We start from the raw sequence: 115,343 nt of genomic DNA on the forward strand, positions 1-115,343 counted from the left end.
GGCTCTGGGAGGTATGGTGGGCACAAGTGCAAGAGAGTGGAATTAAGCCATTGAAAGAGTTCGCACGAAAACTGAGGCCTTATCTTCACGGCATTATTGCATCGGCAAGTTACCCGTTAAACACCTGCACACTAGAAGGGATAAACAACAAGATAAAGCTAATCAAGCGAATGGGGTATGGATATCGAGATACAGATTACTTCTTCTTGAAGATAAAAGCGGCTTTCCCCGGAAAGCCGCGATGAACCTTTTTTATTGGGTGCGAGTTTATTTATGAGCCAGTTTGATTTTAATCAGAAAGGCGCTCGGCAGCCGCCAAGTAGCGTCGAGCCAGACCAACAAACTCTTCTCCACTAATATTCAAATCATGGGTTGATATGAAAATGTCATAACCGTGAAAGCCTCTTTGATACTTCATTCTGTTGGCAAGCATCGCCTGTAACCCTGAATAGTCTTTGATCACCGCGTTTTGATTATTTACGTCATCGGGTAAATCCGCATCCATTTGCGTTTGTTGAGCGTTGAAACTCACGTCGTCGGTATTCTTTGATTCTTTATATTGGCTTAATTCAACACAGCCGTTTTCGGTACAACGCGTGTGGTAGTGCGATGAGTCTAAAACCATGTCTTCAAAGTTCGACTCTTTACCCGCTTGTTTCGCTCCCAAGTACAAAAGTGCACGTTGGCTGAGCAATAATTCACAGGTGATCTTAGGGCAGATTGAATCGAGGTAGGGCGAGTAGTCTTTGACCTTAATTCCGACCCAAGGCAAAGGTTGGTGCCAGCCATCTTGTTCATAAGTACACAGGCCAATTTTTTGGATGTTGCTCCATTTCAAAACCCAACCGCCTTTATAGAAATGCTGCTGAAAATGAGTCGGAGTCAGCGTGAACATCACTCGGCTGCGCAACATCAAATAATAGCCGGTTCCCAGAAGGGTAATACTGCAAAAAGCACCAACGATCAGTAACTTTGGGTTGTCGCTGTAGAGTGCAACGATTAAGCAAATGAAGCCTAAAATAACGGCTAGGATACGGTACGAGCGAGTGAATGAAGGCAAAGAGAAATTAGTAAGATGACGAGTGTCCATAGGCAACACCAAGTTTTCATATTTTTGTCTGGATGGATAACCAGTGTATATGACCCTGAATTGATAAGTCGATGTTTAAATAATAGACGCTAGTAGACAATATCGGTATTTTTCGTCGACTTTCGACGCTTCACTCTACAAATAGCTCCTGTTTTTTGGTATAAATCGCGCTTCAAATTTTCACCACTGCGAAAAGAGCAGTGAACTGGAGAAATATTCAATGAGACTTGCTCATAAGCGTAAGGTGCAGGCTAAACTGCAGAAACGCACTAAAGCGGCTGTAGTTAAAGCAGTGGCAACGCCGAAAAAAGCGAAGCCTGTCGCAGAGAAAGTTGTAGCAGAAAAAACTGTAGCAGCAAAACCAGCGGTAGAGAAAACAGTAGCAGCAACTAAAGAAGTTGCAGTAGCACTGACTCCTAAGCAACAACAAGTTCTAGACATCGTTGTTAGCAATGCTGAAGGCATTAACCCTAAAGGTATCGGCCTAGAAGCTGGTCAAGAAGACGCGAAAGCAGCTTCATGGGCAACAGGCGCATTGAAAAAACTTCTTGAAGAAAACCTAGTAGCGAAAGAGCAGCTAGCAGGTAACAAGGTTATCTACAAAGCTATCTAATCCTGTGGGATTACATTCGCTTCGTTAAGTTTTTAAGCCTCGATTATCGAGGCTTTTTTGTATCTGCCATAAACTTCATTTACCGCTTATTCTCACCTGCCGGTTATTCCCATTCCAAGCGACCGCCTAACTTGCTATCCCTAATTCCTAGCTTTGCTTCTCATCAGCGAGCCCTAAAGTAGGGCGGCTAACTAAAAAGCGCGGGTGGCTTTCCCTAAAATGCAGCAATGGATAGAGCTTCATCACGAAATGGGAATCAATTGTTAATAGCGGTTCATTATAACTACTTAGGTATTTATCAATACGCATTGCCTTGGTGAATGCCCATACTCCTTTGAAATCGACACTATTCAATCATCTCCTACGTAGTTCTACTTAATCCTTTGGTCTAATACGTAACTTTGTTAACGCCATGCGTGCGTGCTCTCCCTGATATCTTGTTGCCTCATCACGGTGCACTCTTATGTTGAATCATAAAAAATGCTCATAGAAAGAGTGTTAACCCAACAAAGGACGTGAACATGAGTCTCATTTCTAACTCCCTCACACGAGTTTTTAAAAACGTTGCAGTAACCGCTGCGGCTTGTTTAGCTTTGGTCGCTACTGGTGCTACAGCCGCTGATAAGGTTTACCGTTTAAAGCTTGCAGAAACGTGGGGACCAAACTTCCCAGTTTTCGGTGATGCAACGAAAAACATGGCAGCGATGGCTGAGAAGATGTCGAATGGTCGACTTCAAATCAGAATCGATTCAGCAAACAAACATAAAGCCCCTCTTGGCGTTTTTGACATGGTTAAGTCTGGTCAATACGACATGGGTCACTCAGGCTCTTACTACTGGAAAGGTAAAGTTCCAAACACTCTTTACTTCACTTCTATGCCTTTCGGTATGACGCCAGCAGAACAATACGCGTGGTTCTATCACGGTGGTGGTATGGAGTTGATGGAGCAGGTTTACTCTCCACACAACTTGATGTCGTTCCCAGGTGGTAACACAGATATCCAAATGGGCGGTTGGTTTCAAAAAGAGATCAACAGTGTTGAAGATCTACAAGGTCTGAAAATGCGAATCCCAGGCTTTGCAGGCGAGATTCTTGCTGAGCTAGGTGCTAAACCGACGAACATTGCCCCAGGTGAGCTTTACACGTCTCTAGAGCGTCGCACGATTGATGCACTCGAGTGGGTAGGTCCATCACTGGATTTACGAATGGGATTCCACAAAATCGCGCCTTACTACTACACAGGTTGGCATGAGCCGGGTTCAGAGCTTCAATTCCTAGTGAACAAGCGCACATGGAACAAGCTGCCTGAAGACCTGCAAGAAATCCTGCGTGTTGCAATGCGTACAGCAGCTTACGACATGTACACACAAGCAACGCACGAAAGTGGTAAGAACTGGGTTTCAATGAAGACTGAATACCCAGATGTACAAGTGAAAGATTTCCCGCCAGAGGTTATGTCTGCACTGAAAGAAGCGAACGATCGCCTACTTGCTGCACATGCTGAAAAAGATGAGCTAGCAAAAGAGATTCAAGCTTCACAAGCAAGCTACCTAGAGCAAGTACGTTCATGGACGGATATTTCTCACAGAGCTTATCTAAACAGCCAAGCGAAATAATCGACAGTTGTTGAACTGAATCTAAATGAACCCAACGCTTTTCTTATTGAGTATTTAAGAGTGAATAAGCTGAGGGTTCATTTAAAACATAATAATTAAGCGGGATAAATCCTGTATTACTCTCAAGAACCCTTTCTACGTCGTGCATGTTGCTAGCTATAAACTGAACATTATTTTAGTTCTATTAGCCCGCTGCGCGATGTCTTTTCAAATTCCATGGAGTCGGGAATGCGAAGTCTAATTTATATTGAACGCCTGTTTAATCGTATCGGTGACGCACTGGGATGGCTTTCCAGTATGTTGTTTATTTTACTTATCGCCAACGTCGTGTATGACGTTGTCATGAGATATGCCTTCAACGATGTCTCTATCGCCTTTCAAGAGATGGAATGGCACCTTTTCTCAGCCGTTTTCCTACTCGGTGTTCCTTATGCCATCAAAGCAGGAGGTCATGTTCGAGTTGACGTGTTCTACGAGCAACTGAGCTTTAAGGCGCAAGCCATTATTGACCTGCTGGGTACGCTTATCTTCTTACTTCCGTTTTGCCTGCTGGTGGCTTGGTTTGGTATCGATGTTGCCAAAGAGAGCTACGAACTGGGTGAAACCTCTGGCGATCCCGGTGGCCTGCCGTATCGCTGGATCATTAAAGCCATGATCCCGCTGTCATTCTTCTTAATGGCACTCAGTGGCGTAGGTTTGATCCTGCATTCACTGAACAAGATTTTTAATCCGCACCTTATTCATGCAAACAACACGCATGCAAACAATATTCATACAAACAACAAGTAGAGGCTGAACATGATTGGAATAGTAATGTTTTTCGTAGCCTTGTTTGCGCTTTTACTTGGCTTCCCAGTGGCGTTCACTTTTGGTGGTATCGCGTTAATCTTTGGTGTTTGGGCTGAGGGCATTGAAATGTTTGCCTTCATGCCATATCGAATTCAATCCATTATGGAAAACACGGTTCTGATGGCCGTTCCATTGTTTGTTTTCATGGGGCTTGTTCTACAAAAGACCAAGCTTGCTGAGCAGTTGCTTGAGTCTATGGGCCGACTGTTCGGTGGCGTTCGTGGTGGTATCGCGATTTCAACCGTATTAGTCGGTTCACTGCTTGCGGCTTCTACTGGTGTTGTTGGTGCTTCTGTTGTTGCAATGGGGCTTATCTCTTTACCAGTAATGCTCAAGTACAACTACGACAAAGGCCTAGCGTGCGGCACTATTTGTGCGTCTGGTACGTTAGGGCAAATCATTCCGCCATCCATCGTATTGATTTTGTTAGGTGACGTATTAGGTGTGCCAGTAGGGGACTTGTTCCAAGCGGCGATTTGGCCGGGCGTGATGTTAGTCGGCGCGTACATTCTCTACATCTTGATATACGCAAAGCTACATCCTGAGGCGGCTCAACCGATTGAGCGAGATGATTCAATCAGCCGTAAGCAAGAAGTGTTAGATGCACTTAAAGCGATTCTTCCGCCTCTCGCGTTAATCATTGTCGTACTGGGTTCAATCTTTGCGGGCGTGGCAACGCCAACAGAGTCTGCAGCATTAGGTGGCGCGGGCGCGATGGTATTGGCACTGCTGTATGGTCAGTTTAGTTGGTCGATGGTGTATGACGCATCGAAAGAGACGGTGAAAGTAACAGCGATGGTGTTTGCTATCTTGCTGGGTGCGACTGCGTTCTCGATGGCGTTCACTTATACCGGTGGTGACTATCTGGTTGAAGAGTGGATGCTACAACTTCCGGGTGAGAAATGGGGCTTCCTGATCATCACCATGTTAGTGATTTTGATTCTGGGTTTCTTCATCGACTTTGTTGAGATCTGTTTCATCATCGTACCAATCATTGCGCCAGTTGCTGAGCTGATGGGCATCAACATGACATGGTTCGCTATCCTGATTGCGATGAACCTGCAAACCTCATTCCTAACGCCGCCATTTGGTTTTAGCTTGTTCTACCTAAAAGGCGTGGCACCAAAAGGCGTGACAACGAAAGACATCTATCGCGGTGTGATGCCATTCATTCTGATTCAAATCCTCGTACTTGGATCACTTCTCGCATTTCCAGCCTTCTATGGAATGTGAGTGACGCCAAGAATGTGAATGATATGTTTCAACGGCTATCTATAAATTGCTAAAATAAAACGGCTTATTGATGTTCAATAGGCCGTTTTTAGTGAGGAAAAGGAATGCCTCTAAAAGCCAAGCTGATTTTGTTGACGCTACTCCCGTTGCTGCTGGTTACGGCGAGTATTAGTTGGATCTCGTTACACCAGACCAAAACGTTAGGTGCGAAAGAGGTCGAGATCTTCCGAGACAGCTTAATCAAGTCGCGTGAAAACGCCCTCAAGGACACAGTAGACCTCGCATTCGATGCCATTGAGCACATCTATAACGACCCTGATATCCAAGAAGCCCAAGCCAAAACGGAAGTTCGAGCCATATTGTCTAAACTTAGATATGGCTCTGACGGGTATTTCTTCGCCTACGATCGCCACGGGACCAATTTAGTTCACCCAATTCAGCCTGAATTGATTGGTCAAAACCTACTTGAACTGCAAGACGAAGATGGCGATTTTCTGATAGAAGCCCTGCTAAGAGAAGCGCAAACTGGCGGAGGTTTTCACCAGTATTTATGGCAAAAGCCATCGACGGGTGAGGTGGTTTCTAAGTTGAGTTACGCCGCTTGGTTAGAACGCTGGGATTGGATGATTGGCACCGGTTTGTATATCGAAGATGTGCATCAAGAAGTGGCTTCGATGCAGGCCGAGATAAACAAGAATATTGAAACCACGTTCTTTTCTATTGTGGTGATTTTGAGCGTGACGGTGGCCGTTATTATCGTGCTTACCTTAGCAATCAACATGCATGAACATCGCATTGCCGATAACAATCTCAAAGAACTGGCGCATAAGACGGTGATGTTCCAAGAAGATGAGAAGAAACACCTAGCGCGTGAGTTACATGATGGTATTAACCAATTATTAGTGTCGAGTCGCTGCCACTTGGAGCTACTTGGTAATAAGTTACAGAGTGAAGACCTAAAAGCGCATCTGAATAAATCACAACATTCACTGATGCGAGCCATTGAAGAGGTGAGGCACATCTCGCACCAACTTCGCCCAAGTTCATTGGATGATATTGGTTTAGAAGCGGCGTTGTCTTCATTGTTGTTAGATTTTCAGGCGCACTCGGGCATAGAAGTCGAGACCATGTTTGCAACACAACCGGGCAAGTTGAAATCAGAAGCGGCAACGACCCTATATCGAGTGGTGCAAGAGTCACTGAACAACATAGAAAAACACGCACAAGCGACCAAGGTAACGGTTATTGCGCAGCAAATTGGTAACGTGCTGCAGTTACTGATTCAAGATAACGGTGTCGGTTTCAATACCTATAAAGCGATGGAAAAACGAGGGATCGGTCTGCGCAATATGAGAGAGCGAGTGGAGTTCATCGGTGGTGACTTTGAACTGATGAGTGAAATTGGCTTCGGAACGGAAATTACAGTGTTACTGACACTAGAAGGATTAGTGAATGAGTGAAGTTATTCGAGTTGTGATCGCTGATGATCACCAAGTGGTAATGGATGGCTTTATGGCGAGATTGGAACTTGAGCCAGATATTAGCGTGATCGGCACGGCCAGTAATGGGCTAGAAGCTGTCGAGGTAGTGAAAACGCTGCGCCCTGATGTGGTGTTGATGGATATCAGCATGCCTATCATGAATGGCATTGACGCCACCCACTTGATTAAAGAAGAAGACCCAGAAGCGAAAGTGTTGATGCTGACCATGCATAACAATCGTGAATACATCATGAAAGTGATGCAGTCGGGTGCGGTCGGCTATATGTTGAAAGAGATTTCGGCTGAAAAAATGGTGCAGGCAATCAAAACGGTCAATCAAGGCTCGACCTATTTCTGTGAAAAAGTGACGCAGAATTTGTTTACTCAACCGATTACTCCGACGCAATCTGTGAAGAATCCATTGAGCAGACGTGAAGAAGCGGTGTTGAAATTAGTCGCGAAAGGTGAGAGTAGCAAAGAGGTCGCGAAGGCACTGAATATCAGCTATCGAACGGTAGAAACTCATAGGCAAAATATTAAGCATAAGCTCGACATTCACTCTACAGCTGAGCTCGCTAAGTACGCGGTCAGCTCCGGGCTTGTGGAGTGATTTACGCTAAATCACATTAAATGTGTAATTACTGAATGTGTAGGTACGGAATCTATAAAAGCACTGTAAGCCGGAACGGTCTCTATGGCGCTGTCATTCGCGTTCATACTATTGCTTATATGCCTAAGTGCTTATGTGCCTAAGCTTATTACTAGGTTTACGAACCGAAAATTAATTGATTAATAAGCAAAGTGCTTTGAGCTAAAAGTATTATTGGAACAACGGTCGACTTGTTCGGTCTTTTTTTTTCGCCGATAATTTGAGTGTTTATGTGAATGTTGGATGAAAACCCATCGAACTGATTCAGGTTTACTGAAAACAATAAGTTAACCTGCTAAACTTCAGACATCCAAGTATTTGAATTGTTGTGACAACAGCTTGTACAATTTGGATTGTATGTGTGAGTTTGTAATTAAGTCACAGGTAAGTAAGGGATACGAGGTCGATAGACCCTATTAGTATTTCGTAGAGAGGGATAATGACTAAAGGTATAGATAAATATAGTATCGACAGTACCGATTACACTGTCGGTCAAGATAACGTCCAAAAATGGGGTTTTGATGTTCATAACCCAGTATTCGGTATCAGTGCGGGACTTATCGCTTTGTTCCTGATCGGTGTTCTGATTACAGATACCGCTTCAGCAAAGGCTGCACTAGATGGTGTTAAAGGCCAGATTATTAATTCGTTTGATTGGCTTTTCATCTGGTCGGGTAATATTTTCGTAATTTTCTGCTTAGGCTTAATTTTTTCTCCATACGGTAAAATCCGCCTTGGTGGTATTGATGCAACAGCAGATTACTCGTTCTTTTCTTGGCTATCGATGCTGTTCGCAGCAGGTATGGGTATTGGCCTAATGTTTTGGAGTGTGGCAGAACCTGCTGCTTACTTCACGGGTTGGTTTGAAACTCCGTTAGGTGTTGAGCCAAATACCCCTGAAGCTGCAAAATTGGCATTGGGTGCAACCATGTATCACTGGGGTCTACACCCTTGGGCTATTTATGGCGTAGTAGCACTGTCACTTGCGTTTTTCTCTTACAACAAGGGATTGCCTCTTTCTATCCGTTCTATCTTTTACCCAATTTTAGGTGATAGAGCTTGGGGCTGGGCTGGTCACATTGTTGACATTCTTGCTGTACTTGCAACGCTATTTGGTCTGGCGACATCGTTAGGCTTAGGTGCACAACAAGCGGCAAGTGGTATTCAGCACGTATTCGGCATTGAAGCGGGCCTAGGTCTGCAAGTTATTGTTATTACAGCGGTGACTTTATTGGCGGTAGTATCAGTACTTCGTGGTATTGATGGTGGCGTTAAAGTTATCAGTAACATCAACATGTTGGTTGCTTTCCTACTGCTTATCTTAGTGGCTCTAATCGGCTACGCGGTGACTTTAGGCTCTATCCCAACAACATTGATGGCATACATTGAAAATATCATTCCGCTAAGTAACCCTCACGGTCGTGAAGATGAAACATGGATGCACGGTTGGACTGTATTCTACTGGGCTTGGTGGATCTCATGGTCTCCATTCGTAGGTATGTTTATCGCACGTGTTTCTAAAGGTCGTACCGTTCGTGAGTTCATCACAGCAGTACTGATTGTACCGACTACAGTGACTATAATTTGGATGTCAGTATTCGGTGGCATGGCGATTGACCAAATCGTGAATAACGTGGGTATTCTTGGTCAAGAAGGCCTAACGGATGTGTCGCTAGCAATGTTCCAAATGTTTGATGCTCTACCGTTTGGTACGCTGTTATCAATCATTGCGGTTGTATTGGTTCTAGTATTCTTCATTACATCGTCTGACTCTGGCTCTCTGGTTATCGACAGCATTACTGCTGGTGGTAAAGTGGATACGCCAGTGCCCCAACGTGTGTTCTGGGCGTTCCTTGAAGGTGCGATCGCTGTCGCTCTATTGTGGGTTGGTGGTACAGAAGCAGTACAAGCTCTGCAAGCGGGTGCTATCTCGACAGCATTACCGTTCACCATCATTCTATTGTTGATGTGTGTAAGCTTGCTAATGGGTATGCGTACAGAGAAACGCTAGCTCATAAAGCTCGATTTGACCGTGTTTAATATGCGGTCGAACGATAAATAATACGAAGGCAGGTGAGGAGACTCACCTGCCTTTTTTGCATTTATTTTCTATCTAGATTTTATACCTACTTCAATACGGCATTTTACCGTATTAGATCAGACATACTTTCTAATAACCATACACTTAATAGCGTCTTGAATTTGGCGGCATGACAACTAATTGGCATATACTAAGGTTATGGTTTACATAAAAATATATTCCATTATTAAATTGTGAAATTGCTCGAATTTAATACTGATATTGGGTAGTATGCGCGAGATTTCCCACCACTCGTGAACTTTGACATGAAACTAACACTAAAACAGAAGTTAATAGGTGCTAGCCTATCTGCTGTTGTCGTTATGGCTACAGCGTTGACTTGGTTATCAGCAAACCAGTTATTTGAACAGACTCGTAATGGCGTATATCTACGAGCTGAAAGCGTATCAGAAGCAGCATCTGAAGGTATTAAGAACTGGATTGATATTCGTACGGATATCGCTTCAGCATTCAATGATTTTTCACGAGAGGATGATGTTGTTCCTTTCCTTAAGCAAGCTCGTGTAGCGGGTGGCTTTGACGATATCTTTTTAGGTACTCCAGAAGGTGGAATGTACCGTTCACACCCTGAACGTAATCGTGCAGATTACGACCCTCGTCAACGTCCTTGGTACCAAGAAGCAAACGCAGCGGGTAAGCAAATCATTACTACGGCTTACCAAGATGCGATCACTAAAGCTCTTCTAGTAACGATTGCAGAACCTGTTCGCCACAATGGTCAATTGGTTGGTGTCGTCGGTGCAGACGTACTTATCGACCAACTCGTTAACGACGTAATCAGTCTAGATGTAGGTGATAACGCATACGCCATGCTAATTGATGCCTCTGACGGTACGTTCCTAGCGCACCCTGATTCGGCTCTAAGCTTGAAGCCGGTAAGCGATCTTTCAAACGATATCTCTATGCCTATCATCGAGAACGCTGTGCGTACGGGTAGCATCGAAATTATTAAACAACGTGGCGCTGAAAAGCTGCTTTACTTCACGAAGGTGCCTAACACCAACTGGATCTTCGCGGTTCAGATGGATAAAGCAACAGAAGAAGCGAACCACTCAACGCTACTTACTCAGCTGATCATCACTGCTATCGTTATTACTCTAATCGTGATCGTATTAGTGTCTTGGTTAGTGAGTTTCCTATTCCGCGACCTAAACCGAGTTTCTGCTGCACTCGAAGAGATTGCATCAGGTGAAGGTGACCTTACTCAACGTCTTGAGCCTAAGAGCGATGACGAGATTGGTCAGCTTGCTACAAACTTCAACCGTTTCGTGGGCAACATGCACACTATGGTGGTCAAGTTAAGCGAAGTGTCTGCTGCATTGGGCAACCAAGCACGTCAAACAGCTTCTCAAGCGGAAGAACGTAGTGCTCGTATCCAAATGCAACAAGACGAGATCAACATGGTAGCAACGGCCGTCAACGAAATGGCTGCAGCAACACAAGAGATCGCCGGTAACGCTGACCACACAGCTCAGAATTCATCTGAAGCGGTTGGCGCGTGTGAGCACGGTACTGGTCAAGTGACACAGACTCAAAGCTCAATCCAAAACCTTGCTCAAGAAGTTCAAATCGCAACGAACGTGATTCTAGAACTTGAAGAGCACGGCAACAGCATCAACGCTATCTTGTCGAACATCCAAGGTATCGCTGAACAAACTAACCTACTTGCACTTAACGCCGCTATCGAAGCAGCACGTGCGGGTGAACAAGGTCGTGGTTTCGCGGTTGTTGCTGATGAAGTTCGTGTTCTGAGCCAACGTACACACGGCTCAACGCAAGAAATTCAACAGACGATTGAATTGCTGCAAGGCACAACAGGCAAAGCGGTTAACATCATGAACGATAGCCGTACGCTTGCTGAAACCAGTGTTGATGACGCTAACTCAGCAGCGGCGAGCCTAACGCAAATTCATGCAGCTGTTGAACGCATCAGCGACATGGCAACACAGATTGCTTCTGCTGCAGAAGAGCAAGCATCTGTAACGTCTGAGATTACTCGTAACACTGAAGGAATCCGTGACGTGTCTAACGAGCTAGCAGACGAAGCACACCAAGCAGCAGAGCAAGCAGCGCAGCTGTCTGAACTGTCTCACGAGCTAGAGAGCGAAATCAGCCGCTTCAAGCTGTAAGCGCTAACTCGTCATTTAAAAGCCGAATGTGATTATCACATTCGGCTTTTTTGTGCCTGCTCGTTAGAGCCTTAAGCTGCCGAACTACTTGTTAGGGTAATCTGGGAACTTAGCCTTGAAAGATGCACGAGTAGGGAAGTATTTTCCATGAATTTAACCATTTCGGGGCATTAGCTTATCGTTGCTTAAAGCGTTTTGGTATTTACTTCAAGGTAGACGTTACTGGTCAAGTTTGATTGAAGAAGAGCCTAGTTCAGAAAAGTTAAAAGATAACAAAAAGCCCGAGCATGAACTCGGGCTTTGAATGGTTTCTTATATAGCTTAAATAGAACCTATGAAGGCATTAGATTGCCTGACGAAGTTGGAAATAGCGTCCTTGTTCGTTCAACAGTGCCTCGTGAGAGCCATGTTCTACAATCTCACCTTGTTCAATCAGGACGATAGAATCCATCGCTTCCAGACCAATCAAACGGTGTGTAATGAAAATAACTGTCTTACCTTCAAAATGCTTCTCAAACAGTGCCATGATGCTCTGCTCAGTTTGCTTATCTAGGCCTTCGGTAGGCTCATCAAGCAGCAGGATAGGGGCATCATGAAGGATGGCACGTGCAATACCAACACGGCGCTTCTCACCACCAGACAGTTGACGACCACCGTCACCTAACCAGCTATCAAGACCATCGTTCTCAAGCAGCTTTTCTAGGCCAACGTCTTTAAGAATGTTAGCTAGGTGCTCATCGTTGGCATCTGGTTTCGCAATCAACAAGTTGTCGCGTAAGCTGCCATTCAAGATGTCGACACGTTGGCTTACCACACTGATCGATTCACGCAGTTGTGATTCGTTCCATTGTGTCAGCTCAATACCCGCGATAGAGATGTAACCCTTTTTCGGATCCCAGTAGCGAGTTAGAAGCTGAATCAGTGTCGATTTACCAGAACCCGTTTGACCAACAATCGCAACCTTGTTCGTTGCAGGGATCGTTAGGTCGACAGCGTTCAGAACACTGCGTTCAGAATCAGGGTAGTTGAACGTCACGTTTGAGAACGTAATATCCAGCGGCTTGTTGATGTCGAGCTTCTCTTCAGCGAACTGAACTTCAGGTTCTGACAGAATGACTTCATTCAAGCGACGTGCAGAAGACAGAGTCTGACCTAAATGCTGGAACGCACCTGCGATTGGCATCAATAGTTCAAAACTTGCCATGGTTGCGAACGCCATTAGCGCGATGAACGGATCAGGTGCATTGCCACCCACGCCATCTGCCGCCAGCCAAAGCATAAGAACCAGCGTTAAACCGTTGAACAGCATGAGCGCAGCTGAAGCCATGCCGGTTAGGTTAGCGTTTACAAACTGGTTCGCCATCAGCTTGTGTTGTGTCTCTAGAATCGCATTACGGTAACGCTCTTCTGCACCAAACAGAGTCAGTTCGCTGTAGCCTTCAATCCAATCCAGAGTGGTAACACGAAGATCCGCTTTGTTCTGTGTCAGTTCGCCGCCGTTACGCTTGCCCAGTTTGTAGAACAAGATTGGCCAAACCAACAGCATGATCAGAAGGATAGAACCTAAGATCAAACCTAGTGAGCTATCGAACCACATCAAGAACAGAGTCAGGAAGAAGATACCAAACACACCAACCGTCACAGGGCTTACTAAGCGCAAGTAAACGTGGTCCATAGCGTCGACATCAGCAACCAACCGGTTCAGTAGGTCAGCGTCACGAAGGTTTGAGATACGACCTGGGATCAGCGGAGCCAGCTTCTTGAAGAAGAAGATACGCAGGTCTGTCAGTAGTTTGAATGTCGCATTGTGGCTCACAACACGTTCACCCCAACGACCCGCAGTACGGCTCATTGCCAAACCACGAACACCACCGCCTGGCAGCATGTAGTTAAAGGTTTCACGAGCAATCGTCAGGCCTGCAACCGCAGAAGCGGAAATGAACCAACCCGATAGCGTTAACAAGCCAATAGAAGCTGACAGAGTAGCAAAAGCCAATAGCATGCCTAGCGATAGGCCAAACCAATGCTTTTTATAGAGTTTCAGGTAAGGCAGTAAATCACGCATCTAAATTACCCTTATTGTCTTGTTGAGCTAAGTTCGCGTTAAGCATCTCTTCGAATAAACCACCCGCAGTCGAAAGCTGAGAGTAATGACCTTGTTCCACAAGACCACCATCGCGCATAACCAGAATGTTATCGACCGATTGAAGAGGAGCAAGTTGGTGCGTCACAAGCAGGGCAGTGCGACTTTCGATGTTGCTGTTAATGCCTTTCATCACGAGCTGTTCACTGCGAGTATCTAGGCTGGCAGTCGGTTCATCAAGCAACCAGAATTGGCCGTCTTGAATCATTGCACGAGCCAAAGCCAAACGCTGAGATTGACCAACAGATAGGCCACCCGAACGGTCAGAAATCATGTAATCCAAGCCATGCTCGTTTACAAATTCGTTAGCAAAAGATTGCTCTAGTGCGTTTTGAACAGTTTGGTCAGTGATATCTTGCTTACCTAGAGTGACGTTGTCACGAATGGTGCCGTGAAGCAATAATGGGTTTTGACCAACCCAGCTGATCGTCTTACGCCAAGATGCCAAGTCTAAGTCACGCAGTTCAACGCCATTGATTTTCAAGCTTCCTTCATAAGGCATGAAACCAAGGATGGCGTTGATCAAACTTGTTTTACCCGCACCGCTTGGGCCAACTAATGCAGTCGACTGGCGAGTATTCAGTGCAAACGAAATAGGGCCAACCAGTTGAACACCTTCAGGGCTCAACACTTTCAGATCTTGAGCCTCAATATTGATGCCTTGAGCTGAGTCTAGTTGAGTGTCACCTGATTTAACCTTAGTGATGTCTGTTTCTAGGAACTCGACAATACTCTCGGCCGCGCCCACTGCTTGTTGCTTCGCGTGGTAGAACGTACCTAAGTCGCGTAGAGGTTGGTAAAACTCAGGTGCCAAGATAAGGATAAACAAACCAGCGAATAGAGTAATGCCAACGCCGTAGTGACCGAAGTTAAGCTCGCCGATGTAAGTGAAACCAAAGTAAACCGCCGTCATCGCAATAGAGATAGACGTGAAGAACTCAAGCACAGCAGAAGACAAGAAAGCGATCTTCAATACATCCATGGTGCGCGTTCTGAACACCTCTGATGCACCTTTCAATACTTCTGTTTCCGCGCTAGTACGGTCGAAAAGACGAATCGTTGTCATGGATTGCAAACGGTCGTAAAAGTGGCCTGAAAGACGCTGAAGCGCTTTGAAGTTTTTACGGTTTGCATCGGCCGCTTTCATGCCAACTAATGCCATGAACATCGGCACCAGTGGCGCAGTCAGCAAGAAGATAAGGCCAGCCGCCCAGTTTACTGGGAACACCACGACCAAAATAATGAATGGAATCATTACCGACAAAGACATCTGAGGTAAGTAACGAGAGAAGAAGTCTTGCATGTCTTCAACTTGTTCTAGCAACAAGGTTGCCCACGTACCAGCAGGCTTACCTTTGATGTAAGCAGGGCCTAGTTCGCGTAACTTATCGAGAATGAGCTGCCTAATGTAAACACGGATCTGTTCACCACAGCGATAACCTGCGATTTCACGACCCCATGTACAGCCCGCACGGCCAACGACCGAAAGTGCCAAGCCAGCAAAATGACCAACCAGTTCAGACTTATCGACATTCTCGATGATCAACTGGTGAAGAATAGAGGCGAGAAGAGCTGCTTGAGCAATTAAAAACACGCTTGAAAGTACGCCAAGGCTAATCGCAATCATAAGCCAGCGTTTCGCTAACTTACTCTGTTGCTTAAGCCACTTGTTCAAGCTGCGTTGTTTTTTCTTATCCATTATGAAGGCTTAATGATAATTATTATTTGTTGAGGGCGGCTAGTATACAAAAGAAAGCCCAGTGGATATACCACTGGGCTTTAGGGATTTACAACAAAATGTGATGACGCCCTGCATCTACTGAGGCGAGAGCACCGATAATCAAATCTGCAATCTCAGATTTACTTATCGTTAAGGCCATCTAGGAAGCGTTCAGCATCCAGTGCAGCCATACAACCAGTACCAGCAGAAGTGATTGCTTGGCGGTAGTTGTGGTCCATTACATCACCCGCAGCGAATACGCCAGGGATGCTTGTTTGTGTCGCGTTACCTTCAAGACCAGACTGAACGATGATGTAGTCATCTTTCATATCTACTTGGCCTTTGAAGATTTCAGTGTTCGGTTGGTGACCGATAGCGATGAACGCGCCCATTACGTCGATATCTTCTGTCTTGTCAGACTGAGTATCTTTAATGCGAACGCCTGTTACGCCCATGTCGTCTCCTAGAACTTCGTCTAGCGTGCGGTCAGTGTGAAGAACAATGTTGCCGTTCTCTACTTTGTCCATTAAACGCTTAACAAGAATCTTTTCAGCGCGGAACGTGTCACGACGGTGAATCAGGTGAACTTCAGACGCGATGTTAGATAGGTAAAGAGCTTCTTCAACAGCCGTGTTACCACCACCCACAACCGCTACTTTCTGGTTGCGGTAGAAGAAACCATCACACGTTGCACAAGCAGAAACGCCGCGGCCTTTGAACGCTTCTTCAGACTCTAAACCTAGGTACTTAGCTGATGCACCTGTTGAGATGATCAACGCATCACAAGTGTACTCGCCAGAATCGCCTTTAAGACGGAAAGGGCGGTTTGATAGGTCGACTTCGTTAATGTGGTCGAACAGGATCTCTGTTTCAAAGCGCTCTGCGTGCTCTTTCATGCGATCCATTAGAGCTGGACCCGTTAAACCTTCAGCATCACCCGGCCAGTTTTCCACTTCTGTTGTGGTTGTAAGCTGACCACCTTGCTGCATACCAGTAACCAGAACTGGTTTTAGGTTTGCACGAGCAGCGTAAACTGCAGCTGTATAGCCAGCAGGGCCAGAACCAAGAATCAATAAATTACAGTGCTTTACGTCGCTCATGAGGACTCCGAAATTGAATTTGTTTTTATTTATAATCGCTTAGGATTGTATGGAAAATATGGAGGCAATAAAAGTGTAAACAAGGGCTGAAGTGTAATTAATCGTTATAGTTTAGAACTTAATCGAGACAAACGTTTTCGTGGCTGGAAGATCAGTGAAAGAACTTAAAGGCTATGGCTGAGTTCGGCCAACTAAATGAGGTTTCATTCCTTTATCAAGTTTAACTAACGTTGGTTTGAAATCGGCTTTGAAGAAGCTTGTATGTTTTGGCTTGCACTAGGCAAGTTTGCCAATTACCAGAGGCTGCCGAACTATGTTTTAAATCTATGAGAAGTATTACAGGTTGGTGCGTAGTGAACCTAATTCCGCCCGAATGTAAGAGGCTTATGAGAATGATAAAAGGTCGAGAGCTAAGCATTAGTGAGGATTGGGAACACTTCAAAATGTTATACGTAAGGTGGAGTTGCCGACAGGTCAAGTGATGAGGCCACAACAAATATTGGCAGGAATTGCACTTTTGGGGAGCCAGTTTGAAGTAGAGATAAAGACTTCGACACATTTGCTTGGGTTGGCTAGGGCTATAGCAAGCATTGAGTCAAAATAAACTCAGAAATAAAGAGACCCAACGATGGGGCAAAATATCATGCGTTGGGAATCACCTTTTAAAAATCGTAAAGCATGTATACTTAAGCCATATTTTCTGCATCGTATCGACAGATTTGGCATTTAAAATCATCTTCTTGGTAGCTTATTAATAGAGACTCATCATCAACCACCCCGTCACCATTACAAGTGTCTACCCAGTCGCCGTCATCAGTTTCCATCATACCCATAACACCATCACAGCTAACATTTTCTAATAGCGGTTGTAATACTTGCTCATAGTGGTACATCTGCTTGCTGCTTAGTTCATTTAGATCTCCACCATTTGCTATTAGCTTATGGCCGATACCGATAGAGGTGCTCTCATCTAAACTAACATTCTCTGCTGACTCTTCAATGATACTGCCGTTGTCCAACAGAAAACCTAATACTTCCAAATCCATATTATCCTCACTTATTATTTTGTTGACTTTAATAACAATAATTTAAGTGTGGCAATTATACGTAGAACCATTATGGGAATGCTGTGCGGTAGATCTGAAAACACATGTCTTTTTACTTTTTGATAATGCGAGTAGCAACTGTCACTGAAGATAACTAAAAAAAAGTATGATTATTTGGGTAGGGGTGCAAAGCGGCGAGTACTTTTGCTAACACAGTGTAATTATTGTTGATAAGGTGAATTTGACAGGTTCGATGAAGTTCCTCGTTTAAGCGCCAGTTCTCCTTTTGGGTCATATCAAGGAGAAAAAAGCCGAACCTATTTTGGCTGGGTTCGGCTTTTTTGTGGTTATAAAGTCACTTATTAATCAAGCTTTGGTACTTTGCTCTGTTGATGGTGTTTCGTTAGGTTTCGCTGGCTCATGAATCTTTTTTAGCGACTTCGATAGCAAAGCAATATCTTTAATTTGTTTGACCATATCTGGGACATTGCTAACGTCGGCTTTACCATCTGCGGGGCCATAGAATGTTTTAACTAATTCCTGCTTTATCGTTGTCTTGATTTCAGAAGGAACATCGTCTAAGAATGCTCCAATTGAGCCTAACTGTACTCCGCGATTTCTGTAAACAAGTTCTTGCTTTCGATGGTATGCAGATTCTTTAAGCAAGTAAACCGAAGGTGAACTAAAAAGTACTATTGTTAAAAATCTAATAAAATAACCCGAAACATCAGTAGGTAGGTTTATAACCATTGAATATGAAGAACCTTGGCCGACCCAAGAGACAAAAAACAGTACAAAGGATAACAATGGTAATATCATCGCGAATAGACCATATAAGCGCAATTTGTCGGCTTCTTCACGTTGATAATCTGCGTTCGCAATATCTGACTTGGCCCGTCTAAATTCACTTAGTGAACCCAATACTTCAGTTAGCTTGTTCTTCTGATTAGCAAACCCTCGAACTTCGACACGAATTGCTCTTTCCAATTCTAAAGCTAGATCCGTAATTTGATGATCTAATGTTGCTTGTGTCTCTGCTATTTCCATTTCGACCGAGTGCTTTGATTCTCTAAGTTGCTCGGTTAAGGACACGGTTTCCACTGCAATTTCATCGGAGAATGATTGTAGGAGTTCAGCCTTGATTTTATTAACTTCTTTTCTTGTAGTACTTCTTAATTCAGCAACCTCTATGGCAACTTCGTTGGTTGCTTGTTGGATAGATTCGACGTTAGCCAATTCATGTTTTTTGATCGATTCGGCTTGCTCTTTCTGATTTTCGTTGATTTCTTTAATCGTTCGAGACAACGTTGAAACTTGCTGATTCATCTTTTTTATCGCAGCAGGGGTCAACCTGACCATATAAGATTGAACTTCAGATTGGAAATCATCAAGCTCGGATTTTAGACTTTCCCAAGCTTCGTTATTGATCCCTAGGTCAGTTATCTTTTTACCGTTTTTTAGATTAAATGGCACCCATACGGATAAGGCTGTCAACATAGTCTCCATATTTTGGAGAAAGTAAAATTCGTCTGCGTATGAGAGTGTTTGATAAGTGTCGGCGTAATTCTCAATTGTTTCACTCAGATTTTGTAGGTCATTTTGAAAGAGCTTAAGGTTCTCATCACCTCTTTGTGGCGTATAAAATGTTTTGATGCGTGAAACAATTTCACTTCCAAGTATGGAAATGTCATAGCCATTAATAGGTCTGTTCTTTTTGATCATGAGGTGATTTACCGAAGATTAAGGTTGCTATCAAAGTAGTTTATATTCAATTCTACATATAACAACGGAAATGTTATATGAGCTTGATTAATAGCAATAAATATAGATTTCAACGAGTGCTAAACAAGCTCTTTGAACGATGGTAGTTAGGTCGAATTTACCTCCGTGATACAACACGGGGATTCACGATGAACAGCATTAGAATAATGGGTCACGTCTAGTAGGGAAAAACCCATGAACAGGATGTGAATGAGTAAAAGGTCTAGCCAACAATGGGGTATAAACGTGTTAGCTAAGAACACTTGGCGTTTTTGACTACTTGCCGTTTATTTAGACGTTAGATTCATTGTCACCATCGACTTCAAACGCTTCATACTTCGGTTTTCAAATGCTACTGAGCAAATCCCACCCGTAACATTCCACTTCAAACACTTTCTAGATAAAAAGAGCTATCAAGTTGTTCTTCTAAAAGAAATGAGCCATTTGGGGCGGCCGAGTTCCCCCCGAACTCGACCTGTTCCAGACGCGCAAGCAAAGGCGTGTGGATTCTGGCGTACTCATAAATTAACCAATTTCAGTTTGTTGTGTAAATAATCAATAGCTTGTCAATTGATAGGTAAGTCGTATTTCGCTGTGCAAAAGCATAGAAATGAATGATGACGAGTGTGATACCTGAACTCATGCAAGGAGGCTGGCGTATTGAAGCGAAAGGGCTGACACAATATGAAACATCACTTGCTAGTTAATAATATCGTTAAATTTAAATTTTCAGGGATTTATAACTAGCTAGTGGAGTGTGCTAGTTTTAAGAGTTGGTCATCTTTTATTCTGGTGTTATACACTGCTTTTGAATTTCAGGTTAGATTTAGTGTCTGAATTATTAAATCTGACGGGATAAATGATTGTTTAATGTTGATTTGGCAAGATCTTCAAGTATCCTTTATGTAAATAAAACGTTAAATATCGAAAGTTAATTAACAATCATTAAGGAGTCGATGATGTTACATGCTCACGAAAATACCCTACATATTACCCACCTCAGTAACCACGCAGTTGAGGAGTTGTCACCGTCATTCTCTAAGCTTCCAAGCACAGAGCATGCGGATGGTCAGTTTCGATTGAGAAGGTACTCGGTGGTTCAATTCAGTAATGGACAAGTCGTAGAGCTAGACAAACATAACTTTGTTCAGTCTGAAGACATTAATCACTTTCAAGGTGACGTTGTTCGCCAATTCGAGCCAATTGAAGCCCCAATCTTAAGCAGCGAAGGCATGCAAGAGATGTGTGAACTGTTTATTGAAACCAATGGGCTTGAAGACGGACAAGAAATCGAAATCCACCAAATCCGCATCGCTGCCATTTTTGAAGAGACACAGGTTGCGCCAGAAGGTGTTCACCAAGATGGCTTCGACCACATCGCTTTAATTGGTGTTAACCGTCATAACATTGTGGGTGGCGAGATCATGCTGTACCAAGATTCTCATGAAGCCCCATTCTTTAGAAAAGTGCTTGAAGACGGTGAAGTCGCAATGCTGGCCGACAGCAAGCTTTGGCACAACGCACAGCCGATTCGCACCATAGACCACGATGAGATGGGCTACATGGATGTGTTTGTTCTAACGGCTAAGGATGCGCGCAATGTCCTTCACTCTTAATGATGTGCGCCAGCAGTTTAGCGCGCTAGGCCAATACCATAACGGTAAGCCGGTAACCTTTTTTGATGGGCCGGGTGGCTCTCAGGTTCCTGAAAATGTTTTAGCATCCATGACGGAATACCTTGGGCACTTTAATTCGAACCTCGGCGGTCATTACTTTTCTAGCCAAAAGACCACAGGTTTGATGCAGCAAGCGAGAGAAGCGGCGCAAGCGCTACTCAATGCTGAATCTTCTGGCAATGTTGTGTTCGGTGCGAATATGACATCTCTGACCTTCCAACTTAGCCGAGCGATCAGCCGCGATTGGAAAGAGGGCGATGAAGTTATCGTCACTGCGTTAGACCATTACTCGAACGTATCAAGCTGGCAGCAAGCAGCAGACGACAAAGGCGCGATTGTTCGCCAAGTTCGTGTCGACGAGTCGGACTGCAGCCTAGACATGGCGCACTTTGAGTCTCTATTAAATGAGAAGACCAAACTTGTTGCTATGACGTTTGCTTCGAACACCACTGGCTCGATTGTCGATATGGCGAAAGTTATCGAGCTTGCACATCAGCACGGTGCTCAGGTTTATGTTGATGCGGTTCACTATGCTCCTCATCATCTGATCGATGTTCAACAACTGAATTGTGATTTCTTAGCGTGTTCAGCCTACAAGTTCTTCGGCCCGCATGTGGGTATTGCTTACATTGCACCTCAATGGCTGCATACCTTAAAGCCATACAAGGTTGAGCCTGCCACTAACATTGGCCCAGGCCGTTTTGAAACAGGAACACAAAGTTTCGAAGGCCTTGCAGGTGTGATTGCGGCGGTTGATTACTTGGCACAGTTTGGTGAGCCAACAGATTCACTGCGTTCTCGTTTAGAGCAAAGCTACGCGCTTTATAATAAGCATGAAAGCCAACTGAGTGAGTACTTCCTAAAACGCTTGGGCGATCTGGAAGGGGCAAAACTTTATGGTAGAACTGAGTTTGATTCGAACCTGAGAACGCCAACGTTCGCCATCACCTTTGATAACCACTCGCCAGAGTTCATCGCTAAGAAGCTGGGTGAACATAATATCTGTGTGTGGAATGGTCACTTCTACGCTTTAGGGCTGGTTAAGCAGTTGGGTATTGAAGAGCAGGGCGTGGTGCGTATTGGTTGCATGCATTACAACTCGATTGAAGAGATCGACTTGCTGTTCAATGTGCTTGAAGGGATCTTGCGAAGCCACTAGCACTTAATAGCTACAGAATTAGAAAAGAGCATACTTCTCTCAATAATATTGAGTAGGAAGTATGCTCTTTTTGATTGATTGAGCTTATTTGCTCAACGCCAGTTATTCGGCTAAGACAGATGCTTAACGAGAGCTGCACCTACTGCGTGAGCACTGGTTGGGTTCTGACCGGTAATCACTCGCTCATCAACAATCACAAGCTCTTGCCAAGGCTGAACCTTGTTGAAACGCGCTGCGCTGCGAGCAAGAGACTCTTCCAGTAGGAATGGAATATCGTTGATGGTGCCAAAGTCGATCTCTTCTTCACGTGTAAAGCCAGTCACCGATTTCGAGCTTAGTAGCTTCTCGCCGTTACTTAGGACAATCGGAAGCAGTGCTGCTGGGCCGTGACATACTGATGCGATCAAACCGCCATCTTCATAATGCTTGGCGGCAATCGTTGCGAATTGCTCGTCGGTTGCTAGGTCTGAAAGCAAACCAAAACCACCTGGGTAGAAGATAGCATCGTAGTTTTCTACGTTAACTTGGCTTACAGGAATTGTATTGTTGATGCGGTTTTGGAAATCATCATCCGCTAAGATATCAGCGTTAACTGCATCTCCCTCGATATCCGTTCCGTAGAGCGGGGCTTTGCCACCATTGATAGAAGCGATGTCGTATTCGAATCCAGCAGCCATGATCTCTTTAAGAGCGTGGGTAAGTTCTGGAGCGTAAGTACCGTTCGCTTGGTCTGTATCGCCAAGTGTTGCGTGGTTCGTTACTGGAATTAGTATTTTTTTCATGATTCGTCCCTTTGAGCTGCTGTTTTTTATTGTGATGCTGACGCTTTTCGTTAAGCGCTTGGCGTTAGGTATCGTGTCGTTACTTAGCTATCGCCGTCTTGTTGTATCTAATACTAGTTCCAAATCAAATAGGTGATAATATGCAAAATAGGCAAAACATTGTTGCTATATAGCAAAGATAGAATGCGAGTAGATTAAGTATGGATAGCTTTGAAGGGATTAATGAATTTGTTGCGGTCGCCGAATGCCACGGTTTTTCAGCGGCCGCCAAGCAGTTAGGTTGCAGTACCAGCCATGTGAGTCGGCAGGTTTCAAGGTTGGAAGAGAGAGTGGGAGTGGCTCTGCTTGCGCGTTCAACACGGATGGTTAGCCTGACTGAATCTGGCCACACTTATTACCAACAGTGCAAAGACTTGGTGATTGGGCTGCAACAGGCCAATGAACAAGTCACGTCTCAACAAACTCAGTTGAGTGGTACTTTACGTGTTAGTGCGGCGGGCGCATTTGCAGAGAACCATGTTGCCGCAGCACTGATGGAATTTGCTAAAGATCACCCAGATCTGACTATCGAAATGAACTTCAATACCAAGATGGTGAACTTCATTGAAGATGGTATCGACTTTGCGATTCGTTATGGTCGATTAGACGATTCAGGGCTGGTGGCAAGAAAGCTGGTTGATCGCCCAATGGCCGCGGCAGCAAGCAAAGGTTACATTGCTGAGTTTGGTGCGCCAGCGAACCCAGAACAACTCAAGCTGCACAGCTGTATTATCGCCAACAGTGACCAATGGTTATTCGAGAAAGATGGAAAGCCGCTAACTGCAGTAAGAGTGCATGGTCGTTGGAGAAGCAACAATTCAAGCGCGGTACTGAAAGCTTGCGAAGAGGGGCTTGGTATCGTTTATCTTCCTAAAAGCAGCTTCAATGGTGGCCTTAGCAATGGAAAACTCGTTCCTGTGTTAGAAGAGTATTGGGGAGCGGGCACAAGCAGCTGGATTGTTTATCAGAACCGTCGTTTTCTTCCACAGCGAGCACGGTTAGCTATAGACTTCTTAGTCTCTTATTTCTCTGATTGGAATGAATAGCTCGTAGGTTTAAACAATAGTGCGCAGGTTTAAAAGAATAGTGAACAGGATTTGAAGTGGTAGGGAGGGAGTTCTTTCATCAGATCAACGCCAAAAATAGAAAAAGATAATGGTTACATTGGCATAGGTTGTCTATTTCTGTTTTTTGACGCGAATAATGGGATTGAGATGCTTGTCTACTTTTACTAACTCGTGTTAGCGATTGAGTTGTAGAGATGGCCGCAACAGTACGATATACTAGATGGCATATTAATGTCCCTAGCGCATGATAGATTGTGTGGAAGCGTTGGCAGGATGTGTTGTTATGCTCCAGTTCGTGAAGTGTAGCTATAATGCGGAGTTGGCAATGTCTTCAATAAATTTCGAATCCACGTACGGTGTAATAACTATTCAAGATATGAATGTAGTTAGCGTTGACGCTAATTATGCTCGTATTTATGGATACCAGTCACCCGAAGAACTACTTTCCAATATAGATAGCTTTCTGGACCTCATTCCAGCAGAGTTTCATGTTCTCGCTTACCAAAACTACCTTGAAACCGTCAGCGGTCAACGCGACCCGAAAGGGCATACCTATACCAATGTTGATTGCAATGGTAGAGAGTTCACTGTGTTCTCTATCGACCATGTGACTGAATGGCAAGGTAGGCCAGCACTGCAAGTGACGGTTATCGATCTTTCTCCTGCGATTCAGTTACAAAACGTGGTGCGCGAGCAAGATAAAATGTACCACGATATGATCATGCAATCCGGTCAGGGCATTTTAGTTCATCGAGATTTTAAGCCGTTAATGGTCAATCAATCTTGGGTGAAACTTCAGGGCGGAGAGTCGATTGAGCAAGCCTTGAAGCTAGACTCTATCCTTGATTTGGTACCGAAGCAAAATGTCGAAAGCATCTATCAACGCTATCAATCGGTGATTTCGGGTAAGCCTTCAGGCATGAGCAATGTGGTCGAGAATATTGGTTTAGATGGTGTGCATCGCTTCTTCAATATCTACGATAATGCGATCACTTGGAAAGGCCAGCCTGCGGTTCAGGTCGTGCTCGAAGACGTGACTCAAAAGGTGATGTTGGAAAGACAGTTAGTTCACCAAGCGAATTACGATGAAATGACCGATTTGCTTAACCGCAGAGCGATTTATGAGTGGCTGAGAGAACACCTTGTCTCTGAGACTCATTTAGTGTGTATGCTGCTCGATATCGATGATTTCAAATCAATCAATGATACCTATGGGCATATGGTCGGGGATGAGGTGATTTGCGCATTGGCTGATATTACCAAGCGTAATGTTGAGGCTGTGGGCGGTGTTGCAGGTCGATGGGGCGGTGAAGAGTTCATCGTGTTTATCCCAAATGCGTCGCCTCAGGTTTCACGTCAAGTGTCTGATCAGATCCGAGAGCAGTTTAATCAAACCGAATTTAAGATTGATGAGCACGTTCGCTTTAATGTGAGTGTGAGTATCGGTGTGAGTGATAGCCGAGCTTGTGAAGGAACGGTTTCTATCGATGCACTTGTGAACGTGACCGACCAATCCCTTTATCGTGCGAAAGCGGCTGGCAAGAATCGCGTGTGTGGCGATGTGGTCGCGCTTTAGATCTTGCTAGTAAGTAACACAGCTTTGTAACTAAAAATGCCCTGAAGTAATAAGCTTCAGGGCATTTTTCGTTTTGGCTATCAGCGACAGGGCGCTAACAATCAGAAGCGCTCAAGTTCTACAAATTATGCAGAAACCTCAACTTCGTAAGAGCCAAATTTACGGATGTTAATCACGCCCGTATCTAAGATTAGGTATTGACCTTTAATGCCTTGCAGCACACCAGATACCTCTGGGTTCTTATCAAAGTTGTGCGACACAATCTTCACTGGGTGCTGTTCAACTGGGTAGCTCAATGAAGTGATGTTCTCACTCAGAATTTCGATCGCGTCGTCACCAAATTTCGCTCGGATCTCTTGGATTTTATTCTCAACCAGTGGTAACAGTTCTTTGGCTTTCTCTACCAATTCCATATCGTCGCCATCGCCTTTTAACAGCGTGCGCCAGTTGGTTTTGTCGGCGATGTGTTTTGCCAATTCAACTTCAATCAGGCCAGAAATCTGACGAGTTTTTACCTTCAAGATAGGTAAACCTTGAGTCGCACCTTGGTCAATCCAACGTGTTGGGATTTGAGTGTGACGCGTGATACCAACCTTAAGGCTAGACGTGTTCGATAGGTAAACGAAGTGATCAACCATGCAGTTCTCTTCACCCCATTGAGGCTCGCGACACGTGCCTTCATCGTAGTGACAAGTCTCTGGTTTCATGATGCACATATCGCAGCTTGCTAGCTTTTTCATGCACACAAAACAGTGGCCTTGAGAGTAGCTCTTCTTGGTTTTCTTACCACATGAACAGCAAAAAATGTTGCCAGTGTGAGTGAGGTTGATGGTTTTACCAATCAGAGGGTTTAGCTCTACAAACTCTTCGCCTACAGGCAAACGGTAGGTAACCGCGCCATCAAGGGAAGCACTCATCTTTTTGAGTGTTCCTTTTGCTAATAAAGACATGACATTACTCGTTGTATTTTGATTATTATTTCGTCGACTCGATTGCGCTGTGAGCAGGCAGTACGGTTAACGATGATTATGCGATGAGTATAACAAATAGAGCCTGTTTTTATACGCAATATTACTTGATTCTCGCCGTGAATAATCAACAGCAAATAAATGCATAAAAATATAGTATGACATTTTGTTCGGGCGTGATATAACGTTTTTTAGTGATTTATTGGTATTAAGATCACTAATTTATCTGACTTGTTTTTTTATCGTGAAATCCCAACTATAGGGATCTTAAGCCGGAAGCTTAGACGTGAAGTGGATCCATAAGATTGTTATCTTTCTCGTTATCGCAACGCTTGCCATTGTGCAGTATTACCGTGTGAGCGGAAATCGTGTGATAACAGCAATAACCCCTGATAAATATGAATTTATCGCGACCAGCGATCGAGTTGATAGGGGCGTCAGTACATCCCAATTATCCTACGAAAATGGGCAGTATATTCTCGACTGTGAACTTAAAGAGTCGGAATATCCTTGGCCTTATTGCGGCCTGTCGATTCGTATCAACCCGGACATCACTGTTGGTCTTAATCTATCTCAATATCACACCTTTAGAGTCAACATTGATTACCATGCGGAAGCGGATTCTAGCGGTCGTTTACGAACCTACCTGAGAAACTATAACCCTGCTTATTCGGCTCCGGATAATGAGTATACGCACAAGTACAATGGCATGGAGTTTTCGCCAGGCGTCGATGGGGGCGTGATTGAAATACCGATTAAAAACCTGCAAGTGATGACATGGTGGCTAGCGGACAATGACATCGCGCTAGAGCATTCTGCTCCCGAGTATTCCAACGTGAATATGGTCGAATTTGCTACCGCATCGGGTGCGAAGCTAGGCCATCATCGAATTGTTATTCGCAGCATTGAGTTTGAAGGTTCGTATATCTCTGCCGAAAGCTTGTTCTTGATCTTGCTGTTTATCTGGGTCGGCACGGGCACTGTGTTCTTACTCTTAGAATTACATCGCTCAAGAAAGCGTATGGTGATTGCAGAGAAGAGACACAACCACTTAAAGAACGTGAACCGAGCATTGAGAGAACAGAACTTTGAATTCTCGGAAATGGCTCATCGAGACGAATTAACTGGAGTTTTAAATCGTCACGCTATTCGTGATTGGCTAAAAATGCAGTCTCAGCAGGTTAAGCAGGGGCATGGAAAGCTCAGCATGCTTTATCTTGATATCGACTATTTCAAGAGCGTGAATGACAAGTACGGACACCAAATGGGCGACGATATTTTACGAGAGTTCAGTATGGTGGTCGGCAGTTCGATCAGCGCTTCCGATAAGTTGGTGAGGTGGGGTGGTGAAGAGTTTATTGTTTTTTGTCCGGAAACTGATCTTGGCGAAGCACAACGAAAGGCTGAGAAAATCCGACTCTTAGTCAGCCAGCACCTTTGGGTTCATGGCGATCCACTGACATGCAGTATTGGTGTTGCTGAGATGAAACAAGAGCGAGTGACAGAGACCATTGCTCGCGCTGATGAAGCTTTATATCAAGCGAAGCATTCAGGTCGAAATCAGGTGATCTTGAGTCACTAATCTGAAAATTGTTTTGATTAGTTTATAAGCCACGCGTGCATATGTGACGTGTGGCGTTTTTATGGGCGCTATATGAGTTTACCCTCTAGAGCCTTTTGTTGGTTTGTTTGGATAACATATTGAAATGATTTCCCTGTTCTTTAAATGCTTGCTTGGTGCCGCTGCTGTTTTATTGATTGCGCTGTTGTCGAAAAGTAAGAGCTTTTATATCTCTGGCCTTGTGCCGTTGTTTCCTACTTTTGCTTTGATTGCTCACTACATTGTCGGCACGGAACAAACCATGGTGGAATTGCGTACCACAGCCCTGTTTGGCTTGTTTTCTCTTGTGCCATACGCCGCTTATCTTGGTGCGGTCTATGTGTTTAGTTATCGCTACAACTTGGTATCGACGTTGTCATTGGCAACTGTCGTGTGGGTTTTGTGTGCCTCTATGTTGCTGTTGGGGTGGACGCGTCTAGTCCCAACTGCGATATAGTGCCAAGTACAATCTAGTACCCAGTGCGATCAGCCATTGGTGAGTTGGTTAGCTAGAAAATTGTAAGGCTAGAGGTTAGAAACAAAAAAGGTGGCGAAGAGCCACCAAAAGGGAAAAGCGTTTTATTGTTTTTTTGGATGCCCGCTCACTGTATGTTTCATTTTGAGCGGGCTTTTTATATTGGCTGAGTGGGGGAACTGCAGCCAGTTTAGGGGAGCATTTATTGCTTACCAGAAAATCCAAGCGAACAGTGTCAGTACTAGGATACAAACTAGGTTAAGCACCATACCGATTCGCATCATCTCTTTCTGCTTGATGTGACCAGAGGCAAACACAATTGCGTTTGGTGGTGTTGCAACAGGCAGCATGAAGGCACAAGACGCAGCAACAGCGATCAGTGCAGACAAGATAACTGGCGACATACCAAGTGCTTCAGCGATGGTTGCAAATACAGGAACCAGAAGTGCTGCACTGGCTGTGTTACTTGCGAATTCAGTCAGGAATACTACGAATGCAACTACCGCTAGAATCGTTAGCAGAACGCCTGCTGTTTCCAAGAAGCCACTCAGTGAGTGTGCTAGGAATACGCTGGTGCCTGTTGCTTTAAGAATGTTACTTAGACAGATACCGCCACCAAACAGGATTAATACACCCCAGTCTGTCGTCTTCTCAACATCTTTCCACTCAACTGCTCTAGAAGCGCCTAGTAGTACAATCGCACCAATCGCTACCAAGCTGTCGAATTTAGAGAAGCCGCCGATCATTGCGTTGATTGGCTTACCGAATATCCAAAGCGTAACCGTTAACAAGAAGATAGATAGCGTGATTTTTTTGCTGTTTGTCCACTCAACAGGTGCGTGGTCTAGCTCGAATTTGTGGTCAAGCTTAGGCTTCGTCATCACATAAAGAATGAACATCGCGATTGGCATCAAGATAAGTGAGATTGGAAGACCTAGCGCCATCCACTCAGTAAAGCTCAAACCCACTTCTGCAGCGGCGATTGCGTTCGGTGGGCTACCCACTAAGGTCGCGATACCACCAATCGATGCACAGTAAGCGATACCCAGCAGCACGAACACGTACGTGTTGCGGTCTTCACTTTGGTCAACTTTGTTCATGATGCCAAGAACAAGGGGAAGCATCATTGCAGTGGTTGCTGTGTTCGAAATCCACATCGACAAACCCGCACTCACACCGAATAGCATGAACACCGCCACCGACATTCTGCCTTTGGCAATTAGCAGTACTTTGTCGGCAATCGCCTTATCGAGCTCTTGCTTGTTGAGCGCAGCAGCAAGGGCAAAACCACCCATGAATAGGAAGATGATTGGGTTCGAGAAGTTCGCCAATGCAGCAGATGTATTGAACACACCAAACAACACGGCCAAGAGTGGGACGAGCAGGGCAGTAATGCTGACGTGAATTGCTTCGGTTAACCATAAAACGGCGACAAACACGAGAATACTTAGGCCAGTATTGACTTGTGTTTCGAAAGGAAGGGTATTGATTAACAGAGCAAATAACATGAAATTACCAATTAATATCATGCTGTTGCGGGTGAACAACCAGTGTTTCAGTGTAGTAACAAGTGCCGTCATAAGACGCTCCTTTTGTTATCCTCGTTTTATTGGTGCACGACTTCATTGAGTTGTGCTTATTATTTTCGAGGTATATAGCTTGATGTAGGGTCAGACTTTGTTGGGAGAATGTTACTTAAGTTAATAAAGGCGTGTTGGTGTGTTTTTGTGTAACAGTGGGGAAATGTGAGGTAACAAATTCAAAATGTGTAGTTTTCTACACATCCGTCTCTGCTGGGTCAGCAATAGGGTTTGTTGTAGGCTCTACAACAGGGTTTACAGAGGGGTCAGTCATAGGGTTTGGGATCGGAAATGATTCCGGTTTTGGACTCGGTTGAATGGGCTCTTTAGGTCCAAGGAACTTTGGCGTTGTGCCCATAATATACAAGTCTAAGAAGGCTTTGGTACGCGCAAAAACTTCACGCAAACGGATAGACGTGCCTGAATGATGAGTAGGGCCTGAAACCGCCAAACATTGCGCATGAATATCGTAAGAATTAGCGATAAACAGTGCTCTTTCACAGTGGAATTTCTGAGTGATGATCAGGAAGTTGTCGGTATCAAAGATCTTTTTAGCGCGAACAATCGAGTCCAAGGTTCTAAACCCTGCATAATCGAGATTAATGCGTTCATCAGGCACACCCGCTTTCAGCAAGTCGCGTTTCATCGTCCACGGCTCATTGTAAGAGCGGTGAGCGTTATCACCACTTAACAGAAACTGGTCGACTTTTTCACGGTCGAAGAGCTCAATCGCAGCTTCGATTCGATACTTATAATAGTCGTTGAGTGTTCTGCCCAAATACTTGCTGGTGCCAAGTACCACTGCAACTTCAAGCTCAGGCACTTCATCAATATCGTAAATGATGCGGTCTTCTGCTTGCCATGAAACCCAATAATCGATCGCAATAACCGAAGCGCTGCCTACTAAGAACACGAGGAAAGCGCCAAACAGAAAACCTTGCAGTTTTTTGTAAGCTTTTGATAGGTAGCTACGGTAAATGTGAGAATCGAATTTCACTCTCGGCATGGTCCTTGACTGAGCATTAATTTTTGAGTGCTCGATAATACCAAATAAAAATGAGAAAAATCAGTTAAAAAGACAAGACAGTGTAAAGAAAAAAGCCCCTGCGATTGCAGAGGCTCTTGTAAGAGTGGTATTTGAGATCAAGTATGCTCTATTAGAATGCAGTACGCTTGTAGCGACGGTAAACCGGCTGCCAGAAGTGCTGGTCAATCGCTTGTTGTAGTGCTTCTTCAGTGATCTCTAGTGCAACACCTTGTTCAATCGCTTTCTTACCAACAGCAAAAGCGATCTTCTTAGATACGGTGTGGATCTCTTCCAATGGTGGAAGTAGAGCGCCTGAACCGTTGATTGCTAGCGGAGAACATGTTGCAAGCGCACGGCTTGATTCCATTAGCATTTCGTCAGTGATGCGTGAAGCGTTCACAGCCAGTACACCAAGGCCAATACCTGGGAAGATGTAGCTGTTGTTACACTGAGCGATTGGGTAAGTCGTGCCGTTGTGAACCACTGGCTCAAATGGGCTACCTGTTGCTACAAGTGCTTGGCCATCAGTCCAACGAATGATGTCGTTTGGCGTTGCTTCAACACGGCTAGTTGGGTTCGACAGTGGGAACACGATAGGGCGTTCGCAGTGAAGGTTCATCTCTTTGATGACTTCTTTGCTGAACAGACCCGGCGCACCAGATACACCAACTAATACTGTTGGTTTAGCGTGACGAACAACATCTAGTAGTGAGAAGCCAGTACCATCACTTTCCCAATCTTTAGTATTTGCGTTGGTTTGAACTAGGCGCTGTTGGAAATCAAGCAGGTTCTGCATGCCTTCCTGTAGCAGACCCCAACGGTCAACCATGTAAACTTGAGAGCGTGCTTGTGCATCGCTGATACCTTCAGACACCATTTGAGCAATGATAGCTTCAGCAATACCACAACCCGCAGAACCCGCACCTAAGAAGGTAATACGTTGGTCTGACAGTTTGCTGTTTGCTGCTTTACATGCTGCAAGTAGAGAACCTACCGTTACTGCGGCAGTACCTTGGATATCATCGTTAAAGCAACAGATGCGATCTTTGTAGCGCTCAAGCAGTGGCATTGCGTTCTTTTGTGCGAAATCTTCGAACTGAACTAATGCATCAGGCCAACGACGTTGAACCGCTTGGATGAACTCTTCAACGAATGCATCGTAGTCAGCACCTGTGATACGAGGATGACGCCAGCCCATGTACATTGGGTCAGCAAGACGTTGAGGGTTGTTTGTACCTACATCAAGTACGATTGGTAGCATGTAAGCTGGGCTGATGCCGCCACACGCTGTGTAAAGTGCTAGTTTACCGATTGGAATACCCATGCCACCGATACCTTGGTCTCCCAAACCAAGAATGCGCTCACCATCCGTAACCACGATAACTTTAACATTGTGGTTTGTCGCATTATTCAGTAGATCATCGATACGATCGCGGTTCGGGTAAGAGATAAACAGACCACGGCCACGACGGTAAATATTTGAGAAGTTCTCACATGCTGCGCCAACCGTTGGCGTGTAAATGATAGGCATCATTTCAGAAATGTGGTTTTGAACTAAACGATAAAAAAGCGTTTCATTAGTGTCTTGGATGTTACGAAGGTAGATATGCTTATCCATATCACTTTCGAAGTTACAATATTGTTTGTATGCACGTCCTACTTGCTCTTGGATTGTTTCGGTTGTTTCCGGTAACAAACCTTCAAGGTTGAAAGAACTGCGCTCTTCTGCAGAGAATGCGCTGCCTTTGTTTAAAAGAGGGGTACTAAGTAGAGCAGGACCAGCATAAGGGATATATAGAGGGCGTTTATCGTTGTTCATTGGATGCCTAATATGGGAGAAAGGGTAACTGAAAAATGATAACGGTTTAGTTATTCAATTGTAAATAGTTTCCCTCCGATCTTAGCAAACAAAATGATATTCTTACCCATGTCCCACACTTATCGAATTTGAACGCCATAATTCGTTATACTTTGCTCACACTTTTTCGCGACGCTTCCTTTTTATGTCTCTACTTCCCATCGATTCTTATCAAAATGTTTTCCATGAACAGATCGCCGATTCTCATCTTGTTGTCGAAGCCGAAACCGGTTCGGGCAAATCAACGCGCTTGCCAATTTGGGCATCGCAACATGGACGCGTTTTGGTGGTGGAACCGAGAAGAATTGCGTGTACGTCACTTGCGAAATATCTAGCGCAACAATCAGGTGAAAAGCTGGGTTCAAAGGTTGGCTATGCGATTAAGCTCGAATCGGAATACAACGAGCAAACCGACGTTGTGTTTGTGACGCCCGGTATCGCGCTGCGTTGGCTGTCAGAAGACGGGCTCGCTGGCTTTGATGTGATTGTGGTAGATGAATTCCACGAGAGACGCTGGGACATCGACTTGCTGGTGGCGATCCTAAAGAAAAAAGCGAGTCATCGTTTGGTCATCACATCGGCAACCATTGAGGGTAAGCGCCTTGCTGACTATTTGGATGCGAATCGAATCAGTTGTGAAGGGCGAACTTATCAGGTTGAGATTGAACACAGGGCGAATGAATCCAGAGCTCTACCGGATAGTCGACATCTAGAGCAGCGCATCGCTGAAGATGTGAATCATCAACTGATTGCGTCACATGGCGATATCTTGGTTTTCTTACCGGGTAAGAAAGAGATCGTACAATGTGAACAAGCCTTGGCAAAGAATCCAGATATCCAAGTCGTTAAGTTGCATGCCTCGGTCAGTGATAAAGAGCGAGAGCTCGCGTTATCTGGTCACAATACTGGCAATAGCGATGATGGCACTAGCAAAGATGGCAACGCTTTGCGAAAGGTCATCCTCGCGACCAACGTGGCAGAAACCTCATTAACCATTCCTGATATTGGTGTGGTGATCGATTCCGGATTAGAAAGACGCACCGTTCAACGCAACGGCAGAACTACCTTGATGTTGAAATCCATATCACGCGCTAGCGCCAAACAACGCGCAGGTCGTGCGGGTAGGGTAATGGATGGTGTCTGTGTTCGTTTGTATGGCGAACATGCGGCGTTGGAATTAGTTACACCTCCTGAGCTACAGCGTGAAGAACTGACCGAACCTATGTTGGCGGCGGCATGTTGTGGTGCGACTTTTGAAAGTTTGTCTTTCCTCGATCCTATGCCTGAGAAGTCGCTAAACAGCGCGACTCAAACCTTGCTGACGATGGAAGCGATTAACGCCGACCATCAGATTACCGAGCACGGCAAGAAGCTATATCCACTGCCGATTGATGCTTTGTATGCCGATATTGTAACTCGCATTAAAACCAAAGCACTCAAAGAAGCGATGGTCGATCTCACGGCTGCGTTGTCTGTTCCTGCTCGTCTGTATCAGTTACCTAACAATGCAGAACATCTGGAAGCGCTCGCGCAACAAGAGAAAGAAGGGTGTGACTTATCCCTGTTAATCCAGATTGTTCGCGGCCGTGATTATCCGCATCTTGAAATAGACCAGCAGGCATTGAATGAAGCTCAAGGTTTGGCGAAGCAAATGCGTGAGGTGTTTGAACTTCCGCAGTTAGAGGTTGCCTCTCGCTACCAACGTACCGCTCTACTTGAAACTATTATTCAGCTGCACCCTGAATTGGTGTTTGTTCGTCGATTGAAACGAAAAGAAGCGTTTGCCAACGGGATGTTAGAAGTCGTACTCGGTCGCCAGAATCGTTTCCCTGACAATGCGCAAGCGATGTTGGTATTGGACACTCACAGCTTACCGGGGCGTGGTGTGAAGCAGACACTCACGTTAGCGACGACCACTGCGCCTGTTCCTTTAGAACTCGTTGTTGAAGCAGAATTAGGTGAATGGCAGCAAGGTGAAACCGTGGTCAATGATGATGGTGTGTTTACCGAGATGGATTTGGTGTACGCAGGTCGCACAATCACGACAAAACTGGTTGCAGCAGAAGGTCAGTTGTCCTTAAAGCCTATCGTTGATCTGGTGGTAAGTGGCACTCAGCTTCCTGGTTTTGCAGAGGCTCGCACTCAAGAGATTAAGCATTGGCAGCTTTACGTGAAACTTGGGCTGGATGAGCAGACTCAATTTACACCAGAGATCGAACAATTGAGCTTTGAACTATGGTTTATGGAGCAACTGGAAGTATTAGGCGTGACGGATGTTAGCGAGCTGGAAATGTTCGAACATGACGATATTCCCTTTGATGGTATACCCACTTGGCTGTATAACGAGTTCTCGGAAAAATACCCGTTTTCATTGTGCCTTGCCGATTTGCAACTTGAGGTGGAATACCTGACTGGAAGGAAGTTGATTTACGTTCATTATCAATCGGGTAGTCGGAAGTTATCACCAAAACGCTGGGAGCTACCCACATGGTCTGGGTGGCGTATTCAGTATAAAAAAGCGAGCCGAATAATTGATATAAAATAGATGGATAAGTTTTATCTCTAAAATATTAATCAAATAGGCGCATATATTATTTTTCAGTGCTTATTATGTTACGGATTTGATTTTTATATGCCTTTTTAACCAATCAAAAGGTCATAAAAGACTATTCTTCTATATCCTATTGCTATAAAGAAAAAGTTGATAGATATTGAGTATATTGTGTTGCCAAAGTGTCGGGGGACATCATGGATAAACAGAAAGAGACGCGTGTAGAGTTTGATTACACAACATTTCTTGGCGCCTCATGCAGTAAAAAATGGACTTTTCTGGAAGCACTCACCACAATTGCGCCAGTGTTCAGTACAGTTTGGCGAGATAGCATTAAAGAGCTGGGCACCCCAGAGGATCGCTTATGGCAGATGGCATTGAAATCAATGTCGACACGTAAAAGCGATGAATCAAACATTGTGACTTTGCTGAAGCTTGCCAAGCTAGAAGGCATCAATGAACTCAAGGTGGTTATGCCATACTCTCTTGAAGAAGAGCAGATCGAGTACATCGAATCGCGCAGTCATTTAGTGATTGCAGGTAATACTGGAGAAGAGTTTACTATCAAGTTGTAATCTTTCAGTATCGCTTAGAGCTCTGGATACAGAGAAAAGCTTATCAAAAACGTACATGTAAAAAGGGCCTCAATATTGAGGCCCTTTTTGTATTTAGGTGGTGCTACAGATTTGGTCTTAATCGATTAGTCCGTAGTCTGCACGTAATACGTCGATGATCTCTTGCTTAGGATTGTCGCTCAATACAATCTCAGCACCTGTGATTTTTGCTGCGATATCAAGGTAAGTGCGAGAAAGCGACATTAATGCGTCCAAAGGCAGTTCATTATCACGCGCTAATGCTTCGCGCTCTGGCATACGTTCTTTGTTCAACAGAATGTCAGCATCAGGGAAGTAGTTAAGCAAGAACTGACGGAAACCTTCTTTCGAGTTTTCAACGATGTTGCCATTGTTGTATTCCTGAGTATCCCAAATACGAGATGAATCTGGAGTACCGACTTCGTCCATGTAGATAAGCTTCTCTTTGCCTTGAGCATCGTTCACGTAACCGAATTCGAACTTAGTGTCGACAAAGGTTTGGTCTACTTTCGCCAGTGCTTGGCTGATCACGTTGAAGCCTTCTTTTAGTAGCTTCTCGTAATGCGCGATGTCACTTGCTTGAGTAAAGTTGAACGCTGCGAAGTTATCTTCAATGTTGTTACGAGTGATGTTCACATCGTCAGCTTCTGGTACGCCAGGAATACCTTTCAGAATCCCTTTAGTAGAAGGCGTGATAAGTAGCTCAGGCAGCTTCTTGTCTTTCTCTAGGCCTTCAGGCATCTCGATACCGCAGAATTCACGTTCGCCGTTCGCGTACGCACGCCACATAGAACCTGTGATGTATTGACGACAAATCGCTTCAATCATGACTGGGCGAGCTTTTTGTACAATCCATACGAATGGGTGAGGGATATCAAGGATATGACTGTCAGCAAGGCCGTTGTCTTTAAACAATTTGAACCAGTGGTTAGAGATAGCATTCAGAGCCGCTCCCTTACCTGGAACACCTTTAAGATTACCTTCACCGCGCCAGATGCAATCAAACGCAGAGATACGGTCACTGATCACCATGATAGCTAGAGGCGCATCGGGTGCTACGTCGTAGCCTTTCTCTTTAATTAGTCGTTGGCTATCTTCTTCAGTTAACCAGTAGACTGAGCGAACCTTGCCACTGTGGACAGGTTTGTCAGTACGGATTGGTAGGTCATCATTTACGGCAAGAACTTGATCAGCAAGGCTCATTTAGACATTCCTATCTTTTATCAAACGTCATACAGAGAAGTGCGGTGTGCACATGATTAGACGGGCATTATACCCAATCTACTGTTTGCTTCCAGAGAAAAAGCAAACGATTGCTAAATCTATTGATCAAATAAAAACCCCTGCCTAACTATCCGCTGAATAATTGGCGAATTGTAGGGCAGGGGAAGGCAGTATGTTTGGACTGTGTTTTCGAGCTAGAAGATTAAGCTATGTTTGTGAGCCAAAACTCTAAGCAAGGTAGATCAGTGAATACGTTCTGAATTTGCATCCATAAAGAAGACTTCACACTGAAAACGCATACCTAGTGTTCTTAGGTATTGCTGGCTGAACTGATCAATCGATGCACTTGCAACAATCGCACTCGCATTCTTAGAGCGGATTGCTTTCTCGACCGTTTCAACTTCAGTCATCTGGTGAGAGGCTTTCATGTGAATAACGCGGTCACAGCACACGTTGTGTTGCTTAAGCTGCTTAGCCGATGGTCGTGGTGTTTGCGCTGTAAACAGCAACCACTGATGTTGATTGGACAGCATCGCCATTCTTGCGAACAACGCTTCCTCGTTTGAATTTTTGCTTTTACGAGAAACTGATGTAAATGCGCAGTGAACTAGCGGGCTAGAGTGTTGGGCTTTAACGTGTGCTTGAATCATTTTGCTGTCCTTATATACATGCTGTATGTGTATACAGTAGTTTTTGTTGATTATAAGATCAAGCGTTTTTTGTGGGATTATTGGACGATTTTGCACAGGTTAGTGGATGGCTACTACTTAAGTTATTGAAAATATTATCTAAATTAAATTTGAATGAATTTGTTGTTTTGTCTCATAAGTTGAAGAAATGTGAGTTTTATACAGGTATACACAGTGGTTTTTACAGAAAAGTACTGTATACACCTGTATAGAAGATAAGAAGATAAGAAGATAAGAAGATAAGAAGATAAGAAGATAAGAAGATAAATCCCAGATACAAAAAAAGCGCCTTAGGCGCTTTCTTATATTTCAACGGTGTAACTTATCTCAGTGTTGCTTGGGAGAGTTTTGCTCTCATTTCCATTTCGCCAATATTGAACTGGCGAACATCAATGGTTGCAATATCATTGCACTCTTTACATGCATGATGACACTTACCATCTAGGTAGTCGTGTTTTTTTACTAGGCTTGGCTTTTTGCACCAATCACAAACGCCTTCTATTGTGAACATATTCTCTCCTCACCTGTATATGTCAGGTGTATTTTCGGCGCAAATTATGACACAAGTAAGACCCATTAGTTAATAGTTTGTTACCCGTTTTTGAGAAGGTGATCGATTGCAACACCAATAAAATCGATATCTCCGTGAATTGGAAAGCCAAAGGTGTGTGGTTGTTTACGATTTTGTAACACTTTGTAAGATGGTTTTTAGCGCATTGTTCAAACGTTTCATTTCTTCGTCACATCCATGGCCATCAGGATGATAGATTTTAGACAGTTGTTTGTATCGAATCTTGATGCTTTTCTGGTCAGGTATTGAACTCGGTGTGTACCCAAATAGAGCGCAAGCTACTTGCAAATGACTCAGGCCTTTGCTGTTTTTTTGCTTCTTCAATTCGTGATAAATGGTTTGAAGCTGACGCTTTTGCTGCTTAATGGTGAAATCCTTCGAGCTAAGCTGCGCTTCAAGCGTCTGTTGTTGCTGATTTAATTCACCAGACTTTAGAACCTGTCTCTTTCTCGAGATCACCAGAGTCGCGCTGATACTCACGACAGCAATCAGTAAGGCCAGCGCAGCACCAATCATATAGTCAGAGCTAGTTAGGTTAGAACTGGAGAGATTAGAGCGTGAGGCTTGGTCAGGTAGCATTTGGTTAGATTGCATTTGGCTAGATTGTACTTGCTGAGATAACCCCTGACTGTTGTCGATTTCAGAGTCGATGCTGTCATCGAGCTTTTCTATTGAAGAGATCTGCTTTGCACGTTGCTGATTGAATTGTGCTTCTAGAACGCGGTTGTAGCCATCTTCTGCATTCGGGTTGTCTTTTAAGGCAGCTTCATACCATAACTGCGCAGCATCTAAAGGTTGAAGGAGTTCCTTATTAAGTGAGGATTCGTAGATCTTTGCTACTTCTAAAGGCGCTTGCTTGTTGCCTTGCAGTGCCGCTTTGATGAACCACTCTGAGGCTTGTTTGTTATCTTGCTCGACACTTGTACCTGCCAAGTACCACTCGCCGAGTTTAAATTGCGCATCTGCATTGCCATTATTTGCAGATTGCGAGTACCAATAGAATGCGTCTTTGATGTTTTTCGGCACTTCCGTTCCCAATTCATACGCTCGGGCCAATTGGTATTGAGAGGCAGGGTCTTGAGGTTGTGAATCTACTGACAGTTTAAGGCTACTTTCTGCATGAACCAAATGTGTCGAGAACAACTGTATCGTGGCAAAGATGAAGGCAAGAAGCAGAGTTCTTAGAGGCGATGATGACAGAAAGTTGGATAGGATAAGCAAAAGATAAGTCTCGTAAAAAAGCCCAGTGCCAATATATCAGTATGAATCCACTATAACGCTATCAATTAGTCACAGCTATTAATTAAGTCGTACTGCTTTTGATTTGCGATACGACTTAACTAATCGTTATTAACAAGTTGAAGCAATATAAAGCGGCTTTATGATTTAGTTATCTTTTTAGCTGCCTGTGCGCCGGCAACTGGTCGATTAACAGACAGTTTACGACCTTTTTTCAGACCAACTTCATAATCGGCGGTGAGGTTTTTCATCGCTTCTCTGAGTTGTTGCTTGAAGGTTTCGCGGTCGATATTTTTGAATTCTTTATCAATGTAGTTATTGATCTTGTTGTTCGACTCATCGTCTGGAGTAATGGTTGGCAGCTTTTCAAGCGCACCTTCAACCCAGCCAGAAACAAACGAGTTCACACGACGTGTCACTTCTAAAGAACTTGTGCCAGAACCTGCAAAGCTATTTCTGAATTGGCCTGTGTGCTCATTCAGTTCGCGATAAATAATATCGAAAGCGAAGGCAGCGAAGATTGCGCGATCGGCTTCACCAATAAACTCAACACGCTTGAGACCTTTGTGGTTTAGCAATACGGCTTCTACGCCAAACTTGGTGTTGATACCGCGAATAACACGCAGCAGTGTAGAACTGATATTTGCAGGTAACAGGTGAGTGGATTGAGTTTTCCCCATCTTGATAAATTCAATATCGTCTTTTTCGAGACCATATTTCAGCATCAAGTTATGCGCCATTTTTATCGCGTTGGCAGCTTCATTGACGTTCGCAGAATTTCCAAGCTCAAGACACTTGGCAATTTTCTTTAGGGCTTTTTTCTTATCCATCGACTACTTAATCATTACCGCAAATTTTTAAAAGTCCGACATTTTACATGTTTTCGTGGGTAACAGAAAGGCAAAACTCGTTTGAGGTGCAAGTGATGTGGTTAAGATAGGAAAGTAAAAGGCAGCTTGGTTACATAAACAAAAACGCCATCAAGAAGATAGATGGCGTTAGTGACACAGTTTTTTAGAATGACTAGAGCATTCGCAAACTAGATACCTAGTTCATCGAGCAGATCTGCTGCAGAGTCGTTGCCTGAGCTTTGTGCTGGCTTGTTCTCTTCCTGCATTTTTTTCTGAGTCGCTTCTAGGATGCTGTCTGGACATTCGTCTTCCGCAATTTCAAATTCTTCCAATTGGATGAATTCTGTCTTATCCATCGCAAGCTCGAGGTAGAAGATGTTGTTGTTTTGAGTCGAGAAGGTAACACGACGAGCTTGTGGGCGATCCAGGTTGGTATCAACAGAAAGGTTTACTTGCTTGTTCAGTGCTAGCATCTTTGGTTGGTTCTGAGTGATGTTGGTTTGTAGCTCTTTACGGATTTTATTGGTGAAATCACCCACCAGTTGGTTCATCAATTCGCCCAATACATCGCCCACTTCGTCAGACGTATGCAGCACGGCTAGCTCATTTTCAGGCATGCCCATGTTACGCATGTAATTGGTATAGATCTCTAGTGCGGCTTTCGACGTAAAATTGATAACAACAAGACCAGAAAAACCGCCGTCAAAAAGAACAAAACAACCGAAATCTGGCTTCAGACTTGTCTTGTTGATCTTTTGAACCATGGCTGAATAGGACACCTGAGAAGCCGTCGCTGAAGTGAGTACGCTTGAGACTGATTGGCATAGCTTAAGAAGAATATCTTCAGTTGTGACTGTTTTGTTTTTTTTCATTGTGATGTGCTCATGGAGATGTCTTAAACAAAATGTTATTCAGTATATTGCTACCGAATTAAGACGAAAGTGACTATTTCTCCATTCTTGCACTGAGATTCTGATTTGATCACCTTTTTATATGATCTTAATAGTAGTAAAGTGACGAAATTCAAAGAAAATTATTAAAAATCTCAGATAACCCAATGCTGATAGGATCAGCGAAGTAGGGGCAGGAAGCAAATGTTACCAAGACTTCAACTCAATGCTGATGTCGATCCAGTTGTTGTACGCTTTTTAGATGAACTAAAAACAGCGGGCTTTACTGGCGACATTGAATCTCAATATTCTAGCCGTTTGGCTGTGGCGACTGATAATAGTGTCTATCAGCAATTGCCGCAGGCGGTCATCCTTCCTAAAACAACTCAAGACGTTGTGCTGCTCGGCAAAGTGGGTTCTAAATCTGCTTACGAACGCGTGACTTTTTCCCCTCGTGGCGGTGGTACCGGAACCAACGGACAATCTTTAACAAAAGGTGTCGTGGTTGACCTTTCTCGATACATGAATAAGATTCTTGAGATTAACGAGAAAGAAGGCTGGGTAAGAGTTCAGTCTGGTGTCGTTAAAGACCAATTGAATGATGCAGTTCGCCCTTATGGTTATTTTTTCTCTCCTGACCTATCAACCAGTAACCGAGCAACCTTGGGTGGCATGATAAACACCGATGCTTCTGGCCAAGGGTCATTGAAGTATGGCAAAACGTCTGATCACGTGTTGTCGCTGCAAGCGGTATTCGCAGACGGTTCATGTCTAGAATCTGATTTATCACACGGCTTGCCCGCTGAAGGTGAATTTGCTCACCATGCGCTTTCGGTAACTGAGGCTGTTTGTCGTGACAAGCGTGCTCAAATCCTAAATAAATTCCCTCCGTTGAACCGCTTCTTAACTGGTTACGATCTAAAGAATGCAATCAACGAACAAGATGACAGCTTTGACCTGACACGTGTCCTGTGTGGCGCAGAAGGTTCTTTAGCATTCATTACAGAAGCAAAGCTGAATCTAACGAAGCTTCCAAAAGCTCGTACACTGGTTAACGTGAAATACAACACGTTTGATTCTGCACTGCGTAATGCACCGTTTATGGTGGAAGCGAAAGCACTGTCTGTTGAAACGGTAGATTCACGAGTATTGAACCTAGCGAAGCAAGACATTGTTTGGCACACCGTGAGCGATTTGCTGACTGATGTTCCAAACAAAGAGATGCTTGGCATCAACATGGTTGAGTTTGCAGGCCAAGATGAAGCGGAAGTTGAACAACAAGTTCAAGCGCTGACGGCACGACTTGAAACCATGGTTGAAAGCGAAGAAGCAGGCGTGATTGGCTTCCAAGTGTGCAGTGATTTGGCGAGTATTGGCCGAATCTACAACATGCGTAAGAAAGCGGTGGGTCTATTAGGTGCGGCGAAAGGCCGAGCTAAACCGGTCGCTTTTGCTGAAGATACCTGTGTTCCACCGGAAAACTTGGCGGACTTCATTTCTGAATTTAGAGTGCTGCTCGATTCAAAAGAGCTGAACTACGGCATGTTTGGTCACGTTGATGCGGGCGTATTACACGTTCGTCCGGCACTTGATCTGTGTGACCCGATGCAAGAAGCACTGATGCACGAAGTCTCTGATGAAGTGGTTAAGCTGGTGGCGAAATACGGCGGCTTGATGTGGGGTGAACACGGTAAAGGTTTCCGTTCTGAATATGGGCCAGACTTTTTTGGTGAAGAGCTGTTTACTGAGTTAAGACGTGTTAAAGCAGCGTTTGACCCGCACAACAAGATGAACCCAGGCAAGATCTGTACGCCTTTAGAAAGCGACGCTGAATTGGTGAAAGTTACCGATACTAAGCGTGGCTTTTATGATCGTCAGATCGACGTACAAGTTCGTGATAGCTTCAAACAAGCCATGGAATGTAATGGTAACGGTTTGTGTTTCAACTACGACACGAGCTCGCCAATGTGTCCTTCAATGAAAGTCACGGCTGACCGTCGTCATTCACCTAAAGGCCGTGCTGGTTTAGTGAGAGAATGGTTGCGTCAGTTAACGGAGCAAGGCATCGATATTCTCGATTTAGAGCAAGAGGCGCTGAAGGACAATACGCCGGTTAAAACCATGGTGGAACGTGTTCGCAACACGATGAACAAACGCCATGAGTACGACTTCTCACATGAAGTGCACGAAGCGATGAACGGCTGTCTTGCATGTAAAGCGTGTGCGAGCCAATGTCCGATCAAAGTTGATGTGCCGAGTTTCCGTTCTCGATTCTTAAATATCTATTACTCACGTTACCAACGCCCGGCGAAAGATTACTTGGTGGCAAACATTGAAACCATGCTGCCACTGATGGCGAAAGCGCCAAAAGTAGTGAATGCTGCATTGGGTCAAAAGTGGGTTCAATCTGCAACAGCGAAAACGGTCGGTTATGTCGATGCACCATTGATGTCGGTGCCTACGCTAAAAAATCGTTTGGCAAGTAAAGAGCTGCAACTATTCGATATTCAATACTTAGAAGGGCTTTCTTCGGAAGAGAAGAAGCAGCATGTATTGATCGTCCAAGACCCGTTTACTAGCTTCTATGATGCAGAGGTGGTTGAAGACTTCGTTACCTTGGCTCAGAAGCTTGGCAAAACACCGGTGTTATTGCCGTTTAAACCAAATGGTAAAGCACTGCACATTAAAGGCTTCTTAAGTCGTTTTGCACGTGAGGCTAAGTCGACGTCTGATTTCTTGTCGATGGTCGCTGATATCGGTATTCCTTTAGTGGGTGTCGACCCTGCACTGGTGCTTTGTTACCGAGATGAGTACGTCGAGATCTTAGCGGATAAGCGTGGCGACTTTGATGTGCTCACCGTGCATGAATGGTTAATGCCATCGCTCGATGATTTTGAAGCTCGTTCTGCAAGTGAAGAAATGTGGTACTTGTTTGCCCACTGTACCGAGAAGACCAAGATGCCAAACGCTGAAAAAGAGTGGGGCGCTATCTTCAAACACTTTGGTGCTGCACTTACCAGCGTTCCTGTCGGCTGTTGTGGTATGGCGGGTACCTTCGGGCACGAGGTCGATAAGCTGCAAATGTCGAAAGATATATACGGTCTAAGTTGGAAGCCAAGGATGCAAGACTTACCAAAAGAGCGTTGCTTAGTGACGGGTTATTCCTGCCGAAGCCAAGTGAAGCGTTTTGAGGGTGAGAAGCTTGCCCATCCATTACAGGCGCTCGCAAAAATTCTTTAAACTATTTAGCCCAGCAATTGCTGGGCTTTTTTCTAAACTAACAATGGAATTGTTAATAAGGAAAGCTATGAGATTTCTTGAGTTAAAAGTACCTCCGGTTGCTCTGTTTATATTGGTAATTGTTGCGTCTTATTTCTGCGCTCAACAACTAAGTACGGCGGCAATAGCATTGCCTTATAAGCTCATCGTTTTAGGTGTTGGAATCGCATTGAGCGGCGTGGTCGGATTATCTGGAATATGGGAGTTTCGAAAACAGAAAACCACCGTTAACCCGATCAAAGTTGAAACCGCCTCGGCAGTCGTGGACAGCGGCATTTTCGGCTACACCCGAAACCCAATGTATCTAGGGCTGTTCATTTTACTATTCTGCGTTGGCTACTACTTCCAAAACATCTTCAGTATATTACTCAGCTTCGTATTCGTGATTTACATGAATCAATTCCAGATCAAGCCAGAAGAGCGTGCCCTAGAGCAATTGTTCGGCGCTGAATATATTGATTACAAACAAAAGGTTAGGCGTTGGATTTAATGCCTATCTGAGCACAGGTTTGAGTGGTTTAGTGTAGTCAAAACTGAAAACTAAAAAGCCCAGCTTGAGGATATCAAGCTGGGCTTTATTGATCTTGTTCTAGAGCTATTTACATCAAGTGGTGTAAATAAGAGTGCCGATTAAGCGGCTGCTGCGAACTGAGCTAGAAACATCTCTTTGCGCTCGTTGAAGCGGTTTACTAGGTCGTCTACAGAAGCTTGGTCGTATGGCTTAAGGCCACTTGCTACCATGCGCTTCACGCCTTTACCCACGACTTCGCCATCTTCTTTGAAATCGAAGTTCAGGGTCACGATGCCACGTTTGCCTTCAACGTCAAAAGTTGCACCGGAGAATTCAACTTCAGGGTGAGATAGGTCTAGGCGAGTAAATTCAACTTCCATGCTCTCGTAAATCACAAGAGGGCGTTGGCAGTTGATCATCATTTGCTGCTCTTCCATAAGAGGAACCATGATGTGTGGAAAGTTCATACCAGAGAACTTAACGTAGTTCGTTACTACATGCTCAATGAATGCTTGATCGTGGCTTTTCTCACCTTCACACGACATGTGCAGGTACTCTTTGCCTTTCTCGTCAACCAGTGAGCTTTCTTTTTCACACTTGTTATCAACGCTTAGCGCAATACCGTTACCAACCATACCTGAAAAATCAAAACGCATTTTTTGGCTGATGCCTTCTTTTTGCAGGAGAACTGCAAACAAAAGATCACCAGGCACGCAGAAGCGCTTGTTGTCTTCATCGTGAATTGGGTTGAAGTCAGCAGCTACTTTTTTAGCAAAGTGGCTAGCTTGTTCACGAGTGAATTGAAATTGATTGTCTTCAGTAGAAAAGTAAGGTGTCAGAAACATAGTATCGCTATTAGTCATCAAATCTGGGGTGGATTATAGCTAACTAACTTCGTTCTAATGGTCTATCCAGTTAACTTTGCTTATATATCAGTCGATTAGATAAATACGTTGGATGGTATGTGACGATTTTGAGGGGGTTTGAGGTGAATAAGGACTTGGATTCAATGCAACAAGGGCTAATCAATAGCCCCTGTTTATATGACGAGTTATTTCGTTAAACCTTAGAAGCTACACAGTAGGCCTTCTGGCATTAGATGGTTATGCACTGATAACTTGAGCAGTAGATTTGCTTGCTCGATATCAGGTGCGAAGTAGCGGTCTTTGTCGTAGAAGCTGACTTTTTCACGCAGGATCTGTTTCGCTTCTTCTACTCGAGGTGAAGAGAGGCTTGGCGCTCTAAAATCCAATCCTTGCGCTGCTGCTAAATACTCAACCGCCAAGATTCCACGAGTGTTCTCTGCCATGTCACGAAGACGACGACCCGCAAAGGTTGCCATCGATACGTGATCCTCTTGGTTAGCGGACGTTGGCAAGCTGTCTACAGAAGCCGGGTGAGCCAGTGTTTTGTTCTCGCTTGCCAATGCCGCAGACGTTACCTGAGCAATCATAAAGCCTGAGTTCACGCCGCCATTATCGACCAAGAAAGGTGGAAGTTTGCTTAGTGCACTATCTATTAGCAGTGCCATTCTTCTCTCTGACAAGCTACCGATCTCTGCGATGGCTAACGCAAGGTTATCCGCAGCCATTGCGACGGGTTCTGCGTGGAAGTTACCACCAGAAATGATGTCGCCATCGTCAGCGAAAACAAGCGGGTTATCAGATACTGAGTTCGCTTCAACGTTTAACGTTTCTGCTGAATTACGGATCTGCTGTAGACAAGCGCCCATCACTTGAGGCTGACAACGCAGCGAGTAAGGATCTTGAACCTTTTCACAGCAAGTGTGTGATTCACCAATCTCACTCTTTTGATCAAGCATATGGCGGTAAGCAAGGGCTGCATCCATTTGGCCACGATGACCACGAACGCGGTGAATTCGAGGATCAAACGGGCGACGACTACCTAGCGCAGCTTCAACAGACATAGCACCACATACCGTTGCAGACGCGAATAAATCTTCTGCTGCGAATAGGCCTTCTAGTGCAAAGGCCGTTGAAGCTTGTGTGCCGTTTAGTAGCGCTAAACCTTCTTTCGGTGCGAGTGTGATTGGCTCAAGACCTGCGATCTTCATCGCTTCCAGACCAGTAATGATTTTGCCATTGTGTCGAGCTTGGCCTTCACCAAGTAAAACGGTACTCATGTGGGCGAGGGGAGCAAGGTCGCCAGATGCGCCTACTGATCCTTTCTGTGGCACACATGGGTAAACCTGCGCATTCACTAGATCGATAAGAGCATTGATCACCTTGAGTCGGATACCTGAGTAGCCACGAGACAAGCTGTTAATCTTCAGTACCATCATCAAACGCACGGTTTCATCAGACATGAATTTACCGATGCCCGCAGCGTGAGAAAGCACGATACTTTTCTGTAGAACTTCGAGATCCTCTGGTGCAATCTTGGTGTTCGCTAGTAAGCCAAACCCAGTATTGATGCCATAAACCGTGCGATCTTCAGCGATCACTTGTTCGACAACCTGCATGCTCGCTTCAATATCTGGAATAGCCGCTGGGTCGAGTGATAAGTTCACAGGGCTACGGCTAATTTTGCGAAGTTCAGGTAGGCCTAGAAGTCCTGGTTTAAGTAATAAATTCAACATGTTTTCTCCAGACATTAAAGGCGACGAAGTTCTTCGTTTAGCATAGGTAAATCAAGTTTCTGTTCTTTCGCACACTGCTTAGCAATGTCGTAACCCGCATCCGCATGACGCATAACGCCTGTCGCTGGATCATTGTGAAGTACGCGAGCAATACGTTGCGATGCATCTTCAGAACCGTCACAACAAATCACCATACCTGAGTGTTGCGAGAAGCCCATACCAACGCCGCCGCCGTGGTGTAGAGAAACCCAAGTTGCGCCGCCTGCTGTGTTTAGCAGTGCGTTCAATAGTGGCCAATCTGATACGGCATCTGATCCATCCATCATGCCTTCTGTTTCGCGGTTAGGGCTTGCAACAGAACCTGAATCTAGGTGGTCACGACCAATAACAACTGGTGCTTTCAGCTCACCATTTTTCACCATTTCATTGAATGCTTGGCCTAAACGTTCACGGTCTTTCAAGCCAACCCAACAGATACGCGCCGGTAGACCTTGGAACTGAATGCGTTCACGCGCCATGTCTAGCCAGTTGTGTAGATGTGGGTTGTCTGGAATCAGTTCTTTTACTTTCTGGTCTGTTTTGTAGATGTCTTCTGGGTCACCAGACAGCGCAGCCCAACGGAATGGACCGATACCTTCACAGAACAATGGACGAATATATGCAGGAACGAAACCTGGGAAATCAAACGCGTTTTCTACGCCTTCTTCTAGTGCCATTTGACGAATGTTGTTGCCGTAGTCCACGGTTGCAGCGCCGCGATATTGCAGGTCCAGCATCGCTTGAACTTGAATCGCCATGGACTGCTTAGCTGCCTTCACGACTTTTGCTTCATCAATGGTGCGCTCTTGTGCGGCTTTCTCCATCGTCCAACCCTGAGGCAAGTAACCATTCAGAGGATCGTGGGCAGAGGTTTGATCAGTAACGACATCTGGTGTGATGTTGCGCTCTACTAACTCAGGGAAAACATCCGCAGCGTTACCTAGCAGGCCAACAGAAATAGGTGTGTCAGACTCTTTAATAATAGCCATCGCTTCATCTAGGCTGGTGGCTTTCTTGTCTACATAACCAGTACGCAGGCGGTAATCGATTCGTGATTCATCGCATTCAACCGCAATCATTGAGAAGCCAGCCATGGTAGCTGCAAGAGGTTGAGCGCCACCCATGCCGCCAAGGCCACCTGTAAGTACCCATTTACCTTTTGCTTCGCCTTGGAAGTGTTTCTTCGCGATAGCGACAAAGGTTTCGTAAGTACCTTGAACGATGCCTTGTGAACCGATGTAGATCCAGCTACCTGCGGTCATTTGGCCGTACATCATCAAGCCTTCTTTATCGAGCTCGTTGAAATGTTCCCAGTTTGCCCAGTGTGGAACAAGGTTCGAGTTAGCGATTAATACGCGAGGTGCGTTTTTATGAGTCGGGAACACGCCTACAGGTTTACCAGACTGAACAAGTAATGTTTGGTCGTCTTCTAAACGCTCTAATACTTCAACAATCTTGTCGTAACATTTCCAATCACGCGCAGCGCGACCAATACCACCATACACAACCAGTGCATGTGGGTGTTCTGCCACATCAGGATCTAGGTTGTTCATTAGCATACGAAGGGGTGCTTCTGTTAACCAAGATTTTGCGCGCAAAGTGGTGCCATAAGGTGCGCGAATTTCGCGAGTCGTGTCGAGACGAGGGTCACTGTTGTGGTGTTCCGTCATTTTGAAATTCCTTCTGTTTCACGTTATATCGTTGTAGTTGTAGTTGTAGTTGTAGTTGTATTTATCTATTTATCTATATAGCTGGCTTATTCACTGGCCATTGCACGGGCAATATCCCAACACAAACGAGCCGCCAATCGAGCCGTTTGGCCATCAACGTCATAGTCTGGGTTGTATTCCGCAATGTCCGCGATAATGAGTTTTTCGCTGTGTTGGAAAATCTGTTCTAGAAAAGGAGCGAGCGCTTCATAGCTCACGCCTCTTGCCGCTGGTGCACTTACGCCCGGCGCAGTCGCCGCTGGGAAGACATCGAGATCAATAGTGAGATAGAGGTAATCACACTCAGCGATGAATTTTTGTAACTTAGCCAGTTGGGCGACTTGGTTTACTTGAGTCATGTTGCGGTCGTGTTCATACCAAACGCCTAGTTGGTCGGCTTTGTTGAATAGCGCTTTGGTATTACTAGCTGCGCTAACGCCAAGACACGCGTAATGAAATGGCCACTGGTGTGCATGGCAGTAATCACTAATTTGGTTGAATGGCGTGCCTGAGCTAGGTTTAACGTCGGCGATGTCGCTTTCAAATTCACGAAGATCAAAGTGAGCATCAAAATTAACGATGCCTATCTTAGGTTTGTGCTCTGGTTGAGTTCTGTGAAGATGTTCAGCGAGGCCTTGGAAAGAAGCCCAAGCCACTTCGTGACCACCGCCAAGGGTAATCACTTTGTTGGTTGATAGAGCATTGGTAATCACAGCAGCACACTGTTTTTGGCTGACTTCTAATTGACCATCGTTACATTCAACATCACCAAGATCAGCAATATGTGTATCACTGTGCCAAGCCATGTTGGCTAACGCTTGGCGAATAAGGTTAGGTGCTTGTTTCGCGCCCACGCGTCCTTTATTTCTTGCAACACCTGCATCGCTAGCAAAGCCAACCAAGGCGATAGCATTCTTGGACAGTTGGTCATTCAAATCGCCATTTTTGACTTGGCTGGTGATGTGATGAACTCGGGTGCCAAGTTCTCCATCTTCAAGGTCATTACGTCCCGTCCATACAAAGTTGTGAGTAGTGGCTACTGTATTAGTGCTGTTGGATTTAGATTGAGTCATGACATACCTCGCCATTAACAATGCGTTTATGCAAATGAGGTACGCCAACTTGATAGCTTAGATCTGCAGGGTGCTCGATATTCCAGATAGCCAAATCAGCGGCATAACCGACTTCAATTTTGCCTCTGTTTTGCGACTCGCCAATGGCAGCGGCTGCATGGCAAGTCACCCCACGTAATGCCTCTTCTGGGGTTGTGCCAAACAGAGTGCAGCTCATGTTCATCATCAGTGTTAAATCCGCAAAAGGAGAAGTGCCGGGGTTTAAATCGGTCGCAATTGCCATTGGGATATTGTGCTCGCGAAGTAGGGCAATTGGTGGCTGTTGAGTCTCTTTCAAGAAGTAGAAAGCGCCCGGTAATAAGGTGGCGACTGTACCTGATTCCGCCAGCGCTTTTACCCCGGTTGCATCTAAGTACTCAACATGATCAACAGAGAGTGCGCCGTATTTTGCTGCAAGTGCGCTACCACCCATATTCGAAAGCTGTTCTGTGTGGCCTTTAATCGCTAGTCCGTGTTCTTTGGCTGCTGCAAATACACGTTCGGTTTGTTCTAAATTGAAGCCGATAGATTCGCAGAACACGTCAACTGCATCGGCGAGTCCTTGCTCTGCGGCTTTAGGAATGATCTCTTGGCATACCAGATCGACGTAACGATCGGGTTGTTCTTTATATTCTGGTGGTACAGCGTGTGCTGCGAGTAGCGTGGTGGTGATCTTAATACGACGGTGGTTTTCTAAGGCTTTAGCAGCACGTAACATCTTAAGCTCGTCATCAAGCGTTAAGCCATAGCCAGACTTTACTTCAACGCTGGTGACACCACTTCTTAGCAGGCCGTCTAATCTAGGCAGCGCCATCTCAACCAGTTCGGATTCTTGTGCGGCTCGTGTCGCCGTTACCGTCGCTAAAATACCACCGCCTTGTTTTGCGATGTCGGTGTAGGAGACACCATTTAAACGTTGTTCAAATTCATTGACACGATTACCAGCAAACACCAGATGTGTGTGGCAATCAATCAGCCCTGGTGTGACGAGCTTGTTTTTGCAGTCGTAGATGATGTGATCAACAGAGCGGCTAGCACTCGCCGTTTCACAATGAAGTGACTCATCGCTTGAGTGTGACAGGGATACGATCTTACCGTTCTCGATAACGATATCTTGCGGGGAAGAAGGTTGATAACCGTCAGTTCCCGAGCTCATCGAGACCACTCGTGCATTTTTGAGGATCAAATTCATAATCACCTAGATCTTTGCTAAACAATAAATGTATATACAAATAAATAGGATAAATACTGACCCGAATCAAGTTGATGTTGCAAAAATGTGATCGACGATCAGGATGATATTCTTTAATCTAAAACGATCTTAGAGCTTAATTTGTACTTAGAGCCAGGGTGGTAGAGTAATGCAAAGCTGATAAGGCGCTCCTTGCTCCATGTTCTTCTATTAAGAAGCAAGCAAGGTTCTGATTCCGTTAGCTTTAGTGCTTGGCGGATGTTGGAGTCTGGAATTATGGCTTCGACCGTGTGTTCAATCGCACTCAACGGGCAACTTTTGGAAAGGTATTCATTTGGCGTTGAGGTTGAAAAATCTTGTTTTAAGTATTGGGGAGCCGCTTGTGAGTTTACCCAGCGAGCTTCTAGCTGTATCGGTGTGTTGTCGGCGAAGTGGATGATTTCACTATAGAAGACTTCCGCATTGATCATCATACCTAACCGTGTAGCGGTGCTTTCATCAGCCTTGATACTATCGTGTTTGATCACTTGGCTTGTGTAAGTTTGGCCACGGTCTTTGATCTCTTGGGCGATGTTGTTGATATCAAGTAGGGGAGATTGCGCTTTTTCCTCTGGCTCACACACAAAAGTGCCCAGTCTTGGCTTCCTGATGAGCTTGCCTTCAGACACAAGATCTCGAATTGCCTTATTCACCGTCATTCGACTCACATTGAACTGCTCTGTGAGTTCGAGTTCGGTGGTAATTTGATAACCCACCGGCCAATGACCATTGCTAATCTTGTCGTCTATGAACTGTTTTATCTGAAGGTAGAGCGGCGCTTTCGACATAATGAAACCTTATTTGACTATACAAATAGAGTAACGGATTTTTTCACGATTTCAACATTTCCTCGGGCAATGTGGCCTTATTCAATATAGATGGGGCAAATTGCTTGATTCTGTGAGGCAAGTGTCGCAAATTGTCACGCAATAACTATTAGTAAATCAGATAATTAGAAAGGGAAATAATATGTTTAAGAAATTAAAGGCCTCGTTGGGCATCGGTGCAGCAAAAGTTGATACCGTCTTAGATAATATTGACGTTTTCCAAGGTGGCGAGTTGTCTGGCAATGTTCACATCATGGGTGGCGACGTTGAGCAACAAATCGACCTGATCAACTTAGTTCTCAACACAGAAGTGAAAGTCGAAACAGAAGACAGCACCAGTTACGAAACCTTTTCACTCGGTCGTATTCAAGCTGTAGAGCCTTTCGTTATCCAACCGGGCGAAACCAAACTGGTTCCATTCCGTCTAAAACTGAATGATGAAACGCCAGTCACTGCGTTGAACGCACAAATGAATCAATGTCATGTGTGGGTAGAAACCAACTTAGATATCGGCTTCGCGATTGACCCTAAAGACCGCGACTTTATCTCCGTTCATCCACTGCCAACAGTCGCTAAAATCATCCAAGGTGTCGAAGCATCGGGCATGGCAATGGTGAAAGCTGATGTAGAGAAGGGCTTCTTGAAAGGCAACAACTTTGCTTCACGTTCGGGTTGTTACCAAGAGATTGAATTTCGCAGCGGCGGCTTCATGAATAACAAAGAAATCGAGCTGTCATTCATCGTAGATGGTTCTATGGTTCACTGCTTAGCCGAAATTGACCGCTCACTGAGCTTCCGCGGTGACCAATACATCTCATTCAGCCTGCCAGCTAATGCAGCTGACTCAGATATTCGCAATGCAGTTTCAAGAATCATGAGTGCGTAGTTACCTCTCTGTTAGTAGTCGCTTTGTCTAATAATAAGTACAATATGACTTCTAAAGCCGAACTTAAACGTTCGGTTTTTTTGTATTGTAGATAAAGCCAACGAATTACTGATTGAGCTATGGGTTAGGCGTTAGAAGGATCTATTATAGAAGAGACATTTCAGTCATATAGTTTTGTGGTGCTGCGGGACTAACATTGTCATTTCATATTATTTCGTTACAATGTTTGGCTACTCACAAATGGGGCATCTGTATTTGCTTCTATGTGGGTATCTTTATTATGCATATATCTCCGGTCAACATACTCGTTGACTGACAAACATATATTAAACATTTTCATGTGTTGCTTGGTGTGCAACACCACTGTAAAGGACAAATAATGCCAATTATTACTCTTCCTGACGGTAGTCAGCGTCAATTTGACAACCCTGTATCAACTCTAGATGTTGCCCTATCAATCGGTCCTGGTCTTGCGAAAGCAACCATTGCTGGTCGTGTAGACGGCGAGCGTGTTGATGCTTGTGATCTTATCGAAAACGATGCAAGCCTAGAAATCATCACAGCTAAAGATGAAGTTGATGGCCTTGAGATCGTTCGTCACTCTTGTGCTCACCTTTTAGGCCACGCGGTTAAGCAGCTTTTTCCAGAAGCGAAAATGGCGATCGGTCCTACCATCGATAACGGTTTCTACTACGATATCGACCTTGAGCACTCTCTAACGCAAGAAGATCTAGAAAAGATCGAAAAGCGCATGAAAGAGCTAGCGAAGACCAAGTACCAGGTTGTTAAGAAGAAAGTTAGCTGGCAGGAAGCGCGCGACGCATTCGAAGCTCGCGGCGAAACTTACAAGATTGAAATCTTGGACGAGAACGTTTCTAAAGACGATCGTCCAGGTCTGTACCACCACGAAGAATACATCGATATGTGTCGTGGTCCACACGTGCCTAACATGAGCTTCTGCCAGCACTTCACTCTACTTAACGTAGCGGGTGCTTACTGGCGTGGTAACAGTGACAACAAGATGCTTCAACGTATCTACGGCACTGCATTCCACGACAAGAAGGCGCTTAAAGCTCACCTTGTGCGCCTAGAAGAAGCGGCTAAACGTGACCACCGTAAAATCGGTAAAGCGCTTGACCTATTCCACATGCAGCAAGAAGCACCAGGCATGGTGTTCTGGCACCACAACGGTTGGACTATCTTCCGTGAGCTAGAAGTATTTATTCGTCAGAAACTGACTGAGTACGAATACCAAGAAGTTAAAGGCCCATTAATGATGGACCGTGTTCTTTGGGAACGCTCTGGTCACTGGGATAAGTACGCAGAAGCAATGTTCACTACTTCTTCAGAAAACCGTGAATACGCTATCAAGCCAATGAACTGTCCTGGTCACGTTCAAATCTTCAACCAAGGTTTGAAATCTTACCGTGATCTACCGCTACGTATGGCTGAGTTTGGCTCATGTCACCGTAACGAGCCGTCTGGCGCACTTCACGGCATCATGCGTGTTCGTGGCTTCACTCAAGATGATGCTCACGTATTCTGTACTGAAGACCAAGTTCAACAAGAAGTTAAAGCTTGTATTGATATGGTTTACGATACTTACACAACTTTCGGTTTCGAAAACATTGTTGTTAAGCTATCTACTCGTCCAGAACAGCGTGTAGGTTCAGACGAAATGTGGGACCGTGCAGAGGCTGACCTTAAGCAAGCGCTAGAAGCATTAGAGATTGCATACGAGATTCAAGAAGGCGAGGGTGCGTTCTACGGACCTAAGATTGAATTTACTTTGCATGATTGTTTGGACCGCGCATGGCAATGTGGTACAGTGCAGCTCGATTTTGCATTACCAGAACGTTTAGGTGCTACTTACGTAGGTGAAGATAACGAGCGTCACACGCCAGTTATGATCCACCGCGCGATTTTAGGTTCACTAGAACGCTTCATCGGTATTCTTATTGAAGAATACGCTGGTTTCTTCCCAACGTGGTTGGCGCCAGAACAAGCAGTTGTAATGGGCATTACAGACAAACAGTCTGAATATGTACAAGAAATTACGAAAAAACTGCAAAAAAGTGGATTTAGAGTCAAAGCAGACTTGAGAAATGAGAAGATTGGCTTTAAAATCCGCGAACATACTTTGAAACGTGTACCGTTCATGCTTGTGTGTGGTGACCAAGAAATGGAAGCCGGCGAAATTGCAGTACGTACACGTAAAGGTAAAGACCTTGGCAAGTTTAAAGTGGATGACTTTATTTCATACATCCAAGCTGAGGTTTCAAGCCGTAAGCTCAATCTGGAGGAATAGCTATTAAAGGCGGAAGACGTGGCCAACAACCGGCCAAACAAAACCAGCACCGTTTAAACGGTGACATTCGTGGCGTTCGTGAAGTGCGTCTAACTGGCGCTGACGGCGAAGCTGTTGGTGTGGTTTCAATCGCTGAAGCGATGGAAGCTGCAAATGAAGCTGGTATGGATCTTGTAGAGATCAGCCCTAACGCCGAGCCGCCAGTTTGTCGTGTGATGGACTACGGTAAGTTCCTCTTCGAGAAGAGCAAAGCTGCGAAAGAGCAGAAGAAGAAGCAAAAACAGGTTCAGATTAAGGAAGTTAAATTCCGTCCTGGAACTGATATTGGAGACTATCAGGTAAAACTACGCAACCTGACTGGTTTCCTAGAAGACGGCAACAAAGTGAAGGTAACAATTCGCTTCCGTGGCCGCGAAATGGCTCACCAAGACATCGGTGTTGACGTTCTTAATCGTTTGAAAGCGGATACTGAAGAATTTGCAGTAGTCGAATCTTTCCCAACGAGAATTGAAGGTCGCCAGATGATCATGGTATTGGCCCCTAAAAAGAAGTAATTAACGGCTTTGCAAGTAATTGAACCCTGCAGCCTCAGGTTGCGGGGTTTTATTCGCCCTAATTACTATGTTATTAACAACTCAACAATGCGGAGTTATTCATCATGCCTAAGATGAAAACCAACAAAGGTGCTGCTAAGCGTTTCCAGAAAACTGCTGGTGGTATTAAGTTTAAGCACGCTGGTAAACGTCACATCCTGACTAAGCGTACTACTAAGAACAAGCGTCAGCTACGTCCGAACTCGATCCTTCCTAAATGTGAAGTTGCTCAAGTTCTACGTATGATGCCATACGCTTAATTCTTTTTAGTTTATAAATTCGTTTAGTTTAGGAGAAGCATAATGCCTCGCGTAAAACGTGGTGTACAAGCTCGTGCACGTCATAAGAAAGTTCTAAAACAAGCTAAAGGTTACTACGGAGCACGTTCACGTGTTTACCGCGTAGCTTTCCAAGCAGTTACCAAAGCTGGTCAATACGCTTACCGTGACCGTCGCAACAAGAAACGTCAATTCCGTCAACTTTGGATTGCACGTATCAACGCGGCATCTCGTCAAAATGGTCTATCTTACAGCCGTTTCATCAACGGTCTTAAGAAAGCATCTATCGAGATCGATCGTAAGATTCTTGCTGACATCGCAGTATTCGACAAAGCAGCATTTGCTGTTCTAGTTGAAAAAGCGAAAGCATCTCTATAATTTAGAGTTAGCTTAAAGGTTTAAGAAAAGGAGAACTTCGGTTCTCCTTTTTTATTGCCTGTAATTTAGCTCTGCCGTATTCTCTCGCATCTCGCATCTCGCATCTCGCATCTCGCATCTCGCATCTCGCATCTCGCATCTCGCATCTCGCATCTCGCATCTCGCATCTCGCATCTCGCACCTAATTTTTATTCGCTTGAACAAGCATTCTGGTATATAAACATCTACCTAACCTTTCAATGTTAAGCGATAGAGATAAATGACCGCACCTACCACTATGACGTTCTTCGAACGTTTTGAAACCGATATCCTTTCAGGCAAAAAGACGATTACTATTCGTGATGAATCTGAGCGCGATTACCAGCCAGGCAGCGTTGTGGAAGTATCAACACTAGAGCAAGGACGTGTGTTCTGTAATCTTAAGATCATCAGCGTTGAGCCAATCTTGTTTGATGAACTGGGCGAGTTCCATGCCCAGCAAGAGAATATGACATTGGAAGTTCTGAAGGGCGTAATTCAAGACATCTACCCTGGGATCTCTGAGCTTTATGTTGTCTCTTATGAGTTGGTAGCTTAAGTCTTATTAGCTAGGGATGGCGATTAATGAGTGATAACCAACAGACACTGCTTCAACTTTACTGCCGCGAACAGCAAGAGCAAAAGTTATTGGATAAACACGACTTAGACAGTGACCTGAGCGAGAGCGCTGATTATTTAAAGTGGTGCGAGAGCAAAAGAAACTTTGTTGCAGAGGATGTCTTAGGGCGTACTTGGGTAAAAAGTTGTCCTGCAGGGTACATTACTGAGGTTCACTTTCATTCGGATGGTAGCCTAACGGAATACCGTTTGTTTGACCGGTTTGAAACTCAAGGTCATTGGTTGCTGAAAGGCGGGTTGCTGCACGTTGAAATCAGCAAAGGTGACAATCGTTACCAGTTTGATGTGGTTGCGTGTAAAGACTTGAATATCCACTCAGCGGTGGAATATAAAAACCAAGAGCTTCACTCTTATCTTAAGCTTGTTCAGGTGGAAGCTAGTTAACTCGGTTTGACTCATCAAAGTCCAAAAGCAAAAAAGCTAACGGCAAACGTTAGCTTTTTTCATTTCTATCGAACCTTGATTGACTACTTGGGCTTGGTAGCGCTTATGCGTGATAGTTTTCAAGTTTCTTGTACAGTTCTGAATCTATGTCGTCAGTAGAGCAAACCGTTAATAGGTCTTCAATAAAGTACTTGAGAGCGCGAGCTTCGATGCGTCGAATCCCCTGTTGCTGCTCTTCTGTTAGGTAACCGTAGATAGTCGCCGCGCCAAAATCGCCAAAGATCATTTGGCCTTGTTCATTGACTAGGGTGTTGTGTGCATACAAGTCACCGTGACAAACCTTGTTGTCGTGTAGGTGATTAAATACATCAATCATCTGAGCAACGATGTTGTCGATTTGCGCGATCGGAAGTTCGAAACCTTCTGGGAAAGTATCACGCGTGCAAGTCTCGAGTGTTGGTGGTAGCCCTAGGTTGTAGTAGCTGCTTGGAATGAGTTCCATCACCAAAGCTCGGTAATCTTGTTCCTCTACTTGGGCGATAGATTTTACCAAGTTGCTGTGGTGACCAGCTTGAAGGCACGCTTCCAGTTCATCATGTGGGTAGCCGTCACTGGTGACTTCGCCTTTAAACACTTTAACCGCCACTTCCTGTGGAAAATCAAAGTCACTGTTGAGCCAGCTTGCATGAGAGATCACGCCAGATGCGCCTTGGCCAAGAACTTGATTTAGCGAGTAGCTTTGAGAGCTAACCGCAGGCACGCTATCTAAGCTGCTAGGGTGTTTGCAAAATGGGTTACCCGCAAACGCTAGCCAGGCCAGTTTTGGTAGCTTAATAAGGAACTCAGGAAATTCTGTCAGTTGGTTTGCAGACAATCGAACCAGTTCAAGGTTGGATAGGTTTTCCATACTCTCAGGTAAAGTACGAAGTTGGTTGCCTGCGAGTGCCAGTTTTTGCAGTCGTGGTCTTTCACCTAGTGAGTTAGGCAGAACCTCGATGGCATTGTCGGTCAGGATCAACCAGCGCAATTGAGCGGGTAGGGACTCTTCGCTCACGGTTTTGATTTGGTTGGTCTTAAAGCCAACCATTTCAATCTTAGGAAGCGAACCGAGAACATCAGGAAGGTGCGTGAACAGGTTATTCGACGCAAAGATAATACGCAGGTTAGTCAGCTGTGTTAACTCTTGTGGAAGCTCAGACAGCTGATTTCCTGAAAGATCCAGAATCTCTAGTGATTCAGCGAGCTCTAAGATCTCTAGTGGAAACTCGGTGAGACCTTCTGACAGCTTTAAGCGCTTAATACCTTTTAGTTGCCCTGATTTCAATTGTTCTAGAGTATGCAAACCTTAGCCTTATGAATAGATGTTCGAGGCGCGTAGTGTACTTGTCTCAATCGAGAAAGGCGAGCACCGGAACGATGCTCGCCTAACTAAGCGCATTGAACGAATTGACGACGTTTAAAGCTGTATGTGATTTTGGCTGACACCGACCTCCTCAACAAAATCAGCATCATGACTGACTAGGACGAACGCGCCTTGATATTCACGCAAAGCCGACGCCAGTATTTGTTTTGAGTCGATGTCCAGGTGATTGTCTGGTTCATCGAGAATTAATATGTCGTGATTCGATGTAAATAAGCGATGAAGTTGCAAGAGGGCAAGTTGGCCACCGCTTAATGTGTTGCACGGTGTAGTTAACTCACTGGTTATTTTCAATGTAGCTAAAAACTGATGAGTGGTTTCTTGTAAATCCCAATCGTCACCAACGATATTGAAGTGCTGAATTTCGCAGCTACCTTGTTCGATGGCTTGCAAGGCATTGAGCTTTTCAGTGATACCTAAAAAGTCAGCAATGTTGATTTCGCTATCCAAAAACTCTGAAGGTAATTGTGAGTAAAAGCCGATCGAACCTTGTCTGGAAACACTGCCTGATGTTGGATGTGTTTGCCCGGTGAGTAGTGAAAGTAGCAATGACTTTCCAGCCCCATTTCTTCCAACTAGGCCTGTAAGGCGCGTGTTCAGATTTAAGGTGATGTCTTTGAATAACCACTCACCAGTATCGAGCTGAAATGAGAGATTATTGGCTAATATAGTCGGCATTAAAATACCTCCCTTTACGTGTAAACGAGTAAAAGGGGTGAGGCGCTTTTATACATAGACTCCAATGTAGGAATCTAACAATAGATCGCCAAAGACGTTACTTAGGTAGATGACCAATCAAAAATAGAAAACTTGTGATGAGGTGATTTCTGTCTTTGAGGTACAGTTCTGCAAGATTCAGTTTGTCAAAAGACGGATCTTTAAGAACTTGATTTGTCGCGAAAATAAATGACGAAGTAACGCCCACTAACCCCGAGTGTCCAAATAATTTTTATAAAAATAAATCGGATGTCAGGATGTTAGTACTTCATTATGGCGTTATTCTCTTTTGAAATGATGGTGGGATGTTACTGAAAGAGGGTGCTTAAAGTCAATATGGTGACCTGATTAAAATGCATCCAAATAATTAAAGCGCCTATATAACCCTGAGATAACCATGAGGCGCTTTAGAGTGTTCTTTGAAAGCAGTAGCTTCTAAGAGTGTGGAGATTACAGGTTTTGTCCGCCGACAGCTCGCCAACACATATCAAAGCTATCATTGATGTACTTGGCTGATTGCTCTTGCGACAACTCGTCCTGCTCGATTAGCCAGTTTGCACAAATCAAAAAATGGCTGTGGATGAAGTGTCTAACAAGATTAATGTCTAACACCATTAACTCACCAGCCTCTTGTCCTTTCAGTACGATGTCATCGAGTGATGCGAACATCTGCGACACAATGACTTCACGAGTTTGAGTCGTTGGGTCAAAATGAACATTAGTGAAGAACTTCATGGCGACAGGGTTTTCTAACGCCCAATCAATCCCTGTCATCCACATGAACTTAAAGGCTTGATAGCGGTTTTGTTCAGCGATTTCTGTATGCTGGTCTAGGGTAGAAAATAGCTCTATTTTCAGTTCACGAAACAGTTCATCAATCAGTAGAGATTTGTTCTCAAAGTGATGAAACAGCGTCGCTTTTGCTACACCTGCGGTCTTCGCTATCTGCCCAGTAGATGTGCCCTCTAACCCTTGTTGAGAGAAGAGTAGGAGCGCAGCATCTAGGATTTTTTGCCTTTTTGTAATCATCGATTCAGTACTTTGAACATCATTTTTTTGATTGGGTTGTTATATGGAGGGTGCATCAACTTAGTGAAGTTGATCTTGCCTCGAGTCAACACGGTTTTCGCATGGCTAAAGGTCTTGAAGCCTTCAATGCCGTGGTAGTGTCCCATGCCTGAAGGGCCAATACCACCAAACGGTGCGTCTTCTGCTGCCACATGTACCAGAGAGTCGTTAATACAAACGCCACCTGAGTGTGTTTCAGATAAGAACAGCTCTTGAGTCTGTTTGTCGTGACTCATTAGGTACAACGCAAGTGGACGTTCTCTTGTTGTGATGTAGCTAATTGCTTCTTCAATAGAATCATAAGGCACGATAGGCAGAACGGGGCCAAACAACTCTTCTTGCATCGCGATCATGTCGTCGTTCACTTCGGTTAGAAGGTGCGGTGTCATTCTGTGGTTCACGTCGTCTTGTGCCTGCTCGGTGACAGTGTGTATCACAGCACCTTTTGACTTCGCATCTTCAACCACACCTTTTAGTCGATTGTACTGGCGCATGTTAACCACTGAGGTTAAGTCTTTGCTCTCAATTCCTGCTTTATAGAGCTTCTTGAAGTAGCGCTTGTAAGCGGTGATAAATGCATCGACCTTCTCTCGTGGCAATAAGATGTAATCCGGTGCGACACAGATTTGACCTGCGTTTAAGCTCTTGGCAAACAGGATGCGTTCAACCGCGTCTGCGACATCGAAATCTGGTGCGATGATGGTTGGAGACTTACCGCCAAGTTCAAGTGTCACTGGCGTTAGGTTAGCAGCGGCAGCTTTCATCACGTGCTTACCAACAGCGGTTGAGCCTGTGAACAGGATATGGTCAAACGCTAGCTGGCTGAATTTAGCGGACACATCTGCTTCACCTTCGATGATCGCAACTTGATCTTCACTGAAGCCTTCGGCCAACATTGCTTTTAAAACACGGTTGGTCGCAGGAGTAAACTCAGACATCTTGAGCATTGCGGTATTACCTGCCGCCAACGCTGTGATGAGAGGGCCCAAAGCGAGCATTACTGGGAAGTTCCAAGGAACAATAATGCCGACAACACCCACTGGCTGATAGTGAACGGTTATCTTCGCTGGGGTTAGCATCAAACCAGCTTTACGGCGTGAAGGTTTCAACCACTTCTTAAGGTTTTTCGCACTGTAATTGATCTGGTGTAGGGAAGGAGTGATGTCAGCAATTAAGCTGTCGTGCTTTGCTCGATGGCCATAATCTTCAGATACCGCTTCAATTAACTGCTCTTGATAACGCATTAATAGTTTTTTCAATACTGAGAGATCATTTCGTCTCTGCTCGAGTGTTGGATTAACGTTGTTACTGTAGTGATCTTGTTGTCGGTTGAATATTTGATCCATGTCGTTGGTGCTCGACGTGTTTGGTTCAAGGTCTAGATTATGGCTCATAGTATCCCCTAAATTCGAAGGCTGACCGATTGGTTGGTCAGTTAAAATTACAAGAAGATCGAATCGAATACAAGGTATGCGCGAGAAAAGTTTAATAATTGAGCGGTTCCAACTTTGAAGTGAGTGATTTTGGGTTGGAAGAGGTGAGGCATTAATCGGCGTTGAATCGCGGGATATAAGCTGTGTTGGTGAGAGCGAGAGTTCAGACAAGGAAGTGCGCATATTTGTCACAACCCTGACTTAACATCACCAAATTAACTTGGGATTTTAGGTGTGATTGCTATTTTATTCACCTGATTTTTTTGTTAGAAAGTGCTTTAAATTTAATGCGCTCCCGCCTGATTTTTAGCCTAAAACCTTGTAATTCCTTACCTGTCACTTTAAGTCGATCTGTCGATAAAAAAACGTAATCGTAACCACAAATATCAATGGTTGGACTCACTCTTCATAATATCGGTTAATGCAGCCAACAAATCGTTTTCGAGCGTTTTTTGTTGGGTTATACCTCGCTATTCCAAAGAGGTATCTTCTGTCGATGGCCCTATAGTGTGAGGTCTCTAGAATTGGAAAATTCGGTTAATTTGGAACGCATCCGTGCTGAGTATAATGTAAAGCACTGGAGCCAAGGTTTTTATGGAATTGATGACAACGGTGAGGTGTATGTTTCACCGAGCGAAACGGATCATCAAGTTCCCCTAAGTAAGATCGTAAAACAGTTAGAGCAAAGAAATATTGGTTTACCTGCTCTTGTGCGTTTTCCTCAAATAGTGCATCAACGTGTGCACAATATCTGTAACGCATTTAACCAAGCGATCGACGAATATCAGTACGACAATCGTTACCTACTTGTTTATCCGATTAAAGTTAACCAGCAAAAAGAAGTGGTTGATGAGATCTTAGCGAGCCAAGCTCAGTTAGAGCAAAAGCAGCTAGGACTAGAGGCGGGCAGCAAACCTGAGCTATTGGCAGTATTGGCGCTGGCTCAAAAAGCGAGCTCTGTGATCGTGTGTAACGGCTACAAAGATAGAGAATACATCCGTCTTGCGCTGATTGGCGAGAAGCTAGGACACAAAGTATTTATCGTTCTAGAGAAACTGTCTGAGCTTGATCTTGTTCTTTCTGAAGCGAAAGCATTGGGCGTGAAACCTCGTTTGGGTTTACGTATCCGTCTTGCTTCTCAAGGCGCGGGTAAATGGCAAGCAAGTGGTGGTGAGAAGTCGAAGTTTGGCTTGTCTGCATCACAAGTGCTTACCGTTATCGAACGTTTGAAAGCAGAAGACCAACTGGATGTTCTAGAGCTCGTACACTTCCACCTAGGTTCGCAAATGGCGAACATTCGCGACGTACGCAACGGTGTGAGTGAAGCGGCTCGTTTCTACTGTGAACTGCGTGATATTGGCGCTCAACTGAAGTTCTTAGATGTTGGTGGTGGTTTAGCAGTCGATTACGACGGCACACGTAGCCAATCTTCAAACTCAATGAACTACGGCCTGCTTGAGTACGCTCGTAACATCGTGATGACGGTAGGAGACATTTGTAAGCTCTACAATCAGCCACAACCTGTGATTATTTCAGAATCTGGTCGCTCATTGACAGCGCACCATGCTGTGTTGATCACCAACGTGATTGGTACTGAAAGCTACTCGCCGGAAGACATGGCTGCGCCAGAAGCTGAAGCTCCAATGTTGCTAAACAACATGTGGAAGAACTTCTTAGAGCTCGATGCTGGTAATGATGATCGTGCGTTGATTGAGATCTACAACGACACTCAGAGCGATATTGCAGAAGCGCACAACCAATTTGCAACAGGCATGCTGAATCTTCAGCATCGTGCTTGGGCAGAGCAAATGTCTTTGCGTATTAACTACGAGCTTAGCACTCGCATGAGCACTAAGAACCGTTACCACCGTCCAATTTTGGATGAGTTGAGCGAGCGTTTAGCGGATAAGTTCTTCGTGAACTTCTCACTATTCCAGTCATTGCCAGACGCTTGGGGTATTGATCAGGTGTTCCCTGTATTGCCACTAAGCGGTTTAGACAATGCGGATGAGCGTCGTGCTGTAGTGTTGGACATCACCTGTGACTCTGACGGTACGATTGACCAGTATGTTGATGGTCAAGGCATTGAAACTACGTTGCCAGTGCCGGCATGGAACCCAGATGAACCATACCTAATGGGCTTCTTCCTAGTAGGCGCATACCAAGAGATCTTGGGTGATATGCATAACCTATTTGGTGACACGCACAGTGTAGTGGTGAATGTTGATGAAGGCGGTCAAGCGAATATCGACTACATCAATGAAGGCGATACAGTTGAAGACATGATGCGTTATGTTCACATCGATACGGATCTGATTCGTCAGAATTACAAAGATTTGGTCACGGCGAAAGTACCAGCACAAGAGCAACAAAGCGTACTTGAAGAGTTAGAGCAAGGCTTGATGGGTTACACCTATCTTGAGGATTTTTAATGAACGATCTATTTACCAAACCAGATTACTCTCTGTACTCCAACGCGATGACGTTTATGCGTCGTCCATTGGTACAGAACCCAATTGATAACGATGCTGATGTGGTTGTGTTGGGCGCGCCGTTAGATATGGCAACGTCGGGTCGTCCGGGCGCTCGCATGGGCCCTGATGCGATTCGTCGTGCGTCGGTAAACTTGGCGTGGGAAGGTAAGAAATTCCCGTGGGACTTCAATGTACTTGAACATACCTCAGTGATTGATGCTGGCGACCTTGTGTTTGATTGCGGTGACGCAGAAGACCTAACTCAGCGTTTGGAAGCAGCAGCTGACGCGATTCTAAATAGTGGTAAAACTCTGTTAGGTTTAGGTGGCGATCACTTCATTACACTGCCTTTACTACGTGCGTATGGTAAGAAGTACGGTGAGATGGCGTTGATTCACTTCGACGCACATACTGACACCTACAACCAAGGCAGCCGTTACGACCACGGCACCATGTTCTACCATGCACCAAACGAAGGTCTTATCTCGCCTGAGCATTCAGTGCAAATTGGTATCCGTACCGAGTATAAACAGGAAGGTCACGGCTTCAACGTAATCAATGCGATGCAAGCGAATGACATGAGTGTGGACGAGATAATTGATCAAGTGAAAGGTATTGTTGGTGATAAGCCAGTTTACCTAACCTTTGATATCGATTGTCTGGACCCTGCTTTTGCTCCGGGTACTGGTACGCCAGTGTGTGGTGGTTTGAACTCAGATAAAGTTCTGAAAATCATCCGTGGCCTGCAAGGCATCAATATGGTTGGTATGGACGTTGTAGAAGTTTCTCCAGCGTATGACCAAAGTGAGATTACCGCTTTGGCTGGCGCGACGATTGCGCTTGAATTACTTTATGTTTGGACGGCGAATCGCCTCGCTAAATCATAATATTTTACAACTAAATGCATAACGCTGCATACTGATTCAAAAGCCCACCAGGTTTAACTTGGTGGGCTTTTTTGTTTATCACTTCCAGAAAAGAACCTGTGACCAAATTGAAGTGGTTAGCAGTTGTTTATCAGTTGATTAAAATTCCGTCAGATACGCTTTATGCAACTTATTTGATTGTTTTTGATTCGAGTTTCACCACCTTTCCGCTAATTAGTGTCTCACAAATGGGAATTACTTCTGCTTTGCTACAAACGCATAGTTAGCCTCAATTAATGCCCCATGTTTGCTAATGATTTATCAACTTTATTGCTGTATATATTTATAAATAATGAGGTGCAATTACATTAAGAGTTTATTTGCATATAAATCAGCACCATACTAACTTTTAACTAAGTTTTTCAAACCCCAACAAGAATACCTCGATTTGTGAAAAGGCGTCCCTTAGCACAGACATGGCATTTTTTATGGGGAAGACTAGGCTTAAGAGTAAGTAAACTATAAAAAAACAGGCGAAATGCTTTTCTCTTTTCAGGCCAGTTGGACGTGACAATGGATTGCCGTTGATGAGAGTTAATTCTGCATTCAAATGAAACCTGAAATTGCTATTACAAATAATTTTCACAGCGCTAGAGAATAGTGTTTTGTGACAACGGGGGATATATGGATATCGAAGTTTCGCGCCAGGTTGCGGTAGTTGAAGCAGCTAGTGGAGATGTCGTCGTAGTTAAGCCAGACGGCAGTGCAAGAAAAATTTCAGTTGGCGATACCATCCGTGAAAATGAGATCGTGATTACGGCCAACAAGTCAGAACTTGTATTAGGCGTTCAGAATGATTCGATTCCGGTTGCAGAGAATTGTGTCGGTTGTGTTGATGAAAATGCAGCTTGGGTAGACGCCCCAGTGGCTGGTGAGGTTAATTTTAACTTACAGCAAGCAGATGCAGAAACCTTCACCGAAGACGACCTTGCTGCTATCCAAGATGCCATTTTAGGTGGTGCCGATCCGACTCAAATCTTAGAAGCAACAGCGGCTGGTGGCGGACAAGGTTCTGCAAACGCTGGCTTTGTGACGATAGACTATAACTACACAGAAACCCATCCCTCTACATTTTTCGAAACTGCTGCTCTAGAACAACAAACCGTTGATGAAGACAGAGAAGAGTTCAGGTCGATCACTCGTTCATCAGGCGGTCAGTCAATCAGTGAAGCTCTTACTGAAGGCTCAATATCCGATAATACTTATCCTCAATCTATCACGACGACAGAAACCATTATTGCTGGTAGTTTAGCACTCGCTCCAGATTCTTTTGCTCCAGAGGCTTTATCCCTCGCCTCATTACTCAGTGAGCTAAACAGTGACATAACATCAAGTGGTCAGCCTGTCACCTTCACTTATGACGCTACAAACAACTCTATTATTGGTGTCCAAGGTTCCGATACAGTTTTAAGCATCGACATTAATGCCGTCAGTGTTGGAAATAACATTGAGCTTTCTTTAATCACAACGATTTTTCAGCCGATTGATCATGTAGCGTCTGTCGGTGGTAGCCAGGTTTCCTATACTGGCGATCAAATAGATATTACCTTCGATATTCAAGGCGAAGACACCGCTGGAAACCCATTAGCAACACCTATCAACACGCAAGTTACCGTATTTGACGGGGTAGATCCGTCTGCTGAAAGTGTGAATATCAGTAACGTTGAAACGAGCAGTGCAGCAATCGAAGGCACGTTCTCCAATATCGGAAGTGACAACCTTCAATCAGCAGTCTTTGATGCAAGTGCATTAGAACAGTTTGATGGCGTACTCAGTGATAATCAAAACACGCTTGCCAGACTTTCTGATGATGGAACGACTATCACTCTGGCTATTCAAGGTCGTGGCGAGGTGGTTCTCACTATCTCACTTGATACCGATGGCACTTATAAATTTGAGCAGTTTAATCCGATCGAACAGATCGGCACTGACTCACTCTCTTTTTCGCTGCCGATCACGGTTACGGACTTTGACCAAGATGTTGTAACTAATACCATTAACATTGAGATTACTGATGGCGATAGCCCGGTTGTGACCAATGTTGACAGTATTGATGTTGATGAAGCTGGTATTGTTGGTGGGTCTCAAGAGGGAACCGCGCCCGTAGCAGGTAGCGGAAGCATCACTGCCGATATTTTTGAAAGTGACATCATCGATCATTACGAGCTCGAACCTACGGAGTTTAATACTGGTGGTTCTTTAACGTCTAATGGCGAAGCCGTATTGCTTGAGCTTATTGATGAAACTAACGGTGTAAGAACTTACGAAGGCTATGTTGAGGTCAATGGTTCTCGAATTACGGTTTTTGACGTTAAAGTTGATAGTCCGTCATTGGGGAACTATGAATTCACTCTGTACGAAGAGCTTTCTCACCAAGGTGCTGAAGACGCGTTGTTGACCTTTGCTCTGCCTATTTATGCCGTTGATGCGGATGGAGACCGTTCTGCACTATCTGGCGGTTCGAGTACACCAGAAGCCGCTGAGATTCTCGTCAATGTCACAGATGATGTTGTTGAGCTCGTTGATAAGGTTGAGTCAGTCACGGAGCCAACTTTAGCGGGCGATACTATTGTTTCGTATAACCTGTTCAATTTCGAAGGCGCAGATGGCTCAACAATTCAATCGTTTAACTATGATGGTGTTGATTACTCGCTCGATCAAAGCTTGCTCCTCGATGCTCCCCAGACTTTCAGTTTTACTGAGGGTGTCGTCACTATCTCATTAAACGGTGATTTCAGTTTTGAAGTCGCTCGTGATATCAACCACTCAAGCAGTGAAACGATAGTAAAACAGTTCTCATTTTTAGCTGAAGATGGTGATGGAGATACTGATACCTCAACACTTGAGCTGAGTATTACCGATGGTCAGAACCCAATTATAGATTTGGTTCCACCTGTTACTTTATCTGAAACAGATCTTGCCGATGGTTCTGCACCAAGCGGAAGTGCAGTGAGTGCAACTGAAACGATTACCTTTACTGCAGGCAGTGATGATGTGGCGAGTTTCCGTATTGAACCAACTGAGTTCAATGTAGGTGGAGCTCTGACGTCCAATGGCTTTGTGGTTGAGATAAAAGAAGACTCGGTTAATCCGGGAACTTATATCGGTTTTATTACTGATGGCTCGAACGCTGAAGTTCCAGTGTTCACCATTAGTTTCTCGGTTACCACACTAGGCGAATACACCTTTACTCTGCTTGAAGCGCTAGACCATGTGGATGGTTTAGATAACAACGACCTGAGCTTCGATCTGCCTGTTTATGCGGTCGATACGGACGGCGATGATTCATTGGTGTCTCAACTTAACGTGACCATCGGTGATGATGTCCAAATCATGCAAGACGGTACGTTAGATATCATCGAGCCAAATCTGGCCGACGGTACGGTGACAACCAACACCATTGATGTGATGCCAAATCAAAGTGCTGATGGCGCGACGATCACTCAGTTCACTTATGATGGTCAGCTACGAACGCTTGACCAAAATGACACTGGTGAACAGCAATTCAGCTTTACAGAAGGCGAACTGTTTATCACCCTTGAAGGTGAAGTACGCTTTGAGCCGAACCGAAACTTAGACCACTCGGTGAGTGAAGACATCGTGAAGTCGATTGTGGTCACTTCAAGTGACTTCGATAATGACTCTCTGACTTCTACCGTAACGCTGACCATTACCGATGGTGATAACCCTACGATTGACGTTATTCCAAGCGTTACTCTTTCTGAAACGAATCTGAGCGATGGCTCTGCGCCAAGTGGCAGCGCGGTAAGCTCGACTCAAACCATCTCGTTCACCAATCAAAGTGATGACGTGGTTCGTTTCCGTATTGAGCCATCGGAGTTCAATACTAACGACGATCTTAAATCGAACGGTTTAGCCGTTGAGTTACGTGAAGATCCGGCAGGGTCGGGTAATTATATTGGTTTTACGACCAGTGCGACAAACGTAGAAACTCAAGTATTCACATTGAGTTTTAATGCTAGTTCATTGGGTGAGTACACATTCACACTCATCGAAGCTTTAGATCACCAAGATGCCCGTGGCAACAACGGCCTCAGCTTTGATCTGCCTGTTTATGCGGTAGACAGTGACGGTGATGATTCAGTGATGTCGCCGTTAAACATCACTATCGGCGATGATGTTCAAATCATGCAAGATAGTATGTTAGATATCGTCGAGCCAAACCTTGCAGATGGTACCGTGACAACTGGTACTGTTGATGTGATGCCAAATCAGAGTGCTGATGGCGCAACGGTGACGCAATTCACTTATGATGGTCAGCTTCGAACGCTTGATCAAAATGATAATGGCGAACAACAGTTTAGCTTTACGGAAGGTGAGTTATTCATCACGCTTCAAGGTGAAGTTCGCTTTGAGCCCAACCGTAATTTAGACCACACACTCAGCGAAGACATCGTGAAGTCGATTGTGGTGACCTCAAGCGATTCAGACAATGACGTACTGACTTCAACTGTGACGCTGACCATTACCGATGGTGATATCCCGACCATTGATAATGTGCCAACTGTGAACTTGTCGGAAACCAATCTGAGTGATGGCTCTGCACCAAGTGGCAGCGCGGTTAGCTCAACTCAAACCATTACTTACACCACTCAAAGTGATGATGTGACCAGCTTCCGTATTGAACCGACTGAGTTCAATGTTGGTGGCGCTTTGACATCAAATGGATTAGCAGTCGAACTGAAAGTCGATCCAACCACACCGGGCGGTTACATCGGTTTTGTTACGGATGGTTCGAATGTTGAAACCAACGTATTCACGATTAGTTTCTCGGACACCAACTTAGGCCAATACACCTTCACCTTACTTGAAGCACTAGACCATGTTGATGGCCTCGCAAATAATAATTTGAGTTTCGACTTACCGGTTTATGCGGTCGATAGCGATGGCGATGACTCGTTGGTGTCTCAATTAAACGTAACCATTGGTGATGATGTCCAAATCATGCAAGGTGGTACGTTAGATATCACTGAGCCAAATCTTGCAGATGGCACAGTGACAACCAACACCATTGATGTGATGCCAGAGCAAAGTGCCGATGGCGCGACGATCACTCAGTTTACTTATGACGGGCAAGTTCGAACGCTGGATCAAACTGACAATGGTGAGCAGCAATTTAGCTTCTCAGAAGGTGAGTTGTTCATCACTCTTCAAGGTGACGTGCGCTTTGAGCCAAACCGTAATCTAGACCACACGGTTAACGAAGACATCGTCAAATCGATAGTGGTGACCTCAAGCGATTCAGACAATGACGTACTGACCTCCACAGTGACGCTGACCATTACCGATGGTGATATCCCAACCATTGATGCAGTGCCAAGCGTTACACTTTCGGAAACTAACTTAAGTGACGGCTCTGCGCCTAGCGGCAGTGCAGTAAGCCAAACTGAGACGATTACTTTCACTAATCAAAGTGATGATGTAGCAAACTTCCGCATTGAGCCAACCGAGTTCAATGTCGGTGGAGCACTAAAATCGAACGGAGCTGCGGTCGAGATAAAAGAAGACTCTGCTAATCCCGGTACTTACATCGGTTTTATTACCGATGGTTCGAACGCTGAAGTTCCAGTGTTCAACATTAGTTTCTCTACGAGTACGTTAGGCGAATACACCTTTACCTTACTTGAAGCGTTAGACCATGCGGATGGTTTAGATAACAACGATCTTAGCTTCGACCTGCCTGTTTATGCTGTTGATACGGACGGTGACGATTCACTGGTATCCCAGCTTAATGTGACCATCGGTGATGATGTTCAGATCATGCAGGACGGTACGTTAGATATCACCGAGCCAAATCTGGCTGATGGAACAATCACAACCAATACCATTGATGTGATGCCAAACCAAAGTGCCGATGGCGCGACGATCACTCAGTTCACTTATGATGGTGCCGTAAACACACTGGATCAAAGTATTTCAGGCGAACAGCAGTTCAGCTTCACAGAAGGCGAACTGTATATCACCCTTGAAGGTGAAGTACGCTTTGAACCTAATCGCGATCTAGACCACTCAGTGAGCGAAGACATCGTGAAGTCGATTGTGGTGACTTCAAGTGATTTCGATAATGATCCGGTGACTTCAACCATTACGCTGACCATTACCGATGGTGATATTCCAACCATCGATGCAGTGCCAAGCGTTACGCTCTCAGAAACAAATTTAGCGGATGGTTCTGCGCCAAGTGGCAGTGCGGTTAGTCAAACGGAGACGATTACTTTCACCAACCAAAGTGATGATGTTGAGAAATTCCGTTTAGAGCCAAGTGAATTTAATACCAACAACGCGCTCAAGTCCGATGGTTTAATCATTGAGATTCGAGAAGAACCAACAGGTTCAGGCAATTACATTGGTTTCACGACTGATATTTCGAATGTCGAAACCACAGTGTTTACACTCGATTTCAGCAGTACCACTTTGGGTGAGTACACCTTCACGCTTCTGGAAGCGATTGACCACACACCAATTCAAGGCAACAACGACCTAACATTTAACTTGCCAGTTTACGCGGTTGATAGCGATGGTGATGACTCTGTGATGTCGCCACTGGCTGTAACTATTACTGATGATATTCAAGTGATGGTTAATGACTCTCTCACTATTGAAGAGCCAACGGTTGCAGATTTGGCAGCAGGTACGCCGACTACGCCAATCGTTAATGTCCTTGATGAAGAAGGAGCTGATGGCACGACCATTACTCAGTTCACTTACGATGGTGGGGCGGTATTGACGCTTGACCAAAATGACACGGGTGAGCAAAAGTTTGTGGTTGCTGACGGGTCTTTGTATATCACTCTACAAGGCGATATTCGTTTCGAACCAAGTCGTAACCTCGATCATACTGGTGGCGATATCGTTAAGTCGATAGTCGTAACATCGAGTGATTCTGATAGCGATCTTGTGTCTTCAACGGTAACGCTAACCATTACCGATGGCGATATCCCAACGATTGACACTGTGCCAAGCGTTACGCTGTCAGAAACGAATCTGAGTGACGGATCTGCTCCGAATGCAAGTGCGGTAAGTTCCACTCAAACCATTACCTTTACTAACCAAAGTGATGATGTGACAAGTTTCCGTATTGAACCGACGGAGTTCAATATTGGTGGTGCTCTCACATCAAACGGATTGGCGGTTGAGTTGAAAGCCGACCCAACCACTCCGGGTGGCTACATCGGTTTTGTGACAACCGCTCCGAATGTTGAAACTAACGTGTTTACGATTAGCTTCTCGGATACCAATTTAGGTCAATACACCTTCACCTTGCTTGAAGCGTTGGATCATGTAGATGGCTTAGCGAAGAATGATCTGACTTTTGACCTTCCTGTTTACGCGGTTGATAGCGATGGTGATGATTCACTGGTGTCTCAACTGAATGTGACCATTGGTGATGATGTTCAAATCATGCAAGGTGGTACGTTAGATATCACTGAGCCAAACCTTGCAGACGGCACAATCACAACGAATACCATTGATGTGATGCCAGAACAAAGTGCCGATGGCGCGAAAATCACCCAGTTTACGTATGACGGTCAAGTTCGAACTCTGGATCAAAATGACAATGGTGAGCAGCAATTTAGCTTCACAGAAGGTGAGTTGTTCATCACTCTTCAAGGTGACGTGCGCTTCGAACCAAACCGTAATCTAGACCACACGCTTAGCGAAGACATCGTGAAGTCGATTGTGGTGACTTCAAGCGATTTAGATAACGATGTGGTGACGTCAACGGTCACTCTGACTATTACTGATGGTGATATCCCAACCATTGATGCGGTGCCAAGCGTTACGCTTTCAGAAACCAATCTCGTTGATGGGTCTTTACCAAGCGGCAGTGCAGTAAGTCAGACTGAGACTATTACTTTCACGAACCAAAGTGATGATGTAGTGAGTTTCCGAATTGAACCAACCGAGTTCAATGCCGGTGGAGCACTAAAATCGAACGGATTTGCAGTTGAGATAAAAGAAGACTCTGCTAACCCGGGCACTTATATCGGTTTTATTATTGATGGCTCGAATACTGAAGTTCCTGTCTTCACTATTGGCTTCTCTACGACCACACTAGGTGAGTACACCTTTACTCTGCTTGAAACGTTAGACCATGTGGATGGTTTAGATAATAACGATCTGAGCTTTGAACTGCCTGTTTATGCGGTAGACAGTGATGGTGATGATTCTCTGGTATCTCAACTTAACGTGACCATTGGTGATGATGTCCAAATGATGCAAGACGGTACGTTAGATATTGTTGAACCAAATCTTGCAGACGGAACAATCACAACCAACACCATTGATGTGATGCCAAATCAGAGTGCCGATGGTGCGACGATCACTCAGTTTACTTATGACGGCGTCGTAAACACACTGGATCAAAGCATTTCAGGCGAGCAGCAGTTCAGTTTCACAGAAGGTGAGCTGTTTATCACTCTTGAAGGGGAAGTACGCTTTGAGCCGAACCGCGACCTAGACCACTCAGTGAGTGAAGATATCGTGAAGTCGATTGTGGTGACTTCAAGTGATTTCGATAATGATCCGGTGACTTCAACCATTACGCTGACCATTACCGATGGTGATATTCCAACCATCGATGCAGTGCCAAGCGTTACGCTCTCAGAAACAAATTTAGCGGATGGTTCTGCGCCAAGTGGCAGTGCGGTTAGTCAAACGGAGACGATTACTTTCACCAACCAAAGTGATGATGTGGTTCGCTTCCGTTTAGAACCAACCGAGTTCAATACTAACGATGCACTTAAATCGAATGGTTTAGCGGTCGAACTGCGTGAAGATCCTCAAGGTTCTGGTCAGTACATCGGATTTACTACCAGTTCGTCTAACGTGGAGACGACAGTATTTACGTTGGACTTTAACTCCGGAACCTTAGGTGAATACACATTTACTTTAATCGAAGCTCTGGATCATCAAGATGCGCGTGGCAACAACGATTTAAGCTTTAATCTACCTGTGTATGCAGTTGATAGTGATGGCGATGACTCGTTAGTTTCTCAGCTTGGCGTAACCATTGGTGATGATGTGCAATTGATGCAAGACGGCACAATCACCAGTCGTGAGCCGGCATCAAGTGTTGAAACATCAAATACCCTTGATGTGATGCCAAACCAAAGCGCCGATGGAGCCAAAGTCACTTCATTTGTTTTTGACGGTAACACTGCAGAAAGTCTTGATTTGAATGTGAATGGTGAACAAGAGTTTGTATTCACGGAAGGCTCGGTATTCATTACGACGGAAGGTGAGATACGTTTCGAACCTGTGCGTAATCAAAACCATGCAGGCGGTGATATTACCAAATCTATTGAGGTGACGTCTGTTGATCTCGATGGCGATATTGTTACATCGACAGTGACACTGAAGATTGTTGATGGTGACCCTCCTACAATCGACCTTGTTCCTGGAATTACGTTATCTGAAGTGGATCTGGCTGATGGCTCTGCGCCAACGGGTAATTCAGTAACGATGACACAAACCATTACCTATACCGTAGGTAGTGACGACGTCAGTCATTTCAGAATTGACCCTACGCAGTTCAATACTTCAGGAGCTTTGAAATCAAACGGTTTAGATGTCGAGATAAAAGAGCAACCAGCTAATTCTGGTAATTATATTGGCTTCGTTAAAGACGGTTCTAACGTAGAAACCAACGTTTTCACGATCAGTTTCTCAACCACCAATTTAGGGCAATACACGTTTACGCTGCTTGAAGCGATAGACCATGTGGATGGCTTGCAGAACAACACCTTAAACTTCGATGTACCTGTGATAGCTGTGGATACCGATGGTGATGAGTCTGCGATGTCACCAATGACAGTGACCATTACCGATGATGTACAAGGTGTACAAGATGGGTCATTGAATATTGTTGAGCCTTCACTGGCTGATCTCGTGGCAGGCACACCAACTACGCCAACTATTGATGTTATGCCGACTCAAAGTGCTGATGGCGCAAAGGTCACCCAATTTATTTACGATGGTGGTACTGCTGTCACCTTGGATCCGAATGTATCGACAGAGCAGGTGTTTACCGTAACCGATGGCTTGCTGTACATCACTATTGAAGGGGAAGTTCGTTTTGAGCCGAGCCGAGATCTAGACCATTCATCTGGCGATATCGTAAGAACGATTGTCGTTACCACCAGTGATTTTGATAACGATACAGATACTGCAGATGTCACTTTGACGATCAGAGACGGTATCGATCCAGTAATTGACGTGGTTCCAAATGTTAACTTATCGGAAGTTAACCTAACGGATGGCTCGACACCAACTGGTTCTCCGGTCAGTTCGACTCACATAATTACGTATACAGAAGGAAGTGATGATTTTAGTCACTTTAGAATTGCGACCAGCGAATTCAACCCTGGTGATCTGTTGAAATCAAGTGGTCTTGTTGTTCAACTAAAAGAAGATCCTTCTTCTGCTGGTGACTACATTGGTTATACCGATGATGGTATGGGTAACGTTACCGATGTATTTACCATTAGCTTTGATAGTGTAAACAAAGCTCAGTTTACATTTACCTTAATCGAGGCTCTCGATCATCTTGATGGCGTGCTTTACAACGATCTCACGTTCCGTTTGCCTATCTATGCCGTTGATACAGATGATTCTGAATCAACGAAACGCGATGTGGTGGTTACGATAGAAGATGACCTACAGCAAATGCAAGATGGCTTCTTAACCATTACTGAGCCTAATACTGGTACGCCAACAACGGCTACCGTTGATGTGATGCCAATACCAAGTGCAGACGGTGCGACCATTACGCAGTTTACGTACGATGGTGGTTCTGCAATTACTCTGAATCAAAGCATTAGCGGTGAGCAAGAGTTTGTTTTCACTGAAGGTTCACTGTTTGTGACATTAGATGGTGATGTGAGGTTTGAGCCAAACCGAAACCTTGATCACTCTGCGGGCGACATTGTTAAATCGATTGTGTTCACCTCTTCAGACTTTGATAACGACATCTTCTCATCAAAAGTCACTCTCACCATTGTTGATGGTGATGGACCAACAATAGACGTTGTGCCGGGTGTGGCATTGTCAGAAAGCTTACTTGCGGATGGCTCTACGCCTAGCGTAAACCCTGTGAGTATGACTCAAACCATTACTTCACTTGCTAGCAGTGATGATATTGCTGAAATAGTGGTGGAATTAGGGCTGTTCAATACCAACGGCGCGTTGAAGTCGGATGGCCTTGAATTGAGTTTGCGCGAAGACCCTGCAAACTCTGGCGACTACATCGCATTCACGACGGATGGTTCGGGTGTTGAGAAAGTTATCTTCACTCTAGACTTTGATGACACGAATCCGAGCCAATATACGTTTACTCTGCTTGAACGTTTAGACCATGTTGATGGCTTGGGAAATAACGATCTGAGCTTTGATCTTTCTGTTTATGCAGAAGATACCGATGGTGATATTTCTGCGTTTAAACCGCTTACTGTCACGATTACTGATGATGTCCAACTGATGCAGTCAGGTGCGCTCAACATCACAGAGCCAACCACGGGAACACCGACTACAACAGTCTTTGATGTGATGCCTGCGCAAAGTGCTGATGGCGCCACCATAACCAAATTCACTTATGGTAGTAAGCCTGAAGAATCTCTGGTGCAAACCAATACTGGTGAGCAAGAGTTCGTATTTACAGAAGGTTCGTTGTTTATCACGCTTGAAGGCGATGTACGCTTTGAGCCTAAACGCAACCTTGATCATTCTGGTGGTGACATCGTTAAAACCATTACGGTGACATCGGAAGATAAAGATGGCGACATTGTCACTTCAACAGTGACGCTGACTATTTCAGACGGTGCTCCACCAGTAATAGACACAGTACCAACGGTTGCATTGGAGGAAGCGAATCTGATCGACGGTTCTTCACCGGGCTTACCTGTAAGCCAAACTGAAACCATTACTTTCACAGCAGGAAGTGATGATGTGAGCCACTTCCGTATTGATACTACTCAGTTCAACACATCTGGCGATCTGAAAGCGGATGGTTTGGTGGTTCAGCTAAAAGAAGATCCTCTGAACAGCGATAATTATATTGGTTACGTTGAAAGCGGCGGTGTCCAAACGGATATCTTCACCATCACTTTTAGTAGTGTGGTTCTAGGAGAGTACACATTCACCTTGTTGGAAGAGTTAGATCACCTGCCAGTTCAGGGGAATAACGATCAAGTTTTCACCTTGCCTGTTATCGCTGTCGACAAAGACAATACTGATTCAGCAATGAAACCGCTAACGGTGACTATTACTGATGATGTGCCAACCATTACTGATACGACTGTTGCAAGTACGTTTGTGGTTGATGAAGATGATTTAGGCACTCTGGCACAAGCAACGGGTTCGTTTGTTACCACAGAAGGCGCAGACCAAGTTGAGGTTTACGAGCTGCGTAATATCTCAACACTGGAAGCGACGCTATCGTCGGGCAGTGAAGGTATTAAGATCACCGAAATTACCGGGGCTGCGAACACAACCACCTATCAAGGAACCACCACGAGTGGAACACCGATTTTTACTCTTGCTTTGGGTAACGATGGGTCATACACCTTTACCTTGCTTGGTCCTCTAGACCATGAGCCTAGCTCAGAGGCGAGAAATAAGCTGCCTATCTCCTTTGATGTAGTGGCTGTTGATAGTGATGGCGATGATTCTAACCAATATGTATTGCCAATCGAGGTGCTAGATGATGTGCCTGTGATGACCGCTCCGACCGGTGAAACGGTTGTTGATGAAGACGATCTTACAGGTATTGGGTCGGATCAGACGGAAGACACCATTATTAATGGATTGTTCACTGTCGATGAAGGCGCCGATGGCGTTGTGAAGTATGAACTGGTTGATGAAGATTTGGTTCTGACGGGCTTAACCTCTGATGGAGAAAGCTTAGAGTGGCTAGCTGTCTCACAGGTAGGCACAACATTTACCTATACTGCTCAAACGGTGACTAGCAATGAAGCTGTGTTTGAGATTACTTTCGATACCTCGGATAACAGCTATCAGTTTGAATTGTTTAAACCTCTTAAACACCCTGATGGTGCCGATGAAAACAACATCGAACTTGATTTCTCCGTTGTGGCTGAAGACTTTGACCAAGACCAATCAAACGCGATTGATCTGACAATCACAGTGACGGATGATGTTCCGTTAGTGACAACTCAATCGATTACTCGTCTTGAAGGTCAGGGCTATGGCAACTCCAAAGTCGACATGTTTGCCAATGCAACAGATGTGGGGGCTGATGGCGCGGTACTGAGTCGAATTGAGGGCATCTCAAATAATGGTGCAGATATTGTTTTCCGTAGCGGGAACAATGGACCGTACAGTAGCAGTTTTGATTTAAACAGTGGCAGCCAACAGATTCGAGTCTACGAGCAGACGAATGGTGGTGCAGATACTCGTGAGCTTGGTCGACTGCGCATCAACTCAAATGGTGAAGTGGAATTTAGAGCCAACGGCTATCTAGATCATGACGGTGATGACACCATCGACTTCTCTATTAATGTGATTGCGACGGATGGAGATTTAGACACCTCTGAAACTCCGTTAGATATTTCGATTACTGATAGGGACTCTACAAGAATCGCGCTGAAAGTGACGACCTTCGAGGATGCGGGTAGAGACTCAACCATACCTTACGCAACAGGCGAAGAGCCGACTTTTGAGAATGTTCAAGATAACCAGATTGATTTGCCTGATGCACCAGCGCAAGTTGCGCTGCAAGTGAGTCTGTATGACCAAGATAACGCTGAATCTATTGGGCAGTTGACAATAAAAAGCCCGAACGGAGGTGACAATCACCAAGGTACTTTTTATTACTTGGATGGTACTAGCTCTCAGTACATTGAATTAGTGCCTGAGCCAAATGGGAGCATTATATTTGGTCCTCCTCAACTCGAACAAAGCTTTGCTCCTAATCCGAATGAACCGAGACAAACTATCGCGACGATAGACAACTTGTTCTTTGTTCCGGACCAACACGCTAGTTCGGATGAAACTGGTGGGCGAGTTCGTTATGAACTTGAAATTGAGAAAAATGGCAGTACAGACCACACCGTTAATTCAAACTTCAGAATTGAGATTGAAGCGGTAGTGGATATTGCCACTTGGGATGATGCGAATAGCACGTATCAATATCAAGTGAATGAGGATGAAGACAATGTGACGCTTCAGCTGAATGCAGAGTCTCAAGATAACAGTAATACTGAGACGATTACCTATGAGCTAGAAGCAGTTCAAGGTGACGGGAAGTTTGAGCTGTTGGATCAAAATGGTAATGTGTTAACGCCGGTCAATGGTTTCTACACGATTGCTGCCGCAGATATCAATAGCACCGTGGTTAATCCAATCGATAACTTCTCTGGGCAAATTGAGTTCAAAGCAACCGCAATTACGGAAGAAACGCTTAACCCATACGATGATTCAGCTAACGGTGGGGTAGATAAAACGACTGCTCGCTCTGTAAAACAAAACATTATCATTGATGTGACTGCTGACGCCGACCCGGGCAAATTCAGCGTGAGCCGAATTAAGATCAACGAAGACAACATCGATGACCCTGATTACATTGGTCCTTTGGACAACAAAGATGCATTCACGTTAGACGAAGTCATTACCATGACAGGCTCAGTGGATACCGATGGTTCTGAAGAACTGTTTGTTCGTATCAGTAATATTACCGAAGGCGCTGTGCTTAGCAGTACTGATAGCAATGTAACCATCGACACTGTGACTGTTAACGGTATTGTTTATCAAGAAGTTGCTTATGCTGACTTAGCGAAAATTGAAGTGACACCGACTGAACATAGCAATGTGGATTTTACCTTTGATGTAACCGGTGTGGTTAAAGACACCGCGGACCTATCAACCAATCCACAACAAGTCGATGTAGAAATACTGGGTACTAAAACGGTTAACGTCGAAGTTAAAGGTGTTGCAGATATTCCTTACGGCGGTACCAACGGTACGGATTGGATAACGTTTGATGACGGTACGACGAGTGGTGTCCAAACGACTATTGAAGAGAGTCAAAATGGCGATAGGTTTGCTCTGCTGGACTTCACAGTGTTGTCTGGAGAAAGAAAACCTGATACTGGTACTACGCCATTAGCTGACGATGGCTCGGAGTCTATAACCGTTATTCTATCCGGTATTCCAGATGGCGTGATTCTCGAAGACGGCGATGGTACGGTGATCGACCTTAACTTTGTTGGTTACGAGACTGGACCGGGCGGTAGCCCTGATTTATCTAAACCTATCTACGAAGCGAACATTACAGAGGCGGGCAAAACCTCAGGTATTCGCATCAGACCTGTCGACTCGTCGACAGAGAATATCCACATCCAAGGTAAAGTGATCGTGACTGAGAATGATGGTCATACGCTCTCTTTTGATCAGGAAGTTCGCATCTTAGTTGAGCCAAGGATTGATACTTCAGCGACTTATAATACTGTGACTCGAGGAGACGAAGATACGGCGATCAACATCGATTGGCACCCAGAAGGTACAGATTACATTGATGATGACGAGCATTTCACTTCAATCGTTATCAGCGGTATTCCAAGTGATGTTGAAAATGTGGTTGTAAACGGTGATGTGATTTGGAACTACGATGCTGTGGCCGGAAAGCTAACCATCATACCTAAGAGCGGACAGACTCCAGAAGAGTTCACTCAGATCGCGCTGAACAATAATTTTATTCAGATAACACCCGAACAAGACTCAAGCATAGACTTTTCTCTTAATACTGTTGTAATGATTGAAGAGCGAGATCATGAATATGTCGACGCTGGCAATCCTGGTCAAGGCATCGTTACCGCGACGATTAACGGTACTATTGATGTTCAAGTGCGACCTGTGGTTGAGACGGAAGATGCCAATAATAAACTTGTGGTATCTAATGAAGACGGCACCGGTGATTTAAGTACTATTGTGGCTGATGCCAATGGCGTTATTAAATTTACGACCAATAGTGACAATACTTCAATCGCAGACGAATACGTCGTTCGATACCAAGAAACCGATTTAAGCACAGTTGAAGAGCAAGTCGATGAAGTGATCGTTCAGCTGACCAACACTGACGGAAGTGCGTTATCTGATGATATTTTGGGACAATTGTTAGTAACCGGTGCTTCGTATGAAGGCGGTGGTCGCTGGATTGTAACCAATGAAGTCGCTTTTAGTGTCAGTGCACCTAACGGGTTAGATTTCACACCAGGCAATGATGCTGACGACGTTGTAGGTAACTTCAATGTCATTAAGATGGAGCTCTACACACTAGTGTCGGATCCGGGGGATGCTAACAATGAGTCCTCTGTTCAAGTGCAGCGCAGTGGTGAAGTGACGCTTTCTTACCCAGAAGTTTTGACAGCTGCGGATAAGGTCGCTGCAGATATAGCGCTAGTACCAAACAGTGTCATCGATGCCGTTGAGGATGTTCAACTTGACCTCGGCGCAGCTCTAAACGGCATTGTAAGCTTTACCGGACGTGATGACTCTCCAGATCAAGTGACGGTGATCATCGATGGTACGCTAGTGATTGATGCCACTACATCATTCCCAATTAGTCTTTCGGGAAGAAGTGATGTTGACTTTGTGAATGGGAAATATGTTTACGAGACGACAGTCAAACAAGGTGTAGCCATTGATTCATCGGGTTTGTTACTGAATTTACCTGCCGACTATTCTGGTGACTTTAGATTACCAATCACAATAGTGACCAAAGATACGCAGTCTGGTGATGAGAAAACCTTGGTGACTGATGTGGTCATCAAAGTTGCACCAGATGTTGAAGGCAACCCTGATATCGATGTGACGGTAACAGGCTCACTAGATGATTTGTTTAACCCTGTTGATACTGACGGCCAAGCTGGACAAGATCCTGTCGGTTACGAAGATACCTATATCCAGCTTGATTTCAGCTCAACCATTACTGATCAAGTTAGTGGGGTTGAAGGTGGTGATGAAAAATTCACGTCTATTACGCTGACTTTGGATGATACGAGCGTCGGTGCTTTCTACGATGGAACGGGTACGTTACTTGGCACAACGGTGACCTTTAATGAAGCTCAGATCAGCGCAGGTGCTCTCGATAACGTCTTGTTCCGCCCTGCACTAAATTACCCAACGGATAACGATATTAATCAGGTACAAGTTAATGTTAGCGGTACGATTACCGACACGGCTACCTACAATGACGCCTCGTCTCCTGTTGGCAACGCAACTGACACGGATACCTTCTCTACAAGTGTGAACTTTGAAGTGGTTCCAGTTGTGGATGATGTTCTCGTCACAGGGCCGGGTAGTGACCCTGATGTTATCGAGATTACGGGTACTGAAGACCAGCTCATTTCTTTGTCGGGTACCGGTCCTGTATCGATTGCATTGACTGACCTTGATGGCTCAGAGCAGTTTGTGTCAATTAAGTTCACAGACGTACCTGATGGCTTCCAAATGCGTGCAGACGCTGGCTCGGCATACACGGTGAAGAATAATGGCGGTGGTGAGTGGAGTGTTCAGCTGCCTCAAGCATCAGGGTTGTCGTTCGACCTGAGTGAGATTTCGATTTTACCGCCTAAAGACTTCAGCGGTACGGCTGAATTTGGTGTTGCCGTATTTACTCAAGAATCTTTGTTGGGTGTGCCTACCGCAGCATCAAATCTGCCTAGCTTTAAGCTGCATGTGGTACCAAAGGGCGATGATGTTGATACCAACCCAACAGATTCTGTGACAGGTAACGAAGGTCAAAACATTGATATCGAAATCAATGCGACGATTTTGGATAAAGAGCTATCTGCAACGGGCAGCAGCACTTATACCGAGAATGCGCCAGAAACACTTCGAGTTGAAGTGGCAGGCGTGCCTCAAGATGCCTCTATCTACTACCCAGACGGCACGACCTTGGCTAGTTACGATCCAGTTACGCAGATCTGGACACTGGATGTTGCTGCGCAGTCACTTGATAAGATCGTATTCAATTCAGGTGAACACAATAGTGATACGGGTAATGTATTAGGCATCAATGGCCCGCTGCAGATTACCGTTCGCTCTGTGGATACTGACGCCGATAACACCGAATATTTGGGTACGCCAACCAGCTTCGATGTTGATTTGGTGATAGATCCGATCAACGATCAGCCGACGTTTGTTAACGTAACTAACCTTGAAACGAAGGAAGAAGGTAGCATTGCATTAGACAACTTTAGCATCTACGACGTAGACGCTAATTTTGATAACCCAGATGCACCGTATGTACTCACCTTAGCAATTGACCAAACATTGCCGGGTGCGCAGGGCGAGTTTGAGTTTACGAGCTCACCTGACGTGACGTTTGTATTGCAGCCTGATGGCTCATTGGTGATTAGTGGTAAAGAAGCCGATATCAATACCGCATTAACCAATGGAGCGGTGACGTTCAAACCAGACCCAGACCAGAACTACCTCAACCAAGGTGGATTAGTCACGATCAATGCAACGCTCGACGACGGCGGTAATAACGGCTTGATTGATGCGGGTGATCCGAATACATCACAGGCCAACCAAACTACTTTCACCATTAAAGTAACAGAAGTGAATGATAAGCCGGTGGCGACTGATGTGGATTTAGGCTCGATTGCTGAAGATGGTCAAATAGTAATTGTGGAAGGTGACTTGATTGCAGCAAGTTCCGACATCGAGAATCATAACCTGACCGTAAAAGGTGTCACCCTAACTCAAGGCCAAGGTCAACTGCAGCGCTTTGAGAATGCTGGTGGTGCGGATAATGCAGCGATTACCGGACCATTCTGGCTATTTGTCGCGGACAACGATTTTAACGGCGACGTTAAATTCAGTTACTCAATTACTGATGACGGTACAACTAATGGCGTGGATGACTTCCTAACCGACAGTGCTGAAATTAGTCTTGAAGTAACAGAAGTGAATGACGCTCCTGTGGCAACTGATGTTGATTTAGGTTCGATTGCGGAAGATGGTCAAATCGTCATTGTTGAAGGTGATTTGATTACAGCAAGCTCTGACCCAGAAAACCACAACTTAACGGTAACCGGTGTAACTCTGACTCAGGGACAAGGCCAACTAACGCGCTTTGAAAATGCAGGTGGCACCGATAACGCGGCGGTTACCGGACCATTCTGGCTATTTGTAGCAGACAACGATTTTAACGGCGACGTTAAATTCAATTATTCAATTACTGATGACGGTACAACTAATGGCGTGGATGATTTCCTAACTGACAGTGCTGAGATTAGTCTTGAAGTAACCGAAGTGAATGATAAGCCAGTCGCAGCGGATATCGACCTAGGCACCATCCTTGAAGAAGGTCAGTTGATCATCAAGGAAGAGGATTTGATTGCAGCGACCACAGACCCGGAAAATGACACGATTACCGTGACTAATCTGGTGCTCGATCAAGGCCAGGGCACACTGCAACGCTTCGAAAACGTGGGTGGTGCTGATGATGCTACGATTACAGGTCCATACTGGGTATTTACCGCTGCGGATGAATATAACGGCGACGTTAAATTCACTTATACCGTAGAGGATGATGGTACCACCAATGGCGCTAATGATTTCCTAACGGATACAGCGGAGATCACCGCGATTATCGATGGAGTGAACGATACGCCTGTTGTTAATGGTGACGGTGTCACTACAATTGTGGACGAGGATGCTGGTCAGTTATTGAGTGGTATCAATGTCAGTGACCCTGATTATGTTGATACATTTTCTGATGATCTGATGACCGTCACGCTGACGGTGGATTACGGCACATTAAACGTATCGCTTCCGGCAGTGACGACGGTTGTTGTTAACGGCAACAATACGGGTTTAGTTATCTTAGTGGGGACATTGAGCGACCTGAATGCGTTGATTGATACGCCAACCAGTCCAAATGGTGTTTTCCTTGATGCGAGCCTGTCTCCAACCAATAGCATTGGATTAGAAGTTGTCGCCAAAGACAGCGGCAACCCTTCAGGTATTGCGATAGAGACAGCACCTGTGGTTTACAACATCGCGGTGACGCCAGTGGCGAATGCACCGACACTGTCTATCGATAGTGCGACTAACTACGTGAGAAACATTACTGCGAGTCAGTCTGTGAGTGCGAGTGGCATTCCTTTAGTTGGGATTATCGCGGCCTTAACGGACATTACAGAAGAGCTAACGCTGCATATCAGTGATGTACCTGCTGGCGCTCAAATCACCAGTGCTGCGGGTTCTGTGACGGATCTTGGCGGTGGTGTTTGGGTAGCAACGGCGGATGCAATCGAAAGCTTGCAAGCGGTTGGGCTTTCTCAAACTCCGGGCAACTACACACTGAAAGTTGAGGCGGTTTCTGAAGAGACTGACAACAACGATACAGCAACCTCTGCATCGATTGACCTGAACTTGAACATTGTGTCTAACGCGGTTGACATTAACTTAGCTTCGGAAACCGATGATGTTCAGTTACTGGCTGGTGTTAATGCGACTGACTTAACGGGTGGTTCAGGTAATGACCGACTGGAAGGTGGTGCAGGTGACGATACGCTCGTGGGCGGTGACGGTAACGACACTCTCATTGGCGGCGGCGGTTCAGATATACTAACCGGTGGCGATGGTATGGATTCGTTCGTGTGGTTGAACATCGAAGATGGTGTTGAAGATACGATTACCGACTTTGATTTGTCTGAAGGGGACAGTATTGATTTGCGCGAAGTCTTACCAGAGCTTAAGAATTCATCTCCAGACATGACTGCATTGCTACAACAGATTGACGCGAAAGTGGAAGGGAATGATATTGAGCTTACGATCAACCCAGATGGTATAGGAACCACAGAGCAAGTGATCGTGGTTGAAGACCTTGCTCCTCAGTTAACCTTAAGTGGCACTATGCCTTCGGATATTCTGGATGCATTAGTACAGCAGAATGTGATCACTCACGGTTAACGCGAATCATTAAACCAAAACGAAATAGGCCAGCAATGCTGGCCTATTTTTTATCTAGAACGATAGAAGATTATTTCAGAGAGTTGTGGATCAGAAACTCTTCTTCAACGCCTTTCAATTTCATCTCATCCATAATGAAGTTGACAGTGTTTAATAAGCGCTGCTCACCTTTAGGAATCAAGTAACCGAATTGGCTGTTGGTGAACGGCGTTTCGCAGCGTGCTGCTTCAAGGCGCTCGTCCGTCACTTGATAGAACAGACCTTCAGGGGTTTCTGTCACCATCACATCAACTTTACCTTCCGCAACGGCTTGCGGAACGTCTAGGTTGTTCTCGTAACGTGTGAAGCTTGCATTCTGTAAGTTAGCGTCTGCAAACATCTCGTTAGTGCCACCAATATTCACACCTACACGAACCGAAGACAGATTTACTTTCTCAATGCTGTCGTACTGCTCTGCTTTACCTTTCGCAACTAAGAAACATTTACCAAAGGTCATGTAACCCTGAGTTTGTTCTGCGTTTAACTGGCGTTGCATTTTGCGCGTAATACCACCCATCGCGATGTCGTATTTATCGCTGTCGAGGTCGGTCAGTAGATCTTTCCATGTGGTACGAACAATCTGTAATTCGACACCTAGCTGCTCTGCAATGTGCTGTGCGACATCGATGTCATAGCCAGAGTAGGTTTTACCGTCGAAGTAAGAGAAAGGCTTGTAGTCGCCTGTGGTTCCCACACGCAGGGTTCCTGATTTTTGAATGTCTTCTAGCTGGTCAGCTTGTGCGACACCAGAAAGTGCCAGAGCAATGGAAGCCAGTAATAGTGATGTTTTTTTCATTGTAATTATCTGTTGTGTTTGTCTAGTTGTTAAAAGTAACAGAAAGAAAAGCAGAAAGAGATCAAACCATTGGAAAGTTAAAAATAAAGTGGGATTTCGATTAATCGGGATAAAAAAATCTGCTTGAACGAGCCCTTTGACTGACGAAATTGAAGGGTTTGGGGAAGGGGATATCACTTATCAAAGTGTCACTTAGAGTAAGAGCGACAGTTAAGTTGAGAGGCAAACAAAAAGCCCATGCTATCGAATAACATGGGCTTCATTATTGGTTTAACGTGTTAGCTGCTTTCTTTAGCTATTGAGCTATTTAGCAACTGACTCATTGTTCATCTTAGCTGGAGCCTTAGATGCGTTAACCAGTAGGATACCAACGGTGAGTACCATCGAACCACATAGTAGGAACAACAAGCGTCCTGTCGGTTCGTTTGGAATCAGAGCCATTGCTAGGATACCGAAACCTGCTGTGCTGATAAGCTTACCAAGCATTGAACGCTGTTTAGTATCTAGGTTTTGTTGCTCTTCACCTTCCGCTACTAGCGGCGTGTTCCAGTTAGTGAATAGTTGGTCAACTTCTTTCTCACGTTCAGGCGATAGGCCTTTGTAGAAGCGAGAAGTCATGATGAAGTAACCACCAGTGAACACTACGTGAGCTGCTAAGCTTAGACCAACTTTCAAGTCGCTCCATTCACGGCCAGTCAGTGCTGTTTCTAGACCAAATAGGTTCTCGATGTCTTCTGCTTGAAGAGAGATACCGAAGATGTAAGAAACGAAACCACCAACCACTAGAGTAGACCAACCAGCCCAGTCAGGTGTCTTACGAATCCACATACCTAGTAGGACAGGGATAAGCATTGGGAAGCCAATCAACGCACCTACGTTCATCACGATATCGAACAAGCTTAAGTGACGTAGAGAGTTAATGAATAGACCAATCGCGATGATGATAACACCCATCATGATAGTCGTTAGCTTACTTACAATAACCAGCTCTTTCTGAGTCGCGTTTTGACGAAGAACTGGGCTGTAGAAGTTCATTACAAAGATACCAGCATTACGGTTCAAACCTGAATCCATAGAAGACATCGTTGCTGCGAACATTGCTGACATAAGAAGACCAACCATACCTGCTGGCATTACGTTCTGTACGAATGCTAGGTAAGCAGCATCACCGGCTTTGTCGCCCATTGATGTGTATTGCTCAGCAAACTCAGGCATGAATGCACTTACGTACCAAGGTGGTAGGAACCAGATTAGTGGACCAACAACCATAAGGATACATGCTAGGCCTGCCGCTTTACGTGCGTTTTCACTGTCTTTCGCACATAGGTAACGGTAAGCGTTGATGCTGTTGTTCATTACACCGAACTGCTTCACGAAGATGAACACAACCCAAAGGATGAAGATGCTCATGTAGTTTAGGTTGTTACCTAACATGAAGTCGCCGTCGAAGTTAGCAACGATGTTAGTTAAGCCACCACCGTGGAAGTAAGCTGCAACCGCACAAGTAATTGTCACGGCCATGATTACAAGCATTTGCATGAAATCAGAAGCAACAACCGCCCAAGAGCCGCCCGTTACTGCCATCAATACTAGAACCATACCCGTTACCACAATGGTTGCTTCCATTGGGATGTTGAATACCGCTGCTACGAAGATAGCTAGACCGTTTAGCCAGATACCTGCAGAGATAAGGCTGTCAGGCATACCTGCCCATGTGAAGAACTGTTCAGACGTTTTACCAAAGCGCTGACGAATAGCTTCGATCGCCGTTACCACACGAAGTTGGCGGAACTTTGGAGCGAAGTACATATAGTTCATGAAGTAGCCAAATGCGTTGGCTAAGAATAGGATTACAATAACGAAACCGTCATTGAACGCGCGTCCTGCGGCACCTGTAAACGTCCATGCTGAAAACTGTGTCATGAAGGCTGTTGCACCAACCATCCACCACAACATTTTGCCGCCCCCTCTGAAGTAATCACTAGTCGACGTGGTGAACTTACGGAACATCCAACCAATAGCGATTAAAAAGAAGAAGTAGGCGAGAACAACAAAAGTATCAATAGTCATCTTTTCAGCCTTTTAAATATCATAATTAACTGGGCTTAGATTAACGCGTCCAAAGGTTTATTTGTACTACAATATGTCTTTAGTATGATCCAGGTCGCATTGAATTTTACCTGCTTACGTTGCGATTATTTAAGTTATTGTTTTTAAATGAATAAATTGTCCGCCCGATTTATTTTAGATTCAAAATAAATTGGGTCGCAAATGTTTATATGTATTACAATATAAGCGATAAGCTTTCAGTTTGCCTTATTTATAAGATTTTAATTATAACCGTAACAAATACGCTACAACTGGGCGTGATTTTACGATGGAATTCACGTTAAATTTCAATACTCAATCGCTAAGTCATGTTTCCAACTTTTAAGTATAGCTTATTGTTTTTAAGCCTTTATTTCTGTTTCACGTTTCCCATTTCTTTTTGATTTGACGACGGCTTTAGCGTTTAGACTCTTAGCTTGTCTAATGGGCGGAAATAAGAGTGGGAAGCCGCGCTATCTATAACAATAGCTTCAGGTTTAGGCATTGTGTCTCTTGATGGCGGTTTCTATGATGCAGGATTCTATTGAGATGAGTTCTCTGAGGATAGCTTTCTAAGCACAGCGACAGCTCTGTGAAGCGTTGAGATAGCGTGCTACGTAATATCATCGAGTGTTAAGCTGGTGGGTAGTTTGATTAACAGGAAGGTATTGGAGAGGTCTTAATTGGGCGTAAACGTTTGGTAGAGCAGGGGATACCCTAAGTAGCTAGTTTGCTGAGTTGCTGAGTTGCTGAGTTGCTGAGTAGCTAAGTCCTCCAAACTTCCGGATACCGATAACGGCAAATACTGAATTCGCGGAACCTTAGAAAACAAAAAGCCCCACCGAGGTGAGGCTTTATCACTAAATCTGAAACAGATTAAGCGTTAACGTGATCAACTGCGTCACGAACAAGCTTGCCTAGCTCGTCCCACTTACCTTCGTCGATAAGGTTAGTTGGAACCATCCAAGTACCGCCACACGCAAGTACAGAAGGGATAGATAGGTATTCGTCTACATTCTTCAAGCTCACACCACCAGTAGGCATGAATTTAACAGGGTAAACCGCTGTTAGTGCTTTAAGCATACCAGTACCGCCAGAAGGCTCAGCAGGGAAGAACTTCAGCGTGCGAAGACCCATTTCCATTGCTTGCTCAACTAGGCTTGGGTTGTTAACACCCGGTACGATTGCAACACCTTTGTCGATACAGTATTGAACAGTGCGAGGGTTGAAACCTGGGCTTACGATGAAATCAACACCCGCTTCGATTGATGCGTCAACTTGCTCGTTAGTCAGTACAGTACCTGAACCGATTAGCATGTCTGGGAATTCTTTACGCATGATGCGAATCGCTTCGATTGCACATTCTGTACGTAGTGTAATTTCTGCACATGGCATGCCGTTTTCAACCAGTGCTTTGCCTAGGGGGATGGCATCTTCAGCACGGTTGATAGCGATTACAGGGATTACTTTTAGGTTTGCTAGTTGTTCATTTAATGTAGTCATGAATTCTTTCTCACGTTAATAATGGGCCTGCTTTCAACTAAGCAAACCCTTGATTAATAGTTAAAGTGCGCAATTATAGAGACAAATCAGGCGTCGCTTCTAGAGGAATGATAGCACCTGGATGCTGAATCACAGTCCCTGCCACAATGTGACCTGCCAATGCTGCATCGCGTGCGTTACCACCGCTCAAGCGTTTAGCTAAGAAGCCTGCACTGAACGAGTCGCCAGCGGCTGTTGTATCAACAATGTTGTCTACTGGGTTTGGTGCAACGTACTGAGCGCTTTGGCTTTCAACCACTAGGCAGTCTTTCGCGCCACGCTTAATGATGATCTCTTTCACACCAGATTCAGACGTACGTGCAATACACTGTTCAATGCTTTCGTCGCCGTACAACTCTTGCTCGTCATCGAACGTCAGTAGTGCTGTGTCGGTGTACTTAAGCATTTTCAAGTACCAAGAAATCGCTTCTTGTTGGCTTTCCCAAAGTTTAGGACGGTAGTTATTGTCGAAGAATACTTGGCCGCCTTGAGCTTTGAATTTGTCTAAGAAGTTGAATAGCTGCGTGCGTCCGTTTTCTGTCAAGATAGCAAGCGTAATACCACTTAGGTAAACCGCGTCAAAAGAGAATAGCTTATCAAGTAGAGCAGGCGTGTCTTGTTGATCAAACATGAATTTTGCAGCAGCGTCACTACGCCAGTAGTGGAAGCTACGCTCACCAGTTTCATCGGTCTCGATGTAGTAAAGCCCTGGTTGTTTGTGATCAAGCTGAGCAATTAAGCTTGTGTCGATACCCTCTGCTTGCCACTTTTCCAACATGTCGACACTGAATGGGTCAGTACCTAACGCCGTTACATAGCTTGTTTGGATATCTTGCTCTTTTGTTAAGCGTGACAGGTAAAGTGCTGTATTCAGTGTATCGCCACCAAAACTCTGCTTAAGCCCGTCTTGTTTCTTTTGTAGCTCAACCATGCACTCGCCAATGACCGCGATGTTTAATGATTTCATATGCTTACCTTAGCAACTGAGGTTGCGCTATTCATTATTTTAGGAAATCTTCACGTGCAGGGTTGAAGATATCAAGAAGGATGCTGTCTTGCTCTAGAGCAACTGCACCGTGCATCATGTGTTTACGAGCAAAGTAAGCATCGCCTTCTTTAAGCACTTTCTTCTCGCCTTCGATTTCAGCTTCGAAGCTACCACGAACTACGTAACCGATTTGGTCGTGAATCTCATGAGTATGAGGGTGGCCAATCGCGCCTTTGTCAAAACATAGGTGAACAGCCATAAGATCGTCAGTGTAAGCAACGATTTTACGCTTAATGCCGCCGCCAAGTTCTTCCCATGGGTTTTCATCTAGAATAAAGAAAGAGTTCATTGTGTATCTCCTAATCTGTTTAAATCTTTTAAGTGTTACTTAACTGTGTTCATCATAAGGGAATGACTTCAATTGTAATACAATATATCTAAAATTGTGTGATACCGATCAAGCGATACTTTATATAGCCTAAATAAATCAACAACTTAATAAATGCCTGTTATTTACCATTCGCTATCTACATCAATGGCTTACAGTGATTTATGTGATTCTACTCATCATTTAGCACTGAATAGCTATAATTAAAGCTCATATTGTATTACTTTATATGGAGTTTGAAAATTTAATCAAAGTTTAAGCAGATAAACTCTTTATTGAGGGTGACAAAGAATATGACGACTAAACCAGTATTGTTGACTGAAGCTGAAATAGAGCAACTTCATCTTGAAGTAGGCCGTTCTAGCTTAATGGGCAAAACCATTGCAGCGAACGCGAAAGACCTAGAAGCGTTCATGCGTTTACCTATTGATGTTCCTGGTCACGGAGAAGCGGGTGGTTACGAACATAACCGCCACAAGCAAAACTACACGTACATGAACTTAGCTGGTCGCATGTTCTTGATCACTAAAGAGCAAAAGTACGCTGACTTTGTTACAGAACTACTAGAAGAATACGCAGACAAATACCTAACGTTTGATTTCCACGTACAGAAAAACACTAACCCTACAGGTCGTTTGTTCCACCAAATCTTGAACGAACACTGCTGGTTAATGTTCTCAAGCTTGGCTTACTCTTGTGTTGCTTCAACACTGACACAAGAGCAGCGTGACAACATTGAGTCTCGCGTTTTCGAACCAATGCTAGAAATGTTCACAGTTAAATACGCACACGACTTCGACCGCATCCACAACCACGGTATTTGGGCTGTAGCCGCTGTGGGTATTTGTGGTCTTGCTCTTGGCAAGCGCGAGTACCTTGAAATGTCAGTGTACGGCATTGACCGTAACGACACTGGCGGCTTCTTAGCGCAAATCTCTCAATTGTTTGCACCTTCTGGTTACTACATGGAAGGTCCTTACTACCACCGTTACGCGATTCGCCCAACATGTGTGTTTGCTGAAGTGATTCACCGTCATATGCCTGAAGTGGATATCTACAACTACAAAGGCGGTGTGATTGGTAACACGGTACAAGCGATGCTGGCGACAGCGTACCCGAACGGCGAATTCCCAGCTCTGAACGATGCATCTCGCACAATGGGCATCACAGACATGGGTGTTCAGGTTGCAGTGAGCGTTTACAGCAAACATTACTCATCTGAAAACGGCGTTGACCAAAACATTCTTGGTATGGCGAAGATTCAAGACGCAGTTTGGATGCACCCATGTGGTCTTGAACTATCTAAAGCTTATGAAGCGGCGTCTGCTGAGCAAGAAATCGGCATGCCTTTCTGGCCAAGTGTTGAATTGAACGAAGGCCCTGAAGGTCACAACGGCGCTCAAGGCTTTATCCGTATGCAGGATAAGAAAGGCGACGTGTCTCAGTTAGTGATGAACTACGGTCAACACGGCATGGGTCACGGCAACTTCGATACGCTGGGTATTTCTTTCTTCAACCGCGGTCAAGAAGTGTTACGTGAATACGGTTTCTGTCGTTGGGTTAACGTGGAGCCAAAATTCGGCGGTCGTTACCTAGACGAAAACAAATCTTACGCTCGTCAAACGATTGCTCACAACGCAGTAACGATTGATGAAAAATGCCAGAACAACTTTGATGTTGAACGTGCAGACGCAGTACACGGCTTACCACACTTCTTCAAAGTAGAAGACGAGCAAATCAACGGCATGAGTGCGTTTGCTAACGATCACTACCAAGGTTTTGACATGCAACGCAGCGTGTTCATGCTAAATCTTGAAGAATTGGAATCTCCGCTACTATTGGATCTTTACCGCTTAGATTCTGAGAAAGGTGGCGAAGGCGAACACCAATACGACTACTCACATCAATATGCTGGTCAGATTGTTCGTACTAACTTTGAATACCAAGCGAACAAAGAGCTGAACACGCTTGGCAGTGACTTCGGTTACCAACATCTATGGAACGTAGCAAGTGGCGATGTGAATGGCACGGCACTTGTGAGCTGGCTACAAAACAACACCTACTACACATGGTTAGGTGCAACGTCTAACGACAATGCTGAAGTTATCTTTACTCGCACTGGCGCGAATGACCCAAGCTTCAACCTACGTTCAGAGCCTGCCTTCATTCTACGTAGCAAGGGCGAAACAACACTGTTCGCTTCTGTTCTTGAAACGCACGGTTACTTCAACGAAGAGTTCGAGCAATCAGTCAATGCTCGCGGTGTTGTGAAAGACATCAAGGTTGTAGCGCATACAAATGTAGGTTCCGTCGTCGAAATCACTACAGAGAAATCAAACGTGACAGTGATGATCAGCAACCAACTAGGTGCGACTGACAGCACTGAACACAAGGTAGAACTGAACGGCAAAGTATACAACTGGACAGGCTTCTACTCAGTAGAGACAACTCTACAAGAAACAAATTCAGAAGAACTTAGCACTGCAGAGCAGGGGAAATAATAATGAGCTATCAACCACTTTTACTTAACTTTGATGAAGCAGCAGAGCTTCGTAAAGAACTTGGCAAGGATAGCCTTTTAGGTAACGCACTGACTCGTGACATTAAACAAACTGACGCTTACATGGCTGAAGTTGGCATTGAAGTACCAGGTCACGGTGAAGGCGGCGGTTACGAGCACAACCGTCACAAGCAAAACTACATCCATATGGATCTAGCAGGTCGTTTATTCCTTATTACTGAGGAAACAAAGTACCGTGATTACATCGTTGATATGCTAACAGCGTACGCGACGGTATACCCAACATTGGAAAGCAACGTAAGCCGTGACACTAACCCTCCGGGTAAGCTGTTCCACCAAACGTTGAACGAGAATATGTGGATGCTTTACGCTTCTTGTGCGTACAGCTGCATTTACCACACTATCTCTGAAGAGCAGAAGCGCCTTATCGAAGACGATCTTCTTAAGCAAATGATCGAAATGTTCGTTGTTACTTACGCACACGACTTCGATATCGTACACAACCACGGCCTATGGGCAGTGGCAGCGGTAGGTATCTGTGGTTACGCGATCAACGATCAAGAATCTGTAGATAAAGCACTTTACGGTCTGAAATTGGACAAAGTAAGCGGCGGTTTCTTAGCGCAACTTGACCAACTGTTCTCGCCAGACGGCTACTACATGGAAGGTCCTTACTATCACCGTTTTTCTCTACGTCCAATCTACCTGTTCGCAGAAGCGATTGAACGTCGTCAGCCAGAAATCGGTATTTACGAATTTAACGATTCAGTGATCAAGACAACGTCTTACTCTGTATTCAAAACTGCATTCCCAGACGGCACATTGCCTGCTCTGAACGATTCATCGAAGACGATCTCTATCAACGATGAAGGCGTTATCATGGCGACGTCTGTGTGTTACCACCGTTACGAGCAGACTGAGACTCTGCTTGGTATGGCTGATCACCAAAAAAATGTTTGGGTTCATGCTTCTGGTAAAACACTGTCTGACGCGGTTGATGCAGCAGACGGCATCAAACCATTCAACTGGGGTAGCCTGTTTGTAACAGACGGCCCTGAAGGCGAAAAAGGCGGCGTAAGCATCCTTCGTCACCGTGACGAGAAAGACGACGACCCTAAGACCGCAGATACCATGGCGTTGATCTGGTTTGGTCAACACGGCAGCGACCACCAGTACCACTCTGCGCTAGACCATGGTCACTACGACGGCCTGCACCTAAGCGTATTCAACCGTGGCCACGAAGTACTGCATGATTACGGCTTTGGTCGTTGGGTAAACGTTGAGCCTAAGTTTGGCGGTCGTTACATTCCAGAGAACAAGTCTTACTGTAAGCAGACGGTTGCTCACAACACAGTAACGGTTGATCAGAAAACACAGAACAACTTCAACACAGCGTTGGCTGAGTCTAAGTTTGGTCAGAAGCACTTCTTCGTAGCAGACGACCAGTCTCTACAGGGGATGAGCGGCACGATTTCTGAGTACTACACTGGCGTAGATATGCAGCGCAGCGTAATTCTTGCTGACCTTCCTGAGTTCGAAAAGCCGCTAGTGATTGATGTTTACCGTATCGAAGCTGACGCTGAGCACCAGTATGACTTACCAGTTCACCACTCTGGTCAAATCATCCGTACTGACTTCGATTACAACATGGAAACAACGCTTAAGCCATTAGGTGAAGACAACGGTTACCAACATTTATGGAACGTTGCTTCAGGCAAAGTGAACGAAGAAGGTTCTCTAGTAAGCTGGCTACATGACAGCAGCTACTACAGCCTAGTAACCAGCGCTAATGCGGGCAGCAAAGTTATCTTTGCTCGCACTGGTGCTAACGATCCAGACTTCAACCTTAAGAGTGAGCCTGCGTTCATCTTACGTCAGTCTGGTCAAAACCACGTGTTTGCTTCTGTATTGGAGACACATGGTTACTTTAACGAGTCTATCGAAGCCTCTGTAGGCGCTCGTGGTCTTGTTAAATCAGTGTCTGTTGTTGGCCATAACAGTGTCGGGACTGTTGTGCGCATTCAAACGACATCTGGCAACACTTACCACTACGGTATTTCAAACCAAGCTGAAGATAAGCAGCAAGCAACTCACACTGTTGAGTTCGCGGGTGAGACATACTCGTGGGAAGGATCATTTGCTCAACTGTAAATGATCAACACACATACCATTTAACGATGGTGTGTGCTGATGTGGTGCTTTGCGGGAACGAAGCGCCATGTCATGTTCGGTTGTAAGGGTGTTCGCATCTAAGTAACTGAACGAAACTAAAGTCGATGACAAAGAATATCGGAAATAAGTCAAACCGAGTAACTCGTTGCGAGTTGCTCGGTTTTTTTATGTCTGCGATTTGAGAGTCATTCTTTCACGCGTACTGGAATTGACCGTGGGTAATTAGAGTTGCTCGAAGATAACAAGAGTGAGCCGAAGATAACTAGAGTGAGTCGAAGGTAACCAGAGTGGACTAAAGTTTAAATTGAGACTGATCGATAAGGGAATCAAGCATGAAGGGATTAATGGCGATATTGATGATCGCTGGAAGCTGTTGCTCTGAACAAATCTCACAGATCAGTCGCATGATTTGACGTGCCGTACGTGGGTCAAGAGCCGCAGTTGGCTCATCAATCAACAGTAATTTGGTTTCTTAGCGAGAGCGCGCGCAATACCAACAAGTTGGCGCTGACCACCCGACAGAGCATCGGCTCTTTTATTGGCGTGCTCTAACAATCCAACACGGTCGAGTAGGGCATAAGCGGCTTGGATATCTGACTCTGGGAAACGGCGAGTGAAGCTTTGCCAGAAATTCACATACCCTAAACGGTCTGAAAGCACGTTTTCCATTATCGTTAAACGCTCAATCAGCGCGTACTTTTGGAAGGTTATCCCAATCTCGCGGCGTGATTGTCTTTGTGCGCAACACCTAAGATAGAGTTGTCGTGCGCACCAGAGAATGCCGGTTTGAAATCACGGTCAGGTTGAAGTTGGTATTCAGCATCCAAAATCGCAGAAGGTGCTTTAAAGCCAGAGTTAGAGGTTTGCGCTGTGAATGCCAGGTTCTTACCTTTTAGGTCTTCTACTTTCTCGATGCCAGAACCCGGGTGCGTGATGATTTCCATTTCGTAACCGAAAGAACCATCTTCCGCAGCCATCATGGTGAATGGTGCGAAGCCTGCGCAGTTAACTGCTAGTGGTGTAAGCCAGTGTTGAAACCCGCGATATGAAGACGACCTGAACGCATTGCTTCGATTTGAGCTGCGTTATTTTGAACAGGGAAGAATCGAACCGTCTTTTCCGTTGTTTTTTCAAGGTAGCTCAAAAACTCGCTCCACACATCAGCGTATACTGCTGGGTCTTCAACTGGCGTATAAGCAAAAATCAGCGCAGCAGTAATAGCGCTTTTAAGCGTGAGATTCGTTTTTGTCGGTTTCATTATTTCAGTCCAATTGAGTGATTTGTTGGGAGGGAGTATAGAAATCGAGGAGGACAGAACCGATTCGTTTTGATGACGGATTTATGAATGGTGTAACATAATGTTTCTGGCTGGGTAAGGTTAGGCACTTTGTAAGTGTTTGATTAGTTGAGTAAATTAGTGGGTTATTATTCGTTGCCATTTTACTCAATTGGCGATAGGTTGAAATACTGTTATAGTGATCCTTAAATAATACATAAACATAACATATAAAATAAGTGAACTTATGGTTAGCACTTTTAATTCAATTTCGGGCTCGAAGCGCAGCCTGCACGTGCAAGTAGCACGTGAAATCGCTCGTGGAATCTTGTCTGGTGAACTTCCACAAGGTTCTATTATTCCTGGTGAAATGGCGTTGTGTGAACAGTTTAGCATCAGCCGAACGGCACTTCGCGAAGCTGTTAAACTACTGACTTCTAAAGGTCTGTTAGAGTCCCGCCCGAAAATCGGTACTCGTGTAGTTGATCGCGCATACTGGAACTTTCTTGATCCTCAGCTGATTGAATGGATGGATGGTCTAACCGACATAGACCAATTCTGTTCTCAGTTTTTGGGCCTTCGCCGTGCGATTGAGCCAGAAGCGTGTGCACTAGCAGCAAGATTTGCAACGGCAGAGCAACGTATCGAGCTTTCAGAGATCTTCCAAAAGATGGTAGAAGTGGATGCTGCTGAAGTATTTGACCAAGAAAGTTGGACAAACATAGATATTCGTTTCCATAGCTTGATCTTCAATGCGACAGGCAACGATTTCTACCTGCCGTTTGGTAACATCCTGACGACCATGTTCATGAACTTCATCGTGCACTCTTCAGAAGAGGGCAGCACATGCATCAATGAACACCGCAGAATCTATGAAGCGATTATGGCTGGCGACAGTGAAAAAGCACGTACAATGTCAGCTGCGCACCTGCAAGATGCTAACCACCGTCTGGTGACTGCGTAATAGGAATGAATAGAGCGTGTATGAGTAATTTCATATTGAGATGAACAGTATCACGCTCGGATAAACGACTTAAAAGGGTATGCCAAGTGCATGCCTTTTTTATTGTCTGTTTATACAGAAATTGATTGTTTATTGTGTACTAAAAAGCCAGAGATGTAGGTCTCTGGCTTTGGTGTTTTCATGTTATTGGTTATTGGTTATTGGTTATTGGTCACAAGCTAAATGCGATGTCTTAACCGCTACCCATTGAACAAACAGTCAACTATGGATATTGCTCAGTCTCCTTTTGTTTCTGCTTTTTCTTCATTTTCAACGTTGAATAAACTGAGAATACAGCTAGCAAGATAAACGCGAGTGCAATAGGGCGCTCATAAAGGAAAGACCAACTGCCATCGTACATCAACAGTGATTTCCTCAGGTTTGTTTCTGCCATTGGCCCTAAGATGATCGCAAGCAGAATTGGCGAAGACGGAATATCCAGTTTAGTTAAGATAAAGCCAAGTAGACCGAAACCGATTGCAATACCCACATCAAACATCGAGTTGTTAATCGCGTAAGCACCAACAATTGAAAGGAAGACAATGATTGGAATCATGATGATCTTCGGTACTTCAATGATGCGGCAGAAGAAGCGAATACCCAGTAAACCAATCACTAACATCACAAGGTTAGCAACCAACATTGAACTGAATACGCCATAAACCACTTCTGGGTTTTGGGCAAACAGCAGAGGCCCTGGTGTTAAACCCTGAACAATGAGTGCGCCTAGAAGAACCGCTGCCACGGCATCCCCAGGAACTCCCAGTGTTAATAACGGAACTAGTGAGCCACCCGTTACACCGTTGTTTCCTGATTCGGCTGCTGCTAGACCTCGAACTGATCCTTTACCAAATTCTTCAGGGTTTTTCGATGAACGTTTTGCTTCGTTGTAACAAACGAATGCCGAAATATCAGCACCCGCACCCGGTACAGAACCGATTGTGGTTCCCATCAAACCACTTTTTACAGCCGTTGGTAGCATTTCTTTGAGGTCACTTTTACTTAATAGTTTGTGGTCAAATTTCGGTGCAACGACTTTTTTCTCAGAGAACAGCTTCTCTAGTTGGTTTAATGCCTCAGACAGAGCGAATAAACCAATCAAGACAGGGATGACATTGATTCCGCTGTAAAGATCCATGATGTCAAAAGTAAATCTTGGTACACTGCTGATCGGGTCGAGTCCTACAGTTGAAACCAATAATCCAATGGTTCCCGCAAGTAATCCTTTAAAAATGTTGTTTGAAGAAACACTCGCAATAATTGTTAAACCAAACAGAGCGAGTGCAAAATATTCTGGCGCATTAAAACGTAGTGCAAAGGTCGCTAATTTAGGCGCAATCGCGATGAGGACGATAGTACTTAATAGCCCGCCAGTAAATGATGCAACAGCAGAAATACTTAATGCTCTTGCTGCTTGTCCTCTAACAGCCATCGTGTGACCGTCGAGTACACTTGCTGCAGAAGCTGGTGTCCCCGGGGTTTTAAGCAAAATTGCGGCAATTGAGCCACCGTAAATCCCACCAATGTATACACCAATTAACATCACAAGAGCTGAAGTCGGTTCCATACCAAAGGTAAATGGAAGGAGAATCGCCACGCCCATTGTCGCTGTAAGGCCGGGTAGTGCGCCTAAAATAACGCCTCCCAGTACGCCAAAAACAAGGACAGGAAGCACTGCAAAGCTAACTGCAGTTGCGAGACCATCGATTAGATATTCAAACATATTACCTCCTATGACCACGTTGCTTCAGGAAGCGCGATGTAGAACACCTCGCCAAATAGATAGTAAACCGCGAAAACAAAGACAACGGCGACAACGTAATAGATTGGCTTCTTAACTTTGAAGTAAACGAGGTAAAACATAAATGCAATCAAACTCGCGTAAAGGTAGCCAACCACACTGATGAGTAATGCGTAGCCAATAAGAAAAGCAACACCGAAAATCGACATCTTGCTTATCATCGCTTCTTGTTGTTCAGAGGCACCTTTTAATTTGTGTTGAATGATGAGAACTATACAGATAGCAATTTGGGCAATCACAATCATCATCGGGAAGAATTTTGCATCGACACTTGCATCTTGGTACATCGGACGATCAAATTGAGTGATCAGCGCGAGAGCGATTGCGCTAAGGATAATGATGATAGAAGGGAAAACGACGTTTCGGTTTAAGTTAGAGTGAGCGTTAGACATGGAGTTTACCCCTAAAAAGTAAAGCAAGGGAAAGGTACAAACTAATAGCAGAGGCACAACTGATAAAAGCTGTGCCTCCGAACAATGGTTATTGAATTAATTGAGTCAGTGATTTTGTATCTTCTGCGACAAATTCAGTGAAGGCTTTGTCATCAAGGTTGTGAATCGTCATAGCACCTTTCTCCATGAAAGATTTGAACTCTTCACTTTCCATTGCTTTATCAAATGCAGCACCCAACTTCTCGATTACTGCATCAGGTGTATTTTTTGGAGCACCAATACCGCGCCATGTACCTGTTACTACATCAATGCCTTGCTCTTTCAAAGTAGGAACATCTGGAATGTATTGAATACGCTCTTCAGACATGACACCTAATGCTTTTAGTTGGCCTGAACGAAGCTGAGCAATAGCTTCACCAGGAGTAACCATAGTGACGTCTGTGTGATGGCCTAATACAGCAGGAATTGCTTCTGATGCACCGTTGTAAGGGATAGCGTTTAGTTTGATGCCTTGATCTTTTTCAAGAGACATTAGGTAGAAGTTTGGCGCAGCGGTTGAAGCGAATTTTACGCTGCCTGGTTTTTCTTTGGCTTCCTTAATTAGGTCGTTAATCGTGTTGTATGGGCTATCTGCTGCAACCAATACGACCGCTGGGTCTAAGTTAACTAAACGAATGAGTCTAAAGTCATCAGCGGTATGACGCATTAAACCCATTTGAGGAAGTGAAGCAATTTCACGTGTTACCACTGTCAACGTGTAACCATCAGCACGCTGCTGAGCACCAAAGCTCATACCAACGGCGCCAGCACCACCCGTACGGTTCATGATTGAAATATTTTGCCCAAGAATGTCTTTCGCGCTATTTGCAAGAGTACGACCAACGGCATCGGTGCCGCCGCCCGCGCCAAATGGCACAACTAAGCGAATGTTTTTGCTTGGATAGTCTGCTGCAATTGACGTTGCAGAAACAAGTATACCGGCTGCTAGCATAATGGATTTTAATAGTTTACTCATAATAAGTACCTTCTGTTTCTAATTATTAGCGATATGTTTTTGTAGGGTTTTCTGCTTTTTCGGTTTGGTATTCGTGCATTGCTAACTGTTCAATAGCTACCGCTATCCAGCCACTGATCAGCATGTCATACCACTGTTGTACACCACTGCAGGCAACAACCACGTTTCCGTAAACAAACGAACCATAAAACAGTAAGTCTTCGTCGCGTAGTGAAGATGGGTGTTGGGAGTGCAGTGTTAGGTTGCTTGTCGATTCTCGCCACGCTTGTTGTGCTTTCTTACGGGCAAGGTGATCAAACTTGATTGTCCAGTTGTCAGGAGCTCCTAACGATTCTTCATATAGAATGGCGTCTTCAAAAGAGGCTTCCCAAGGTTTGAGGTGTGGATTCATAACGACAATATGCAGTTCTTTTCTATTGGTTCTTTCAAACAGCTTGTCGATAGAGGGTTTAACGATATCGATCGCGTCTTGAGTGATGTCTTTCATTGATCGCATTCCACATGTCCTTACGTTTGGTAGATGAATATAGAATATTGTATGACAATAATTCTTCAATTAACGATGACTTGGAAGCGGGGAGCGATCACAAGTGAAAGTCTTCTAATAAGACTTCGATCTTGTTTTAACCATATTATGTCGGAAATAGTGTGATTCTGGTCTTTTTATGAACTGGGTATGATTGGACCGGATCCAGATCCAGGTTTATTTTAGCTTGATAATAGATCGCCCTAAAAATACGGGATAAATGCGCACATGTCTGCGGTTCTCCACAAGACGCTAACTACCGTTTAGCAACTGCAAGCTAAACGTGGTTTTGAACTTTCATGTGAACCAAGTAAAGGTCCCGATGAACTATTTATAGGTTCATCAAAACCAGTTAAACAGGTATGCCAGTGCGTGATTTTTGTTTTTGGGAAGCGTGTTGCACTATGGGTTGCACTGTTTTGGTTCGCTCCCGCTTAAGTCAATCTCTCCTTGTATACGTTTAGCGGTAGTTCTCTTGACCATCATAATAAAAACAATATTACGCTCGATATTCGTTTTTTAGACACACACTCCACCCCAATAATTATGCGTCATCTATGATTTTTCATTTTTGTATATTTTGAATCAGCCATCGTTAGAACAGGATATGCCGCTTCTATATTGATTAATCTAAGTAGAATTCTAATGAAATTATCCACTCTGAATCGATAACAAAACACTAGTTTATTGTGTGATAAATGAGAGCGATTCAGCTCTGATTTAGCTTTTATTATTTTTGAGAATTTTATATTTATATGTGTTTGGTTGTATTTGTTAAAAAGTGTGCAAAGCCTCATGTTTTTGTAAATCATTGATTTTTAATGACCTAATGTTCTTTGGTTTTGGTTTTTCGAGTTTTTACCTCAATCTCAGTAATTTCCTTAATGGATTGGCCATATTCCATCCTATGTCATATATATAATTAACTTAATCAATCAAAATAAGATCACCATCACTTATTTGGATTATTGTACTACAAATAAGGTTTCAGGTTTCCTATAGTGCTCGTAACAAATTACAACGGACAAAGGATACACGATGGAACTCAACACGATTATTGTCGGCATTTATTTCCTATTCTTGATCGCGATAGGCTGGATGTTTAGAACATTTACAAGTACCACCAGTGACTACTTCCGCGGGGGCGGTAACATGTTGTGGTGGATGGTTGGTGCAACCGCCTTTATGACCCAGTTTAGTGCATGGACATTCACAGGTGCGGCAGGTAAAGCGTATAACGATGGTTTTGCAGTCGCGGTCATTTTCGTAGCAAACGCATTTGGTTACTTCATGAACTTCGCATACTTCGCGCCTAAATTCCGCCAGCTACGTGTAGTAACGGTAATCGAAGCTATCCGTATGCGCTTCGGTGCAACGAACGAACAAGTATTCACTTGGTCTTCAATGCCGAACAGTGTTGTTTCTGCGGGTGTATGGTTAAACGCACTGGCAATCATCGCTTCTGGTATCTTCGGCTTCGACATGACAGCGACAATCTGGATTACTGGCTTGGTTGTATTGGCGATGTCAGTAACAGGTGGTTCATGGGCGGTAATCGCATCTGACTTCATGCAGATGGTTATCATCATGGCGGTAACCGTGACTTGTGCTGTTGTTGCAGTTGTTCAAGGCGGCGGTGTTGGTGAAATCGTAAATAACTTCCCAGTAGCGGAAGGCGGTTCTTTCCTTTCTGGTAACAACATTAACTACCTAAGCATCTTCAGTATTTGGGCATTCTTCATCTTCGTTAAACAGTTCTCTATTACTAACAACATGCTTAACTCTTACCGTTACCTTGCGGCTAAAGACTCAAAGAACGCGAAGAAAGCAGCGCTACTAGCATGTGTGCTAATGCTTGGTGGTGTATTCATCTGGTTCATGCCTTCTTGGTACATTGCAGGTCAAGGTGTTGACCTAGCAGCAGCTTACCCAGATGCAGGTAAGAAAGCGGGTGACTTTGCATACCTATACTTCGTACAAGAATACATGCCAGCAGGTATGGTTGGCCTTCTCGTTGCCGCTATGTTTGCCGCGACAATGTCTTCAATGGATTCTGGTCTAAACCGTAACTCAGGTATTTTCGTTAAGAACTTCTACGAACCAATCGTTCGTAAAGGCAACGCGACAGAGAAAGAACTAGTAACGGTTTCTAAGATTACTTCTGCCGTGTTTGGTATCGCTATCATCCTTATCGCACAGTTCATCAACTCGCTTAAAGGTTTGAGCCTGTTCGATACAATGATGTATGTGGGCGCACTGATCGGCTTCCCAATGACAATTCCAGCATTCCTTGGCTTCTTTATTAAGAAGACTCCGGACTGGGCAGGTTGGGGTACGCTAGTGGTCGGTGGTTTCGTTTCTTACTACGTAGGTTTCGTTGTTAATGCTGAAATGGTGTCGTCAGTCTTCGGTCTAGAAGAGCTAACAAGCCGTGAATGGTCTGATGTTAAGGTTGCTATCGGTCTAATCGGTCACATTACACTGACAGGCGGTTTCTTCATCCTATCTACTCTGTTCTACAAACCATTAACTGAGAAGCGTCAGGCTGACGTTGATAAGTTCTTCGGTAATCTAGCAACGCCACTTGTTGCTGAGTCAGCGGAACAGAAGAAACTAGACAACAAACAGCGTGAGATGCTTGGTAAACTTATCGCAGTTGCGGGTGTTGGTATCATGCTGATGGCAATGCTTTCAAACCCAATGTGGGGACGCCTAGTCTTCATCCTATGTGGTGTGATAGTTGGCGGTGTTGGTATGCTGCTGGTTAAAGCTGTCGATGATGGCGGCAAGCAAGCGAAAGCAGTCGCTGAAAGCTAATACATAGAAAATGTTTAATAGAATGCGATGCTCGAGAGAGCATCGCATTTTTTGTTTTGCAAAGTTGGAACACTGTCGGGCGATGAACGCTGAGGGGAGGGCAGTTTAGATTTGATGCGAGTATCTACCTGGATTGGGTTCGAGCAGGAGCACAGGGAGCGCTTGTTCTGGAGTGCAACATCAGACCTAAATCACGAAAACTGTAAAAAAGTGTTCAATCGAATCGAAACAGATTTAATTGTCCTACAATAAGACGTATATTGTTACTAATTCCTTTCAGTCAACTTGAATATAAGTGAGTTAGAATGAGCGACCAAAAATCTCTTGATGCAATCAGGAAGATGAAGCTGGAGAATGACACTTCAGCAGGTAATCTTGTAGACCTACTCCCTATCGAAGTACAGAAACGTGACTTCGACCTATCATTCCTAGACAACTTGAGCGAAGCACGTCCACGTCTTCTTGTTCAAGCTGATCAGCTAGAAGAATTCAAAGCAAAAGTGAAAGCTGATGAAGCTCACTGCATGTTTGATGATTTCTACAACAACTCTACCGTTAAGTTCCTTGAGACAGCACCTTTCGAAGAGCCTCAAGCGTACCCAGCGGAAACAGTTGGCAAAGCTTCTTTGTGGCGTCCTTACTGGCGTCAAATGTACGTTGATTGCCAAATGGCACTGAACGCGACACGTAACCTAGCGATTGCTGGTGTGGTAAAAGAAGACGAAGCGCTCATTGCGAAAGCAAAAGCTTGGACTCTAAAACTGTCTACGTACGATCCAGAAGGTGTGACTTCTCGTGGCTACAACGATGAAGCGGCTTTCCGTGTTATCGCGGCTATGGCTTGGGGTTACGACTGGCTACACGGCTACTTCACAGATGAAGAGCGTCAGCAAGTTCAAGATGCTTTGATTGAGCGTCTAGACGAAATCATGCACCACCTGAAAGTAACGGTTGATCTATTGAACAACCCACTAAACAGCCACGGTGTTCGTTCTATCTCTTCTGCTATTATCCCAACGTGTATCGCGCTTTACCACGATCACCCGAAAGCAGGCGAATACATTGCTTACGCTCTAGAATACTACGCAGTACACTACCCACCATGGGGCGGTGAAGACGGCGGTTGGGCTGAAGGTCCAGATTACTGGAACACGCAAACTGCATTCTTAGGTGAAGCATTCGACCTATTGAAAGCATACTGTGGTGTAGACATGTTCAATAAAACATTCTACGAAAACACAGGTGACTTCCCGCTTTACTGCATGCCTGTCCACTCTAAGCGCGCGAGCTTCTGTGACCAGTCTTCAATTGGTGACTTCCCAGGTCTAAAACTGGCTTACAACATCAAGCACTACGCAGGTGTTAACCAAAAGCCTGAGTACGTTTGGTACTACAACCAACTTAAAGGCCGTGATACTGAAGCGCACACGAAGTTCTACAACTTCGGCTGGTGGGACTTCGGTTACGACGATCTTCGCTTCAACATCCTTTGGGATGCACCAGAAGAGAAAGCGCCATCAAACGATCCATTGTTGAAAGTGTTCCCAATCACGGGTTGGGCTGCATTCCACAACAAGATGACTGAGCGTGATAACCATATTCACATGGTATTCAAGTGTTCTCCGTTTGGCTCAATCAGCCACTCTCACGGTGACCAAAACGCATTCACGTTGCATGCATTTGGTGAAACGCTGGCGTCAATCACTGGCTACTACGGTGGTTTTGGTGTTGATATGCACACTAAATGGCGTCGTCACACGTTCTCTAAAAATCTGCCATTATTTGGCGGTAAAGGTCAGTACGGCGAGAACAAGAACACAGGTTACGAGAACCACCAAGATCGTTTCTGTATTGAAGCGGGCGGTACAATCTCTGACTTCGACACAGAATCTGATGTGAAGATGGTTGAAGGTGACGCAACGGCATCTTACAAGTACTTCGTTCCTGAAATCGAATCTTACAAGCGTAAGATCTGGTTTGTTCAAGGTAAAGTATTCGTAATGCAAGACAAGGCAACGCTTTCTGAAGAGAAAGACATGACTTGGCTAATGCACACAACTTTCGCTAACGAAGTGGCTGATAAGTCTTTCACTATCCGTGGCGAAGTTGCGCACCTAGACGTGAACTTCATCAATGAGTCTGCTGATAACATCACTTCAGTTAAGAACGTTGAAGGTTTCGGTGAAGTAGACCCATATGAGTTCAAAGATCTTGAGATCCACCGTCACGTTGAAGTGGAATTCAAACCATCGAAAGAGCACAACATCTTGACGCTTCTTGTTCCAAATAAGAACGAAGGTGAGCAAGTTGAAGTGTCTCACAAGCTTGAAGGCAACACGCTACTGCTTAATGTTGATGGTGAAACGGTTTCAATTGAACTGTAATCTGCTGAAATAACAGAAGCGATATATTAAAAACTCCGGGCGAAAGCTTGGAGTTTTTTTTTGTGGGGTGAAAAGGGCAACACTGTTAGCTTGGACCAAACTGGCGATGCTTCATCGCAGTTAAAAGGCATCACAGTTTAAACACATCGCAGATTAAACCGTTGTGTCACAAGCCTCTATTAAAGTGTATCCACACATGCTCAAACAGCGCGACAACTGCATTTGCTAGGTATCTCGATGCCAAACCAATCGATACAGGAGCAATAGTAGGTAAGGGGCTGATGAACTACGCAGATTAAGGGAGAGGGATGTTCCTGCCACGCTTCAGTGCTTATTTACAGTGAATGCTCTTAGTCACTGACTGCTTTAATACTAACGACTTTAGTACTGACTGAAAAAAGGACCAGTGAGTTAACAATAGTTAAAGGCGTGGTTTATTTTTAATAATCGTATGACATTTAACGTATGTTATTTCATCAATAGACGAATTTTTGAGTGAGATATCGTTCCTCAAAGTACAAAGCGTGACCATATTCTCTCGTAAAGTGAATCCCCGTCACAACTTGCGTCTAAGCATTGAAGGATTACCCTAAAACTATTGCGTAACGGAAAAGACGTCGTTATTATAATGACCATATAATCATACAATACTATATTTGGAGTTTGAACATGACTAAACCTGTAATCGGTTTCATTGGCCTAGGTCTTATGGGCGGCAACATGGTTGAAAACCTACAAAAGCGCGGCTACCACGTAAACGTAATGGATCTAAGCGCTGAAGCTGTTGCTCGCGTTACAGATCGCGGCAATGCGACTGCATTCACTTCTGCTAAAGAACTAGCTGCTGCAAGTGATATCGTTCAGTTTTGTCTTACAACTTCAGCTGTTGTTGAAAAAATCGTTTACGGCGAAGACGGCGTTCTAGCGGGCATCAAAGAAGGCGCAGTACTAGTAGACTTCGGTACTTCTATCCCTGCTTCTACTAAGAAAATCGGCGCAGCTCTAGCTGAAAAAGGCGCGGGCATGATCGACGCACCTCTAGGTCGTACTCCTGCACACGCTAAAGATGGTCTTCTGAACATCATGGCTGCTGGCGACATGGAAACTTTCAACAAAGTTAAACCTGTTCTTGAAGAGCAAGGCGAAAACGTATTCCACCTAGGTGCTCTAGGTTCTGGTCACGTAACTAAGCTTGTAAACAACTTCATGGGTATGACGACTGTTGCAACTATGTCTCAAGCTTTCGCTGTTGCTCAACGCGCTGGTGTTGATGGCCAACAACTGTTTGACATCATGTCTGCAGGTCCATCTAACTCTCCGTTCATGCAATTCTGTAAGTTCTACGCAGTAGACGGCGAAGAGAAGCTAGGTTTCTCTGTTGCTAACGCTAACAAAGACCTTGGTTACTTCCTTGCTCTTTGTGAAGAGCTAGGTACTGAGTCTCTAATCGCTCAAGGTACTGCAACTAGCCTACAAGCTGCTGTTGACGCAGGCATGGGTAACAACGACGTACCAGTAATCTTCGACTACTTCGCTAAACTAGAGAAGTAATCGACGTACGACCTCGCTAGGGTATTGTCTGTCTTTTAGGCGGCGATACCTCAGCGAGGTTCGTTTTTATCTGCACAAGTCTTATCGATAAGCCCGTTTTATCTCAAATCCCGCTTTATCCTCGCTCCCTGTTTTATCCTTAATACCAGTTTGCTCCCACGGTTTCACTCTCCCTCGTAAAACCCGCAGCCATCAGTATTAGTTTTCTCGTTCTACTCTTTTTGCTTCTTATTGTTCTACCTAATCAAAACTGTGCCTGTTTCGACTTTCGTTTTATCTCAATTTTGAATGCTGCAAAGCTGCTGCTAAGACTTAACGCCTCCAGAAACTCTTTGTTCTAGACGTGCTTTGTTATGTATCCGCTGACTCTCTATCCTCACATGATCAAATACTTAAAACCGCTACTAATGCGCGATAGTTCGTAGTGTAGATCGATAACCAAAACCCGAAGCGATAATCACAAAACAAAAAAAAGCCCACACAGCTGGTGACTATGTGGGCGTATTCGGACGAGCCGTCTGAAAAAACGAATGAGCAATCTAAGTGAAGTACCGCTTAACGAGATCCCCCGACAGTTTCTACGTTAAACGTGTTCAATGACCTTAAAGCGAGACGCTTCAATTTCCACTTTGAATTGCACAAAAGCATTCAGAAAGAACTTAAGTTATGATTCAAATACACCATAACTTAAGGCTTATTGTATTACAAATAAATTTTAAGGTTGAATGCCTTGAGTGAATGGTTGGTTGGTAAAAATGTGACTTAAGGCTCACTTTCCTAGTCAGATGACCGAAAGTGATATGAATAATTTGAGTAGAGGCATTATCGACGAAGTTGTGTGGTAATTATCTGAAAGTTGATCATTTTTAATTGGTTAATCATTCCTTTCTAATCATGTTAAAAGTTCAAACTCATAAATGATACCTATGTCACAGGGTGGTTTTAACCAGTTTTGATATATCAAGATCGCTCACAGAAAGTGCAGTTAATTAAACATACAATATTAATTAAATTGATGGTTGTGACGATGGAACGGCATGAACAAGTTTTGCTTCCCGTATCTTCGAATATCTAAAAAATGACCATTTCATTAGGATGAAAATAATAGACATAGGTTGATATGGATGATGAGCTTTATGAATTCAAAATTGTCTCTAGGGTTTAAAGGAAAATTGATTTTAATGGTGGCGATCGTCAGTTCTAGTGCCTTGGCATTTACTAACTGGTTCACGCTTAACTTGGCGACTGATCAGGTAAATCAAACGATTTATAACGAGATTGATCACTCGCTAACAATAGAGATTAATCAGATTGAAAGTACCGTTCAGCGCACCATAGATACGGTCAATTCCGTTGCACAAGAGTTCATGAAATCCCCATACCAAGTGCCAAATGAAGCTCTGATGCATTACGCGGCTAAGCTCGGTGGCATTGACAAAATTGTGGTGGGTTTTGACGACGGCCGTTCTTACACTTCTCGTCCTTCCGAATCTTTCCCTAACGGTGTTGGAATCAAAGAAAAATACAACCCAACAACTCGCCCTTGGTATCAACAAGCGAAATTGAAATCAGGCTTATCTTTTAGTGATCTGTTTTTCACTAAGAGTACTCAAGTGCCTATGATTGGTGTGACTTACTCATACCAAGATCGTGTGATCATGGCGGATATTCGATTCGATGATTTGGAAACTCAGCTCAAACAGCTAGATAGCATCTACGAAGCCAAAGGTATCATTGTGGATGAGAGAGGGATGGTAATTGCATCCACAATAGAAAACGTGCTTCCACAGAGCAATATCTCTTCTGCTGACGCCTTAATGAAACTCAATGAAGCTATCGAACGACCGGATCAATTCATTGAAGGTGTGATTGATGGTAATCAGCGAATCTTGATGGCTAAGAAGGTCGATATTGGCAGCCAGAAAGAGTGGTACATGATTTCAAGTATTGATCCTGAACTTGCGCTCGATCAGCTGAATGGTGTGATGTCGGATGCTCGAATGCTGATTATCGCCTGTGTATTGGGGTCGGTCATATTGATGATTCTACTCCTGAATCGTTTCTACCGCCCAATCGTGTCACTGCGTAAAATTGTTCACGACCTTTCTCAAGGTAATGGCGACCTGACTCAAAGGCTTGCAGAGAAAGGCAATGACGATCTAGGACACATCGCCAAAGACATCAACTTGTTCATCATTGGCCTTCAAGAGATGGTTAAAGACGTGAAATTCAAGAACTCGGATCTTGATACCAAGGTATTAAGTATTCGAGAAGGCTGCAAAGAAACCAGCGATGTACTGAAAGTTCATACCGATGAAACGGTTCAAGTAGTCTCTGCGATTAATGGATTGTCTGAAGCTTCAAGTGAAGTAGAGAAAAACTCACAGTCAGCAGCAGAAGCCGCGCGAGATGCGGCCGTGTTTAGTGACGAGACTAAGCAAATCAACACAGTGACAGAAACGTACATCAGTGATCTTGAGAAGCAAGTTTGCACGACGTCGGATGATATTCGTTCTATGGCTAATGAAACACAGAGCATCCAGTCGATAGTGTCTGTGATTGGTGGTATTGCTGAGCAAACTAACTTGCTAGCGTTGAATGCATCCATAGAAGCGGCGAGAGCAGGTGAGCATGGTCGAGGTTTTGCTGTGGTGGCTGACGAAGTCCGTGCGCTAGCAAACCGAACTCAAATCAGCACCTCTGAAATCGAAGAGGCGTTATCTGGGTTGCAGTCTAAATCGGATGGTTTGGTTAAATCGATTGAGTTAACGAAGAGCAATTGCGAGATGACTCGTGCTCAAGTTGTTCAAGCGGTAAACATGCTAGCGAAGCTAACGGTACAGATGGAAACTGTGAGTCGTTTCAACAACGATATCTCAGGATCTTCTGTTGAGCAAAATGCGCTGATTCAGAGTATCGCTAAGAACATGCATAAGATTGAAAGCTTCGTTGAGGAGCTTAATAAGCTAAGCCAAGATCAACTGACAGAGTCGGCTGAAATCAAAACACTGAATGGCAGCGTTAGCGAGCTAATGAGTAGCTTTAAAGTCTAACGTTTCTATTAATAAACACTAAAAATCAATGTGTTAATTATGGCTTTTAGCCTGAGAGCCACTCCAAACCTGTCGAGTTTAGAGTGGCCTTTCTGCGTTGTTTTTGTCTGTAAATCCTCGGTAACGCCACCTCATTTGTCGCATCTCACATTATGATAAATAGATAATTGACATAAAATAGTACAAATATATCTTAGCACTCTACTCTTATGGATAAGTGAGATAAATGTGAATAAGCCAATCCTCATCGTCGCGCTTGCTTCGCTCACCTATGGTTGTGGTGGAAGTAGTTCAAATAGTTCGACTGATAGCAATGACTCCTCTGATAACAGCAGCCCGGGGACTTCTTATGGTGTTGTAGCACCTTATGGCATCGCCAAGTATCAAAACATTCTGTCAGGTTCTGACCTTCAAGTATCGGATCCTAACGGTGCGGAGGGTAACAAAACGTCTGAAGTGAAAGATGGTAATTTCGATGGCTACATCAGTGATTACTTTTATGCAGATGAAGGTACAGAAAACCTTATTTTTAGAATGACGAACTATAAGATGCGTTCTGAGGTTCGTGAGGGAGAAAACTTCGATATCAATGAAACGGGTGTAAGACGAAGCTTGTATGCGGAAATAAGCTTACCTGATATCGAGCATGCAATGGCGAGTTCACCTGCCGACCATGATGAAGTGACGTTGCTGCAGATACACAATAAGGGGACTGATGAGAGTGGGAACGGTTACATTCCTCATCCGTTATTGCGTGTGGTATGGGAGCAAGAGAGAGAAGGCCTCACAGGACATTATTGGGCAGTAATGAAGAACAATGCGATTGATTGTAGCAGTGCGGCTGACTCTTCGGATTGTTATGCCACTTCATATAATCGTTACGATTTAGGTGAGGCGGAACTGGATAGCTTTACCAAGTTTGATCTTTCTGTTTACGAGAACACACTGTCGATCAAAGTAAATGATGAAGTAAAAGTGAATCAAGATATTGCGTATTGGCAACACCTGTTGAGCTATTTCAAAGCGGGTATCTATAACCAATTCGAGAACGGTGAAGCGACTGCTTACTATCAGGCGCTGAGATACACTACCACTCAAATTGATGGGTCAAACGATTGGGACATTAATGATTGGAAGCTGACCATTCCGGCAAGTAAAGATACTTGGTATGGAAGCGGTGGTGATAGTGCTGCTGAGTTAGAGCCGGAACGTTGTGACTCGAGTAAAGATCTGCTTTCAAATGACAGCGATG

Annotated in this window: 72 protein-coding genes and 4 pseudogenes (1 of these 76 running past the window's edge); 38 read left to right on the forward strand and 38 right to left on the reverse strand. The window is 44.6% G+C overall.

Annotated features, from left to right (window positions below):
* On the forward strand, window positions 1-245 hold a 245-nt coding region (locus L1D22_RS12980; protein ID WP_239830108.1), incomplete at its 5' end, for a transposase.
* Between the two features lie 44 nt (window positions 246-289).
* On the opposite strand, the gene L1D22_RS12985 is transcribed toward L1D22_RS12980, so the two are convergent.
* Window positions 290-1,090 carry a DUF2982 domain-containing protein gene (locus L1D22_RS12985; RefSeq protein ID WP_239830109.1) on the reverse strand — a complete coding sequence of 267 codons (801 nt, stop codon included), beginning with the start codon at window positions 1,088-1,090 and terminating at the stop codon, window positions 290-292.
* A gap of 220 nt (window positions 1,091-1,310) precedes the next feature.
* Here L1D22_RS12985 and L1D22_RS12990 point away from each other — a divergent pair, with 220 nt between their 5' ends.
* The 8 genes from L1D22_RS12990 to L1D22_RS13025 all read left to right on the forward strand — a co-directional run bounded on the left by L1D22_RS12990 (window position 1,311) and on the right by L1D22_RS13025 (window position 11,761).
* Complete coding sequence (locus L1D22_RS12990) at window positions 1,311-1,703, forward strand: hypothetical protein (RefSeq protein ID WP_048664741.1); 393 nt, start codon at window positions 1,311-1,313, stop codon at window positions 1,701-1,703.
* Window positions 1,704-2,224: 521 nt separating this feature from the next.
* A complete protein-coding gene (locus L1D22_RS12995) occupies window positions 2,225-3,319 on the forward strand; it encodes a TRAP transporter substrate-binding protein (protein WP_017060957.1) in 1,095 nt (364 codons plus the stop codon).
* A gap of 216 nt (window positions 3,320-3,535) precedes the next feature.
* Window positions 3,536-4,108, forward strand: a complete 573-nt coding sequence (locus tag L1D22_RS13000) for a TRAP transporter small permease subunit (RefSeq protein WP_176680966.1) — start codon at window positions 3,536-3,538, stop codon at window positions 4,106-4,108.
* 9 nt (window positions 4,109-4,117) lie between these two features.
* Window positions 4,118-5,401 carry a TRAP transporter large permease subunit gene (locus L1D22_RS13005; protein ID WP_048664743.1) on the forward strand — a complete coding sequence of 428 codons (1,284 nt, stop codon included), beginning with the start codon at window positions 4,118-4,120 and terminating at the stop codon, window positions 5,399-5,401.
* A 104-nt stretch (window positions 5,402-5,505) separates the two neighbouring features.
* Window positions 5,506-6,861 carry a cache domain-containing protein gene (locus L1D22_RS13010; RefSeq protein ID WP_048659562.1) on the forward strand — a complete coding sequence of 452 codons (1,356 nt, stop codon included), beginning with the start codon at window positions 5,506-5,508 and terminating at the stop codon, window positions 6,859-6,861.
* Window positions 6,854-7,492 carry a response regulator transcription factor gene (locus L1D22_RS13015; protein WP_239830110.1) on the forward strand — a complete coding sequence of 213 codons (639 nt, stop codon included), beginning with the start codon at window positions 6,854-6,856 and terminating at the stop codon, window positions 7,490-7,492. Before L1D22_RS13010 ends, L1D22_RS13015 begins: the two co-directional genes overlap by 8 nt.
* Window positions 7,493-7,970: 478 nt before the next feature.
* Window positions 7,971-9,542 carry a BCCT family transporter gene (locus L1D22_RS13020; protein ID WP_239830111.1) on the forward strand — a complete coding sequence of 524 codons (1,572 nt, stop codon included), beginning with the start codon at window positions 7,971-7,973 and terminating at the stop codon, window positions 9,540-9,542.
* A 335-nt stretch (window positions 9,543-9,877) separates the two neighbouring features.
* Window positions 9,878-11,761: a methyl-accepting chemotaxis protein gene (locus L1D22_RS13025; RefSeq protein WP_239830112.1), complete on the forward strand. Its 1,884-nt coding sequence runs from the start codon at window positions 9,878-9,880 to the stop codon at window positions 11,759-11,761.
* Window positions 11,762-12,104: 343 nt separating this feature from the next.
* On the opposite strand, the gene cydC is transcribed toward L1D22_RS13025, so the two are convergent.
* From cydC to trxB, 3 genes are all read right to left on the reverse strand, one after another.
* Entirely contained in the window at window positions 12,105-13,826 is a 1,722-nt protein-coding gene (gene cydC / locus L1D22_RS13030; protein WP_239830113.1) for a cysteine/glutathione ABC transporter ATP-binding protein/permease CydC, read from the reverse strand.
* A complete protein-coding gene (cydD, locus tag L1D22_RS13035; protein WP_239830114.1) occupies window positions 13,819-15,603 on the reverse strand; it encodes a cysteine/glutathione ABC transporter permease/ATP-binding protein CydD in 1,785 nt (594 codons plus the stop codon). The genes cydC and cydD overlap by 8 nt, the downstream gene beginning before the upstream one ends.
* A 161-nt stretch (window positions 15,604-15,764) precedes the next feature.
* Complete coding sequence (gene trxB, locus L1D22_RS13040) at window positions 15,765-16,724, reverse strand: thioredoxin-disulfide reductase (RefSeq protein ID WP_239830115.1); 960 nt, start codon at window positions 16,722-16,724, stop codon at window positions 15,765-15,767.
* Between the two features lie 326 nt (window positions 16,725-17,050).
* Between trxB and L1D22_RS13045 the strand changes: the two are divergent.
* Window positions 17,051-17,328: pseudogene (locus L1D22_RS13045) on the forward strand (regulator).
* 82 nt (window positions 17,329-17,410) lie between these two features.
* On the opposite strand, the gene L1D22_RS13050 reads toward L1D22_RS13045, so the two are convergent.
* Together L1D22_RS13050 and L1D22_RS13055 are read right to left on the reverse strand one after the other, a co-directional pair.
* On the reverse strand, window positions 17,411-17,770 hold the full coding sequence (locus L1D22_RS13050) for a hypothetical protein (protein WP_239830116.1): 360 nt from the start codon (window positions 17,768-17,770) through the stop codon (window positions 17,411-17,413).
* Between the two features lie 366 nt (window positions 17,771-18,136).
* Window positions 18,137-19,492 carry a hypothetical protein gene (locus tag L1D22_RS13055; protein ID WP_239830117.1) on the reverse strand — a complete coding sequence of 452 codons (1,356 nt, stop codon included), beginning with the start codon at window positions 19,490-19,492 and terminating at the stop codon, window positions 18,137-18,139.
* Between the two features lie 998 nt (window positions 19,493-20,490).
* Between L1D22_RS13055 and L1D22_RS13060 the strand changes: the two genes are divergently transcribed.
* Together L1D22_RS13060 and L1D22_RS13065 are read left to right on the forward strand one after the other, a co-directional pair.
* Window positions 20,491-21,147 (forward strand): 2OG-Fe dioxygenase family protein, encoded by a 657-nt coding sequence (locus L1D22_RS13060; protein ID WP_029405418.1) that lies wholly within the window; start codon window positions 20,491-20,493, stop codon window positions 21,145-21,147.
* Entirely contained in the window at window positions 21,131-22,366 is a 1,236-nt protein-coding gene (locus L1D22_RS13065) for a cysteine desulfurase-like protein (protein WP_239830118.1), read from the forward strand. Before L1D22_RS13060 ends, L1D22_RS13065 begins: the two co-directional genes overlap by 17 nt.
* Window positions 22,367-22,476: 110 nt before the next feature.
* Here L1D22_RS13065 and L1D22_RS13070 read toward each other — a convergent pair whose 3' ends face one another.
* Entirely contained in the window at window positions 22,477-23,148 is a 672-nt protein-coding gene (locus L1D22_RS13070; RefSeq protein ID WP_239830119.1) for a type 1 glutamine amidotransferase domain-containing protein, read from the reverse strand.
* 200 nt (window positions 23,149-23,348) lie between these two features.
* Here L1D22_RS13070 and L1D22_RS13075 point away from each other — a divergent pair, with 200 nt between their 5' ends.
* Entirely contained in the window at window positions 23,349-24,233 is an 885-nt protein-coding gene (locus tag L1D22_RS13075) for a LysR family transcriptional regulator (protein WP_239830120.1), read from the forward strand.
* Window positions 24,234-24,537: 304 nt separating this feature from the next.
* The gene (locus L1D22_RS13080) at window positions 24,538-25,830 is read left to right on the forward strand and encodes a sensor domain-containing diguanylate cyclase (protein ID WP_239830121.1); all 1,293 of its coding nucleotides are present in this window, start codon (window positions 24,538-24,540) and stop codon (window positions 25,828-25,830) included.
* 125 nt (window positions 25,831-25,955) lie between these two features.
* Here L1D22_RS13080 and L1D22_RS13085 read toward each other — a convergent pair whose 3' ends face one another.
* Window positions 25,956-26,780: a DUF2797 domain-containing protein gene (locus L1D22_RS13085; RefSeq protein WP_239830122.1), complete on the reverse strand. Its 825-nt coding sequence runs from the start codon at window positions 26,778-26,780 to the stop codon at window positions 25,956-25,958.
* A 304-nt stretch (window positions 26,781-27,084) separates the two neighbouring features.
* Between L1D22_RS13085 and L1D22_RS13090 the strand changes: the two genes are divergently transcribed.
* Both L1D22_RS13090 and L1D22_RS13095 read left to right on the forward strand, forming a co-directional pair.
* Entirely contained in the window at window positions 27,085-28,380 is a 1,296-nt protein-coding gene (locus L1D22_RS13090) for a GGDEF domain-containing protein (protein WP_239830123.1), read from the forward strand.
* Window positions 28,381-28,504: 124 nt separating this feature from the next.
* Window positions 28,505-28,855 carry a GlpM family protein gene (locus tag L1D22_RS13095; RefSeq protein WP_171388139.1) on the forward strand — a complete coding sequence of 117 codons (351 nt, stop codon included), beginning with the start codon at window positions 28,505-28,507 and terminating at the stop codon, window positions 28,853-28,855.
* 227 nt (window positions 28,856-29,082) lie between these two features.
* Here L1D22_RS13095 and L1D22_RS13100 read toward each other — a convergent pair whose 3' ends face one another.
* From L1D22_RS13100 to L1D22_RS13110, 3 genes are all read right to left on the reverse strand, one after another.
* Entirely contained in the window at window positions 29,083-30,453 is a 1,371-nt protein-coding gene (locus L1D22_RS13100; RefSeq protein WP_017631290.1) for a DASS family sodium-coupled anion symporter, read from the reverse strand.
* 196 nt (window positions 30,454-30,649) lie between these two features.
* The gene (locus tag L1D22_RS13105; RefSeq protein WP_239830124.1) at window positions 30,650-31,450 is read right to left on the reverse strand and encodes an ElyC/SanA/YdcF family protein; all 801 of its coding nucleotides are present in this window, start codon (window positions 31,448-31,450) and stop codon (window positions 30,650-30,652) included.
* Window positions 31,451-31,610: 160 nt separating this feature from the next.
* Entirely contained in the window at window positions 31,611-33,299 is a 1,689-nt protein-coding gene (locus L1D22_RS13110; protein ID WP_009846476.1) for an NAD-dependent malic enzyme, read from the reverse strand.
* A gap of 184 nt (window positions 33,300-33,483) precedes the next feature.
* Here L1D22_RS13110 and L1D22_RS13115 point away from each other — a divergent pair, with 184 nt between their 5' ends.
* Together L1D22_RS13115 and L1D22_RS13120 are read left to right on the forward strand one after the other, a co-directional pair.
* Window positions 33,484-35,883, forward strand: a complete 2,400-nt coding sequence (locus tag L1D22_RS13115; protein ID WP_239830125.1) for a helicase-related protein — start codon at window positions 33,484-33,486, stop codon at window positions 35,881-35,883.
* A gap of 203 nt (window positions 35,884-36,086) precedes the next feature.
* Window positions 36,087-36,464 (forward strand): transporter, encoded by a 378-nt coding sequence (locus L1D22_RS13120; protein WP_176680991.1) that lies wholly within the window; start codon window positions 36,087-36,089, stop codon window positions 36,462-36,464.
* Window positions 36,465-36,581: 117 nt separating this feature from the next.
* Here L1D22_RS13120 and L1D22_RS13125 read toward each other — a convergent pair whose 3' ends face one another.
* The 6 genes from L1D22_RS13125 to L1D22_RS13150 all read right to left on the reverse strand — a co-directional run bounded on the left by L1D22_RS13125 (window position 36,582) and on the right by L1D22_RS13150 (window position 41,928).
* Window positions 36,582-37,685, reverse strand: a complete 1,104-nt coding sequence (locus tag L1D22_RS13125) for a phosphoribosylaminoimidazolesuccinocarboxamide synthase (RefSeq protein ID WP_132763338.1) — start codon at window positions 37,683-37,685, stop codon at window positions 36,582-36,584.
* Between the two features lie 263 nt (window positions 37,686-37,948).
* Complete coding sequence (locus tag L1D22_RS13130; protein ID WP_239830126.1) at window positions 37,949-38,356, reverse strand: SulA-like leucine-rich domain-containing protein; 408 nt, start codon at window positions 38,354-38,356, stop codon at window positions 37,949-37,951.
* A gap of 361 nt (window positions 38,357-38,717) precedes the next feature.
* Window positions 38,718-38,906, reverse strand: a complete 189-nt coding sequence (locus tag L1D22_RS13135; protein ID WP_004733419.1) for a hypothetical protein — start codon at window positions 38,904-38,906, stop codon at window positions 38,718-38,720.
* Between the two features lie 165 nt (window positions 38,907-39,071).
* Window positions 39,072-40,187, reverse strand: a complete 1,116-nt coding sequence (locus L1D22_RS13140; protein ID WP_239830127.1) for a J domain-containing protein — start codon at window positions 40,185-40,187, stop codon at window positions 39,072-39,074.
* Window positions 40,188-40,345: 158 nt separating this feature from the next.
* Window positions 40,346-41,035 (reverse strand): DUF2786 domain-containing protein, encoded by a 690-nt coding sequence (locus L1D22_RS13145; protein ID WP_239830128.1) that lies wholly within the window; start codon window positions 41,033-41,035, stop codon window positions 40,346-40,348.
* A gap of 209 nt (window positions 41,036-41,244) precedes the next feature.
* Entirely contained in the window at window positions 41,245-41,928 is a 684-nt protein-coding gene (locus L1D22_RS13150; protein ID WP_132763326.1) for a DUF3334 family protein, read from the reverse strand.
* A gap of 222 nt (window positions 41,929-42,150) precedes the next feature.
* Here L1D22_RS13150 and L1D22_RS13155 point away from each other — a divergent pair, with 222 nt between their 5' ends.
* Together L1D22_RS13155 and L1D22_RS13160 are read left to right on the forward strand one after the other, a co-directional pair.
* Complete coding sequence (locus tag L1D22_RS13155) at window positions 42,151-45,186, forward strand: FAD-binding and (Fe-S)-binding domain-containing protein (protein ID WP_239830129.1); 3,036 nt, start codon at window positions 42,151-42,153, stop codon at window positions 45,184-45,186.
* A gap of 67 nt (window positions 45,187-45,253) precedes the next feature.
* Window positions 45,254-45,715 carry an isoprenylcysteine carboxylmethyltransferase family protein gene (locus L1D22_RS13160; RefSeq protein WP_239830130.1) on the forward strand — a complete coding sequence of 154 codons (462 nt, stop codon included), beginning with the start codon at window positions 45,254-45,256 and terminating at the stop codon, window positions 45,713-45,715.
* 140 nt (window positions 45,716-45,855) lie between these two features.
* Here L1D22_RS13160 and L1D22_RS13165 read toward each other — a convergent pair whose 3' ends face one another.
* The 6 genes from L1D22_RS13165 to hutC all read right to left on the reverse strand — a co-directional run bounded on the left by L1D22_RS13165 (window position 45,856) and on the right by hutC (window position 53,214).
* Window positions 45,856-46,581 (reverse strand): DUF3581 domain-containing protein, encoded by a 726-nt coding sequence (locus L1D22_RS13165; RefSeq protein ID WP_010438254.1) that lies wholly within the window; start codon window positions 46,579-46,581, stop codon window positions 45,856-45,858.
* 221 nt (window positions 46,582-46,802) lie between these two features.
* Complete coding sequence (gene hutH / locus L1D22_RS13170) at window positions 46,803-48,335, reverse strand: histidine ammonia-lyase (RefSeq protein WP_239830131.1); 1,533 nt, start codon at window positions 48,333-48,335, stop codon at window positions 46,803-46,805.
* 14 nt (window positions 48,336-48,349) lie between these two features.
* Window positions 48,350-50,044: a urocanate hydratase gene (gene hutU, locus L1D22_RS13175; protein ID WP_239830132.1), complete on the reverse strand. Its 1,695-nt coding sequence runs from the start codon at window positions 50,042-50,044 to the stop codon at window positions 48,350-48,352.
* An 86-nt stretch (window positions 50,045-50,130) separates the two neighbouring features.
* Window positions 50,131-51,156, reverse strand: coding sequence for a formimidoylglutamase (gene hutG / locus L1D22_RS13180; RefSeq protein WP_239830133.1), 1,026 nt, complete (start codon window positions 51,154-51,156; stop codon window positions 50,131-50,133).
* On the reverse strand, window positions 51,143-52,387 hold the full coding sequence (gene hutI / locus L1D22_RS13185; RefSeq protein ID WP_239830134.1) for an imidazolonepropionase: 1,245 nt from the start codon (window positions 52,385-52,387) through the stop codon (window positions 51,143-51,145). The genes hutG and hutI overlap by 14 nt, the downstream gene beginning before the upstream one ends.
* A 113-nt stretch (window positions 52,388-52,500) precedes the next feature.
* Window positions 52,501-53,214, reverse strand: a complete 714-nt coding sequence (gene hutC, locus L1D22_RS13190) for a histidine utilization repressor (RefSeq protein ID WP_239830135.1) — start codon at window positions 53,212-53,214, stop codon at window positions 52,501-52,503.
* Window positions 53,215-53,395: 181 nt separating this feature from the next.
* Between hutC and L1D22_RS13195 the strand changes: the two genes are divergently transcribed.
* The 7 genes from L1D22_RS13195 to L1D22_RS13225 all read left to right on the forward strand — a co-directional run bounded on the left by L1D22_RS13195 (window position 53,396) and on the right by L1D22_RS13225 (window position 58,737).
* Entirely contained in the window at window positions 53,396-54,139 is a 744-nt protein-coding gene (locus L1D22_RS13195) for a sporulation protein (protein ID WP_239830136.1), read from the forward strand.
* Between the two features lie 379 nt (window positions 54,140-54,518).
* Window positions 54,519-56,447 (forward strand): threonine--tRNA ligase, encoded by a 1,929-nt coding sequence (gene thrS, locus L1D22_RS13200; RefSeq protein WP_176681003.1) that lies wholly within the window; start codon window positions 54,519-54,521, stop codon window positions 56,445-56,447.
* Between the two features lie 2 nt (window positions 56,448-56,449).
* Complete coding sequence (infC, locus tag L1D22_RS13205) at window positions 56,450-57,001, forward strand: translation initiation factor IF-3 (RefSeq protein WP_080566530.1); 552 nt, start codon at window positions 56,450-56,452, stop codon at window positions 56,999-57,001.
* A 104-nt stretch (window positions 57,002-57,105) separates the two neighbouring features.
* Complete coding sequence (gene rpmI / locus L1D22_RS13210; protein WP_004738430.1) at window positions 57,106-57,300, forward strand: 50S ribosomal protein L35; 195 nt, start codon at window positions 57,106-57,108, stop codon at window positions 57,298-57,300.
* A gap of 42 nt (window positions 57,301-57,342) precedes the next feature.
* A complete protein-coding gene (gene rplT, locus L1D22_RS13215) occupies window positions 57,343-57,696 on the forward strand; it encodes a 50S ribosomal protein L20 (protein WP_004733517.1) in 354 nt (117 codons plus the stop codon).
* Window positions 57,697-57,955: 259 nt separating this feature from the next.
* Window positions 57,956-58,273, forward strand: a complete 318-nt coding sequence (gene yqfB / locus L1D22_RS13220) for a N(4)-acetylcytidine aminohydrolase (RefSeq protein ID WP_017630814.1) — start codon at window positions 57,956-57,958, stop codon at window positions 58,271-58,273.
* 26 nt (window positions 58,274-58,299) lie between these two features.
* Complete coding sequence (locus L1D22_RS13225) at window positions 58,300-58,737, forward strand: hypothetical protein (protein ID WP_239830137.1); 438 nt, start codon at window positions 58,300-58,302, stop codon at window positions 58,735-58,737.
* Between the two features lie 103 nt (window positions 58,738-58,840).
* Here the strand turns inward: L1D22_RS13225 and L1D22_RS13230 are convergent, their stop codons facing one another.
* The 4 genes and pseudogenes from L1D22_RS13230 to L1D22_RS13245 form a co-directional block, all read right to left on the reverse strand.
* Entirely contained in the window at window positions 58,841-60,079 is a 1,239-nt protein-coding gene (locus L1D22_RS13230; protein ID WP_239830138.1) for a leucine-rich repeat-containing protein kinase family protein, read from the reverse strand.
* Between the two features lie 165 nt (window positions 60,080-60,244).
* Window positions 60,245-60,835, reverse strand: a pseudogene (locus L1D22_RS13235) (ATP-binding cassette domain-containing protein); the annotation flags it as partial.
* A 489-nt stretch (window positions 60,836-61,324) separates the two neighbouring features.
* A complete protein-coding gene (locus tag L1D22_RS13240) occupies window positions 61,325-61,903 on the reverse strand; it encodes a TetR/AcrR family transcriptional regulator (protein ID WP_239830139.1) in 579 nt (192 codons plus the stop codon).
* Window positions 61,900-63,336, reverse strand: a complete 1,437-nt coding sequence (locus L1D22_RS13245) for a coniferyl aldehyde dehydrogenase (RefSeq protein WP_239830140.1) — start codon at window positions 63,334-63,336, stop codon at window positions 61,900-61,902. Before L1D22_RS13245 ends, L1D22_RS13240 begins: the two co-directional genes overlap by 4 nt.
* Before the next feature lie 548 nt (window positions 63,337-63,884).
* Here L1D22_RS13245 and speA point away from each other — a divergent pair.
* The 3 genes from speA (at window position 63,885) to L1D22_RS13260 (ending at window position 87,739) form a co-directional block, all read left to right on the forward strand.
* Entirely contained in the window at window positions 63,885-65,807 is a 1,923-nt protein-coding gene (speA, locus tag L1D22_RS13250; RefSeq protein ID WP_345772809.1) for an arginine decarboxylase, read from the forward strand.
* Entirely contained in the window at window positions 65,807-66,736 is a 930-nt protein-coding gene (speB, locus tag L1D22_RS13255) for an agmatinase (protein WP_239830141.1), read from the forward strand. Before speA ends, speB begins: the two co-directional genes overlap by 1 nt.
* Before the next feature lie 663 nt (window positions 66,737-67,399).
* Window positions 67,400-87,739, forward strand: coding sequence for a retention module-containing protein (locus L1D22_RS13260; protein ID WP_239830142.1), 20,340 nt, complete (start codon window positions 67,400-67,402; stop codon window positions 87,737-87,739).
* Between the two features lie 70 nt (window positions 87,740-87,809).
* Here the strand turns inward: L1D22_RS13260 and L1D22_RS13265 are convergent, their stop codons facing one another.
* The 5 genes from L1D22_RS13265 to L1D22_RS13285 all read right to left on the reverse strand — a co-directional run bounded on the left by L1D22_RS13265 (window position 87,810) and on the right by L1D22_RS13285 (window position 93,541).
* Complete coding sequence (locus L1D22_RS13265; RefSeq protein ID WP_123304907.1) at window positions 87,810-88,574, reverse strand: transporter substrate-binding domain-containing protein; 765 nt, start codon at window positions 88,572-88,574, stop codon at window positions 87,810-87,812.
* A gap of 303 nt (window positions 88,575-88,877) precedes the next feature.
* Window positions 88,878-90,644 carry a sodium:solute symporter family protein gene (locus L1D22_RS13270; protein WP_123304909.1) on the reverse strand — a complete coding sequence of 589 codons (1,767 nt, stop codon included), beginning with the start codon at window positions 90,642-90,644 and terminating at the stop codon, window positions 88,878-88,880.
* 894 nt (window positions 90,645-91,538) lie between these two features.
* The gene (locus L1D22_RS13275; RefSeq protein ID WP_017069898.1) at window positions 91,539-92,165 is read right to left on the reverse strand and encodes a bifunctional 4-hydroxy-2-oxoglutarate aldolase/2-dehydro-3-deoxy-phosphogluconate aldolase; all 627 of its coding nucleotides are present in this window, start codon (window positions 92,163-92,165) and stop codon (window positions 91,539-91,541) included.
* 73 nt (window positions 92,166-92,238) lie between these two features.
* Window positions 92,239-93,171: a sugar kinase gene (locus L1D22_RS13280; RefSeq protein ID WP_123302291.1), complete on the reverse strand. Its 933-nt coding sequence runs from the start codon at window positions 93,169-93,171 to the stop codon at window positions 92,239-92,241.
* A gap of 34 nt (window positions 93,172-93,205) precedes the next feature.
* Window positions 93,206-93,541 (reverse strand): cupin domain-containing protein, encoded by a 336-nt coding sequence (locus L1D22_RS13285; protein WP_009846518.1) that lies wholly within the window; start codon window positions 93,539-93,541, stop codon window positions 93,206-93,208.
* Window positions 93,542-93,873: 332 nt separating this feature from the next.
* On the opposite strand from L1D22_RS13285, the gene L1D22_RS13290 reads away from it, so the two are divergent.
* A complete protein-coding gene (locus L1D22_RS13290) occupies window positions 93,874-96,081 on the forward strand; it encodes a heparinase II/III family protein (protein ID WP_239830143.1) in 2,208 nt (735 codons plus the stop codon).
* Between the two features lie 2 nt (window positions 96,082-96,083).
* Complete coding sequence (locus L1D22_RS13295; RefSeq protein WP_239830144.1) at window positions 96,084-98,252, forward strand: heparinase II/III family protein; 2,169 nt, start codon at window positions 96,084-96,086, stop codon at window positions 98,250-98,252.
* Between the two features lie 373 nt (window positions 98,253-98,625).
* Here L1D22_RS13295 and L1D22_RS13300 read toward each other — a convergent pair.
* Window positions 98,626-99,008: pseudogene (locus tag L1D22_RS13300) on the reverse strand (ATP-binding cassette domain-containing protein); the annotation flags it as partial.
* Window positions 99,005-99,531: pseudogene (phnD, locus tag L1D22_RS13305) on the reverse strand (phosphate/phosphite/phosphonate ABC transporter substrate-binding protein); the annotation flags it as partial. The pseudogenes L1D22_RS13300 and phnD, both read right to left, overlap by 4 nt.
* 265 nt (window positions 99,532-99,796) lie before the next feature.
* Between phnD and L1D22_RS13310 the strand changes: the two are divergent.
* Complete coding sequence (locus tag L1D22_RS13310) at window positions 99,797-100,513, forward strand: FadR/GntR family transcriptional regulator (RefSeq protein WP_239830145.1); 717 nt, start codon at window positions 99,797-99,799, stop codon at window positions 100,511-100,513.
* Between the two features lie 262 nt (window positions 100,514-100,775).
* On the opposite strand, the gene L1D22_RS13315 is transcribed toward L1D22_RS13310, so the two are convergent.
* From L1D22_RS13315 to L1D22_RS13330, 4 genes are all read right to left on the reverse strand, one after another.
* Window positions 100,776-102,275 carry a tripartite tricarboxylate transporter permease gene (locus tag L1D22_RS13315; RefSeq protein WP_239830146.1) on the reverse strand — a complete coding sequence of 500 codons (1,500 nt, stop codon included), beginning with the start codon at window positions 102,273-102,275 and terminating at the stop codon, window positions 100,776-100,778.
* A gap of 8 nt (window positions 102,276-102,283) precedes the next feature.
* Window positions 102,284-102,745 carry a tripartite tricarboxylate transporter TctB family protein gene (locus L1D22_RS13320; RefSeq protein WP_017632245.1) on the reverse strand — a complete coding sequence of 154 codons (462 nt, stop codon included), beginning with the start codon at window positions 102,743-102,745 and terminating at the stop codon, window positions 102,284-102,286.
* An 88-nt stretch (window positions 102,746-102,833) separates the two neighbouring features.
* A complete protein-coding gene (locus tag L1D22_RS13325) occupies window positions 102,834-103,760 on the reverse strand; it encodes a tripartite tricarboxylate transporter substrate binding protein (RefSeq protein ID WP_239830147.1) in 927 nt (308 codons plus the stop codon).
* Between the two features lie 25 nt (window positions 103,761-103,785).
* A complete protein-coding gene (locus tag L1D22_RS13330; RefSeq protein WP_016785024.1) occupies window positions 103,786-104,256 on the reverse strand; it encodes a hypothetical protein in 471 nt (156 codons plus the stop codon).
* A gap of 1,068 nt (window positions 104,257-105,324) precedes the next feature.
* On the opposite strand from L1D22_RS13330, the gene L1D22_RS13335 reads away from it, so the two are divergent.
* The 5 genes from L1D22_RS13335 to L1D22_RS13355 all read left to right on the forward strand — a co-directional run.
* The gene (locus L1D22_RS13335) at window positions 105,325-107,103 is read left to right on the forward strand and encodes a transporter (protein ID WP_239830148.1); all 1,779 of its coding nucleotides are present in this window, start codon (window positions 105,325-105,327) and stop codon (window positions 107,101-107,103) included.
* A gap of 305 nt (window positions 107,104-107,408) precedes the next feature.
* On the forward strand, window positions 107,409-109,487 hold the full coding sequence (locus tag L1D22_RS13340; protein WP_239830149.1) for a DUF4962 domain-containing protein: 2,079 nt from the start codon (window positions 107,409-107,411) through the stop codon (window positions 109,485-109,487).
* 669 nt (window positions 109,488-110,156) lie between these two features.
* Entirely contained in the window at window positions 110,157-111,038 is an 882-nt protein-coding gene (locus tag L1D22_RS13345; RefSeq protein WP_004733521.1) for an NAD(P)-dependent oxidoreductase, read from the forward strand.
* A gap of 1,181 nt (window positions 111,039-112,219) precedes the next feature.
* The gene (locus L1D22_RS13350; protein ID WP_239830204.1) at window positions 112,220-114,091 is read left to right on the forward strand and encodes a methyl-accepting chemotaxis protein; all 1,872 of its coding nucleotides are present in this window, start codon (window positions 112,220-112,222) and stop codon (window positions 114,089-114,091) included.
* A 228-nt stretch (window positions 114,092-114,319) separates the two neighbouring features.
* Window positions 114,320-115,343, forward strand: the 5' portion of a protein-coding gene (locus L1D22_RS13355) for a polysaccharide lyase family 7 protein (protein WP_239830150.1). 728 nt of this gene lie beyond the right edge of the window; the window shows 1,024 of its 1,752 coding nt (coding positions 1-1,024); the start codon lies at window positions 114,320-114,322; the stop codon falls past the right edge of the window.

This window comes from Vibrio sp. Isolate34 (assembly GCF_022397915.1).
In the GTDB taxonomy this organism is placed as follows: domain Bacteria; phylum Pseudomonadota; class Gammaproteobacteria; order Enterobacterales; family Vibrionaceae; genus Vibrio.

Excerpts from the sequence above, each read along its gene's own strand:
- L1D22_RS12985 (WP_239830109.1), bottom strand. The coding sequence starts at position 1,090 with ATGGACACTCGTCATCTTACTAATTTCTCTTTGCCTTCATTCACTCGC.
- L1D22_RS12990 (WP_048664741.1), top strand. The coding sequence starts at position 1,311 with ATGAGACTTGCTCATAAGCGTAAGGTGCAGGCTAAACTGCAGAAACGC.
- L1D22_RS12995 (WP_017060957.1), top strand. The coding sequence starts at position 2,225 with ATGAGTCTCATTTCTAACTCCCTCACACGAGTTTTTAAAAACGTTGCA.
- L1D22_RS13000 (WP_176680966.1), top strand. The coding sequence starts at position 3,536 with ATGGAGTCGGGAATGCGAAGTCTAATTTATATTGAACGCCTGTTTAAT.
- L1D22_RS13005 (WP_048664743.1), top strand. The coding sequence starts at position 4,118 with ATGATTGGAATAGTAATGTTTTTCGTAGCCTTGTTTGCGCTTTTACTT.
- L1D22_RS13010 (WP_048659562.1), top strand. The coding sequence starts at position 5,506 with ATGCCTCTAAAAGCCAAGCTGATTTTGTTGACGCTACTCCCGTTGCTG.
- L1D22_RS13015 (WP_239830110.1), top strand. The coding sequence starts at position 6,854 with ATGAGTGAAGTTATTCGAGTTGTGATCGCTGATGATCACCAAGTGGTA.
- L1D22_RS13020 (WP_239830111.1), top strand. The coding sequence starts at position 7,971 with ATGACTAAAGGTATAGATAAATATAGTATCGACAGTACCGATTACACT.
- L1D22_RS13025 (WP_239830112.1), top strand. The coding sequence starts at position 9,878 with ATGAAACTAACACTAAAACAGAAGTTAATAGGTGCTAGCCTATCTGCT.
- cydC (WP_239830113.1), bottom strand. The coding sequence starts at position 13,826 with ATGCGTGATTTACTGCCTTACCTGAAACTCTATAAAAAGCATTGGTTT.
- cydD (WP_239830114.1), bottom strand. The coding sequence starts at position 15,603 with ATGGATAAGAAAAAACAACGCAGCTTGAACAAGTGGCTTAAGCAACAG.
- trxB (WP_239830115.1), bottom strand. The coding sequence starts at position 16,724 with ATGAGCGACGTAAAGCACTGTAATTTATTGATTCTTGGTTCTGGCCCT.
- L1D22_RS13050 (WP_239830116.1), bottom strand. The coding sequence starts at position 17,770 with ATGGATTTGGAAGTATTAGGTTTTCTGTTGGACAACGGCAGTATCATT.
- L1D22_RS13055 (WP_239830117.1), bottom strand. The coding sequence starts at position 19,492 with ATGATCAAAAAGAACAGACCTATTAATGGCTATGACATTTCCATACTT.
- L1D22_RS13060 (WP_029405418.1), top strand. The coding sequence starts at position 20,491 with ATGTTACATGCTCACGAAAATACCCTACATATTACCCACCTCAGTAAC.
- L1D22_RS13065 (WP_239830118.1), top strand. The coding sequence starts at position 21,131 with ATGTCCTTCACTCTTAATGATGTGCGCCAGCAGTTTAGCGCGCTAGGC.
- L1D22_RS13070 (WP_239830119.1), bottom strand. The coding sequence starts at position 23,148 with ATGAAAAAAATACTAATTCCAGTAACGAACCACGCAACACTTGGCGAT.
- L1D22_RS13075 (WP_239830120.1), top strand. The coding sequence starts at position 23,349 with ATGGATAGCTTTGAAGGGATTAATGAATTTGTTGCGGTCGCCGAATGC.
- L1D22_RS13080 (WP_239830121.1), top strand. The coding sequence starts at position 24,538 with ATGCTCCAGTTCGTGAAGTGTAGCTATAATGCGGAGTTGGCAATGTCT.
- L1D22_RS13085 (WP_239830122.1), bottom strand. The coding sequence starts at position 26,780 with ATGTCTTTATTAGCAAAAGGAACACTCAAAAAGATGAGTGCTTCCCTT.
- L1D22_RS13095 (WP_171388139.1), top strand. The coding sequence starts at position 28,505 with ATGATTTCCCTGTTCTTTAAATGCTTGCTTGGTGCCGCTGCTGTTTTA.
- L1D22_RS13100 (WP_017631290.1), bottom strand. The coding sequence starts at position 30,453 with ATGACGGCACTTGTTACTACACTGAAACACTGGTTGTTCACCCGCAAC.
- L1D22_RS13110 (WP_009846476.1), bottom strand. The coding sequence starts at position 33,299 with ATGAACAACGATAAACGCCCTCTATATATCCCTTATGCTGGTCCTGCT.
- L1D22_RS13115 (WP_239830125.1), top strand. The coding sequence starts at position 33,484 with ATGTCTCTACTTCCCATCGATTCTTATCAAAATGTTTTCCATGAACAG.
- L1D22_RS13120 (WP_176680991.1), top strand. The coding sequence starts at position 36,087 with ATGGATAAACAGAAAGAGACGCGTGTAGAGTTTGATTACACAACATTT.
- L1D22_RS13125 (WP_132763338.1), bottom strand. The coding sequence starts at position 37,685 with ATGAGCCTTGCTGATCAAGTTCTTGCCGTAAATGATGACCTACCAATC.
- L1D22_RS13130 (WP_239830126.1), bottom strand. The coding sequence starts at position 38,356 with ATGATTCAAGCACACGTTAAAGCCCAACACTCTAGCCCGCTAGTTCAC.
- L1D22_RS13135 (WP_004733419.1), bottom strand. The coding sequence starts at position 38,906 with ATGTTCACAATAGAAGGCGTTTGTGATTGGTGCAAAAAGCCAAGCCTA.
- L1D22_RS13145 (WP_239830128.1), bottom strand. The coding sequence starts at position 41,035 with ATGGATAAGAAAAAAGCCCTAAAGAAAATTGCCAAGTGTCTTGAGCTT.
- L1D22_RS13150 (WP_132763326.1), bottom strand. The coding sequence starts at position 41,928 with ATGAAAAAAAACAAAACAGTCACAACTGAAGATATTCTTCTTAAGCTA.
- L1D22_RS13155 (WP_239830129.1), top strand. The coding sequence starts at position 42,151 with ATGTTACCAAGACTTCAACTCAATGCTGATGTCGATCCAGTTGTTGTA.
- L1D22_RS13160 (WP_239830130.1), top strand. The coding sequence starts at position 45,254 with ATGAGATTTCTTGAGTTAAAAGTACCTCCGGTTGCTCTGTTTATATTG.
- L1D22_RS13165 (WP_010438254.1), bottom strand. The coding sequence starts at position 46,581 with ATGTTTCTGACACCTTACTTTTCTACTGAAGACAATCAATTTCAATTC.
- hutH (WP_239830131.1), bottom strand. The coding sequence starts at position 48,335 with ATGTTGAATTTATTACTTAAACCAGGACTTCTAGGCCTACCTGAACTT.
- hutU (WP_239830132.1), bottom strand. The coding sequence starts at position 50,044 with ATGACGGAACACCACAACAGTGACCCTCGTCTCGACACGACTCGCGAA.
- hutG (WP_239830133.1), bottom strand. The coding sequence starts at position 51,156 with ATGACTCAATCTAAATCCAACAGCACTAATACAGTAGCCACTACTCAC.
- hutI (WP_239830134.1), bottom strand. The coding sequence starts at position 52,387 with ATGAATTTGATCCTCAAAAATGCACGAGTGGTCTCGATGAGCTCGGGA.
- hutC (WP_239830135.1), bottom strand. The coding sequence starts at position 53,214 with ATGTCGAAAGCGCCGCTCTACCTTCAGATAAAACAGTTCATAGACGAC.
- L1D22_RS13195 (WP_239830136.1), top strand. The coding sequence starts at position 53,396 with ATGTTTAAGAAATTAAAGGCCTCGTTGGGCATCGGTGCAGCAAAAGTT.
- thrS (WP_176681003.1), top strand. The coding sequence starts at position 54,519 with ATGCCAATTATTACTCTTCCTGACGGTAGTCAGCGTCAATTTGACAAC.
- rpmI (WP_004738430.1), top strand. The coding sequence starts at position 57,106 with ATGCCTAAGATGAAAACCAACAAAGGTGCTGCTAAGCGTTTCCAGAAA.
- rplT (WP_004733517.1), top strand. The coding sequence starts at position 57,343 with ATGCCTCGCGTAAAACGTGGTGTACAAGCTCGTGCACGTCATAAGAAA.
- yqfB (WP_017630814.1), top strand. The coding sequence starts at position 57,956 with ATGACCGCACCTACCACTATGACGTTCTTCGAACGTTTTGAAACCGAT.
- L1D22_RS13225 (WP_239830137.1), top strand. The coding sequence starts at position 58,300 with ATGAGTGATAACCAACAGACACTGCTTCAACTTTACTGCCGCGAACAG.
- L1D22_RS13240 (WP_239830139.1), bottom strand. The coding sequence starts at position 61,903 with ATGATTACAAAAAGGCAAAAAATCCTAGATGCTGCGCTCCTACTCTTC.
- L1D22_RS13245 (WP_239830140.1), bottom strand. The coding sequence starts at position 63,336 with ATGAGCCATAATCTAGACCTTGAACCAAACACGTCGAGCACCAACGAC.
- speB (WP_239830141.1), top strand. The coding sequence starts at position 65,807 with ATGAACGATCTATTTACCAAACCAGATTACTCTCTGTACTCCAACGCG.
- L1D22_RS13260 (WP_239830142.1), top strand. The coding sequence starts at position 67,400 with ATGGATATCGAAGTTTCGCGCCAGGTTGCGGTAGTTGAAGCAGCTAGT.
- L1D22_RS13265 (WP_123304907.1), bottom strand. The coding sequence starts at position 88,574 with ATGAAAAAAACATCACTATTACTGGCTTCCATTGCTCTGGCACTTTCT.
- L1D22_RS13270 (WP_123304909.1), bottom strand. The coding sequence starts at position 90,644 with ATGACTATTGATACTTTTGTTGTTCTCGCCTACTTCTTCTTTTTAATC.
- L1D22_RS13275 (WP_017069898.1), bottom strand. The coding sequence starts at position 92,165 with ATGACTACATTAAATGAACAACTAGCAAACCTAAAAGTAATCCCTGTA.
- L1D22_RS13280 (WP_123302291.1), bottom strand. The coding sequence starts at position 93,171 with ATGAAATCATTAAACATCGCGGTCATTGGCGAGTGCATGGTTGAGCTA.
- L1D22_RS13285 (WP_009846518.1), bottom strand. The coding sequence starts at position 93,541 with ATGAACTCTTTCTTTATTCTAGATGAAAACCCATGGGAAGAACTTGGC.
- L1D22_RS13290 (WP_239830143.1), top strand. The coding sequence starts at position 93,874 with ATGACGACTAAACCAGTATTGTTGACTGAAGCTGAAATAGAGCAACTT.
- L1D22_RS13295 (WP_239830144.1), top strand. The coding sequence starts at position 96,084 with ATGAGCTATCAACCACTTTTACTTAACTTTGATGAAGCAGCAGAGCTT.
- L1D22_RS13310 (WP_239830145.1), top strand. The coding sequence starts at position 99,797 with ATGGTTAGCACTTTTAATTCAATTTCGGGCTCGAAGCGCAGCCTGCAC.
- L1D22_RS13315 (WP_239830146.1), bottom strand. The coding sequence starts at position 102,275 with ATGTTTGAATATCTAATCGATGGTCTCGCAACTGCAGTTAGCTTTGCA.
- L1D22_RS13320 (WP_017632245.1), bottom strand. The coding sequence starts at position 102,745 with ATGTCTAACGCTCACTCTAACTTAAACCGAAACGTCGTTTTCCCTTCT.
- L1D22_RS13325 (WP_239830147.1), bottom strand. The coding sequence starts at position 103,760 with ATGAGTAAACTATTAAAATCCATTATGCTAGCAGCCGGTATACTTGTT.
- L1D22_RS13330 (WP_016785024.1), bottom strand. The coding sequence starts at position 104,256 with ATGCGATCAATGAAAGACATCACTCAAGACGCGATCGATATCGTTAAA.
- L1D22_RS13335 (WP_239830148.1), top strand. The coding sequence starts at position 105,325 with ATGGAACTCAACACGATTATTGTCGGCATTTATTTCCTATTCTTGATC.
- L1D22_RS13340 (WP_239830149.1), top strand. The coding sequence starts at position 107,409 with ATGAGCGACCAAAAATCTCTTGATGCAATCAGGAAGATGAAGCTGGAG.
- L1D22_RS13345 (WP_004733521.1), top strand. The coding sequence starts at position 110,157 with ATGACTAAACCTGTAATCGGTTTCATTGGCCTAGGTCTTATGGGCGGC.
- L1D22_RS13350 (WP_239830204.1), top strand. The coding sequence starts at position 112,220 with ATGGTGGCGATCGTCAGTTCTAGTGCCTTGGCATTTACTAACTGGTTC.